Source organism: Acinetobacter sp. YH12021 (assembly GCF_013420145.1).
In the GTDB taxonomy this organism is placed as follows: domain Bacteria; phylum Pseudomonadota; class Gammaproteobacteria; order Pseudomonadales; family Moraxellaceae; genus Acinetobacter; species Acinetobacter towneri.
Genome location: NZ_VOYT01000005.1, coordinates 1 through 115,343, shown reverse-complemented (window position 1 = coordinate 115,343; position 115,343 = coordinate 1). Strand labels below are relative to the sequence as shown.

The following is a 115,343-nucleotide window of genomic DNA, read 5'->3' as shown; positions in this document are numbered from 1 at the left end:
GTGATTTCAGGGCGTTCTTCATGCCACAAATGCTGTAACTCAGCCACGAGTTTATCGTGTCCAGAACGTGTAATTAAGTTAGATTTCATGGTGTTTTTGCAGCCGGTTTTTTACATTTGGTTAACATCAATCCTATATTTTATTGCATTTTTATACACAATAAAAATTTATAAAATTTATTTCTCAATGAAATGAATATCTTATGTTACATTTTTCAAAAAATTTATGTACAAAATTTGACATCCAAAATTTTCATCTTTATTATTCGCACATCTTTTAGTTTTGATCACTTTTTAACCTGTGTATAAATTTTACACATTTTCCCTTTAATCCCAAGTCATTTTGAATGACGTCATGAATGCCCAACCCTTATTGAATTTATCAAACTTGAAAAAGTTTAAGGTGTGTTGCCTTTGCTTTTTAGGGCATAAATTACTTGTAGCGGAGCCAACATGCACAGTAGTTCAACGTCTGGGTCTAGGCTTAGCCTTCACTCATTTTTTAATCGCCTCCCATTCAAAGTCCTCGCTTTCAGTACTGTTCTTCTCCCATTCCACAGTATTAACGCAGGCAAAGCCGTTCATCAATTTGACAGCGTCGTCAATCAGAACAAATTGACCGTTGTGTCTGTGGAAAATCCAACCACAGTGTTTAAAGATGGACAACATTTACATGGCTTTGGTTATGACCTTGTGCGTAACTATGCCGACAGCATGAATGTGAAACTCGAATTTAAAACGGTAAGCGACAATGCGACCGCTTTAAAATGGGTGTCTTCTGGTAAAGCGAACTTTGCCATGACCACGTCGAGTATCCAAAGCATCGAAAAGCAGCAACTCACGGCATTTTCTGCCAGTTGTGGCGATTTAAATACTTTAAAGCGTAATGGTTTAAATAGTGAGCTGAACTGGGTGTTTAAACACGCAGATGATCCTCTTAGCCAAACCGCAAGCAACTTTGTTTGTCGTGGCAAGCAAAACGGCTCAATTACCCAATTGGCTTCATTTTATAATCGTAATGTGGTCAAACAAGAATCGTGGGATGTGATCCAGCGGGATTTGCGTAATCGTTTACCTTTATATAAGGCCAACTTTAAAAAGACTGCCACGCAGTACGATTTAGACTGGCATCTTTTGGCGGCAATTGGTTATCAGGAATCTTACCTCAAACCCAACTCGGTTTCGCCAACAGGTGTGCGCGGTATTATGATGCTGACCAATAATACAGCCAAAGCGATGGGCGTAAGCAACCGTACCGATCCTGCACAAAGTATTCAGGGTGGTGCTAAGTATTATGACCAAATGCTCAGCCGTTATGAGCATATTCCATTTCCTGATCGTAACTGGTATGCCCTAGTCGCTTATAACATGGGTCCTGGTGCAGTCAGTCAAATTCAGAAGCGTATTCGCTCACAAGGCAAAAACCCGAACAATTGGGTTAACCTATATGCGTATTTAGACCGTAACAAAGCGAGCAACGGTCGTTATCGTCAAGCAGTGCAATATGTGACTCGTATTCGCGCCTACCTTGAGCATATTAAGACCACACCGCAATTGGTGAATATCTAAAATTTACCTCGCGTGATTGAGTTGCAGTGTATATCAGCCACAATTCAAACATGAATAATGCGCTGTTAAAGCTGCAGTGCATAAAAAAGCCTAGTTGATACTTCAGCTAGGCTTTTTTGTACTATAGCGGGAAATTCGCCTGCTACAGCGTAAATCGCTTGAATTAAGCAGATTGCTCAAGAATCTTCTTAAATAAGTCTTTTTGTTCTTGGCTTGGTTTTGCAGTTTGTAATGCCATTAATTGTGACATATCGCCCTGTACTTTGATTTTACCTGTCATAAAGGCTTGCATAGCAGCCGCCATGTCAAACTCTAGGAATACTTTACGTAAAGTTTCCGCATCCATATTTAATGTTGTTTTTGCGTTGTCCGCCAAACCTTTTTGGATTTTACCGCCATCTAAAGACAATTCTGTGTTGCCTGCAGCATCAGTCACCACTAAGTTAATTGCCAGATTTGCAAGTGCTGGAGGTAGGTTTAAATCACCAGCTTGAGCCGTTAGATTTTCTACAGTTGCAAACCAATCATCAGTTAAAAAAGCAGGCATGATTTTTCCTCAATATATTTGTGCATGTGTGTTGTCTATCCAGACACCATCATTATTAAGCTGTTTTGCTTGCTGATTGTTATAGCATGAACCTTTCGTGAAAGGCTAAGAAATTTTGTACGGGACGTTCAGTTTTTGTATTTTTAGTCGAAATGACGACTTTCTCAAATAAATCAAATTCATAAAAAAACACCAAGCTCTGGCTTGGTGTTGATTACATTTTAAAGGGATTGACAGGCTGTTATCGCTTAGTCTGCAGCGTAGCCTAAATTGACCATATTGATGCGTTTGTTTTGCTCTGCTGCGTTTTGTTCGGCCTGATCGGCAAAATCAAATACGCGCTGGCTGTCTAACGCTTCAAAGTCGAATAATTCACGGTCTGCCAACTGCGATGGCGATACATTCTGTAATGCGCCAAAAATACTGTGCAAACGCTTAGGATGTGCTTTATCCCACTCACGTAACATGTCGTTAATAATGGCACGCTGTAAGTTTTCCTGTGAACCACACAAGTTACACGGAATAATTGGGAATTTACGCATTTCTGCATATTTAATGATGTCTTTTTCTTCCACATAAGCCAGTGGACGAATCAGCATATTTTTCTTGTCTGATGACAACAACTTCGGTGGCATGGCTTTTAAGCTACCGCCATGGAACAAGTTTAAGAAAAAAGTCGCCAAAATATCATCACGGTGATGCCCAAGCGCCACTTTGGTTGCCCCTATTTCCTGCGCAAAGCCATACAAAGAACCACGACGTAAACGCGAACACACTGCACAGTAAGTTTTACCTTCAGGCGTTAAACGCTTGGTGATGCTATAGGTGTCTTTTTCTAATATGTAATATGGGATGTTATTTTCTTCTAAATAACGCGGCAATACATCTTCAGGGAAGCCTGGTTGCTTTTGGTCTAAGTTCACAGCCACCACATCAAAATTGATGGGTGCGATGCGCTTGAACTGCAACATAATGTCCAACAAGGTATAACTGTCTTTACCACCAGAAATACACACCATGACTTTATCGCCATCTTCAATCATGTTGAAGTCACGAATCGCATGCCCGACTTGACGACGCAGCTTTTTCAACAAACGATAATACGCAGAGCTGGTTGGAAGTTCTGGTTTGAAATTAAAGCCTTGATCGGACTCAACTGGTGAGAACATAGACGCGATTAACCCATGAAAAAAATTACCGCGCAATTTTAGCCGATTCAGACCAATCCCGCATCAAAAGAATGTAATTTCATCGTAATCTTCCTTTTCGTCAAAGAACTTAATTTCTGACTGCGCGTTCATTTCTGTTTACACACTTTATTTCTATCTGCGCAGATCGTTTTTTTCTGTGGCAAGTTTGAACCCTCAGGTTCACTTTTTCGCCAAGATGCTTATCTTTTGGACTTTTCCACAGTTTTCCACAAAAGCTGTGGATAACTTTGTGGATTTAAAACAACTTGACAACGCCTCTTGCCGTTATTCTAAGGCTTCTCTTTAAATTGATTACTTTTTGATCGATTTTATTTTAATTTAAAATCATACACTTAAGTGTGTCAAGCTGATCCAATTAAAAAAAAATAAATATTTTTTTTGATTACTCTGTCAGCAATTAAGCTTGATTTTTTTCGACACTACTGTAAATGAATTTGTACAAAGCCTTTTCATCTGTGAGATTTTTGTTAAACTCCTATTAACTGTTTGGGGACAGCTTTTAGTGTATTCACAGCATGAACAATAAAATTAATGCCTTTTTACTGTATATTTTGGGGACTGCCAGCATCATGCCTTTGGCAACGACAACGCACGCAGGTCAAATTTATATGTATAAGGACAGCAATGGCAGTACCTTGCTGACTAACCGCAAAAGTGCAGATCGTTCACTGACAAAAGTAAAAGTCACATATTATCCAGACAGCAATATTCACAGTTATCGCAACTGGGGCAATTCCGAAGCGTCGGTATTGCCAAGTTATAGCCGCAATAAAAACGCCTTTGACCACATTATTCAGCAAGCAGCACAACAACACGGTGTTTCAGAAGGTCTAATTAAAGCAGTGATGCATACCGAATCAGGTTTTAATGTCAACGCCCGCTCGCCTGTCGGTGCACAAGGTCTAATGCAGCTCATGCCTGCGACAGCACGACGTTTTAATGTCAGCAACGCTTATGACCCGCATGAAAACATTATGGCGGGTGCAAAATACTTGGCTTGGTTACTCAAACGCTTTAATGGCAACACCACTTTAGCTTTGGCGGGCTATAACGCAGGCGAAGGCAATGTTGCAAAATACGGCGGTGTACCGCCTTTTCGTGAAACACAGGATTATGTACGTCGTGTGACCAGTCGCTATAGCAACCTATATGCTAGCGGCGTTAGTGCAAGTTCTGGCAGTAACGCGATTACGGCAAATAACAATAGCAATACTCAGAGTCAAAATGCACAAGTGATTGCGCAGTCAGACAATTACACTGCCAGTAATCATCAAGTGGCGGCAAACAAACGTCCACAACGTCAAATTATTATGGCTGCCGATGGTCGCTTTACCGATGCACCTGCAGGTTCTTACGCGACAGGGAATGCCACGGCTTCGGCACGTATTTTTATTTCAGAATAAAAGCTACAGCACTTCATTTGAGCTTGCGTTGCCGCAAGCTCAAATGAAGTGCCGATTGCAGTATCAGCTCAAAATATTTTTAGTACAGTTTTATTATTTTTCTTGAATTTTTAATACATACACCGCATATTTACGGCATGGTTTATTAATAAATCAGATTACATTTTTAATATAAGAGGATTTACTCAATGATGCGGATTGGTTTGTTCTTGCTAACCAACCTCGCGGTACTGGTTGTAGCTGGCATAATTTTGTCACTCTTCGGTGTCGGTAGTTACCATGGCGCGGGTGGCTTAAACCTAGGCAACCTGTTGGTCATCTGTTTTGTCTTTGGTATGGTTGGCTCTTTAATTTCACTATTCATGTCTAAATGGATGGCGAAAAAAACAACTGGGACTGAATTAATTGACCCGAATGCCCCTCGTAACCAAGCTGAAGCGTGGTTATTAAATGAAGTTGCGCAATTGTCGCAGCGTGCTGGTATCAAAATGCCAGAAGTGGGTATTTTCCCTTCTTACCAATCGAATGCTTTTGCAACAGGTTGGAATAAAAACGATGCTTTAGTGGCTGTATCTACAGGGCTGCTTGAGCGTATGAACAAAGATGAATTACGTGCAGTTTTGGCACACGAAATTGGTCACGTTGCCAATGGTGACATGGTGACCTTGGCACTGATTCAAGGTGTGGTCAACGCATTCGTCATGTTCTTTGCCCGTGTTGCAGGTGACTTCATTGACCGTAACGTATTTGGTCGTGAAGATGGCGAAGCACCAGGCTTGGCTTATTTTGCAATTACCATTGTACTGGATATCGTATTTGGTATTTTGGCCTCTTCAATCGTGATGTGGTTCTCGCGTCAACGTGAATACCGTGCCGATGAAGCAGGTGCACGTTTGGCAGGTAAACAAGCCATGATTTCTGCATTATTACGCTTACAAGCAGAATCTGAAATGCCTGATGCAATGCCAAAAGAAATGAAAGCTTTTGCGATTTCTGCAGGTAAAGAAGAAGGTTTTAGCTTGGCAGCGTTATTCCAAACTCACCCAAGCATTGAACAACGTGTTGCAGCTTTACAGCAATTAAATTTACCTTAATACTGCTAGCAAGATATTGTAACAGCGACACCAAAAAGCTTCCTCAGGGAAGCTTTTTTCATGTCTGTAAATTAGATCTGCCAGATGGTTTTGTACTTTAAACAGGTTCATTTAAACAGCAAAACTTTGTGACCAGTGCCACAACCAACTTGCACCGAGCCATGCTGCCCAAATAAAGAAAATAAGAAAAATCACACCAAGCAAATCAGGCAAATGTAGCCACAGCCATGCCACTACAGAATTACGCCAAAATGCTGACTGCTGCTGTTTACGTTCCAATCGCTCATGTAAAAAAGGATGTACCACATGATGCTCACTGTGAATCTGATATTCTTCACGGATATGCGTATGCACTACATCTAAAGCTTTACGGCTTGGGCGAATAAATACATCAAATACTGTGCCGACAATTGGCACAAAACCAACTACCGCATCCATCACAGCAAGTTTAATCACGGGAGTGAGTTTGGTTTGTGGTACACCAATTTGTTTGGCTTTATAAATCGCATAACAGGTCAGTGCAAAACCTGCGACATCCCCCGCGACAGGTACAGTGCCTAATGCGGCATCTGCTCCCACGCCCTGCTTGGTAAATGGAATACGCACCACAGAATCCATCATATTGGCAAACTTGGCTAAATCGCGCTCTAAGCGAATCACCTCTTGCTGGCTAAGTTTTTTTGAAGATGCAGGTTCTGGCATAGAAAACGTATCGTTGGGTAAATGCAATCTACTTGAGAATAAAGCAGTTTTTTACTCAGGTCTGTTATGATTTTATAAACAGAATTTTGATCAATGCAAAAAGTTTAAGATGAGGTCTTGAATAAGTCATCATCACCGACAGTGTTTAAAGTAACAACTGTGAAGCAATAAATAAGTACACCACCACGCCCGTTGCATCACAAATCGAGGTTACCAAAGGCGCAGAGGCACTGGCAGGGTCTAGTTTCAGGCGATGCAAAATAAAAGGCAAACTCATGCCAATTAAACAGCCCATCAGCACAATGCCCAGCATACTCAGTGCCAATACCACAGACACCATCATATCGCCACGGTAATAGCCTAAAATTGAAACCGCAAAAGCCATAGTTCCACCCAAACATAGCGCCACCAAACTTTCACGTCCGAGTAAATGCAGCCAATCTTTAAATTGCACATCACCTGTAGCCAGTGCCCGTACCATTAAGGTCGCAGACTGAGAACCCGCATTACCACCACTACCGACCAAAAGCGGCAAGAAAAAAACCAGTACAATATGTGCTGCAATAATGTCTTCATAATGCGCAATGCCAATTCCAGACAATAAACTGCCAAATACCAAAATCACCAACCAAAACACACGTTTGCGATATAAAAATAAAATTGGCGCAGTTTTTATACTCATGCCAGGTGAAGACGCTACCGCACTGGATTTTAAAAAGTCTTCTGTAGTTTCTGCCTGTACCACGTCCATCGCATCATCATAGGTGACAATCCCCAGTAAATGCTGTGCATCATCTACAATCGGTAAGGCCAAAAAATCATAATGGCTGAGTTTTTGCGCGATACTTTCCTGATCTTCAGTCACCAAACCTGTGACCAAATCGGTGCACATCACATTTTTAATTTTTTGTTCAGGCGGGTTTTGAATAATTTCCCTTAAAGAAATAACCCCCAATAGTTTCATTAGTTCATCGACAATATAAATCAGGTACAAAGTTTCCCGATCTGTGGTCATTCTGCGCAATTCATCTATGGCTTGCTGCATGTTCAGTTCTGGCGAGAGCACCACGAAATCCGAACTCATAATCGCGCCCGCAGATTCTTCAGGATAGCGCGCTAAAGTCTGAATCTGTGCGCGTTTTTCTTCCGTAATGTGTAAGCTGACAAAACGCTGTAAATGCGGAGAAAGTAACTTAAATAAGTCGGTGCGGTCATCTGAATGCATGGCTGAAATCAGTTTGACCAATTGCTGCGGTGCAATCGCTTCGGCAATTTGAAGTTGTGAATGCAGTGGTAAAAATTCCATCACCAAGGCAGCACTGTCAATTTGTTCAATTAAACTCAGCTGTGCTTTCAGACTCAAGTGCTGCATTAAGTCGGCTAAATCGGCAGGGTTGATACTGTCGATCAAGCTGCGCACTGTACTTGACTGATGCAATTGCAAGGCTTGTTCTAACTGTGCAGCGTGCAGATTGGTCATTGCTCTCACCCACTCCATCATTCCAAAACGTAAAATGAAGAATGGGCAAAGTTTCTCAGCCCAAACCAACCCTTAAAAACCCGAAAATCTGTAGATTTATACAAGATTTTTAGCGTTTCATATCATAGCCTATAATTTTGCTAAGTGCCTAATAAAAAACATCTTTAGTTTATGGGTGATGAACGATTCACTTGAAATATAGAACGAACCAGCACATACATAAACGGAATAAAAACGAGCACTAAAATTGTGCCAAAAATAACTCCACCTAAAACACTCACCCCAATTTCCTGACGGCTTGCTGCACCTGCACCAAAGGCAAATACTAGCGGCAAAATACCTGCACCAAATGCCAATGAGGTCATTAAAATAGGTCTGAGCCGTAAGCTTGCACCTTCTAAAGCGGCTTGAATCACCTGTTTGCCTTGTTGCTGCGCAGCCGAAGCAAACTCCACAATTAAAATGGCATTTTTACATGACAAACCAATGGTGGTAAGCAAGGCAATTTGGAAATAAATGTCGTTCGGGAAACCTGCCAAATAGCTGAAAATAATATTTCCACCAATTCCTAAAGGAATGGCACTCATCACGGCTGTTGGAATACTCCAACTTTCATACAAGGCAGCAAGGCATAAGAAAATAAACCCGATGGAAACCAAATACAGTAACAAAGCCTGATTGCTGGACTGATTTTCTTCAAAAGACAACCCACTCCATGCCAAGTCAATGCCCTGCTGCTGTGCCACCATCTGTTCTAAATCACGCATCGCCTACCCTGAGCTATATCCTTCGGCAGTATCGGCTTCCATTTGCAAAGCGCTATAACCCATAAAACGATTGACGACTTCTGGCCCACCGCTCCAACTGAGTTGAGCAAACTGGCTAAAAGGTACCATTTGATTTTGTTGACTACGTACCGACCATTGGTTCAAATCTTCAGGTTTACCACGAAATTCGGCATCACCCTGCATAATTACGCGTTTAATTCGACCACGGTCAATAAAATCGTTGATATAACTGCCGCCCCAAGCTGCCGCTAAGGTACTGTTAATAGCCGTTTGATTTAAACCTGCTGCCATCGCCTGTTTCTGATCAATCGTGACGTTTAGCTCTGCTTTTTCCGGATTAGCACGTTGATCTAAATTCTTAAAGCTTTGATATTGAGTGGCTTGCTGCTGCAAATTTTGAAATTGCTGGGTTAAAAAATCACGTCCTGTACCATTCACATCTCGCATCCAAAACTCTAAGCCATCGGTTTGTCCCAAACCACGGACTGCCGCGGGCATACCAATGGTAATTTGTGCATTGGGGTGCTGTCGAAAATGCTGCATGGCACGTTCACGAATGGCTTGTGCAGTATGTTGCTGCCCTTGACGCTCATCCCAATGTTTTAGCGCAATAAAACCCTGACCTAAATTCTGCCCTGTTCCCGAAAAATTACGTCCATAACGAATCATCACCAAATCAACATTGTGGGCTTCATGCTGCATAAAGTATTCGCGTATGCTTTCGCCCACTTCACGACTTTTAGACAACGGCGCACCTTCCTGTAATTTAAATTGCACCGACAACATGCCCTGATCTTCATTCGGGATAAAACTGGTAGGTAGGGCACGGTAAAACAAAGCAAAAACCGTCAGTAAGCCTGCAAAAATAACCAGACACACCGCTTTATGCTGAATCGTCCAGCCTGATAATTTGAGATAGTGTTGTTTTAAGCTTTCCAGTTTTTGATTAAACCAGATGGCCCATTGGGCTGGTTGTGAATTGGGTTTTAAAATCAAGGCACACAAGGCAGGCGTTAAAATTAAGGCCACACCTAAAGACAGCACCATCGCAGTGACTAAGGTGATGGAAAACTGGCGATAAATCACCCCAGTCGAACCACCAAAAAATGCCATAGGAATAAATACTGCGGTCAAAACTAAGGTAATGCCGACCAAAGCACCGCTAATTTCCTGCATAGATGCGATAGATGCCTGTTTAGCCGAGAGCTGCTGTTCGTGCATTAAACGCTCGACGTTTTCGACCACGACAATCGCATCATCCACCAACAAACCAATCGCTAAAACCAAAGCGAATAAGGTCAGCGTGTTAATACTTAGGCCAAAGAGTTGCAACACGGCCATAGTGCCTAAAATCACCACAGGCACGGTTACGGTAGGAATGAGCGTCGCGCGCCAGTTTTGTAAAAACAAGAACATCACGATGACAACTAAAATCACCGCTTCAATTAAAGTTTTCACCACTTCATTAATTGATTCCTGCACGAAAGGCGTGTTATCTCGTGGATAGACAATTTGGTAACCTTCGGGCAATTGTTGTTTTAAATGCTCAATTTGTTTTTGAATTAAGGCTGAAGTTTGTAACGCATTGGCACCAGACGATAAAGAAATCCCCATCCCTGCCGATGGAAAACCATTAATGGTATTAAAGTTTTGATAATTTTCTGCACCGAGTTCTATACGTGCCACATCTTTTAAATAAACAAAGCCACCTGCCTGATCTGCTTTTAAAATAATATTTTCAAATTCTTCTACCGTTTTTAAGCGTGAACCTGAGGTGACTTTGGCATTGAGATATTGTTCTTGTGCTGTGGGTAATTCACCAATTGCGCCTGCTGCGACTTGGGTATTTTGTGCCAATACTGCAGCACGTACATCACTTGGCATGAGTGCGTATTGTTTTAACTTTAACGGATTCAGCCAAATCCGCATTGCATATTGTGCACCAAAAACATCGACCTCACCCACACCTTCAATGCGTGCCAACTCTTGCTCTAAATGACTCATCATATAGTCAGACAAGGCAATATTGCTGCTTTTGCCTGTGGCATCGTACAGCCCAATGACCATGTGGGTATCACCCAATGATTTAAAGACATTTACCCCCTGACGTTGCACATCTTCAGGTAAGCGGTTAATTGCGCCATTAATCGCATTTTGTACCTGGACTTGTGCGGTATCGGGGTTGGTACCATTTTCAAAGCTAATGCTGATGCGACTTCGTCCTGAAGAATCACTGCTAGAACTGAAATACAGCAGATGATCCAAACCTTTGATTTGTTGTTCTAAAATTTGAGTCACACTTTCTTCTACGGTTTCAGCCGAAGCACCTGTATAGGTTGCGCTGACGGTGATACGAGGCGGTGCAATGTCTGGGTAGCGTTCTACAGGTAAATTTAATACTGAAAAAATCCCCAGTGCCATCACCACAATGGCGAGCACACCTGCAAAAATAGGACGTTCAATAAAAAATTTAGACAGCATAGAACAAGATCACTTTCTGGTGGCGATTGGGCTTAAACACGCAATATTTTTCTTCAAATTAACATAGGCGAGTGGATCTTCCGTGACTGAAAATCAAAAAATTATACTTTTTCACAAAAATATTGTTTTTTCTTCATTTTTTCTCACAGATTTAAGCCCTTAACCTCCTCATTTTAGGATATGCAGCGACTCAGCCATGTTTTTATACTTTGTCTATAAACAACGAGATGACAAGGAAATCATGATGAAAAAAACGTTAATTTGCTTAGCCTTAGCAGGTTTACTCAGTGCATGTGGCGGGTCAGACAATGATTCTGGTAGTTCTGCTCCCCCACCATCAAACACCACAAAAACTGGCGTACTGACCGATGGGCCTGTGAGTGGTGCAACTTATACAATTAATGGTGTCTCTAAACGTACAAATGCTCAAGGGGAGTTTGAATATCAAGAAGGTGATGAAATCACTTTCCATATCGGAAATATTGAAATTGGCACAGTAACTGGTGCTGATCGTATTACCCCTGTGGAGTTAGCCGATGATGTAACAACACGAACAAATTTACTTATTTTTTTACAATCTTTAGATTCTGAGGGTGATCATGACGATGGTATTCAAATCCCTGACTCAGTGAGTCAACTCCCTGCAAACTCAATTGACTTCTCTAAACCAACAACAGAATTTATTACAAGCTTTCAATCTGTTCTACAAACAATAGAAGTTTTTAAAGATAAAGTCGTAGTTAGCGCAACAGAAGCACAAGCTAACTTTAACAAAACACTCCTCAAAGATATCGTTGGGGTTTGGTACGCAAAAAATGCTGAATCAGAAATCGTACTTCAAGTAACCTCAGACGGGAAATACCTGATTGGCGAACCTATTGTTAGCTCACCATCTGATAGTGCGAATGGCATGGAGTACGGTGAGTTATCGGTAAATGCTGTTGCTGGAGATTTATGGGCGCAATCTTCAATTGATACAAATGAAGATTGGGGCTTAACTGATTCTGGAAAAACACGTGATATGAAAATATCATTTGATGGTACACAGTTAAAAATTTCTGAAGCTCAAAACCCTAATGAAAGTGCAACATTTACTAAAGTCCCTCAAAACAATTCGAGCATTGCAGGTGCTTGGAACTCAAGTTCAGGCAAGCAACTATTTGTTTTCAATCCGGATAATAATACCTATATCATGGTTGATGCTGTTGGGGACGATCAAGTGGAAGTTGGAGAAATGCCTTGTGGTGGACCAGGTATCGAATATGGTAAATATCGTGTTCAAGATGGAAAGTTATTCGTAGATAATATCCTGATCGATACAAATGGCTGTGCAGGCTTATCTGACAATAGTGCAAACTCAAGCTCAGGTCTACCAGTCACGGTTAATTCGACATCACTTACACTCCACGAACCAAATGAAGGTACATTTATACTCACAAGACCCAATACAGAAGGTACTACCACAAGTAGCGCAAGCCAATTCTATAAAGATATTGCTGGAACTTGGGAAATTGGACGTACCAATGCATCTGCTGTTTTATTACATATTTTACCCGATGGACGTTATGCTCTGGGTGAAGCAGATGTAGCTGATGAAACAGGGAAGCCTGGTATTGAAATCGGACAATTAAATTGGAATGCTTTAACCTCAGCGCTGAACCCTGTAATTTCCATAGATACAAACGGTGACTACGGGCTTTCACATCCTGACAATGATGGTCACCACCGCCTAAGTTATAATGGCACAGATCTAGTGCTGACTGATGTAGGAAGTAATAGCACCTATATTTTAACTAAAGTAAAACAATCATCAGGTCTAGTTGGCACTTGGCAATTTAATCAAACTCACTTGTTTGCTTTCTTTGACACAGGATTCTATTTCTTGTTAGACACCGAAGGTGATTGCGATAACCCAGGAATTGAATATGGTAAATATTCAATAACATCCAATACACTTGCCGTAACAGAAGTGTTATATGACACCAACGGTTGCGGTGGATTACATGACACTTCGGATAGCGCTAAAGTTAATGCAACTTATAGCATCTCCGGAACAAGTCTAACCTTGCATCCACAAGGCGAAGACACTATTACCCTACAACGTAGTAACTAAAAATATTTTAAAGCTGCCTAAGCAAAATTTAGGCAGCTTTAACCAATATGCTCAAAATGAATGGTACAACCCATTAATAAATGCATGAGTTCAATTTGCGATTTGCATTGGGTTTTTTCATAAATATTTTTAAAATAAGTGCGCACCGAACTGAGGGTAATCCCGCAATGTTCCGCAATTTCTTCTAACTTATAACCATTCAACAACAACTCACACAACTCAAACTCACGTTTAGATAATTGATAAGCTTGCTGCAAATAGGCTTTAGACAAGGCATAGTGCTGATGTTTATCGGTCAGAAATACCGCAATTTGATGTTGTCCTGCATTTTGATGCTGCATATTTTTTAATTTAGAACAAGGTACGATAGTCAGCATTAATTGTTGTCCTTTCGCATCTGACAAAGACAATACACCGCCTACATCTGCGTTTAATGCCGACTGTCCCAACAACGCTGAATGTAATAGTTGATCTAAACGACTTTGATCATAAGCATGGGTTTTTAATCGATTATACAAATCCAAATCTAAACATGAATCGTGTTCCAGCATGCTTTGAGCTAAAGGGTTTGAATAAGTCAAACTCAGCTGATGATCAAGCAAAATTACACCTGTTTTTAAATGATCGAGCACGCTATACAAACTTAAATTTTCTTGTTTAACCAAACTAAACTGACGATGGATTTGTAAAGCACGGCGTAAATGCACACCCAAATGCTTTAAAAAATCCAACTCTTTTTGTTGATACGGCGCTACATCTGGCGCACGGTGTAATCCCAAAACCGCCCAGCGATGTGAACCCTGATCGAGCAAAACAGCCGAGATATAACTAATTCCCGTCGGATTCAAACACCGTTCATAAAAGATATATTCATCACTTTCAGGGTTTTCCCCATAATGCGATAAATCCGAGCTCGCTACTTGGCCCACACCTAAATTTTCCCACAATACTCGGTGTAACTGCATGTCAATCACACGAATCCGCTCATCACGATAGGCATGCAAAGCTTCATCTGGAATATTGTGACTAAATAAAAAATCGTAACTTGGACTAAATTGATCTAAGGCAGTAAAAATGGCGGTTTTACTGTCTGTATATTGAACAATTTTTTCAATTACTTGCGGCCATAAATTCACATCTACAGCGGCATCATAAATACTGCCTATAATTTCGTGTTCTCGGTTATCCATTTTTATCCCCTTTATGCCTACTCCAATCTGCATTACATTTATTTAATCATTTGTTTTTCTTATTGTTCTAAAAAGAATAATGAGTTTTATTCACAAAAAAAAGGAGTTTAGATACATATTACACATTTAATGTGTAAATAAAAAATAGCTAGGTGATTTTGTCTTTTCATGTGTGCAATCTCTACATTACAAAAACTGCGCCATAAAAAAAACCCCGTATCTGACGATACGAGGTTTTTGAAGTTTGGGTACGCTGAGGTTTACATCATACCGCCCATACCACCCATGCCACCCATATCTGGCATTGCTGGCTTGTCTTCTGGAATTTCAGTAATCATACATTCTGTTGTTAACATCAGACCAGCAACAGACGCTGCATGCTCAAGTGCAGAACGAGTTACTTTTGCAGGGTCAAGAATACCCATTTCCAACATGTCGCCATATTCACCAGTCGCAGCGTTATAACCATAGTTACCTTCACCGTTCTTCACAGCATTGATTACTACAGATGGCTCATCACCAGCATTGGCTACGATTTGACGAAGCGGAGCTTCAATTGCACGACGAAGAATGTTGATACCTACGTTTTGGTCATCGTTAGCACCAGTCAGACCATCAAGTGCAGATGCAGCACGCACCAGTGCAACACCACCACCTGCAACAACACCTTCTTCAACCGCAGCGCGAGTTGCGTGAAGCGCATCATCCACACGGTCTTTCTTCTCTTTCATTTCAACTTCAGTTGCAGCACCAATTTTGATGACTGCTACACCGCCTGCTAATTTAGCAACACGTTCTTGAAGTTTTTCTTTGTCATATTCAGAAGTAGATTCTTCGATTTGCGCACGGATTTGCTGAACACGCTCAGAAATCTGATTTGCATCACCAGCACCATCCACAATCACGGTGTTTTCTTTAGAGACTGTAACTTTGTGCGCGCTACCCAAATGCTCTAGTGATGTTTGCTCCAAAGACATACCAATTTCTTCAGAAATAACCGTACCGCCTGTCAAGATTGCAATATCTTGAAGCATTGCTTTACGACGATCACCAAAACCAGGCGCTTTCACTGCACATACTTTAATGATGCCGCGCATGTTGTTTACAACAAGTGTTGCCAACGCTTCGCCTTCAACATCTTCAGCGATGATCAGAAGAGGCTTACCTGTTTTTGCAACCGCTTCTAGGACAGTAATCAGTTCACGAATGTTGCTGATTTTTTTATCAACAAGAAGAATGAACGGGTTTTCAAGTTCTGCAGTCAAAGTATCTTGTTTGTTCGCGAAGTATGGTGAGATATAACCACGATCAAACTGCATACCTTCTACAACGTCAAGCGCGTCTTCAAAGCCTGAACCTTCTTCAACAGTGATTACGCCTTCTTTACCAACGCGTTCCATTGCTTCTGCAATTAACTTGCCCACAGTCGTGTCCGAGTTTGCAGAAATAGAACCTACTTGCTCAATCGCTTTCGTGTCAGAAGCAGGTTTAGCCGTTGCTCTAATGTCTGCAACGACTGCCTTTACAGCAAGGTCGATACCACGTTTCAAATCCATTGGGTTCATGCCCGCAGTTACAGATTTGATGCCTTCATTTAAAATGGCTTGTGCAAGTACTGTTGCAGTGGTCGTACCGTCACCTGCGATATCATTGGTTTTGCTAGACACTTCACGTACAAGCTGAGCACCCATGTTCTCAAACTTGTCTTTCAAGGTGATTTCTTTCGCAACAGATACACCATCTTTAGTGATGTGCGGCGCACCGAAAGAACGGTCAATCACTACGTTACGACCTTTAGGGCCTAAAGTTACTTTAACTGCGTCTGCAAGTACGTTTACACCTGCGATCATTTTTGTGCGAGCTGAATCACCAAATTTTACGTCTTTAGCTGACATGTTTAACTCCAAATATTTTTAAATAATGTTCAAATTTGCTTTGAATATGAGTTCTGAACTTAGCCTTCAAGTACCGCTAAAATATCAGACTCTTTCATAATTAGAAGTTCTTCACCGTCTACTTTAACTGTGGTGCCTGCATAAGTACCAAACAAGACTTTGTCGCCCACTTTTACGTCTAAAGCGCGTACGCCATTGTCTGTAATTTGACCATTACCTACTGCAATCACTTCACCTTGGGCTGGTTTTTCTGCAGCAGAACCTGGAAGCAAGATACCGCCAGCTGTTTTTGTTTCTTCTTCAACACGACGAATAACTACGCGGTCATGTAATGGACGAATGTTGCTCATAAATAACTCCATTAGACTAAGTCAATGTATAGATTCCTGATGACGACTTAATTATTCCTTTGGTCATCATCAAAATAAATTTTAGATGACACAGTTGTGGGGATGGAAAAAAACGCTTCAAGGGGAAAAGCTAAAAATTTTTCAATTTTTGTTGTTTTTTTAGACAAGTTGGCTAGATCGGTGATTTATTCTGCATTTTGTTGCCACAACACAAATTGCTTTTTTTCAGCATCAAAAATGTAATGCTGCACATCACCATTGTTACACAATACATTTAAGCTATTCGGCATACCTTGATGCAAACGATATGAAATTGCAGTACCCGCATGAATATCCAGCACAGGATGCGCTGAGCCTAAGGCATAAATTTGATTTAAGTCATATACTGCGGGTTGGTGTAAATGCCCATGCAGCAAGGCATATAAACCACTTTTACTCCACTGCTCTAAGGCAATTCGCCCCAACACTGGGCAATCTTTAATGCTGTGGCGATCATCTGGTGGTGTATAAAATGGTTGATGCGCCACCAAAATTTTAAACTTATTACTTGGCGCAACTTGTAGCAAAGCTTCAACTTCCTGAATTTGACTTAAAGAAATATGCCCGCGAGTATGAAAACGGCGTCGAATACTATTTACGCCTATCAGATAAAAATGTTGCGTTTCCAACACACTTTCCATGCGCCCAAAAAACAACTGATAACGGGCGAATGGACTCAAAAACCTTTTCCAGAGATGATACAGCGGAATATCGTGATTACCTGGTACTACCAAATACGGCACATCTAAACTGTCTAAAAAATGCTTACAGGCATAAAATTGTGCATAACGTGCGCGTTGAGTTAAATCGCCGCTCACCACTACCGCTTCAGGCTGCAATGATGCACACAACTGTTGAATCGCCTGCATACACGCGATATTTTCGGTGCCGAAATGCAAATCAGACAGATGCAATAACATGCGGCACCTTAATGTTGAGTGCATTCTTCTGCACCGAAATATGTAATGGCGGACGCATTTTGACAATTTCCCCATCTATCGCCACGGTCAGCTGCGTCTGTGTACTGTGAATTACCACCTGATCTGCAGCAAAACTATAAACATCACTGGCTTGATCTAGTTTGCCCTGAATCATTTGCCATAAAATTTTAAATAAAGTCAGCTTATCGCTTTTGGCAACCACGACACCCGCAACTTTGCCCTGTTCTGCCGCTTGCGCAATACGTAAATTCATTTCAGATAATTGCAATTGATTATTGCCAAAGAAAATCAACGGGGTTTTTAAGGGATAAAGTGTGCCATCGATTGCAATTTTTAATTTTAACTCTTTACGGTCACGAATCAGCACATCCAAACCTGAAGTATAGGCATGCAAAGGTAAACGTCCTAAATATTGGTTATAACGCTCGCGCTTTTGAATAAATAAAGGGTACAAACCCAAACTGGCATTGTTTAAATAAATATGTTGATTGATTTGTGCCACATGCACAGCTCGCGTCGTGCCTGTAGCAATGACTTGTGCAGCATCAATTAAATCCAGTGGGATATTCAATAAACGCGCCACGTAATTAAACGTGCCTAAAGGCAAAATACCCATCGGAATGTGAGTGCCTTTCAGTTTAGCCGCCACTGCATTTAAAGTACCATCACCACCTGCTGCAACCACAACACCGCTTAACTGCGCTGCTTGATGCCGTGCTAACACCTGTTGCATCAGTTGATCAAAATTGGCGATTCCACCCATTTCAAACAATTGGATTTCAAAACCATGCTGTGACAAAACATGCAACAGTTCTTCATATACACCTTCTTGCTGTGTGGCATGAAATCCTGATTTTTGATTATAAATAAGAGATAAAGGCTGTAATGTTGTCGACATTTTCTTCAATCATTTTAAAGCTTTTGCTCTAATTTCAACCAATTGATGCAGAATGAAAAGCAGCTTTATGTAAAAATCGAATGACGACCATTCATTAAATCAATAATCATTCTTTATAAAATTTAAGATATAAGTACATGTTTTAATTAAAAATAATTAAAATAAATAATGCCCATAATTTTTTTAAATAATGATAAATGGAACACAAAAAAGTTGTAAGCCCATGTTTCATATATGTTATTCATTATTTATATGGGTATTTTTCACATAAAGCTAAATCAAGCCTATGTCTTATTTTTTTTATGTTTTTGTGCTTTAATACAGCCACTTTTTTTTCATATTTCATCTGAACCATGTACCCCATCGTTCAGATTGTACTTTGTACACGATTTGTACACATTTAAGATAGGCCTCACCATGACCCAAGTGAACGCACCAGAATTCGTTCGTCACCCTAAGCTTATTGCATGGGTTGAAGAAATTGCAAAGTTAACGAAACCAGCAAAAATTGAATGGTGTGACGGTAGCGCAGAAGAATATCAACGTCTAATCGACTTGATGATCGCTAACGGCACCATGCAAGCATTAAACCAAGAAAAACACCCTGGTTCGTACCTTGCAAATTCAGATCCTTCTGACGTTGCTCGTGTTGAAGACCGTACTTACATCTGCTCTGAAAACAAAGAAGATGCTGGTGCGACGAACAACTGGGAAGCGCCAGCTGAAATGCGCGCTAAATTAAACGGTTTATTCGACGGTTCAATGGCTGGTCGTACCATGTATGTGGTTCCATTCTCTATGGGCCCATTAGGTAGCCACATTGCTCACATCGGTATTGAATTAACTGACTCTCCTTATGTTGCTGTCAGCATGTCTAAAATGGCTCGTATGGGTAAAGCTGTTTATGACGTATTGGGCACAGATGGCGAATTTGTTCCTTGCGTACACACTGTGGGCGCACCATTGGCTGAAGGCGAAAAAGACGTTGCTTGGCCATGTAACAAAGAAAAATACATTGTACATTATCCAGAAACTCGTGAAATCTGGTCGTATGGTTCTGGTTACGGCGGTAACGCATTATTGGGTAAAAAATGCTTAGCGCTTCGTATTGCTTCTGCAATGGGCCGTGAACAAGGCTGGTTAGCAGAACACATGCTTATTTTAGGCGTGACCAATCCACAAGGCGAAAAACACTACATCGCTGCAGCATTCCCTTCTGCATGTGGTAAAACCAACTTTGCGATGTTAATTCCACCTGCAGGTTACGAAGGCTGGAAAATTGAAACTGTAGGTGACGATATTGCTTGGATCAAACCAGGTGAAGATGGTCGCTTATATGCAATTAACCCTGAAGCTGGTTTCTTCGGTGTTGCTCCTGGTACAAACACCAAGACTAACCCGAACTGTATGGCAACTCTGCACAAAGACGTGATTTATACCAACGTTGCTGTGACTGACAACGGCGAAGTATGGTGGGAAGGTCTATCTAAAGAAGTTCCTGCAAACCTAACCAACTGGAAAGGTCAACCACACACTGGCGCAGAAAAAGCAGCTCATCCAAATGCGCGCTTCACTGTTGCAGCAGGTCAATGCCCTTCTATCGATGCTGACTGGGAAAATCCAGCAGGTGTTCCAATTTCAGCGTTCATCTTCGGTGGTCGTCGTGCAGACACAGTGCCTCTAATTTCAGAAGCATTTGACTGGGTAGATGGCGTATATAAAGCAGCAACGATGGGTTCTGAAACGACTGCAGCAGCCGTTGGTCAACAAGGTATTGTACGCCGTGACCCATTTGCAATGCTTCCGTTTGCTGGTTACAACATGGCAGACTACTTCTCTCACTGGTTAGAGATGGGTGAGCAAGTTGGCGAGAAAGCAAAAGCTGCAGGCAACAAATTACCAGGTATCTACAATGTAAACTGGTTCCGTCGTGATGCAGAAGGCAACTTCGTATGGCCTGGTTTTGGTCAAAACATGCGTGTACTTGAGTGGATCATTGATCGTTGCGAAGGTCGTGCAGAAGCTGTTGAAACTCCAATTGGTTTTGTTCCAACGTATGAGCAATTGAACTGGACTGGTTTAGATTTCTCTAAAGAGCAATTTGAAACTGTAACAGCGCAAGACAAAGAACAATGGATCAAAGAGTTAGAAAGCCACACTGAGTTATTCAACAAACTTGGTGAGCGCCTACCTGCTGCATTGAAAGCACGTCAAGCTGCTTTACTTGAAGCGGTTAAATCTGCGTAATTCAACGCTGATTGCTAAGAAAAGGTCACTTCGGTGACCTTTTTTATTGCCCTAATATTTTATGTGTTAAAAGCACCGAAATCCGCTCTTCAACAATCCCACCTGATGTGTAAATACTAAATAATACGAAGATTCAAGGTAAAAACATGACATCACAAGCACACGCTTATCAGCTCAAATATAGACAGCCTGCTACACCGCCAACAAAGCCATGCTTTGTCCACTCAGCTATGGCATACTTAAAACAAGAATGAAATGACATCAAAACATGAGACATGATCATGAATAAAACCATGAAGAATACAATGATTATTTTGGCTATGACGGGACTTGGGTTAGGTTTATCCGCTTGTCAAAGTTTGCCTGAGCAAAACGAGAATAGTTTTATTGGCTATAAAGTCGAAAGCAAAACTGATCGCAACGCAGTATTAGCCTACACTCTTGCAGGACGTCAAAACCAACAGCGCGATGAAAGTAAATTACAGCGTGCCTGCCAAAAAGAACTTGGTGCGCATAAAACTTATCAATTGCGGATTTTAAGTATTAATGAAGTGGTGAATCCTGCAGCCAACCAACAAGACCCGTATGGTCGCCAACTTGGGCAAAGCCGCACCTCTATTGGCTTATCGAACACACCTGAGCTACATAGCAGTGAAAACTATGCTACACGTCAGGCCTTAGATGCTCGCCCAAGCACACTGCGCATTGTGCGTTATAGCTGCAATTAATTCGCGCCACAAAACTGGCTTCCTATAAGACGTGATGAGTTATCGCGTCTTATAAAAACTCACATTACGGAACTCTTTGGCTTCATCCAAATCTGGCCATGTGGTCGCGCTGCGTTCATCTATTTTTATATATTGTGGATGACTAAAGTTTTTCACTCGGCTGTCTGCCACCCAAACTTCTGGGGCGAACTTTAAGAACTCATCTAAAAAAAAGCGATTGCATTGATCATAAAGTACATCGGCAGCCAACAATACATCCACTTGTTCTGCTTTGTATAGATCATCTAAATATTCAAGCACCACATCATTCAATTCAGCATTGGCTCGACAGGCTGCAAGGCTAATGGGGTCAATATCACAACAAATTACCCGTTTGGCACCTGCCATTTTTGCAGCAATCGCCACCACGCCCGAACCTGCACCAAAGTCTAAAACGACTTTATTTTTTACTTGCTGCGGTTCTGCTAATAACCATTGCGCCATTGCAAGTCCTGAAGCCCAACAGAAAATCCAGTACGGCGTATCATTCCAAATACGACGAATCACTTCATCATCTAGCTTGTCGGTAGGAAATACTGGTGGAATAAGCCAAAGTGAAATAGGCGTTTCAGGCAATTGCTGTGCCAGTAATTCACAATTTGGAATTACATCATGTAAAGCATCTAAAAGATGTTCAGGGGCTTTAGGAAATTGAAAGGTACAGCTCATTGGATTTTTATTCGTTCTAATTTAAAAAGTTCCCTCTGCTTTTTTAAAGGAGAGGGAGCATTCATTATTTTTACAATGAATTCCCCACTCTTTTTTAGGAGAGTTAGGGAGAGAATTTTTAAGCCCTCATCCCAGCCTTCTCCCTGAGCCGTATACGGCGCAAGAGAAGGAACATCCATTATTTTCACAATGAATTTCCCCTCTCCTGAGCAAAATTTAAAGCACTGCTTTTAAATTGAAGCGCAAGAGAGGGTTAGGGAGAGGTCTTCATCAACCTAACGCTTTCTCAGCCGCTTCAACCGTTTGACGAATCAAAGTTGTAATGGTCATTGGACCAACGCCACCTGGTACAGGCGTATATGCAGAAGCAATCTCTTCAATGCCTTGCAATTGGATATCACCAACACCACCGCCATCACGTGGATGGAAGCCTGCATCAACAACCACAGCGCCTGGTTTGATCCAGTCTTTTTGAATCAATTCAGCTTTACCAACCGCACCAACAATAATGTCCGCTTGTTTCACAAAACTTGCAAGATCTTGGGTACGTGAATGGCAAATGGTTACTGTTGCATTGGCTTCAAGAAGCATCGCAGCCATTGGTTTACCTAAAATTGCCGAACGCCCCACAACAACGGCATGTTTGCCTGCAATTTCAATGTTTTTTTCTTTAAGAATGGTCATAATGCCTGCAGGTGTTGCAGAACCATATGCAGCTTCGCCCATTGCCATACGACCATAACCTAAACAGGTCACACCATCTACGTCTTTTGCAAGTGAAATCGCATCAAAACAAGCACGCTCATCAATTTGCGCAGGAACTGGGTGTTGCAACAAAATACCATGCACATCAGGATTGGCATTCAATTTTTCAATTTCTGCCAATAATTGTTCTGTGGTGGTTTCTGTTGGCAATTCTACTTTTAAAGAATCCATGCCCACACGACGGCAAGCATTGCCCTTCATGCGTACATAAGTTGCAGATGCACCGTCATCACCGACCAAAATAGTCGCTAGAATTGGGGTACGACCTGATTTTGCTTTTAACGCTTCTACACGTGTTAACAGATCAGCTTCAATTTGTTTTGCCAATGCACGACCGTCTAAAATTAATGCCACGGCACATCTCCAAATGTTGATATGAATCAATTTTGCAAATAATACATGATTATTTAGACTATTTTATTCTATATGTCGAATTAATGTGCATCTGCTCATTTAATAGTATTGTTTTTTTTTCAGAGCTTGCTAATATACGCATCACAAGACGCGGCGGGGTGGCAGAGTGGTCATGCAGCGGACTGCAACTCCGTGGACGCCGGTTCGATTCCGACCTCCGCCTCCAATCTTGTAAAACTATGCCCGAGTGGTGAAATCGGTAGACACAGGGGATTTAAAATCCCCCGCCCTCAAAGCGTGCCAGTTCGAGTCTGGCCTCGGGCACCATTTTAAAATAGATTAAAATGGTGCAAATAAAGAACCCAGCATTAAGCTGGTTTTTTTATGCCTAAATTTTAGGTTTTCCCCTCTTTATTCAATATTCAATGATGCCTCTATGAACCCTAAACAAGCGCTTCTTGATTTGCAGCAATTGCAACAACAATACCCTGCTGCATTTAAAAGAAATATTTTGTTTTATGGTTTTATTCAAAGCAAAGGCATGCTGGATGATTGGAAAGAAATGATTCCATGGGTCTTGGCCTGCCTGATTTTTATTCCTATTTCAATCAGTCTGGCGCACGGGATTCAAAACTTTGCACCGCAGTACGATGCCTTTCAAGCCAAGGCATTGGCGATTTTAGCCATCATGTTAGGTTTTATGCTGCTTCTACCTTATGTGTTGTATCAAATTAAACACAGTTCGGCATCGTGGTATCAACTACAGCAACATGCCACCATAAAAATAGCAGTATTGATTCTGCTACAAGCGGTAAATTTCGCCTATTTTCAGAGTGCAATTCTGCAAGGGATTTTATTCTTTTTCTGCATCAGTTTTGGTTTTGTACGTTTCTATAAAGAGAATATGTTCCGTGACCACATAAGCCTTGAACAAAAATATTGCTTAACGCAATTTCGCCGTGCTGCTTACTGGTCATATCGTCAAGCTGCTAAAATTCAATATCGGATGTATTTTTCCAATAAAAATAGCCCTCGTTTTGCCCAATTGAATCAGCAATATCAACATGCAATTCAGTTACATCAACAACTGATGCAGGTTGAACACAATTTATGTAAAAGCATTAAATACATAGATTTAGATAGTTATATTCAAGATAAACTCGATTAAAAACCTCCGCTTAATCATCAAAAAAAACCGAGCAACTTAGACTCGGTTTTCTGTAAATATCACACCAATTTTAAGCAGTTTTAGCGACATCAATGATTGGTTTTAAGTCTACACCATACTTCTGTTGATGACCACGCGTATCATCGAGTTTGTATTCACGTGCCTTAACCGTATCTATAAACTTCCAATCTGCAACCACTTGCGCACGATCAAAAGTCACCGTTAAATAACCACGTTGATTTAAGTTGCAATAATCCAGTTCATCAATCAGTTCTTGAAAGGCATATTCCAACGCTGCCATTTCGTCTGCAGGCACATTTAAGTAATACTCAATTCCGGGCGATGATACCGAGCTGGTCGCGAATTCCAACCCAACCTCATGATTTGTTTCATGTGTATGCAAGGTTGCAGCCCAAGCATTGTGAGTATCACCTGCCAACACCACTGCTTTTTTCCCAAGTTGCTGCAATGTCCCATACACAACTTCTCGCTCGTAGGCATAACCATCCCAAGCATCGAGGTTATAAGGTGCAACCGCATACAAACGTGCCTTATCTACTGCTGTCAAAGTTGGATCATTCGCTTTTAAACGCAATTTCAGCGTGACCAATTCTGTAATTTTCTGCTTCATTTGTGCAAGTGTTTCAGGTTGCTGATCACCATTGGTGATTTTCGCTAAAGGCAATAACAGTTCTTGTGGAATCAGCATTTTCGCCATCAACACTTGTTGAGCCAAAACATTCCAAGTAGCCTTAGACTGCCCCAACTGCTTTTGCAACCATTCTCGTTGAACTCCACCCATCAATGTGCGTTGATCACTAAATAAATCTGCCTGAAATTTAGCAGCATCAATACCTTCTGCCGTCATATAGTTAGCATAATCTAATTGCTTATGACGCGCCAAAATACGCGTATCCAGCATCATCAAATTCACCAAACCACCAAAATCAAACTGGCGATAAATATTCAAATGATCATTTTCTGCAACTGGACGAATTGGCATCCACTCGAAATACGCCTGTAATGCCGCAATTTTACGTTCTATAAAGCTGCCTTCACCTTCTTGATGATTATCTGCACCCGCTTCCCAAGTATCATTACTGAGTTCATGGTCATCCCAAATGACAATAAATGGATGGCGTTGGTGAGCAGTCTGCAAATCAGCATCGGTACGATATAAAGCATAACGTTTACGATAATCATCTAACTTGATAATTTCTTTATCATTGTCTGCAGCAAAGGTACGTCCTAACTGTTTTGCATCGTCAGTCGCGTAGCCACCTTGTCCATATTCATAAATATAATCACCCAAGTGAATAATCACATCCAGATTGTTTTCCTGTGCCATTTCTTTATACACATGAAAATAACCTGCGGGATAGTTCGAGCAAGAACAGACCGCAAATTTCACTTGATCGCTGCGTTGTGGCAAGGTTTTGGTCTGTCCTATAGCAGAAACCGTATTACCAAAGCGGAAACGGTAATAATATTTAGTCCCTGCCTGTAAACGATCTGCGTCCACTTTAACAGTAAAATCTTGCGCTGCGCTGGTTTGTACTTTGCCAGTATTTACCAATTGCTTAAACGCCTCATCGCTGGCAATTTCCCAAACCACTTCAATGCATGCTGCCATGTCACTTGGCGTTACACGTGTCCATAAAATGATACGATCATGCAGCGGATCACCACTGGCGACACCATGCAAAAACTGCACCTTTAATGCATTTTCTGCTGTATTTTCATTGTCATCACCACATGCAGTTAATGCGACTGGCAATGACAACGCCCCAAAACCAGCCAAACTTTTTTGAATCAGCTCTCGGCGAGTTAAGCGAATGTTCATGAATATTCCTTTTATTTTTCTTGAGCGCTCAACATAGAAATTTATGATTTCGCTTTGATCTCAAATTCATGAAATATTGATGACAAACAGCAGAAATATACTGCAAACCGAACTTTTTTCAAGCTAATAAGTTGAATTGATTGAAAAGAAAGCAATTGTAAATAAATTTACTTGCCAAGATTTATTTCGTCCTCTATTATTGCGCACATGCCCGAGTGGTGAAATCGGTAGACACAGGGGATTTAAAATCCCCCGCCCTCAAAGCGTGCCAGTTCGAGTCTGGCCTCGGGCACCATTTTAATGAATCAAATCATTCAAATGGTGCAAATAAAGAACTCCAGCATTAAGCTGGTTTTTTTATGCCTAAAAAATATAATATTGAAAACGATAACACTTATGTGCCGATGATTTGAAATGTCTCTACAACGCTTTATCTTCTCTTTCAAATGGGTGATCTGTTTATGCTGCTTGCTCAGTTTTGCAAGCCATGCACAAAATCCCAGCCTTGAGTCAGCAACCGAATCCGTAAACCCAATTGAAACTGATGCAGAATTTTATGATGTTTTTGCAGGAACATTGCAATATAAAAATCAAGAATTACAATTACGTCGTTGCAGCTTAGGCAACAATTTATATTTATTAAATTTCCAAAATCCTGAAGAAGAAAAGCAACTCAAAACTTTGCTGCAACAAAATACAAAGTTTTGGGTCAATTTAATTGCACAGCCGAATGAACATAATGGGCTATATACGTTGAATGTTCGGGAAATTGCAGAACTACATACACAGCAAAGTTGCCATTTGGATGATGTTTTAGATGATTTATTGAATCACCCATAAATTAAAGCTGAAAGAGAGTGACCTATCACCACTCTCTCGTTGCAATCAACTCTTCCATTTCAATCTCGAAATAGCCTTGATCTTGCAGCACCATCATCATCGCCTCAGCAATATAATCTGCTGCGGTATCGTCCAAATCTGAATCCAGATCTTCAAATTGTGGTTTCATTTTATTAATGGCTTGCACGGTCTGATCTGCAAAATGATAAATATCGGTTTCAGATAAATTGGATTTAGACACGTGTTTTGCAAACTGTTGAATCAGTTGTTTTAACTCAGCAACTAAAATATCAGGATAAAACTCATCATCAAACATCGGGAGAAGTAAATCTGCAAACATACAAGCACTCAAAAATACAGAGATTCAAGCGTGCCTATATAGCATAAGCAAGGCTTTAATTCTAGCTTCGCCCCAATTTGCATACTGCGATTAATTTGCCAACTGCATTGCTTGCCAGACTTTAATGGCGTCAGACATGGCTTTCACATCATGCGCACGCACCATACAAGCACCTTGCTGAATACTGAGTAAATGTGCCGCTACAGAACCAACTGCACGCTGTGTTGGCTCTGCCCCACCCAAAGCTTCACCAATAAAGCGTTTACGGGACAATGCCGATAAAATTGGATACCCCATACCATTAAGTTGATGCAACTCATTTAACAATTTCAGATTCTGTTGTGCATTTTTCGCAAAACCAAAACCTGGATCAATCATGATATTTTCAGGCTTGACCCCTACCGCCAAAGCATCAGCGACACGTTGCTGCAATTCTGCAATCACATCTGCAGTGACATCATCATATTGATCTAAATTGTTCATGGTAGTCGGTTCACCACGCATGTGCATAATAATCACGGGAATATTTAACTCAGCGGCTGTGTGCAACGCATTGGGGCGGGTCAGCGCACGTACATCATTCCAGATATGCGCCCCTGCAGCTACGGCAGCACGAATCACTTCGGGCTGTGACGTATCAATCGAAAGTACCACATCATAAGCAGATAAGGCTTCTACCACAGGAACCACACGACGAATTTCTTCTTCTACACTCACAGGACTAGCTCCTGGACGTGTTGATTCGCCGCCAATATCAATCACGGTTGCACCTTCTGCCATCATTTCCAAAGCACGCGCCACAGCAGCATCTTTTTCATTATGTCGCCCACCATCACTAAACGAGTCTGGTGTCACATTTAGAATTCCCATCACATGCGGCTGAGATAAATCTAAACGCAAACGTCCACATTGCAATACGCGCTTGGGTAATGGCATCAGCTGCATGCTGGTCTTCCTTTCAATTTGAAAAGCTTATTTTAACAAGGGTAATTTTGAAGATGTTGAATTCTTTTCAGTGCGCTTCAACATTACCAATATTCCTGTTGCAACGGCGCATAAACCACACGAATAAAAAAAGAGCCTTTATACAAAGACTCTTTTTAACATTATGTGAACTGATTAGCTCGCTGGTAATGGTGGCGGTGTGCTTGGACCATCAGTTGGTGTTACATCAATCACAGGATTGTCTGCAATATACACTTTCGGTGGCTGTGGCTCACGACCTTCCATAATGTCGCGGATTTGGTCACGATCAATGGTTTCCCATTCCAACAATGCTTTTACCATTGCGTGGGCAATATCTTGGTTATTTTCCAAAATATCGCGGGCAACTTTATATTGCTCATCAATAATACGACGAACTTCAGCATCCACTTGTTGTTGGGTTGCTTCAGAAATCGTACGGCTGCCTAAACTACCCATGAATGATTGTTGTGTATCATCTTCATAGACCATTACGCCTAACTTGTCAGACATACCGTATTTGGTCACCATCGCACGCGCCAATTTGGTTGCACGCTCAAAGTCATTCGATGCACCTGTTGACATTTGATTAATAAAGACTTCTTCTGCAATACGACCACCAAACAAGATAGACAAATCATTTAGCATTTTGTCTTTATAATGGCTAGTTTGGTCATGTTCAGGCAATTGCCATGTCACACCCAATGCCCAACCACGCGGCATAATCGTCACTTTATGCACAGGGTCTGTACCCGGCAGCATTTCAGCAACAATCGCATGACCTGCTTCATGATAAGCCGTTGCACGACGTTCTTCTTCACGCAGTACCATCGACTTACGTTCAGGGCCCATATACAACTTGTCTTTAGCATCTTCAAAGTCGTGCATATCCACCGTATTTTTATTACGACGGGCAGCAAACAATGCAGCTTCATTCACAAGGTTTGCCAACTGCGCACCAGAGAAGCCTGGTGTACCACGTGCCAAGACTTTGACATCTACACCTGTAACTGAAGGCAGTTTTTTCAAGTGAACATTCAGAATTTGCTCACGACCTTTAATGTCTGGCAAGCCAACCATTACTTGACGGTCAAAACGACCTGGACGCAATAAAGCTTTATCCAGTACATCGGCACGGTTTGTCGCAGCGATAACAATAATGCCTTCATTGCCTTCAAAACCATCCATTTCAACAAGCATTTGGTTAAGTGTTTGCTCACGTTCATCGTGACCACCACCTGTACCTGAACCACGGTGACGACCTACCGCATCAATCTCATCAATAAAGATGATACATGGTGCATGGCGTTTAGCTTGCTCAAACATATCACGAACACGAGAAGCACCTACACCCACGAACATTTCAACGAAGTCAGAACCAGAAATGCTGAAGAATGGAACTTTGGCTTCGCCTGCAATGGCTTTCGCCAATAAGGTTTTACCTGTACCCGGTGGACCTACCATCAACACACCTTTAGGAATAGTTGCACCTAAACGCTTGAATTTAGCAGGGTCTTTTAAGAAATCTACAATTTCAACCACTTCTTGTTTTGCTTCGTCACAGCCTGCTACATCGGCAAATGTGACTTTAATTTGGTCTTCAGACAACATTTTGGCTTTAGATTTACCAAAGCTCATCGGGCCGTTTTTACCACCTGCACCGCCACCCATGTTGCGCATAAAGAACATGAATAACAAAATGATTAAAAGTACAGGGAAACTTGCGATCAATAGTTGCATTAACAAACCTTGACGTTGAGGTGCAGTACCTTCAACAACAACGTTGTTTTTAATCAGATTCGGCATCAGTTCAGGGTCTTGAACTGCTGGACGAATGCTTTCAAAGGACGAGCCGTTGACTTTTTCGCCACTAATTCTTTCGCCATCAATTGTGACTTGCTTAATTTGACCAGCATTCACCGCTGTAACGAACTCTGAATAGTTCATTGCAGTTGGCTTTTCACTGTTATTGATGTTGCTGAAAATTAGAATCAGCACACCAAGTATAATCAGCCACAATACGGCATTCTTGAAGAGATCGCTCAAAGCTTTATTCCCATATCAATCTAATTTGATCATGCCCGTTACTGGGTGACCTTTCATTCAAAAAGCTGAAGATCAGCTAGACAATTCATTAAAAACGTACAAAATGCACAATTTTTAACGGCTTGGCAAGTAAACTTTATTTAGACGCTTTTTTACGTCCTTGTCCAATAAGGAATACTTCTTTGGAACGCGCGCGTGAAGCAGCGGGTTTTGCTGTCTTTAACACATCAAAACTGTCCACGACCTGTTTACGAAATTCGTCAAATCCCGAACCTTGGAACACTTTGACCACAAACTGACCATTAGGTCCCAATACGCGATTGGCAAAATCGAGAGCCAACTCACATAAGTAAATTTGACGCGGTTGATCTACAGCTTTATTACCTGATGTATTGGGGGCCATATCGGAAATTACAACGTCTACCGTGCGTCCGTTTAAAATATTTAACAATTTTTCGAAAACTTCTTCTTCGCGGAAGTCACCTTGTAAGAAGGTCACATCTGGTAGTGCGTCCATTTCCAAAATATCGGAAGCGATCACCAAACCTTTGTCGCCGACAAGTTTCCCTGCGATTTGCGACCAACTACCCGGTGCTGCACCTAAGTCCACCACCGTCATGCCCGGTTTGATCAGTTTATATTTTTCTTGAATCTCAAGTAGTTTGTATGCAGCACGTGCACGATACCCTTCTTTTTGCGCTCTTTTCACAAAGGGATCATCTAGGTGCTCTCTCATCCACGCACGACTACTTTTGGATAACTTTTGGTTGGTAATGCGTGTTGCCATAACTCTCTTAGTAACGAATAGCCATCTAAATTGCGATTGTACGTGAAAATTAGCAAGCTTGCAGTAGACATCTGTATCTAAATGCCAATAACTAACAAGTTTTTTCTATTAAATCCATCGCTTATTTCTGTACTGTGGCATAAAAAACCTCTCTCATCACTAATGGATAAACCTAAGCAAATGTTCAATTTTGATATTTTTGTACTGCTGCAAGATCGCGGATTATTTGCATAGAATTTACAGCGTTTCAAATTGGCTTTTGTTATACTAAGCCGTTTTTAAAATTAGGTTATCTTTATGGCGGCTCTCTCTATTCAGGAACGCAAGCGTTTACGTCAAATTGGTCATGCACTTAACCCTGTAGTGATGGTTGGCGGTCAAGGTTTGACTGAAAATGTAATTGAAGAAACCAACCGTGCTTTAAACGATCACGAATTGATTAAAGTTAAAATTGGTGGTGAAGACCGTGAAGTACGTGCAGCTGTAATTACTGAAATTGCTGCAGCAACAGGTTCTGAAGTGGTACAAACAATTGGTAAAATTGCTTTACTTTATAAAAAAGCAGCAAAACAAAATGCCAAGTTGTCAAATTTAGTTCGTCACGCTCATTTGTCTAACTAAGCTTATATGGCAAGTTACGAACTCAGCGCCTTTGATCGTCAGTTTCAAGCGATTTCTTTGGTCGGTGCAATTGAACAACAAAGTCCGTTTAGCTTAAATGTAGGTTATTGGCTGCGTGATCCGAATCAGTGGGTCGAATGGCCTGCATTGGTGGCTTCACATCCGCGTCAGGACTTTTTGTGGGAACAGACCTGCTTTGAAATTTTCATTGGCGTTCAGGGCGAAGATTTTTATCGTGAAATCAATCTCTCCCCTTCTCAAGCTTGGCAAGCCTATGCCTTTGAAGAATATCGTTATCCTGAGCAAATGCCACCTGTGGCCGCTTATGATATTGAGTTGAATCAGCTAAAACGTACGCATTACGGTTTAAATGTCAGTTTGGATTTAACCGAATTTATGCTGAAACATAAACTGAAATGGACAGATTTGTTTATTGGGCTCACAGCTGTATTAAAAACCAGTCAGGGCGAGCAGTTTTATGCCATGCAACACAGCAGCCCTGCCGCCGATTTTCACAATAAGCGCGATTGGCTACATCAGTTCTAACTGTGATTAATAATAGTTTAGATTGAAACAACTAGTTTTTGGTTTGAGCAAGAAATTTAAATAAAAAAGTGAGGCGCATGACCTCACTTTTTTTTATGGCTGAATCAGCAACAGATTAAACTGGATTATGCTTGATCAGTTTCATCATTAGTTTCAGTTTTTGATGGATTTACTTTTTTCCACGCTTCTAGTGTGTGCTCTTTAGAACGCTTAAAAGTTTCAGCCAATTGATCTTTGTGTTTTACTGAAATGCTGCTGACATCTTCTTTCAACTCTTTACCAAGTTTAGAAAGATCTTCAATAATTGCGCTAAATTCAGTTTTTACAAAGTCTTTTAATTCGCCTAAATCTTTAGGTGAACTACCAAATTGTGCTTTTAAAGCTTCAATTTTTTGCAACACATCTTGCTTTAACTGACCCAATTGCTCTTGCACGCTGGCATTGAGTTGTTTTGCTTCGGCTTGAAGTTTTTCTTGCGTTTCCGCAACTACATCAAGCACCTGCTCTTTGGCATCATGCGTTACTTTTTCAAGCCTTTCAGCGCCTTCACTTACTGCTTTGATTGCACTGTTTTGTGGTTCAGTGGCTGATTTATCTTGTTCAGTCATTCGCTTTTACCCAAGGTCGTTGTTGTTTATAAATTAAGCATAAGGCAATTTAGACTCAAATGGGTTTTGGATTGTCTAACAATCGTAGATTGCTTACATTTGGACTACACGCTAAAACATAAACCTAGCAAAAAAAGCAAGTCTTTTATCTTACATATTCGTTAGATTCACAATGGACTTTTGGCGAGTTCATGCGTATAATGCAATGTTAAGTTCAAGCGAGCAGACATAGGAGGGTAGGTTTAAATATTGACCTTCCTTTTTTTTCGTCTACTCGCTTTTTTACAGCCCTATTTTTGTGGTTTTAGTTCAGGAGCTTTGGTTTGAGCACCCCCGCCATTTTAGCCCTCGCCGACGGTACAATCTTTAAAGGTACGTCTATCGGTGCAACGGGAAGCACGACTGGTGAAGTCGTTTTTAACACTGCCATGACTGGCTATCAAGAAATTTTGACCGACCCGAGTTATGCACAACAACTTGTGACTTTAACTTACCCACATATTGGGAACACTGGTTGCAATGATGAAGATGTTGAGTCAGGTCGAATTCATAAAGTATGGGCAAACGGTTTAATTATCCGTGATTTGCCTTTATTACACAGTAACTTCCGTTCTACTCAATCTTTAGGCGAATACTTACAACAACACAATGTTGTTGCAATTGCCGATATTGATACCCGTAAATTGACCCGTATTTTACGTTCCAAAGGTGCGCAAAACGGTTGTATTCTTGCTGGTGAAAATATCACTGAAGAAGAAGCAATTGCAAAAGCACGTGCATTTGGCGGCTTAAACGGCTTAGATCTTGCAAAAGTATGCTGCGACCCTGAAGGTTTTGAATGGACTGAAGGTTCATGGGAACTTGGCAAAGGCTTTACTCAACCTGAACTTAAATATCATGTGGTTGCATACGATTACGGTGTCAAAACCAACATCCTGCGTATGCTCGCAGACCGCGGTTGCAAATTAACCGTTGTTCCTGCACAAACCCCTGCTGAAAAAGTCCTTGCGTTAAACCCAGATGGCATTTTCTTGTCAAATGGCCCTGGCGATCCTGCTGCATGTGACTACGCAATTGAAGCTGTAAAAACAATTGTAGAAACCACGAATACTCCTGTATTTGGTATCTGTTTAGGTCACCAAATTCTTGCACTTGCATCAGGTGCAAAAACAATGAAAATGCCGCACGGTCACCACGGCGCAAACCATCCTGTACAGAACTTAGAAACTGGTACAGTGATGATTACTTCTCAGAACCACGGCTTCGCGGTAGATGAAAGCACCTTACCAAGCAATGTATGTTCAACGCATCGTTCATTGTTCGATGGCACAAACCAAGGTATTCATCGTACAGACAAGCCTGCATTTAGCTTCCAAGGTCACCCAGAAGCAAGTTCAGGTCCACATGACTGCGCACTCTTGTTCGATCATTTCATCGAACTTATTGAAGCCGCTAAGAAGTAATTAAGGAGCGAAATAATGCCTAAACGTACGGATATTAAAAGCATCTTAATTATTGGTGCTGGTCCTATTGTTATTGGTCAGGCTTGTGAGTTTGACTATTCTGGTGCTCAAGCATGTAAAGCGCTGCGTGAAGAAGGTTACCGCGTTATTTTGGTAAACTCGAACCCTGCGACCATCATGACTGACCCTGCAATGGCAGATGCAACTTATATCGAGCCAATCACTTGGCAGACTGTTGCAGCAATCATTGAAAAAGAACGTCCAGATGCAGTACTTCCGACCATGGGTGGTCAAACTGCATTGAACTGTGCGCTTGCATTAGATGCCAACGGTATTTTAGCCAAATACAATGTTGAATTAATTGGTGCAACCAAAGACGCGATTGAAAAAGCCGAAGACCGTAAATTGTTTGATGAAGCAATGCGCAAAATTGGTCTTGAGTGTCCAAAAGCAGCAATTGCTGAATCTATGGAAGAAGCACTTGAGATTCAATCTCGCTTTGGCTTCCCTGTGATTATTCGTCCATCATTCACCATGGGTGGTTCTGGTGGCGGTATCGCATATAACAAAGAAGAATTCCTTGAAATCTGTGAACGCGGTTTCGATCTTTCTCCAACCAAACAATTATTGATTGATGAATCACTTATTGGTTGGAAAGAATATGAGATGGAAGTTGTACGTGATAAAAACGACAACTGTATCATCGTATGTTCAATCGAAAACTTTGACCCAATGGGCGTGCACACTGGTGACTCAATCACCGTTGCTCCTGCGCAAACTTTGACGGACAAAGAATACCAATTGATGCGTAATGCATCTTTAGCGGTACTTCGTGAAATTGGTGTAGAAACAGGTGGTTCTAACGTTCAGTTCGGTATTTGCCCGAATACTGGTCGTATGGTTGTAATTGAGATGAACCCACGTGTATCACGTTCATCTGCGCTTGCATCTAAAGCAACAGGTTTCCCAATTGCAAAAGTTGCTGCAAAACTTGCTATTGGTTACACCCTAGATGAACTTAAAAATGACATCACAGGCGGTACAACCCCTGCGTCATTTGAACCATCAATTGACTACGTTGTAACTAAAGTTCCACGTTTCAACTTTGAAAAATTCCCACAAGCAGATGCGACTTTAACCACACAGATGAAATCTGTAGGTGAAGTGATGGCAATTGGCCGTAACTTCCAAGAGTCGATCAACAAAGCGCTTCGTGGTTTGGAAACTGGTTCTTGCGGTTTTGACGAACAAATTGAAGTGGGTGCTGAAGGCGCACGTGACAAAATTTTGGTTGAACTCAAAGTTCCTGGCCCAGAGCGTATTTGGTACGTGGCAGACGCTTTCCGTCATGGCTTCTCTGTAGAAGACGTATTCCAAGCGACCAAAATTGACAAATGGTTCCTCGTTCAGATTGAAGACATTGTTAAAACTGAAGAACAAATCAAATCTTTAGGTTTTGGTGACTTAACTGCTGAAAATGTACGTTCATTTAAACGCAAAGGTTTATCTGACTTACGTATTGCCAACTTGATGGGCATTTCACAAAAGCAATTCCGTAAACAACGTTGGAACATGGGTGTATATCCAGTTTACAAACGTGTAGATACCTGTGCTGCAGAGTTTGAATCTGACACTGCTTACATGTATTCAACTTACGATGAAGAGTGTGAATCAAATCCATCTACCAAAGACAAAATCATGGTCATTGGTGGCGGTCCAAACCGTATTGGTCAAGGTATCGAATTCGATTACTGCTGTGTACACGCAGCCCTTGCTATGCGTGAAGATGGTTTTGAGACCATCATGGTGAACTGTAACCCTGAAACCGTATCTACCGATTACGACACTTCAGACCGTTTGTACTTTGAACCAATTACTTTGGAAGATGTACTTGAAATCGTACGTACAGAAAAGCCAAAAGGCATTATTGTGCAGTACGGTGGTCAAACTCCACTGAAATTGGCGCGCGCTTTAGAAGAAGCAGGTGCACCAATTATTGGTACATCACCAGATGCAATTGACCGTGCAGAAGACCGTGAACGTTTCCAACAAATGATTCAACGTCTGCAATTGCGTCAGCCGAACAACAGCATTGTAAAATCTGCTGAAGAAGGTATCACAGAAGCAGCTAAAGTAGGTTATCCGTTAGTTGTTCGTCCATCTTATGTATTGGGTGGCCGTGCAATGGAAATCGTGTATAACGAAGAAGAACTTAAACGCTACTTGCGTGATGCAGTTCAAGCCTCTAACGATGCGCCTGTATTGTTAGACCGCTTCTTGGATGATGCGATTGAAGTTGACGTAGACTGCGTATCTGACGGTAAAGATGTGGTGATTGGCGGTATTATGCAGCACATCGAACAAGCAGGTATTCACTCTGGTGACTCTGCATGTTCAATTCCACCTTATTCATTGTCAGATGAAGTACAGGACGAAATGCGTCGTCAAACTGTTGCAATGGCAAAAGAATTGGGCGTTATTGGCTTGATGAACGTACAGTTTGCCGTTAAAGGCAATGACGTTTATATCTTGGAAGTGAACCCACGTGCATCACGTACTGTTCCGTTCGTTTCTAAGTGTATTGGCGAATCATTGGCTAAAGTTGCAGCACGTTGTATGGCAGGTCAATCTTTAGAAGCACAAGGCTTTACTAAAGAAATTATTCCGCAACACTTCTCTGTGAAAGAAGCTGTGTTCCCATTCAACAAGTTCCCTGGTGTAGACCCTGTGCTTGGGCCTGAGATGAAATCTACAGGTGAAGTCATGGGCGTAGGTAAAACTTTTGGTGAAGCATTCTATAAAGCTGTGTTAGGCTCGAATGATCGCTTACCAGGAATCCCAACTGAAGGCGAAGTGAAACATGCATTCTTATCTGTACGTGAGTCAGATAAACCGCATGTGGCGCGTATTGCAAAACAATTGGCTGATTTTGGCTTCAAACTTGTTGCAACGGGTGGTACGCATAAAGTCATCACCGATGCAGGTATTGAGTGTGAACGTGTGAATAAAGTGACTGAAGGTCGCCCACACATTGTAGACCGCTTGAAAAATGGTGAGATTCACCTCATCATCAATACTTCTGAAGGCAAACAAGCTCAGCAGGATTCATTCTCAATCCGTCGTTCTGCATTGCAAGGTAAAGTGTATTACACCACGACCTTGAATGGCGCAGATGCTGTATGCCAAGCCTTAGCGATTAAATTACCAATGGATGTATATCGCCTGCAAGATCTTACTGTAGGTTAATACATTTCAATAAAGTCCCGTCACCTTTCGGGTGGCGGGCTTTTTTCATTTATAGACTTCAATATTTTTAAAGAGGGACAACATGCAACGTTATCCTATGACGCCTGAAGGTAAACACGCTTTAGAGCAAGAATTACAACAACTTAAATCGGTTGAACGTCCACGTATTACTGCAGCGATTGCAGAAGCGCGTGAACATGGCGATTTAAAAGAAAATGCTGAATACCATGCCGCACGTGAACAGCAAGGTTTCTGCGAAGGTCGTATCCAAGACATCGAAGGTAAATTAAGCGCTTGCCAAGTAATTGATGTTAAAGAATTGGAACAAAACGGACGTGTGGTTTTTGGTGTGACTGTGACCATTGAAAATCTAGACACCGAAGAGCAAAAAACCTACAAAATTGTAGGTGATGATGAAGCTGATTTTAAAATCAATAAAATTTCAGTGAATTCGCCTATTGCACGCGGTTTGTTGGGCAAAAATGAAGGCGATGAAGCCAAAATTGTCACTCCGCAAGGCGAAGTGGAATATGAAATTGTGAATGTAGAATATCTTTAAGTTTTAATAAAGATGACTACACGCGATGCCCCTCTTTGAGGGGTTTTTTATTGCCTATAAATCATACAGCCGAGCTTATAGATTATACTGCGATAAAAATAGAGGAAAATAAGATGGAAAATCGCATCATTCATGCATTTGTTTATGCGCTTTCTGGGGCTGTGTTAGGACTGATTTTAATTCCAGTCTGGGGACTCTTTATCAATACACAAACCAGTCCTGTCAGTATCGTATTGGCATCATCACTCTTTTTTGCTATTTGGGGATTCTTATTTCCAAACAGTGTTAAAAATGTTTTTATGTATTTGTGGAATTTTTTAAGATAGATACTTTAAGCTTTCAAATCACTAAAGTGTAGTGGTCAACTAATATTTTGAACATTCCCTCTCCTTCTAGGAAAGGGCTAGGGAGAGGTTCAAAATTTCAGATATAATCCCCTCATCTCTCCACACGAAAAAACCATGTCCGAAACGCTGATTAATTCCCCTGTTAAACACTGGTGCGAATTTGAGTTCATCTCCAAAACTGTGAAAAACCCCAACATCCACATCAAAGGCAATTACTCTTATTATTCAGCCTATTGGGATCAGGGTTTTGAACGTTGTGTGGTGCGTTATTTACATGACAAACCTGCAACAGCAGACAAGCCAATTGATCAATTACATATTGGCAATTTTGTCTGTTTTGGTGCGGAATGCGTGATTATGATGGGTGGCAATCAATTGCATCGCAGTGACTGGGTTTCGGCTTTTCCGTTTGATACTCGCAGTTTTGTTGCGGCAGGTGATACCACAATTGGCGATGGCTGCTGGATTGGCAGTCGCGCCATGATTATGCAAGGTGTTGAACTAGGCGAAGGTGCAATTGTGGCGACAGGTGCAGTGGTTACGCAAGATGTACCGCCTTACGCTATTGTGGCAGGTGTGCCTGCCAAAGTAATTAAATACCGCTTTAGTGAAACAGAGATTGCTCAACTTTTGGCGCTAAAACTGTATGATTTTGATGAAAAATATTTACTGAAAATCCGCGAACAATTGCAGAGTAATGATGTCAATCAACTGATCGATTTTTTGACAAACACGCAAACAAAAAATGACTAAAACTTTAGTTGAATTGAAAGCACAGCTTCATAATTTCATGCTAAATTAAGGTGAAATAAGGACTTACAGCACTCAATTATCTTTATGAAATTACTGGGTTTTATTCTATATGAATTCAGCGTAAGATAAGACAGGACTCAGAGCGAATATTTTATTAAAGTATTGAAATTACAATAAGGAGAAACACTCATGGCTTACCAAAACATCCTCGTACCAGTGGACGGTTCTGAAACTTCTTTTGCCGCTGTTGCAAAAGCTGCTGAACTTGCAAAAGCATTTGGTAGTAAAATTACTGTGGTTCAAGTACTTACTCTTGACCCATACATTGCTGCAGAATACATCACAGCAAACCAAACCAATGACTTAATTGAACGTGCGCGTGCTTCTATCGTAAAAACCTTAGAAGAAGCGAAACAAAAATTCACTGAGCAAGGTGTTGAAGCTGAAACTAAATTACTTGAAGGTCAAGTCATTGCACGTGAAATCAGCAATGCTGCGAAAGAGTTAAATGCTGACCTGATCGTGATCGGTTCTCATGGTCGTACTGGCTTGAAAAAATTATTCTTAGGTAGCGTTGCTCAAAGCATTTTAAGCGAAGGCACAACACCTGTACTTGTGGTACGCCAATAAGTTTTTTGTTCCTCATTTCTTCGGAAATGGGGAACTTTTCGCTTTTTCTTTCTTTTTCACATCTTCATGCACTTAAAACTATACTGTTTTTCATTTCAACAATTTCTTAAACCACTTTGCTTACAACATAATATTTAGTCTGCTTAAGCTTTGCTTTCTTCCCTCTTGTTTTTTCAACGACTCAAGGTCGCCATTGGTATTGTTTTAAATTTACTTTACCTTCAAGCACAACTATGTTTTCAGCCATTAACTTTAATGCCTGCTCATTCTCTCCCTGAGTATTCAACTTACTTAGGCTAATTTTGCCTTGTGCATTAATCACCCTATGCCACGGTACTTGATGATCTGCCGACAAATGCTTTAAGACATAACCCACTAATCGCGCATGTTTGGGTAAACCCGCCAATGCCGCCACTTGTCCATAAGTTGCTACATGCCCTTTAGGAATTAGACACACCACGGCTAAAATCTGTTGTGCTAATTCATCGCTGGGTTTTGTAATAGGTATATTTGACTTCATAAACAGCCTGATTTCCTGCAATTGTTAAAAAGAAAAAGGAGTGAATCAATCACTCCTTTTATCATAATCATACAAGTTTAAGTCACTCAAATTGCAGCATTAAAGGTATCACAATCGTTAATCAAACCTGACTTTAAGCCTGTTTGGAACCATTGTACACGCTGCGCACTAGTACCATGCGTGAAGCTGTCTGGTACGACTTGTCCACGTGCACGTTTTTGCAAGTAATCATCCCCAATTTTATGTGCAGCGTCCATCGCTTCTTCAATATCGCCCTGCTCTAAGAATTGAGTACGTTGATGGTTATGATGCGCCCACACACCCGATAAACAGTCTGCCTGTAATTCTTGACGAACTGAAAGCTGGTTGCCCTGCACGTCACTGACTTGCTGACGTGCTTTATGCACTTGTTCAGAAATGCCTAAAATGGTTTGAATATGATGTCCAACTTCATGCGCCACCACATAGGCTTGAGCAAAATCGCCCGCCTGATCATTTCGGCTTAATTCAGTCTGATTTTGTTCACCACCAATGCCCATTTGCTGACGCATGGCTTGGAAGAATGAAGTATCAATATATACTTTTTGATCGGCAGGACAATAAAATGGCCCCATTGCCGATTGTGCCGTACCACAGCCAGAATTGACCACACCTGTAAATAACACCAGTTTAGGTGGTATATATTGGCTATTTAACTGCTGCTGAAACACTTGTGACCACGTATCTTCTGTATCGGCCAAAACAGTGCCCACAAACTCCATCGCCTCTTGTTGTTCAGGAGTTGGATTATCTAAACCTTTAGTTTCGGCACTTTGCGCATGTGAGGTGACTTGCTTGGTCGCTTGATAAGCCGATTGCGGATCGATGCCAAAGAACTTCCATGCAACAAAGGCCACCACTAAGCCCAAAATACTGATACCGCCCGCTTTTGCTCCACCGCCACCACGGCGGTCTTCTACATTCGTGCTAACTCGACGACCTTTCCAACGCATTATTCTTATCCTTCTCTTAAACTCTGATAATAGATTAAGCCGATTTAGACTTTGACCACACTTTTTGAACAAGTGCGACCACAATCACCACCAAGATGCCTGCCAAAATACCCACGACAAGGTTCATCAACATTGGCGTGACTGAACCTACAATACTGCCCATCGTTGGGATGTCTTGTACATACTCTACCGTATCTTCTGTGAAATGGTGCACAAAAGGAATAGCATGATTGATAATTCCTCCACCAACCAAGAACATCGCTGCAGTACCCACCACAGATAAAGTCTTCATTAAAATTGGAGCAAATGCCAGTAAACCACTCCCAATACGTTGTTTAAAATTGGCAGCTTGTTCTGTGAGGTATAAACCAATGTCATCAATTTTGACAATTAACGCAACGAACCCATAGACACCCACCGTCATGGCAATCGCAATTAAACTTAATACTGTCACTTTGGTTAGAAAGCCTGCCGCAGCTACAGTCCCCAAAGAAATCACCACAATTTCCGCCGATAAAATAAAGTCAGTACGCACAGCACCTTTAATTTTTTCGGTTTCATAAGCCGCAAGGTCTTGCTCAGTTTGAATTAGCTCAAGTTGCGCTTCTTTAGCCGTTTGGGCTTTTTTGTGTTGTAAGGTGTGCATGATTTTTTCCACACCTTCATAACTTAAAAATAGACCACCAACCACCAATAAAGGATTGATTAACCACGGCGCAACGACACTAATTAATAACGCGAGCGGTACTAAAATTAGCTTATTGATGAATGAACCTTTAGCCACACGCCATACCACAGGCAACTCACGCTCTGCACGTACACCACTGACTTGCTGCGCATTCAACGCCAAATCATCGCCCAAAACCCCTGCGGTTTTTTTTGCAGCCATTTTGCTCATAACTGCCACATCATCTAAAACTGTTGCAATGTCATCTAATAAAAGTAATAAGCTGCTCGCCATTGCGTTGTTATCCTTATATGATTTTCAAGTTATTTTAAAACTGAATTTATATAGGGTCTGTATTTACTTCATTAATTTTTACAGCAAAATTTTTTACAGCAAATTCTATTCAACTCACTTAAGGAAGTGACATTGAAAAATGTTATGCCTTACAATGTAGCAATTCATCGCTACATAGATGTCGTAGATACGACTTGGAATAAAAAATGAGTAATCAAGATAATCGTCCTGTGATTTTGACAGGCGATCGTCCAACTGGACAACTACATTTAGGTCACTTTGTGGGTTCTTTACGTTCACGTGTAGGTTTACAAGACTCACATCATCAACATCTGTTACTTGCCGATGCTCAAGCCTTAACTGACAATGCCGATAACTTTGAAAAAGTCCGTCGTAATATTATTGAGGTAGCAACCGATTATTTAGCGGTGGGGATTGATCCAACAAAAACCACCATTTGCGTGCAATCTTGCCTGCCTGCATTAAACGAACTCACCATGTTGTATTTAAACTTCGTGACTGTGGCACGTTTGGAGCGTAACCCAACCATTAAATCTGAAATTCAGATGCGTGGTTTTGAGCGTGATATTCCTGCAGGTTTCCTGTGCTACCCTGTAGCTCAAGCAGCCGATATTACTGCATTTAAAGCAACGGTCGTTCCTGTAGGTGAAGACCAAATTCCAATGATTGAACAGACCAATGAAATTGTGCGTCGGGTGAATCGTCAAATTGGTCATGACTTGCTACCTGAATGTCAGGCATTGTTGTCAAATGTCGGACGTTTACCTGGTTTTGATGGTAAAGCGAAAATGTCAAAATCACTGGGCAATACCATTGTGTTAGATGCCACAGACAAAGACATTAAAAAAGCTGTCAATGCAATGTACACCGACCCAAATCACCTGCGTATCGAAGACCCAGGTCAGGTTGAAGGCAACGTAGTATTTACTTATTTAGATGCCTTCGATACCAACAAAGAAGAACTTGAAGAACTGAAAGCGCATTATCGTCGTGGTGGTTTGGGCGATGGTACGGTGAAAAAGCGTTTGGAAGGCATTCTAAAAGAATTGATTGGGCCGATCCGTGAACGTCGTATCGAACTTGCTAAAGATCCTGACTACATTATGGATATTTTGAAAACAGGCACCGACAAATGCCGTGATATTACCCAGCAAACTTTAGATGAAGTGAAAGCTGGCTTGGGTGTATTCCGCTTCTAAGCATTTTGTAGATACAAATATTTTAAAGTCTCTTATTCACATGAATAAGAGACTTTTTATTTGAGTGAAAAATCAACATAAGATGACGTGATTCACAAAAAACACTTATTACTTACGTGATTTAACATCACGTAACCTGAATACTGCGGATTAGTATTTCTTCTCAGTTTAGTATACTTACATGCTTTAGGAGTAATCCTAATTTCATAACATTTCTCCGTTATCGAAGCTGTGAAAGCAGATTCGTTTTCATACGAAATGATCACCCCAATCATTGCGTATTTTTTTTATTTGAATCAGCTGTTTATACAGCTTGTTCAACAATAAAAAATCATTTCCCTAGATGCAAAAACTACTTGAACGGCTTTGTCGCACAAAGATTTCATAACTATATGATTTAAAAGTTTTGATTATTTCTTGATACAAAATTAAATTTATTTAAATCAGATGCTTACATATTTATGCAACAAAGCAATACCAAATTAACTCTTATCATATACTTTATCTCTCAAATGTGGCTAATTTTTCAACATAAAAAATCCCCAATATTGGGGATTGAGTGCTGAATAAAATCAAGCGTTTCAAAATTTGGCTTATTTAAGCAAACCTTGATCTTTTAAGACTTGCCACATGGTAGAACCCAATTCAGCAGGGCTACGCGTATAAGCAATTCCAGCACGCTCAAAGGCTGCAAATTTTTCTTCCGCAGTGCCTTTACCGCCTGAAATAATTGCACCCGCATGTCCCATACGCTTACCTTTAGGTGCTGTCACTCCTGCAATATAACCCACCACAGGTTTGCTAACATTCGACTGGATATATTCCGCAGCTTCTTCTTCTGCCGTACCACCAATTTCACCAATCATAATAATCGCATCGGTGTCTGGGTCGTCTTGGAACAATTTTAAAGCATCAATTTGGTTCATACCTGGAATTGGGTCACCACCAATCCCGATACAGGTCGATTGCCCTAAGCCTAATTTGGTGGTTTGTGCCACAGCTTCATAGGTCAAAGTACCTGAACGTGAAATAATGCCAATTCGTCCTGGTTGATGAATATGCCCTGGCATGATGCCAATTTTACATTCACCTGGTGTAATCACACCTGGGCAGTTTGGTCCCACCAAACGTGTACCATTGCCATTGGTTTCTAAATAACGCTTGGCTTTGAGCATGTCGATGGTTGGCACACCTTCCGTAATCACCACAATCAAACCTACTCCAGAATCGACTGCTTCTACAATCGAATCTAAAACAAACGGTGCAGGCACATAAATCACCGATGCATCTGCACCTGTTTCACGTACAGCTTCTTTCATGGTGTTAAATACAGGTAATTCCAAATGGGTTTGACCACCTTTTCCTGGCGTTACCCCACCCACCACTTTAGTTCCATAATCAAGTGCTTGTGCTGAGTGAAAAGTACCATTTTTACCAGTGAAACCTTGTACCAATACTTTGGTGTCTTTATTAATTAATACGCTCATCCTGATTCTCCTTAAGCTTTCACTGCAGCAACAATTTTTTCTGCGGCATCAGACAAGCCGTTTGCAGAAATAAGTTTTAATCCTGATTCATCGAGTAATTTTGCACCAAGTTCCGAGTTGTTCCCTTCTAGGCGAACCACTACAGGTACCGTCACATTTACTTCCTGAACCGCTGCAATAATTGCTTCCGCAATCATGTCACAACGTACAATTCCACCAAAAATATTAATCAGTACGCCTTTAACCGAGTGATCTGCCAAAATAATTTTAAAGGCTTCAATTACGCGTTCTTTGGTTGCACCACCACCTACATCCAAGAAGTTCGCAGGCTGACCACCATAGAGTTTAATAATATCCATAGTTGCCATTGCTAAACCTGCACCATTCACCATACAACCGATATTGCCTTCTAAAGCAACATAGTTCAGGTCAAATTCTGATGCACGCAATTCACGTTCATTTTCTTGTGTTTTATCGCGCAGTGCCAAGACTTCAGGCAAACGATACAGTGCATTAGAATCAATACCGACTTTGGCATCGACACATAAAATGTCGCCATTTTCACGTACAGACAATGGGTTAATTTCAAATAAGGCAAAATCATTGTCGATAAATGCCTGATAAGCCGCTGTCATAATCTTCACAAACTGCGTGATTTGACTGTCTTTGAGTTTTAATGCAAAAGCCACTTCACGTGCCTGAAATGGCAATAAACCCACCAAAGGATCAACTTCTACTTTAATAATTTTTTCTGGGGTTTCTTCAGCCACTTTCTCAATTTCAACACCACCTTCGGTAGATGCCATAAAAGTGACGCGACGGCTAGAACGATCTACCACTGCACCCAAATACAGTTCACGCTCTACAGGATAAACATCTTCAGCCACTAAAATACTGTTTATAGGCTGACCATAGGCATCGGTTTGATAGGTGACCAAACGTGTTCCAAGAATTTGGTTGGCATAGTCTGCTGCTTCTTGTGCAGATTTTACGACCTTCACGCCGCCCGCTTTACCGCGACCACCTGCATGCACCTGAGCTTTCATCACCGCAAATTTACCGCCCAGTTGCTCGAAAGCTTGCACGGCTTCTACGGCTGTAGTTGCCAAAATGCCTTCTTGTACTGGCATACCATATTTTTTTAATAGCGCTTTTGCTTGATACTCATGTAGATTCATTGACTAACCTTTTACTACTTCTTTTATTCAGTTATCACCACCAATATCAAACCGAAGTTTTAATATTGCTTTCCTTGTGTGGTGTTTTTCCTATGCTCTTTACTTTTAGATGATTATTCCCATAAATACAACCATCAAATGCAAAAAGAGCGGCCTAAGCCGCTCTTTTTAGTTTTATTTGCGTTTACGCTGAATCGCGTGAATCGCACGCCCATCTACAGCTAAAGCGGCTTCATGCACCACTTCAGAGAAGGTTGGGTGACCAAATGTCATTAATTGTAAATCTTCAACTGAAGATACAAACTCAAGTGCAATCATACCTTGGTGAACGATGTCAGACGCAGCAGGTCCAATCACGTGCATACCCAATAAACGATCTGTTTTTGCATCTGCAACAAACTTCACGAAACCAGCACCTTCGCCTGCTGCTAAAGCACGACCATTTACCGCGAAACCGAATTGACCAGTTTTCACTTCGTGGCCTTTTTCTTTCGCTTGCTCTTCAGTTAAACCAACCCACGCCGCTTCAGGGTGTGTGTAGATTACTGAAATGATTGTGTCATAGTTAACTTGTGCAGCATGACCGTGAATACGTTCAACTGCCATTACGCCTTCTTCCATTGCTTTGTGTGCAAGCATTGGACCACGTACCAAGTCACCAATTGCATATACACCTTCAACAGAAGTTGCACACCAATCGTTTACTTCAACTAAGCCACGTTCAGTCAGTTTAATACCGCAGTCATCTGCCAATAAACCTTCAGCATAAGCACGACGACCTACACAAACGATCAATTTGTCGAAAGTTTGTTCTTTTTCTTCGCCGCCTTGGGTATATTTAACAGTCACTTCACGACCATTAACTTCAGTACCTGAAACTTTCGCACCGATACGGATATCCATACCTTGCTTAGTCAATAGTTTCTGGTAGTCTTTTGCCAAAGCTTTGTCAGCCATTGGTAAGAATGCATCCATTGCTTCAAATACAACAACTTCTGCACCTAGACGACGCCATACTGAACCAAGTTCAAGACCAATTACGCCTGCACCAATCACACCTAAACGCTTAGGCACTTCTGGGAATTCTAATGCACCAGTAGAATCAACAATAATGTCTTGATCTACAGGAGCAACAGGAATATTTACAGGAACTGAACCAGTCGCAAGAATCACATACTTAGGCTCTAAAACTTGAGTTTCGCCTTCATGAGAAACGAACTCAACTTTTTTACCTGCAAGCAATTTACCCGTACCTTTTAACCACTCAACACCGTTACCTTTTAATAACTGATCAATACCGCCAGTTAATTGGTCAACGATTTTGTCTTTACGTGCTAATAGCTTCGCAAGGTCAAACTGTACTTCACCTGTAGTGATACCATGATCAGCCAAGTGATGAACCGTATCTTCATAACGATGTGAAGAATCAAGTAATGCTTTAGATGGGATACAGCCCACGTTTAAGCATGTACCACCCAAAGATGGTTTACCTTTGTGAATACGTTTTTCGATACACGCAACTTTAAAGCCAAGTTGAGCCGCACGAATTGCCGCTTCATAACCACCTGGGCCACCGCCAATAACAACAAGATCAAATTGTTGAGACATTTTTATCTCCAAAAATGGGCTTAGAGGATCGCTCCAAGCCCACTGATTTATTCTTTAGAATTAAAGGTCAAGGATGAGTTTAGCTGGCTCTTCTAACAATTCTTTGATTGTTACAAGGAAACCTACAGCTTCTTTACCATCAATTAAACGGTGGTCATAAGAAAGCGCTAAGTACATCATTGGCAAGATTTCAACTTGACCATTTACCGCCATAGGACGCTCTTGGATTTTGTGCATGCCCAAAATTGCAGTTTGTGGCGTGTTTAGAATTGGTGTAGATAACAATGAACCGAAAGTACCACCGTTAGTAATGGTGAATGTACCGCCAGTCATATCTTCAATACCTAGCTTACCGTCACGTGCTTTATAAGCATAGTCACGAATACCGTTTTCTACTTCAGCGTAGTTCATGCGGTCTGTATCACGTAATACAGGAACCACTAAACCACGGTCAGAAGAAACCGCAACACCGATGTCGTAGTAACCGTGATATACGATGTCTTCGCCATCAATAGAAGCGTTTACTGCTGGGTAACGTTTCAATGCTTCAGTTGCAGCTTTCACGAAGAAAGACATAAAGCCTAAACGTGCACCATGACGTTTTTCAAATGCGTCTTTGTATTGTGCACGCATTTCCATGATTGGCTTCATGTTCACTTCGTTGAATGTTGTCAACATTGCAGTTTCTTGAGTCGCTGCAAGTAAACGCTCTGCAACACGCTTACGTAAACGTGTCATAGGAACACGTTTCTCGATACGCTCACCTACCGCAACGCTTAATGGCGCAGCTGCAGCAGCAGGTTTAGCTTGATGATTTGCAACATCTTCTTTAGTGATACGACCACCACGACCTGTACCAGAAACGTCTGCAGCATTGATACCTGTTTCAGTCAACGCTTTACGTACTGCTGGTGCTTGGTCAGCAACTGGTTGTGCACGCTCAACAACTGGCGCAGCGCCTGCTTCAGTTTTCGCCGCAGCTTGCTCTACTTGTGCTTCAGACTGAACTGCTTGAGTTTGAGCAGCGCCAGAAACAGCACCCGCTTCAAATTGAGCAATTACTTCGTCAGAAAGAACTGTATCGCCTTCGTTTTTGATGATTGCAGAGATTGTGCCATCAGCAGGAGCGACTACTTCCAAAACAACTTTATCGGTTTCAATATCACAGATCACTTCATCACGTGAAACTGCTTCACCTGGTTGTTTGTGCCAAGTTGCAATCGTACCGTCTGCAACTGACTCTGGAAATACCGGTGCTTTAATTTCGGTTGCCATTACTTCGAATCTCCTGTTATTCAGCTACGATCGCAAGCGCGTCATTGATGAGCTGAGCTTGTTGTTTTGCATGCAAATATGGTGAACCACACGCTGGTGCTGCAGATGCTTCACGACCCGCATAACTAATGCGAATCTGTTTACCAGTTTTCATTACGTCATCATATAAACGTGGCGCGATGAATAACCAAGCACCTTGGTTCTTCGGCTCTTCTTGAGTCCAAACTAATTCTTTTACGTTTGGATAAGAAGCAAGAACTTCAGCAAGACGTTGTTCTGGATATGGGTACAACTGTTCAATACGAACAATTGCAGTATTGTTCAATTCTAATTCACGACGCTTTTCAAGCAAGTCGTAATACACTTTACCACCACACAATACCAAACGCGTCACGTCTGATTTGTTGATGTTGTCAATTTCATCAATCACAGTCTGGAATGTACCAGTTGCAAGCTCATCAAGGTTAGACACTGCTAACTTGTGACGAAGTAAAGACTTCGGCGACATGATGATCATTGGCTTACGGATTGGACGAATCGCCTGACGACGTAAAGCGTGGAAAATCTGTGCAGGTGTTGTTGGTGTCATCACTTGCATGTTTTCTTCCGCACAAAGCTGTAAGAAACGCTCTAAACGTGCAGATGAGTGCTCAGGACCTTGACCTTCAAAACCGTGTGGAAGAAGCATCGTTAAACCACACACACGCTCCCACTTGGTTTCGCCAGATGAAATGAACTGGTCGATTACCACTTGAGCACAGTTGGCAAAGTCACCGAATTGTGCTTCCCAAATAATCAAGCTCTTTGGAAGGGTCGTCGCATAACCATATTCAAATGCCAATACTGCCATTTCAGACAATAATGAGTCGTAGATTGCAACGCGTGGTTGGTTCTCTTTGATGTGGCAAAGTGGAATATAAGTTTTACCATCGACTTGGTTATGCAGTTTTGCATGACGGTGCGAGAAAGTACCACGACCAACGTCTTCACCAGTCAAACGAACAAGGTAACCCTCATCCAACAAAGATGCGTAAGCTAAAGTTTCAGCTGCACCCCAGTTTAGTGGCATTTCACCTGTTTGCATTTTCAAGCGATCGTCAATCACTTTGGCAACTTGGCGCTGCATCACGAAACCTTCTGGAAGTTTACGCATGGTTTGACCAAGTTCTTTCAAACGCTCGATAGGGAAAGTTGTATCCCAAACGTCTGTATAGTCGTGACCCAAGTATGGCGACCAATCTACAAACATTTTAGTATTTGGCTCAAGTACCAATGCGTTCGCAACGTGATTACCCGCTTCTAAATCTGCGCGGTAATCTTCAATCATTTGATCTGCTGCTGCGCGATCCAACACACCTTCTTGCACCAATTGGTCAGCATACAAAGTACGTGTAGTGGTCTTTTTGTTGATCACTTGATACATCATTGGCTGAGTTGCTGCAGGTTCATCCGCTTCGTTGTGACCACGACGACGGTAGCAGAACAAATCAATCACAACGTCTTTACGGAATGTATGACGGAAATCGTGTGCCAATTGAGATACAAAAATCACCGCTTCAGGATCATCGCCATTCACGTGGAAAATTGGCGCCTGAATCATTTTTGCAATGTCAGTACAGTATTCAGTAGAACGTGCGTCACGTGGGTCAGATGTTGTGAAACCAACTTGGTTGTTAATCACAATGTGAACTGTACCACCTACGGTATAACCGCGAGTTTGTGACATTTGGAAGGTTTCTTGGTTAACACCTTGACCTGCAAATGCGGCATCACCGTGAACGATTAATGGCAATACATCATCACCACCAATGTCTTTACGACGTACTTGGCGCGCACGTACAGAACCTTCAACCACAGGTCCAACAATTTCTAAGTGCGATGGGTTAAACGCAAGTGCCAAGTGCACTTCACCACCCGGAGTCATCACGTTAGATGAGAAACCTTGGTGATATTTTACGTCGCCAGAACCTTTTTTATGCAAGCTCTTACCTTCGAACTCACCAAATAGGTCTGCAGGGTTTTTACCCATGATGTTCACAAGCAGGTTCAAACGACCACGGTGTGGCATGCCAATCACGACTTCTTTACAGCCAACAGCACCCGCACGTTGAATGATTTCATTCACCATCGGGATAAATGATTCACCGCCTTCTACACCAAAGCGTTTCGCACCAACGTATTTATTACCTAGATATTTTTCTAGACCCTCAGCTGCTGTTAAGCGTTCAAGAACGTGTTTCTTTTGATCTGCAGTAAATGTGAACTTACCACGTGCGCTTTCTAAGCGTTGTTGAATCCAGCGTCTTTCTTTGGTATCAACAATGTGCATGTATTCTGCACCAATTGAACCGCAGTAGATCGCCTGCATGGCATCAACCATTTCGCCTAGTGTTGCTTCAGACTTACCAATTTCCAAATTACCTGTATGGAAAACAGTATCTAAATCAGACTTGGTTAAACCATGTGCAGCAAGATCAAGATCTGGCACGTCTTCACGTTTTGCCAAACCTAGTGGATCTAATTTTGCTTTTTGGTGACCACGGTTACGGTAAGCAGCAATCAGTTGCAACACGCCAATTTGACGTTGTTCATGTTCAGAACTCACTGAACCTTGAACAATGGCTTGAACGCGATTTGAATTACGACCTAATAAAAGGAATTGCTCACGTACATTACTGTGTGGTTGATCACCCTTCGGGAATTTATCGAAATATTCGCGCCAATCAGCACCGACTGATTCCGGTGACGTCAAATAATGCTCGTAAAGTTCTTCAATATACGCTGCACTATCAGCGGAAAGTTCAGTGTCAAGACGCAGTGCGTCAGCAACTTCTTGCATTTGTGGACCCATTTCCTATTGCAAAAACATTTTCCAGGATGCTTTTTAAGCAAAACCCATGATTGATAATGTCAAATTGGTAACATGACATTAGTCCCCAGTTGACATATGTCATGAGGCGTTATCACTACATTAGGAAAACCCAATGTCATTTATGAATCATAACGCCCTCATTGGCATCATCACTCATTTATATACTCGACCCAAGCCGAGCAATTTTTTGCAAAATCGTTTTAGAAAAAATAAGTGCTCAGTCTTAGCTTTTCTAATACGACTTTTCTGCAATAGTCCTAATTTAATAACACATCATTTGCACTTAAAATGTTGATAAAATGTACAAAAATTCAACATTTTTCAGATATAGTCATTTGTTAATCGTAACATGATCTCAGAAATGCAATTGATTTTTTTGACACATACCTCCTATAAATTGGCGAAATACACTGATTCTATTTTCATCTAACATATGGTGCTTTATTTAAAAAACAGATGCAATTTAGACCAAAGTCCAACACCGCTATTTCAGATAAAATAAAAGAGAGCACATCTCTCAATCTGCCCTCTCACTTACACGTTACATGATAACATCTAAAAATAAATATTGCAGCTAAACTTGGCATTTGCCCATGCTTTACAACAAAATAGCAGCACTGGATTACAATTGTGTGCAACTTTAGTCGGCTAAATGCTGTTTTTGTCTATTTATCCAACAGTTATACCTAAAAAATATCAAATACTCACTTTTTAATCACTTCTTTGCATGCAACATTTTTCATTTACGTACTCATCAAAAACAAGCAACTTATCACACGACTTTTATCGTAATTTTGGCACAAAAAAAAGCACACCTAGGTGTGCTTTTCTCAACTGATCACGCAGTCTATTAGCCAGCCATATCTAAAAGCATGTTACGGATGTGACCGATTGCTTTAGTTGGGTTCAAGCCTTTAGGACATACAGATACACAGTTCATAATACCTTTACAACGGAACAAAGAGAATGGGTCGTCAAGACGAGCCAAACGCTCTTGAGTTGCTGTATCACGCGAATCAATAATGAAACGGTATGCATTCAACAACGCTGAAGGACCCAAGAACTTGTCTGGGTTCCACCAGAATGATGGGCATGAAGTTGAACAACATGCACAAAGAATACATTCATACAAACCATCAAGATGTTCACGATCTTCTTGAGATTGTAAACGCTCTTTTGGTGGCGCAGGTTGGTTGTTGATCAAGAACGGATGAATCTTGTTGTACTGATCGTAGAACTGATTCATGTCTACAACCAAGTCTTTAATTACAGGAAGACCCGGAAGTGGACGAATTGTGATCACTTCTGGTAAATCGTTTAGGTTCCAAAGACACGCTAAACCGTTTTTACCATTGATGTTTACACCATCAGAACCACAAATACCTTCACGACATGAACGACGGAATGTCAAAGATTCGTCTTGTACTTTCAATTCAAGAAGTGCATCAAGCAACATACGGTGCTTATCAGTCAATTCAAGCTTAAAAGTTTGCATGTACGGTGCTTTATCCTTATCAGGATCGTAGCGGTAGATATTAAATGTACGAGTACCTCTACTCATCTTACTTCTCCCAATTAGAATGTACGTGGTTTAGGTGGAATAGCAGCTACAGTAAGCGGCTTGTAACGTACTGGTTTGTACTCAAGACGGTTATCTGTAGAGAACCATAAAGTATGCTTCATCCACTCATCATCACGACGACCGTAAGAATAAGTTGGGTGATCTGGTGGTAACTCAAAGTCTACAACCGTATGCGCACCACGACATTCTTTACGTGCAGCAGCTGAGATCAGTGTCGCTTTAGCAACTTCATACAAGTTTTCAACTTCTAATGCTTCTACACGTGCAGTGTTGAATACTTTAGATTTGTCTTTCAAATGAATGTTACGAACACGTGGCTCAAGCGCAAGAATTTGTTTCACACCTTCATCAAGCAATGCTGAAGTACGGAATACACCTGCGTGGTCTTGAACGATGTTACGAATTGCATCAGCAACTTCTTGAGCGTTTTCACCTGAAGTCGATTCGTCAAGTTTACGAATACGGTTCACAGTATTTTCAAGTACAGTTGTTGGAAGTGGTTCGTACTCACCATCATGTTGCTTAGTCACATACTCAATGATGTGTTGACCAGCAGCCTTACCAAATACAACCAAGTCAAGCAATGAGTTTGTACCTAAACGGTTTGCACCGTGTACAGATACACATGAACACTCACCAATTGCATAGAAACCTTTTACTGGTTTAGCAAAGTCACGGTCACCCGCGTTGGTTGTATATGTATCAGTTTCTGCGTTGTAGTTCGCAACCAACTCTTGAGTTTCACGGCTTTCTGGAACAACCACTTGACCATGAATATTGGTTGGAATACCACCCATTTGGTAATGGATTGTAGGCACAACAGGAATTGGCTCTTTAGTACAGTCAACGTTCGCGAATTTCTTACCAATCTCAAATACAGATGGAAGACGCTTCATGATTGTGTCTGCACCTAAGTGCGTCATATCAAGCAAGATGTAGTCTTTGTTTGGACCACAACCACGACCTTCTTTAATTTCTTGGTCCATAGAACGTGATACGAAGTCACGTGGCGCCAAGTCTTTCAAAGTTGGTGCATAACGCTCCATGAACGGTTCGCCTGAATCGTTACGAAGGATACCACCCTCACCACGACAGCCTTCCGTTAACAATACGCCCGCGCCCGCAACACCTGTTGGGTGGAACTGCCAGAATTCCATATCTTGTAATGGAATACCTGCACGCGCAGCCATACCAAGACCGTCACCAGTGTTGATATATGCGTTTGTAGATGCACGGTACACACGACCTGCACCACCTGTAGCAAACAATGTCGCTTTCGCTTGGAATACTGCGATTTTACCTGTTTCTTGGTCAATTGCAGTCACACCTAGTACATCGCCAGCTTCGTTACGGATCAAATCAAGAGCGATCCATTCTACGAAGAATTGAGTTCCCATTTTCACGTTGCTTTGATAAAGCGTGTGAAGAAGTGCGTGACCTGTACGGTCAGCTGCAGCACATGCACGTGGAACCGCTTTTTCACCGTAGTTTGCAGAGTGACCACCGAATGGACGTTGGTAAATTGTACCGTCTGCGTTACGGTCAAATGGCATACCCAAGTGTTCTAATTCATAAACCACTTGTGGCGCTTCACGCGTCATGAATTCAATCGCGTCTTGGTCGCCCAACCAGTCAGAACCTTTTACCGTGTCGTAAAAGTGGTAGTGCCAGTTATCTTCTTGCATGTTACCAAGAGATGCACCAATACCACCCTGCGCTGCAACAGTGTGTGAACGTGTAGGGAATACTTTAGTCAATACCGCAACTTTCAAACCAGCTTGAGCAAGTTGGTAAGATGCACGCATACCTGAACCACCACCACCAACGATGACTGCGTCAAAGAATTGGTGTGGAATATTTGTATAATCTTCTTTAGGGTTAATCGCGCCCATGATATTTTCCTATCAATTCGCCCAGAAAATCTGGATTGCCCAGATTGCGTATGCAAAAACAGCAATAATCACTGCTGAAGTCAGCACTAGGCGTAAACCTGAAGCTGAAGGACCCATTTGACGAGTAGTCACATAGTCAGTGAATACTTGCCACATACCGATCCAAGCATGTGCAACAAGAGATAAGACTGCCAATAAAGACATAATCTTCATTGGTAATGTCATCATAAAGCCGTACCACTGTTCAAAGTTGAATCCACCGTTAAGAAGAATCCAACCAAATACCACAACGGTATAAACAGCAAGAACAACAGCACTAATACGTTGGATAAACCAATCGCGAGAACCTGAACCCGTTAAACCTGTAGCACTTTTCATTAGATTACAATCCATACAAATGCTGCAACGATACCGATAGCAGACAAGATCAATGAAATAGTAGCTGCAATGCGACCACTTTGCAGTTCTTCTGCAAAACCAAGGTCAGCAAGTAAGTGCTTAACACCAGCAATGAAGTGATAGATTAAGCCGGCTACAAATACCCATACGATAAAGCGCACAAAGAAACCGTTAAAAATTTCTTGAACTTGAGCAAAACCTTCAGGTGAAGACAAAGACTTGTCTAACAACCATAAAAGTACCGGTACGAGTAAAAATACGATGACACCAGAAAGACGGTGTAGAATTGATGCAATAGCCACGGGCGATTTTAAGTTTACTTCTAAAACTTGACCCATGGACAAATTGACAGGTCTGTTGCTTTTCACAGCGGGCATCCTGTAAGTAAAAACTCCATCCGGAGTTTGTTGGAATAAATTCGAAGGAAAGCTGGCATTGTTAGGCAAATTCATGCCTAACCTTAAAACGACACTGAATTATAAAACGTCAACTGTCAAAATACAAACAACACAGCTCGGCTTTTTTGCCAAAAATCCTTTAAATAAGAATCGTTAACAACAACAAGAAGCAACAACCTGCTTAAACGAATTGCAATTACACTTCTAACACAATGTTTTTATACAAATTATTCAGTAATAGGCTCTATATATGGCTTTATACCTGTTTAGAATATTTAGACTAAAGATAAATTTGCACCTTGTGCTCTATCGTATCTATTCGCGTCTACAAACATTGAGCAAACAGCTTTATCGGACTCTCGCATCTTTTACTGTTAATACTGTGGCACGTTGCTGCAAAGCAATAATCATTGTGTTACTCACACTTGGATAACTTCTATTTATTAATAATCAACAGACTTAGACTGTTTTATATATCCCGTATTACAAGGTTTATAACCCAGACTATTTCTCAAACTTATATTCAGCGTCTTCTCTAAATACCAACCCACACTTCTTACCATAATCATCATGCGAAAGAATGACTTATCCAGTATTTTCTAATATTACACAAAACAAGAAACTCTTAATCTTATGCAGAACCCCATATTCTTTTGCCCAAAAAATGCTTATTCCTGAAATTTTTTCTGAGTTTAATCAGTCATTTTTTGATCAATCAATATCGAATTTAAATACCAGACTTACTGCCTATTACAACCAATCTGACCACCCTACCGTGTATGTAAAAACGTGTAAGTTATGAGAATTAGATAAATTTAAGTATTGGACTGAATCCTGCTAAAGAAATAGCACATCAAAACCAGTATTTAAAATTGCTTACAATTAATCCGTATTGATGATTTTTTTCTGCACATCCGACAAATTTTGACTTATGATACGGCGGCTGTGCTGTGATTTTATTGATTTTTTTACTGGAATTTTTTCGACTTTTTCTATAAATAGTCGTCTGCTTAATCCATAAGTATAATTGACAAAATTTCAGTACTCTCTAATCTTAGAGCTAATTTTTAATCCGTCTGACTTGCGCATTAAAAGATTGATACTTCGAGTCAGATCAACATTCACCAGGACAGGAGATCTATTGAATGTCTGAAGCAACTGGCAAAAAAGCCGTATTACAGCTTGATGGAAAAGAAATTGAATTACCAATTTACAGCGGCACATTAGGCCCAGATGTAATTGACGTTAAGGATGTGTTGGCGGCAGGTCACTTTACTTTTGATCCTGGTTTTATGGCAACAGCGTCTTGCGAGTCTAAAATTACGTTCATTGATGGTAACAAAGGTATTCTTTTACACCGTGGTTACCCAATTGACCAATTAGCGACTAAAGCTGACTACTTAGAAACTTGCTACTTATTATTAAATGGTGAGCTTCCAACTGCAGAACAAAAAGCTGATTTTGACGCTAAAGTTCGCAACCACACTATGGTTCACGACCAAGTAAAACGTTTCTATAACGGTTTCCGTCGTGACGCTCACCCTATGGCAATCATGGTAGGTGTTGTTGGTGCGTTATCTGCGTTCTATCACAACAACTTAGACATCGAAGATGTTAACCACCGTGAAATCACAGCGATTCGTTTAATCGCGAAGATTCCTACTTTAGCGGCTTGGAGCTACAAGTACACTGTTGGTCAACCATTTGTTTACCCACGTAACGACTTAAGCTACGCAGAAAACTTCTTGTACATGATGTTTGCTACACCAGCAGACCGTGATTACAAAGTAAACCCTGTTCACGCTCGCGCAATGGATCGTATTTTCACGCTTCACGCTGACCACGAACAAAACGCGTCTACTTCAACTGTACGTTTAGCTGGTTCTACTGGCGCTAACCCATACGCATGTATCTCTGCAGGTATTTCTGCACTTTGGGGTCCTGCTCACGGTGGTGCGAACGAAGCTGTTCTTAAGATGCTTGATGAAATCGGCTCTGTAGAACACGTTGCTGAGTTCATGGAAAAAGTGAAGACTAAAGAAGTTAAACTTATGGGCTTTGGTCACCGCGTTTATAAAAACCATGACCCACGTGCAACTGTAATGAAGCAAACTTGTGACGAAGTACTTAACGACTTAGGTATCAACGATCCACAACTCGCTCTTGCAATGGAACTTGAGCGTATTGCGTTATCTGATGAATACTTCATCAAGCGTAACTTATACCCTAACGTAGACTTCTACTCAGGTATCATCCTTAAAGCGATTGGTATCCCAACAGAAATGTTTACTGTAATTTTCGCACTTGCACGTACAGTTGGTTGGATCAGCCACTGGTTAGAAATGCACAGCGGTCCTTACAAAATCGGTCGTCCTCGTCAGCTTTACACTGGCCACACTCAACGCGACATCAACCGTTAATTCGGTCTGCGTTGTAGCGTGTAAAACGACACGACAAAAAAACCACCTTCGGGTGGTTTTTTTATTGCTTTTATTTAGCTCACCAAACTCATTTCTGTTTGGTTTGTCCTAAACCACAACCAAAACGTAAAATAAAATTTAGATCATTGCGGATTTAGGCTATATTTTTGATGTCTGCCACTTACGACTCATTTCCATGCTACAACTGCATTTATTCATTCTCAGCTTATTGATGCGACTGCTCAAACTAGATCAGTTTAGATGTCGAAGCCTAACTGCAATGGAAATACAGTTGTGCCAATCTGTGTTTGGCAATCTGATTGACTACAGCCAAGTCAAAGTTATGAACCATCCTTATTTGCCTTGGCAGCCACAGCACATTTTTATGGCCCCCTGTGGCTATATTCATGTGCGTAATCGGCATTATCTAGCCGACTACAGCCAAGCACACCGTGGCTATCAAGCGATCTTTATTCATGAGATGGCGCACATTTTACAGCATCAACATCACATCAATGTCTTACTGCGTGGTGCGGTATTGCAAACCGCGTATTTTTTGAGTTTTAAGCGTTACAATCCATATCATTATCGCTTAATTGAAGCGAAACCTTTTTTTGCTTACAACATTGAGCAACAAGGTGAAATTGCCAAAGATATTTTTCTTAAAAAAATAGACAATATTATTTTAAACAGCCCGCACCGCTCGACTTAGCTCACTCATCTTGGTACATGCTTATTTCACGAAAAACACATGCATCATACAACCTAAAAATATAATGCTTTTCAAATAAATAGCATAAAAATTCTGTCACATTTCAATGATATTCTGCAGCATGCAAGAATAAAGTGTATTCGATGCTAGCATCTATTCTAAATTACGATAAAATAGCAAAAGTCTCTATTTTTGCACCGCAAAATAAGATCTTTATCTGTTAGATAATAAATGGTTTTTATTTGTGCCTTTCGGCAGTCGTTTAATCCACAATACACTGCGCTGAAATTTTTATAACAATAATAATCAGTCGTTTATGTGTATTTTAAACCTATAGGAATAGGACTTAATTTAAATGAAATCTTTTAAAATTGCCCTTGCACAGTTCTCTCCACACATCGGCAATCTCGAAGCAAATGCGCAAAAAATGCTTGAACAGGCAAATGAAGCGAAAAAACAACACGCAGATCTGATTATTTTCCCTGAACTTTCTCTCTTGGGCTACCCTGCAGAAGATTTATTACTGCGCCCAAGCTTGAATCAACGCACACAACAAGCATTTGAACAATTACGTGAAATTAAAGATATTGTTTTAGTTTTCGGCTTTGTCAATGAAACTGAAGATGGTCAGCGCTTTAACTCGGCTGCCGTCATGAAAGATGGCAACATCTTAGGTATTTACAACAAGCAAAATTTACCAAATTATGCTGTATTTGATGAAAAACGCTATTTTGATGAAGGTCATCAACACTTAGTTTTTGAATACCTTGGTCATAAATTTGGCGTTTTGATTTGCGAAGATTTATGGTCTTTGCCAACCGTGCAGCAATTGGCACAGTTGAATGTAGAAACTGCATTGGTCTTGAACGCATCGCCTTATGAAGTGGGTAAACCGCAGCATCGTGTACAGACCATGACCGAACTGGCAAAACAATTACATCTCAATGTGGTGTATGTAAACCAAGTTGGCGGTCAAGATGATTTAATCTTCGATGGTACGAGCTTTGTGATTAACCAAGCAGGCAATGTTGCATTACAAGCCCCAACCTACCAAGAAGGTTTATTCTACGCAGAATATGACGCTGCACAGAAGCACTTTAAAACTGCCGAAATTAGCCCAGCTTTAGACACCCTTGCAGAAATCTATCAAGGTTTAGTATTAGCAACCCGTGACTATGTGCAACGCTCTGGCTTTCCAGGTGTAATTCTAGGCTTGTCGGGTGGAATTGATTCAGCACTTACCCTTGCCATTGCGGTTGATGCAATTGGTGCAGACAAGGTACAAGCGGTAATGATGCCGTACACTTATACTGCGCAAATTAGTGTGGAAGATGCTGCAGAGCAAGCCAAAACTTTAGGCGTGACTTTTGGTATTGCCGAAATTCACCCGATCGTAAATAGCTTTATGCAAACGCTGTATCCTTTCTTTGGTAACAGCCCTAGCGATACCACAGAAGAAAATCTACAAGCCCGTGCCCGCGGCACAATCTTAATGGGTCTGTCGAATAAGTTTGGTAACCTCGTGCTTTCTACAGGTAACAAATCTGAGTTAGCAGTTGGCTATTGCACGCTTTATGGCGATATGGTCGGTGGTTATGCGGTACTCAAAGATGTGTACAAAACCATTGTGTTTGAACTGGCTAAATACCGTAACAGTATTGCCGATACTCCTGTGATTCCTGAGCGTGTGATCACGCGCCCACCTTCAGCAGAATTACGTCCTGACCAAAAAGACCAAGATTCTTTACCACCATACGAAGTGCTCGATGCGATTTTGTATGCGTATATTGAAGAAGATCAAAGCCAAGAAGATATCATTGGCAAAGGCTTTGAACGCGCGATGGTCGAGAAAGTCATTCAATTGGTTGATCGCAACGAGTACAAGCGTCGCCAAGGTGCATTAGGACCACGTATTAGTTCACGCGCTTTTGGTCGTGAACGTCGCTATCCGCTCGTCAATGGTTGGAAAGCAGGGATTTAACGCTAAAGCATTGCTTAAACAAAGATACAAAAAAACCAAGCCACGGCTTGGTTTTTTTGTACCTGCCATTAAACCAATGCTGCAAAAAGTAGCCTAAAATTTTGACATAAAAAAAGACCAAGCTGAGAGCTTAGTCTATAAAAATGGTGGCTATGACGGGACTTGAACCTGTGACCCCCGCATTATGAGTGCGGTGCTCTAACCAACTGAGCTACATAGCCATAAACTGTGTGCGCATTATCTAAACTTAGCCCTGCATCGTCAAGTATTTTAATTTACAAACGCTCACAGTTTAAGCAAAAACAGTGCAATTTGTTTAATTTTAATCAAATTACTATTTTCTTACGGAGATTCTTAAATATTTGCAGCAAAATCTATATCAAGTCACACAGAAAAAAGAGAATAAATTCAACCATGATCTTGAAGTCTATAATACTGAGTAGCCTTGTTGTTGGCTTAAGTTCCTGCGCTTTGGTTTCACCTATTTTTGTAGATTACAACGGTGTACGGCGTGATGTTGCGCAATTTATTAATTCTAAAATGAGTTATAGCATCGCAGACCGACGTGTCTTGGTTGCTTATGCCAAAGGGCAGCAAAAGATTTTAACGGCACATCAACTCAATGCTGCAGCGCAGCAACAACTGGCTTATGAGCGTGCTGTAGGGCGTTATTGTGCATCACAACACATTTCGCTAAAAAAATTAAATCAGGTCGATGCCAAAATTTTTGCTCACTCTGATCAACAAGCCAATTGGCAACAGATTCAAAACCTACAAATGCAGATTCAACTAGATACAGCTCAAATAGATTGCACAAATAAATTTTAAACAAAAAAAGACCACGTTAGTGAACGTGGTCTGAAAAATGGTGGCTATGACGGGACTTGAACCTGTGACCCCCGCATTATGAGTGCGGTGCTCTAACCAACTGAGCTACATAGCCAAAAACTGTGCGCGCATTATCTGCTGTAATCTAGGCAACGTCAAGCCTTATCACGCATCAATTGCTTAAAATTTGGTGAAGTGAACCGATAAGCCGGGTTCTGTCGAGAACGATCATTCCTCTAGGCGTACAATCACTCATACGCTCAAGCGACCTACCCGAATCCAGTACGGGCCGTACCTCAGGATTCCTATTTGGTCTTGCTTCTGGTGGGGTTTACCATGCCATGAACTGTTACCAGCCATGCGGTGCGCTCTTACCGCACCCTTTCACCCTTACCTTCAATTTCTTCCGAAAAAGAAACCATATGAAGGCGGTCTACTCTCTGCTGCACTTTCCGTCGGCTCACGCCGCCCAGGCGTTACCTGGCACCCTGCCCTATGAAGCCCGGACTTTCCTCCCCTGTTTCAGTCACGGAGACCTCCACAGCAGCGATCGTCTGGTTCACTTCGAAGGCGCATCTTAGCAAAATTATAAGTTAATTGCTTGCGCTTTTTTGAGCAATCAGTTTTTTATATTTTTCCAGCAATTGTTCCTGTGTTTCTACATGCTCTGGATCGAGCGGAATACAATCGACTGGGCAAAATAACTGACACTGCGGCTGCTCGTGATGTCCTACACATTCAGTACATAATGCTGGATTAATCTCATAAATCAGCTCACCCATATAAATTGCCTCATTTGGGCATACAGGTTCACAGACATCACAGTTAATACATTCATCGGTAATATATAAAGACACGCTACCAACCTTGTCGTAATTTACGCTCAAAGGCTTCGACCACAACAGGTGCAACAAATTTAGTCACATCACCTTTTAAGCGTGCAATTTCACGAACTAATGTAGAAGAAATAAATGAATATTGCTCTGAAGGAGTCAGAAATACCGCTTCATATTTCGCATCTAATTGACGGTTCATATTTGCCAACTGAAATTCATATTCAAAATCTGAAACAGCACGCAAACCACGCAAAACTGCAGTCGCATTTTGCTCACGGAAAAAATTAACCAATAAACCATCAAATCCGACAAATTCAACATTAGGCAAATGCTTTAAAGATGCCTGTGCCAATTCCACACGTTCTTCCAAAGTAAAAATTGGATTTTTATGATGTCCAATGGCAATTGCGACCACGACTTCATCAAACATTTTTGCAGCACGTGTCACCAAGTCAATATGACCATTAGTAATCGGGTCAAAGGTGCCCGGATAAATTACGCGAGTTTTAGACATCCATTATGCTCTAGTTGGTTTTGTCAAAGTTAGTTTAACAAATACAAAAAAATTTAGTGAACAAAGTCTACCAAATTATGAAATATCAAAGCAGTTTAGCCAACAGTTGTGATGATTTTGATTTGTCAGCAAGCCTTGGTTTGAGGCACAATAGTCATAAGTTTGGAAGTAATTGAATATGGCGAAGCTAACTGTAGTTAAAAAAAATACGGGCGGAACAATTGCACAGAATAAACGTGCACGCCACGATTATTTTATTGAAGAAAAATTTGAAGCAGGACTTTCTTTGCAAGGTTGGGAAGTCAAATCTTTGCGCGCAGGACGTATGACTATTACCGAAAGTTATATCCTGTTTCGTGACAATGAAGCCTTTTTATTTGGTGCACAAATTCAACCACTCTTGTCGGCTTCAACGCATGTAGTGCCTGAAGCGACCCGTACCCGCAAACTCTTACTTTCACGACGTGAAATTGAAAAGTTGATGGGTGCAGTCAATCAAAAAGGTTATTCTTGCGTACCTTTAGCATGTTATTGGAAAGGCCCTTTAGCGAAGCTTGAAATTGCTTTGGTGAAAGGTAAACAATTGCACGATAAACGCGCTTCTGAAAAAGACCGCGATTGGCAGCGTGATAAAGCACGTTTGATGCACAAATAATTTTGCACATTCCGCCCATAAAAAATGCTCGAGATCAACATCGAGCATTTTTTATGGAAGTTGTAAAACTAAAAATGCTTAGTCTTTAAGTTTTAATTCCACCAAATATTTACCAAATTTGACTGCAGTTTCCAAATCACCTTCGGGTGGCGTAACTTCAACACTGGCATTATCAGACTGCGTCATTAAACCCAAAAAGCTCGACATGCGGTTAATATCGTGTGGACTACGCCCTGTCGGCATAAACGGTAAACCTGACCACAACATGCCATGCTGCATCGCAAATAAATTAATTTGTTGCAGCACCGCCAGTTTATCGCCACTTAAACCACCGCCATTGGTAAAACCTGCCGCCAGTTTGCCCTGCCAAGTTCTGGCCAACCAACGCTTAGACGATTGCTCCATAAACTGTTTTAAAGCCGAAGTAATGCTGCCCATATAAGTTGGACAGCCCATAATGATAATATCGGCTTGATCTAGGCTATCCCATTCAATTTCAGCCACATCCATCAAAGTCACCTGAGCATCCATTTGCGCAGCACCTTGTGCAATATGCTGTGCCACCTTAGCAGTATGACCATAAGGACTGTGATAAACCACCGCCACACGAATAGCAGCGCAAGAAGATGTTGAATGAGTCACTGACATGAGAATGTTTAAAACCAAATAATTAAGTCAAGTTTAACACTAAGCCTGCATAAACACGAATGTTGCCATACGTCCTGTACGTGCTTGACGGCGGTAAGAATAGTAATCATCGGCTTGTTGATACGAGCACTGATCACCGCCCAAGACCGTTGTAACACCATGCTGCTGCAAAATAAAACGCGCGATCGCATACAAGTCAGCAAGATATTTACCTTGCTGCTGCCCTGCAATAAAAGCCGTGTCTAATTCAGGATATTTATCGCAAAATGCCTGTTTCACCTCAGCCCCAACTTCAAAACACGGCTGACTAATAGCCGCACCCAACCACGCCCATGTTGGAGCACTTTGCATTTCGACGATGGTGTTTTCGATAATACCGTTGGCAAGACCACGCCAGCCTGCATGCAGATTCGCAACCTCAGTGCCTTCGGCATTGCCCAAAACCACAGGTAAACAGTCTGCGGTCATCATCATTAAAGCATGCGCTTTACGCTGAGTGACCAAACCATCGCCTTCTAAAGCTTCACAAGTGATTTGCTCATTAATGGTCTGACACAACACGCTATGTGTTTGCGTCATCCACGTCATTTTATCGACCCCATATTCAGCAAACTCTGCCAGTAAACTCATACGATGCTGCTGCACACGCCATGCATCATCCTGCACATGGAGCGCCAGATTAAAACCAGATACATCGGCACAGTCTGTCGCTAAAGCTTGCACATGTTGTATGCGGGTTTGCCCAACATACACACCTGCAGGTAATCCTTGAACAAATTGCATAAATCTATCCTTAGTCGTTTTCTGGCATTGCCGTATCTGAGTTGATCTTGTTAATGCTGTCTATGCAACAATTAATAGGCAGCATTTTCACTGCGTAACACGTCTACCAATTGTTTAAAGTCTTCAGGCCACGGCGCTTCAAACATCATTTCTTCTTGAGTACGTGGATGCACCAAACCGAGTTTGACGGCATGTAAGGCCTGACGTTTAAAGTTACGCAAGGTATCGTTTAATAATGCCGATGCGCCTGCTGGCACACGTACACGTGGCGTATAAACAGGATCGCCAACCAAACCATAACCAATATAACTTAGATGCACACGAATTTGATGAGTACGTCCAGTTTCCAAACGCGCCTGAACACGAGTGAAATGCTGAAAGCGTTCTTTAACATTGTAATGTGTGACGGCGTCTTTGCCGCCCGGCAAAACAGCCATTTTCACTCGATCTACAGGATGGCGTTTAATCGGCTCATCGACAGTGCCTCCCGCAATCATGTTGCCGTACACCACCAAGTCGTATAAACGATAAACTGACTTTTTCGCCAGTTGCTTGGTCAAGGCAAACTGTGCTTCCAGATTTTTGGCAACCACCAGCAAACCCGAAGTATCTTTATCAATACGATGCACCAAACCTGCACGAGTTAACTCTGCCGATTTTGGATAATGATGCAGCAAGGCATTTACCAGAGTTCCAGAGCTATTTCCCGCCCCCGGATGCACCACCATGCCCACAGGTTTATTAATCACCATGATGTCATCATCTTCATAAATAATATCCAGTGGAATATCTTCAGGCAGGCTGCGGGTTTGCGCTTCAAGCTCGACTTCTAGGGTAAGAAGCTCATCACCTTCACACTTATATTTAGGTTTGACCGTGTTACCATTTACCAACAAATGACCGTCTTTGAGCCACTGTTTTAGCTTTTCACGTGAAAATTCACTCCAAATGATGGCTGCAACTTGGTCGATGCGTAGTCCTAAGTGGCTGTCATCCAATTGAAATTGCAACGATAAACGTGTTGCAGTTGAGTCTGAAGTATGGTTATCTGCATCCTCAGCATCTTCAAGTAAATTGAACTCAGTTTCAGGTAAATTGGAATGGGTAGATTGTGCTTGACTCATTTGCTCATTCAGACAAAAGTGGTTTAATAGCGCAATTGTAGCTCATTGCCCGTATTAACAGAGGAATTTTTATGTCGCTACCACGTTATAAAATAACAATGCTTGCTCTTTCACTCGGCGTTGCGTCTGCAATTGTGGGCTGTAGCAGCAATCCAAAAAAAGAAGTGGTCGATACTGGTCCGCAATCTAGCGAACAAGTTTATATTGAAAAAGCAGAAAAAGCACTGGATCGTGGTCAATACACCGATGCCGTTAAGCATCTTGAAGCTTTAGAAACCTATTACCCAACGGGTGATTATGCGCAGCAGGCGCAGCTTGAATTGTTGTATGCAAAATTCCAGCAAAAAGATTATGAAGGCGCAATTGCTGTTGCAGATCGTTTTATCCGCATGAACCCGCAGCATCCTAAAGCCGATTATGCCTACTATGTACGTGGCGTAGCGAATATGGAACAAAACTATGATGGTTTGTTGCGTTATACCTCGCTCAAGCAAGCGCACCGTGATGTCAGCTATTTAAAACTAGCGTATCAAAACTTTGTCGATTTTATCCGTCGCTATCCATCGAGCACTTATGCGGTAGATGCTGCACAGCGTATGCAGTTTATTGGTCAGGAACTGGCAGAAGCCGAAATGAATGCAGCACGTTATAACATTAAACGTAAAGCATGGGTGGCTGCAGTAGAGCGTTCATTGTGGGTAGTTGAGCATTATCCGCAAACTCCGCAAATTCCAGAAGCGTTGGCAACGGTGGCTTATGGTTATGGCAAACTGGGCGATCAAGCCACAGCTCAACAATATATTGATGTGTTGAAACTGAACTATCCAAATTTGGTTAAAGCAGATGGTAGCGTGAATTTACGTGCTGCCCGTCATGACGCAAGCTGGATTAACCGTGCAACTTTGGGTATTTTCGGACGTGAAGCGCAAAGCAGCACCGAAGCACAACAGTCAGATACTAAAGCACAAGCAGAGCCATCACGCAGCCTCACCAACCGTTTGAGTTTTGGCTTGCTCGATCGTCCAAAATCTCAAAACGACAGCACTGAATAAAACCATTCCGACTGATTTTTCAGTTTTGAAAAATGCAAAGGGCAAGTTATGATACTTGCCCTTTGTTCTTTTATGGGCTTGTTTCCTGTCCTAGAAAAAGATACAAAAGAGAATACTCATTGAGTCAATCAGCACAGTCTGATGTATTCAACCTGTTCGGCGAACCTTTCACTACCAAGAGATAACAGACAAAACCGTATGGCCATTCCACAGCACACGATTGATCAAATTTTAGATCGCACTGATATTGTCGATCTGATTAGTCAGCGCGTGAAATTAAAAAAAACTGGTCGTACCTATTCGGGCTGTTGCCCGTTCCATCAGGAAAAAACCCCGTCTTTTCACGTTTACCGTGACAAGCAGTATTATCATTGCTTTGGCTGTCAGGCAAATGGTAACGCCATCCGTTTTTTAATGGATATTGATAACCGCAATTTTGTAGATGTCATGAAAGACTTGGCCAGTCAAACAGGCATCGAACTCCCAAAAGATCAGCACGACAATAAAAAACTCTCTTATAAACGTGAAGCCAAAAAGCCAACACCGATAGCTCAACCCAAACCAACAGCAAAAGACCAGAATGAAACTTCTGCAGCTCAAACCACATCAAGCGAACATACTTTTGAAGCTTCTGGCATCGACTTTGATCCTTTTGCCGAGTTTCAAAGTGCTGAATACGCAAACTCGGAATTTCAGAACTCGGAATTTCAAAACAATGCCGACCCGTTTGCAGGTTTTGAGCAATGGGACACCATGCAGGACACACCTGCACAAGAAGGCAACTTATACGACTTGCTAGAAAATATAGCGCAATATTATGAGCAGCAATTGCCGCACAGCCCTGCCGCGCAACAGTATTTTCAAAAACGTGGTTTAACCGCACAAACCTTGCAGTTTTGGCGCTTGGGTTACGCACCCGAAGATTGGCAGCATTTAGAAAAAGCCTTTCCGCAAGACATTGCAGGTTTAAAACTGCTAGGCTTAATTCGTACCAGTGACAAGGGACGTGACTTCGATTTATTACGTGATCGGGTGATTTTTCCAATCCGTGACAGCAAAGGACGTGTGGTCGGCTTTGGTGGTCGCGCACTTAATGATGAAATCAAACCCAAATACATCAACTCGCCCGATTCGGAAGTGTTTCATAAAAACCAATTGCTCTATGGTTTATATGAAGGACGCAAACAAAAAGCCCAAGATTATTTAATGGTCGAAGGCTATATGGATGTGATTGCCTTGCAGCAATACGGCGTTCATGGTGCTGTAGCGACACTCGGTACAGCCAGTAATACCGATCATTTAAATATTCTGTTCCGCCAAAACAACCGCATTACCATCGCTTTTGATGGCGATGCCGCAGGTCAAAAAGCCGCACGTCGCACACTAGAAATTGCACTACCTTTGCTCAATGATGGACGTGAACTGAAGTTCTTTGTTTTGCCCAATGAGCACGACCCTGACTCACTTATTCGTCGTGAAGGCATCGAAAATTTCCGACGTTTATTAGATCAAGCACCTTTGCTATCAGATTTTGTCTTTGCGCATCTCACCCAAAACCATAATATCAGTACCCCTGAAGGCAAAAGTCAGGTCATGGGTGAACTGCGGCAGTTGACCGAACTTTTGCCCAAAACGGGTTCTTATCGCTATTTGCTGCAACAGTTTTTCCGTGAAAAGTTAGGCTTTAACCGTAAATGGCAGGCACAGACCAATAACGATGCATCTTTGAGTTTTAGCACCAAAGTCGATGCCGAAGAATATGTGATTGCGATTCTAATCAATCACCCGTATTTGTATATTCACTTTGAACCGTTACGTGCGCTGATTCCAAATGATCATCTGCTACACCAAATCTTAAATATTTTAAATACTATTTTTGATGATCTACCCGATGATCCTGAACAAGCCAAATATTATATTTTGGGTGCATGCTCAGCGTATCACTATGAATTACAGCGCATTTTACAACAAGCCAATGTCAGTGATTACACAACTTCTCCTGAGCATGTTGATAAGTTGGCGCAGGATTTTTCAACCAAATTGCAATACGACTGCTTACAGCAAAAAATTCGCTCCAAAAAATTCAGCAGCATTGAAGAAATGAAGCGCTTGAAACATCAAATTTATGAAATTGATAAAAAAAGATCGCTGACCTTGTTAGAGGAATAAGCGATCTGATTAGATTAAGTTTGTATCATCAAAAATCTTTTTTGTGAATCACGTTAATCTTGCTTATTTGCGACGATGTTTGGCAGTCGCTGCTAAATTTTCCTGCATAAACTCAAAACATTCAGGCTCATCACCTTTGGCTGCTTCACGCAATAAAATAGAAGTTGGATGCAGCAGTTTTTGGGTTAAACGATAGGAAAATTCCTGCAGAACCTGTGCAGCATCTTCACCTTTGGCAATACGCGCCATCGCCAAATTTAATTCTTCCTGACGCAAGCTTTCGCCATGTTCACGGTAAGCATGAATGGTCGCACCTGCTTGCTGAACTTTTTGATGGGTCACCAACTCAGTCACAAGCTGATTGACCATTAGCTCTGCTTCCACAGCCGCCTGACGACGCTGCGCCAAGTTTTCATCAATCACGCTTTGCAGGTCATCGACCCCGTACAAATACACGCCATCCAAATTTTCAATTTTAGGATCAATATCACGTGGTACGGCCAAATCGACCAACAACATTTGCTGATAGCGACGTTTCTTTAACGCTGCTTTCACTTCAGGATAAGCAATCACCTGATGCAAACTACCCGTACAGCTTGAAATTACATCAGCGCGGTGTAAATTGGCTACTAACTGATCAAATTCAATAATTTCAACTTCAACCCGATGCGCAATTTCTTGTGCCAAAGTTTCGGCGCGGGCGCGGGTACGGTTACAAATTAAAATTTTAGCGACGCCCATCTCAGCTAAATGCTTCGCTACAAGGCTATTCATTTCGCCTGCTGCCACCACCATCACGGTTAGTTTTTCAGGATGGCTAAATACTTGTAACGCCAGTTGCGCAACCGCATAACCCATAGACACGGCATGGCTGCCTACGGCAGTTTCTGAACGTACCCGTTTGGCAGCATAAAACGCATATTCAAAAATTCGGTTGAGTTGTTGCGAAACCGTATGTGAGTCTTTGGCTAAAGACAGCGCAGTTTTGACCTGACCTAAAATTTGCGGCTCACCCAACATGAGTGAATCTAGCCCACTGGCTACGCGCATTAAATGCGACACCGCCTGTGCATTTTCATAACGATAAACATGACGACTCAATTGCTTCGCATCAATACCATTGACGTGTGCAAGCCAATCCAACACCTGTTCTGGATGTTCAGACATGGCGTAGACTTCGGTACGGTTGCAGGTAGACACCACCACCAAATCATTCAGTTCGGGATGTTGGCTTTGCTCAGCAAGTAAGGCACTTAACTTTTCTGGGTTAAATGCAATTTGCTCGCGCAACTCTACAGAGGCGGTTTGATGGTTGACACCCAATGCAAAGAAAGACATATCAGATCATCATTTCGCTAAATTTATGCTATTGTGCAATAACGGTGTCATAAAAAGCATTACTTGGATCAAGAAAAATTGCGTCAAACAAATAGCCGACCATACGGCGCGACAATTAAGCAATATTCTACCACATTCTTACTGGTCGGTAGCATGGCTTCAGTTGCTCATCTTAGAGCATCTGAAGAAATTTATCATGCAAATTCAAATTATAATGCGGTAAAACAAACCATGGTGGCAGAATTTGCCTTGGCTTATGGCGATATTCCAACTGCATTACACAACTACACGGTCTTGGCAATTAAGAACAATTCGACTTCCATTAAACAACGCGCCCTGAATATTGCCATTGAACAAAATGACCTACGTGCCGCATTAGATATTGCAACACATTGGGTGGTACAAGAACCATCCGATGTCCCTGCACTGTTTTATTTGGCGCACATTGCACTCAAAGCGCATGAATATGACTTGGCTGCAGAAACCTTAGATAAAATTCTAAATATTGATGCCACGGCTGACTTAGAACAAATTTTGGCGGGAATTTCCCCTGAATCTGTAGAAGACCGTGAATTTCTGATTCAAGCCCTGCGCACCAGCAAAGCCAAAGACAATCCATCTATTTTGGTATTGATTGCAGGTTTAAAAGCGCAAAATGGACAATATCAAGCCGCGCTCGACACCATTAACCGAGCGTTGCGCAAACGCCCGAAAGTCACTGGCTATATTTTAATGAAAGCCAATTTGTTGAGCGTACTTGGCAATGAAGAAGAAACGGCAGCTTGGTATGCTAAATCTAGCCGTAAACACAAAAATAATTTTGAAGTCCGTTTAGCCGAAGCCAAATATTTGGTCAAAAAAAATGAAGCAACTTTGGCGCTAACAAAGCTAGAAGCTATTTTAAAAAAATGGCCTACGGAAGATGAAGCCTTATTTATTGCAGGTTTGACCAGTATTGACTTGAAACAATACGAAAAAGCCGAAAAATATTTAGTAGAGTTGCGCTATTCAGCCCAATATCAAAACGAAGCCTATTTCTATTTGGCAGTCAATGCCGAACGTAAACAGCACTTTGAAACAGCCAAAGCCTATTATCGTTTGGTGGATGGTAGCCTCTATACGGTTTCACGTCGCAACATGATCAGTATTTTTGCCCAGCAAGATAAACTGAACGATGCCCTGCGCTTTTTAACGCAGGAACGGGTCAACTATCCGCAGCATGCCAGTTTTTTATATCAGGCACAGGCCGATATTTTAAAACGCATGGACAATAAAAAAGCAGCTCTGCGTTTGTTAGATGAAGCCATCAAAAACCTGCCCGATGATCCTGACCTGATCTATTCAGAAGTCTTACTATTGGATGCACATCAGGAAAAAGACAAACTGGATCAACTGCTCACCAAGTTACTGGAAATTGAGCCGAACAGCCCAACCTATTTAAATGCCTACGCCTATACTCTTGCACTGCAAAATCGTCGTTTGGATGAAGCGCGTCGCTATGTAGAGCAAGCACTTGAGTTTGCACCTGAACAAGCCTCTATTTTAGATACTTTAGGTTATGTCAGCTATTTGCAAAATGACTACACTGCTTCGGCACAGGCTTTGGAAAAAGCCTACGCGCTGAGTCATAGTGCCGCGATTGGCTCACGTTATGCAAAATCGTTGTATATGCAAGGAGATATTCAAAAATTCAGCCAAGTGTTACAACAATTACAACAAAATCATCCGAATGATCCGCAATTGCAACAATTAAATTCGCTATTGTTAGCGCAGCCCGTTAAAAAGAGTTAAGTGATTTTATGCGTTTATTCTCAAAATTAGGTCTTACCCTGTTTGTCAGTACCAGTCTGTTCATCACAGGTTGTCAGCCTTTTGTGCAATCTCCTGCCCATGTTTCACAGCAAGTTGAAGCCGAAAATCAGTTTAACCTGCAAGGCAAAATTGGCGTGCGCACTCCGCAGCAGTCTGGCAGTGCCTTTTTTACTTGGGTGCAGCAGCAACAGCAGTTTGATATTGAACTGAGCGGTATTTTGGGTGTGGGTAAAACGCAAATTAGTGGACAACCGGGACAAGTCACCCTCAACAGTGCCAAAACAGGGTTGATTTATGCCGAAAGTCCTGAAGAACTGTTAGAACAAGCCACAGGTTGGCAAGCGCCCATCACCCACTTGGTCGATTGGGTACAAGCCCGACCTGCAACAGTGAATGCACAAATTCAAAAAGATCCCCAACAGCGCCCGACACAATTTATTGAAGATGGTTGGACAGTCGATTTAAGCTATAACGAAAATGCCCCTTTACCCAACCGCCTGATTTTGAAACAGGCACTTGAGTCAGGGCAGGAAAACCGTATTACAATGCTCATCCAAAATCGTTAATCACTTGCCAATTTTCGCCATGATTCGTGTACCCTCACCTGCTAAATTGAATCTGTTTTTGCACATTACGGGTCGTCGTGAAGACGGCTACCACGAACTGCAAAGTATTTTTCAATTGATTGATTTATATGACTGGCTGGAATTTGAAGTGAATGACACAACTGACATTCACATTCAGGGCTTAAATAGTGTCGATTTAGAGCAAAACCTGATCTACAAAGCCACGCAAATTTTAAAACCATACGCAAAACAAGCCACCGGGTTAAATATTGCGATTGAAAAGCACATCCCAATGGGTGCAGGGCTTGGCGGTGGTTCATCTAATGCGGCAACCACGCTAATTGTTGTCAATCAGCTGTGGCAATGTGGCTTAGAAATCGACCAATTGGCAGAACTAGGCTTACAACTAGGTGCAGATATTCCCATTTTTGTACATGGACGTAATGCATGGGCAGAAGGCATTGGTGAACAGTTAACATTCATAGACTTAGCCCCAAAACAATATATTGTGTTAAAACCTGACTGTTTTATCAGCACTCAACTACTTTTTTCACAAAAAACATTGACAAGAAACACGAAGCCCACTAAATTCTGCGGCTATCAGATAAAGCCATCTGACTTTGGAAATAATTTTGAGCCTGTGGCACGAAATTTATACCCCGAAGTTGATGAAGCAATGCGTTATTTAGACCAATTTGGTCAAGCAAAGCTTACAGGTACAGGTGCTTGTGTCTTTACTGAAGTGACTGCAGAAATGAATGTAGACGACATTTTGGCACACTCACCATGTACTGCGTACGTTGTGAACAGCTTAGATGAATCTCCATTACGACATTTCACAGTACAATAGGGGTATCGCCAAGTGGTAAGGCACCGGTTTTTGATATCGGCATCCGTTGGTTCGAATCCAGCTACCCCTGCCATCTCTTTCACCTGTAGATTACTGTATTAGGGGTATCGCCAAGTGGTAAGGCACCGGTTTTTGATATCGGCATCCGTTGGTTCGAATCCAGCTACCCCTGCCATCTTACAGTGATCAAATCTAGGGGTATCGCCAAGTGGTAAGGCACCGGTTTTTGATATCGGCATCCGTTGGTTCGAATCCAGCTACCCCTGCCATTTTCTCGCATTAGACAGAACCCCCAATATTACCGCTATCCTGTTAATTTACCTTGACAGAACGCAGTAAAAATATTAAAGTTCTGCCGCATTAGGGGTATCGCCAAGTGGTAAGGCACCGGTTTTTGATATCGGCATCCGTTGGTTCGAATCCAGCTACCCCTGCCATCTATTCTTACATACACCAACCGCCAAGGGTGCTTCATGCCCAATCTTGTCGTTTTTAGTGGAACCGCGCATCCACAATTCGCTCAAAAAGTCGTAAGCCACTTGCACATTCCTTTAGGTGCTGCATCAGTTTCTACCTTCTCTGATGGTGAGATTGCTGTAGAGATTACCGAGAATGTCCGTGGTAAAGACGTATTTATCGTACAACCTACTTGTGCGCCAACCAATGACAACCTCATGGAAATCTTGGTGATGGCTGACGCGTTGCGTCGTGCAAGTGCAGGTCGTATTACTGCCGTTATTCCTTACTTCGGTTATGCCCGCCAAGACCGTCGTCCTCGTTCTACACGTGTTCCAATTACCGCTAAAGTGGTTGCAGATATGCTCACCACTGTAGGGATTGACCGTGTAGTGATGATTGACTTGCACGCAGACCAAATTCAAGGTTTCTTCGACATCCCTGTAGACAACATTTATGGTACGCCTGCGCTATTGGCTGACCTGCGTCAACAGTCACACGACAATCTCATGGTAGTTTCACCAGACGTTGGTGGTGTGGTTCGTGCGCGCGCTGTTGCAAAACAAATGGGTGATATCGATCTTGCAATTATCGATAAACGTCGTCAAAAAGCGAATGAATCACAAGTGATGCATTTGATTGGTGATGTAAAAGATCGTGACTGTGTCATTGTAGATGACATGGTGGATACTGCAGGTACATTATGCAAAGCTGCCGATGCACTTAAAACTTTTGGTGCTCGCCGCGTTGTTGCTTATGCTACCCACCCTGTACTTTCAGGCAAAGCGATTGAAAACCTGAAAAATTCTGTGATTGATGAACTGGTTGTTACCGACACCATTCCTCTTTCAGAAGAAGCTCAAGCACTTGGTAAAATTCGCCAAGTATCTGTAGCAAGTATGGTTGCAGAAACAATTCGCCGTATTAACAACGAAGAATCTATTAGCGCAATGTTCGATTCTTATCTATAATAGAGCGCTAAATTTTCAAAGCCCTGCCACTTGGCAGGGTTTTCTATCACTAGATTGGTCGCAGATCTAGTTTATTTAAACTCAAAATAAGGATGTCTATCATGGCAAACTTCGTATTAAACGCTCAAGCGCGTGAAGCAGCTAACCAAGGGAAAGGTGCGAGCCGCCGCCTTCGTCACGCTGCATTAGTTCCAGCTATCATTTATGGTGGCGACGCTGAGCCTGTAACAATCACTTTAGAACTTCGTGAGCTTGTAAAAGCTTTAGAAAGCAATGCTTTCTTTGAAGAAGTTGTAGAAATCAAAGTAGGCGACAAAGTTGAAAACGTGAAAATCCAAGCGTTACAACGTCACCCTGCTAAAAACACACCTATGCACGCTGACTTCAAACGCGCATAAGTGTTCATGGTATAATTAGTGGCTAATATTTCACTGATTGTTGGTTTGGGCAACCCTGGTAAAGAGTATGCCCAAACCCGCCATAATGCAGGCTTCTGGTTTGTAGAACGCCTTGCAGATCAATATGGCATTACATTAAAAGCCGATCCTAAATTTCACGGGATCAGCGGACGTGGTAATATCGAAGGTCAAGACGTTCGTCTGTTATTACCCACAACCTTTATGAATCGTTCTGGTCAAAGTGTTGTTCCCTTCGCCAAATTCTATCAAATTGCACCTGAAGCAATGCTGATTGCTCATGATGAACTGGATATGAACCCAGGGATCATTCGCCTAAAAACGGGTGGTGGTCATGGTGGACATAATGGTTTACGTGACATCGTGCCGCACACAGGTCCAAACTTCCATCGTTTACGCATTGGTATTGGGCATCCGGGTTCAAAAGAACGCGTGTCTGGTCATGTACTGAGCAAAGCACCAAGTAGCGAGCAAATTTTAATGGATGATGCACTTGCACATGCATTAGGTCGTATCAAGTTACTGGTCAATGGCGAAGTACAACAAGCCATGAATCAAATCAATGCCTATAAACCGAACTGATGAATCCACAATTGTTGAACAATCACACTTGCCATGTCGCAATTTTCAGAGCAAAATGCGCTTTCTGCTCGGAACTGACATCCAGCAAGCAGTGTTTGAATTCAACCATAAGATAAAATCTTAGGTCCACTAAGGAGACGCTCACCATGCTATCTCGTTTATTAAAATGCAAAATCCACCGTGCTTTTGTAACTCATGCAGAACTTCACTACGAAGGTTCATGTGCAATTGACGGAACACTCATGGATTTGGCTGGCATTCGTGAATATGAAGAAATCCACGTATGGAACGTGACCAATGGTAAGCGCTTCACAACTTATGCAATTCGTGGTGAAGACAACTCAGGCATCATTTCAGTCAATGGTGGTGCTGCACACCAAGCCGATGTAGGCGATATTATTATTATCGCAACCTTTGGTGACTTCACTGAAGCAGAAGCCAATGCACACGAACCACGTTTGGTCTATGCAAACCCAGACAATACCGTGAGCCACACTGCAAACTGTATTCCTGTACAAGTGGCTTAAGCCACTCCTGTACAAAATAAAAAACTCGCAGATTTTGCGAGTTTTTTTTATGGCTCAATAAAGTCATCTACTCTTTACAGACCCCATAGCAAGACTTACAAATTAGTCATCGTGCAAGCTATGCAATAAGCTATGGCTGATACCATCAGCTCTTAAAAATGCAAAATCATAACTTGCAGTTGCAAGTGCCAACACGCGACGCTCAAATTCCTGCCACAGAGGTCGCACTTCTTTGTAGTGAATGCCCAAGCCGCTTTCATCGGTAAAATGTCGATTTTTTTCACAAATTTTCAGTGCGTGATACAGCTTACGCCCTTTTGAAGCATCATCGCGTAAACGCACACGCTTAGAGCGGATAAACCCTTCGACATGACGCAAGTCAGCAAAAGGCAACATAGGCACTAAAATCTGATCAAGCTGTGCATCTAAACGACGCCAAACGGCAGTGTGTTGTTCAGGCGTATAACTGTTCCATTGAATCACTTCATGGTTAAAGCGACGGCAACCTCGACAGACAGCATCACCAAACACCGTAGAACAACGACCTGCACACGGGGTTAAAGTGGCAATTTGACGATCCTTACTCAACACAACACTCCAATATTTAACAACACCTGTTGGCGCATCAACATGAACACAACATTCTTCTTTGAAACGAGTGGCATCATACCCCGTTCTGCTACATTTTTAAAATGTTGTGTCGTGCTTTAAAACCATGTACCGCACTCGGTTTTCTCGCATATTCACACAAAGCAGGTTAGAATATGCGCCTTAAATTTTTGTCTTTCATCTATTGGAGTACTCCATGAACGCTACTGTAGAACAGCTTGCACCTGTAGAACAGCCAGCGACCACGACTTGGGTTGTTGCCGCACTTTATCAATTCAAAGAAGTTGCAGATCCTGCCGATCTTCAACAACGCTTATTAGATTTGGTAAATTCAATCAACCTTTGCGGTACTCTTATTGTGGCAGGTGAAGGCATTAATGGAACTGTAGCGGGTGATCGTGCCGCGATTGATCAAGTTCACCAATTTCTGTTGAATGAAGGCTTTACTTCAATGGAATACAAAGAGTCGCACAGCTCTGAAAAGCCATTCCGTAAAATGAAAATCAAGCTGAAAAAAGAAATTGTGACTTTGGGTGTAGAAGTAAAACCACGTGATTTAGTCGGTCACTACCTAGACCCGAAAGAATGGAATGAACTGATTGCCCGTGACGATGTCATTCTGATTGATACCCGTAATGACTATGAATACAAAGCAGGAACGTTTAAGGGCGCAATTGACCCGAAAACTGAAACGTTCCGTGAATTTCCAGAATATGTGAAACAAAACCTAGAACAGCATAAAGATAAAAAAATTGCGATGTTCTGCACAGGCGGGATTCGTTGTGAGAAATCGACCTCGTTATTGTTGCAAGAAGGTTTTACCGAGGTTTATCACTTAAAAGGTGGCGTACTTAAATACTTAGAAGAAACACCAGCAGATGAAAGCTTATGGGAAGGTGAATGTTTCGTATTTGATGGCCGTACTGCGGTGACACATGGTATGCAAGAAGGTCAAAACACCAAATGTCATGCTTGCGGTTGGCCATTACTGCCTGAAGAAGTTGAATTACCAAGCTATGAACACGGTGTATCTTGTGTGTACTGTATTGATAAAACCAGTGAGAAACAAAAAGAAGGTTTCCGTATGCGCCAATCACAAATTGCCGCAGCTAAACGTAAACGTCTGTAATCCGTACAGGCTCATACACATCAACAAGGTCTAACAAAAGCCATGTTGATGTTGTATCGACCACTCTAATCATATTGAAAAAGTCCTCATCCAGTATGGGGATTTTTTATGTCTACATATATGCTTCACGCAAGATTACATAGAACATAAAAATACAACGCTTGTTTACCAAGCATTGCGCAATATCCCCAGATTGGGTGATAGCATTCAATCAAAATAAGCCACAAAATCTGTGGCTATATTGGTGCAGATGTTTAGCACAAACTCAACATCTCCCATAACCCAAAATTCAAGGATCGTTATGTATTCCTAAATTTATATGCCGCAATCAGGAGTGACGCTATGCCTAAAACAACAATTTCAAATTCAATGCACACACTACGTTTTACGCCTGTAAAATCTGTGACTGCTGCGCATAGCACAACAATGCAAGATTGTTTGGAACATGAGTCACATACTTTTATTGTGGCTTTAGGTGCAATTTTAGGCGGTATTATTGCGGCATTTGTTGGCTATCATCTACAAGCGCATTTCTTGAATTACGCCCTGCTCTGTGCCATTCCTATACTTGTGGCATATAGCTTAAGACGTGTATATATCTATACCCTGACCCATGCAGAGCTTGATTAAGTCTAAATTGCGCAAGACTTTACTGTTCGTCCAATACTGCTTAGGATAGAAGCACTTTTCTAAAGCACAACCTGCATGAACTTAACTGAATGGATTATTTCCATTATGGAACAACTGGGCTACCTTGGTATTGCCCTGTTAATGTTTCTGGATAATGTTTTTCCACCCGTTCCTTCTGAAATTATTATGCCCTCTGCAGGCTATTCTGCATCGCAAGGGCAATTACTGCTATTGGGTGTCATCATTGCAGGCTGTATCGGCTCGTTGTTCGCAGCGGCAGTGTTATATTGGGTAGGTTATCGCTGCAAACATAAAAGTATTTACCACTGGGTCAATCGCTACGGTAAATATCTATGGATTAAAGAACAAGACGTCCGAAACTCCCTGCATTGGTTTGAACAATATGGACATCGGATTGTATTTTTTGGGCGCATGATTCCCGCTATTCGTTCTCTCATCAGTATTCCTGCAGGCATGAGCCACATGCCATTTTGGAAATTTATGTTTTATAGTGGTTTAGGCACAATTATTTGGACCACTTTTTTAGCTTGCTTGGGTTATTATTTTGGTGAAAACCAACAATTGATGCAGCAAATTTTCAGTCAGGTCAGCCATGTCATTATAGGCTTGGTGCTCTTAGTCATCGCCATTATTTTATACCGTAGGTATAAACGTAAAATGCGTGACTAATGCTTGTGTTGCTGCGCAATTGAATCAATTTTTTGGGGAAAATCAGACATGAAACCATATTTATTATTTTTTGCTGCGGTTTACAGTATTGCGCTGGTCTTACTCATCACCGTATTGATTTTTGGTCTGAACTTAGGTGGCTTGACCTTGCTCCCTGCATTAATTGCCGCAGCATTCATTAGCGCAGGACATTTTGTCAAAAAAGAACAACGCTTACCGAGCGGTGATGAAAAAATTCAACTGGTTTGGGGCTCAAGTGCGGTGGCAATTATTATTGGTAGCTTCTTTGTGTTTTTCTTGGTGCTGATGAATCCGAATGCAGAAGCCATTTTAAAAGCTGCAGATAAAGCAGGACTAGCACTGGCTGCGGTGGTGATGCTGTGTTTGATTGCGATTCATGGTGCAGTTTTTCATGTTGCCTATGGTTGGTATGCAAACCGTTATTATCAAAAAAAGTACTTATAAGCTTACCTAAAGTACGTATTTCACACTGAACCGCAACATCAAACACTTAAAATCAACATCAGGCTGATATATCACACATAAATTTACGTCTGACATGCGCTGTAACTGAAATGCATTCTGAATAGGCTATAAGCCTACATTGTAGCAGCGTAGATTAAGCCTATTCATAGCGATTTATGAATATAGGAACGCTATAACGCATACAAAGATAAAAAGGTGATTCGAATGTCAGATTTTGAACGCAATGAAAAAATTGACCGTGATGTGGTTAAGAACTTACCAAAAGAAGAACGTGATCGCTTAAATGCCGATCCAATTACAGGAGAACCTGGTGCACACCCTGTCGGTACTGGTTTAGGTGCTGTTGGCGGTGCGGCTACTGGTGCAACAGTAGGTGCGCTGGGTGGTCCAGTAGGTGCTGTGGTCGGTGGTGCTGTAGGCGCTGTAGTGGGTGGTTTGGCAGGTAAAGGTGCAGCAGAAGTTGTGAACCCTACCGAAGAAGAAGCTTACTGGCGTACCAATAGCTTAAATACAACCTACTTTACAGAAACACGCAACCATTATCATGATTTAGATTATGATCGTGACTATCAAAATGCCTATCGCATTGGTTATGAAAACCGCCCACATTATGATACGCACACACGTTTCGAAGATGTTGAGCCCGATCTAAGAAGCAAATGGGAGCAAATTAAAGGCAGTTCACGCTTAACGTGGGAACAAGCTAAATTTGCTGTCAAAGATGCTTGGGATCGTGCGACACGCTAATTGGTAACATGATCATTGAAGCGCCATAATAAAAAACGCACTGCGATTTGCGCAGTGCGTTTTTTTTATGAGGATTACATATTACACAATATGTAAACCAAGCCATTAATCAGGCGTGTGGTACATCAAATATAATTCATTCAGGTTTTCAGGAATTTCTTCTGCAATTTCGTCCATTAACTGACCATTGCGACGGAAAGATTCCATTTGTGGATCTTCTTCATCAATGCCGCTAAACACCATCATTGGCAAAGTTAAATCAACCAATTGCTCTTCAAATTCAGGCGTAAACCATGCTTCTTCGTTTAAGAACATCGCATCGACAAAGCCAACGCTCCAATCACCCAAACTTGAATCAACTTCTGCTTCTTCAATTTCAAATGGAAACTCAATGCCTTCTTCATTGGCTAAACTTTGGCGAATGCTTTCTAACCAAGCCTGAATTTGCGCAATAATTTCAGCAGGCACTTTCTTTTGGTTGCCTTCAAACAATTCATTTAACCATGGGTCAAATTGAGGTCCAACTGCAATGGCACACAAGAAACCATGCGTTGCAGCGAAGTCTAGACCATACTCGTTTTGGTCACCATCTAGATATTCACTTAACAGGTCTAAATCTAAAGCAGTCATTTCAAATCCATCGGTGTCAATTTAGGGGTGTAGCATAGCATTTTCAATGCCAGATACAGTACCTGATTTTAGTCATCTTCATCGTCAAAATCGTCGTCATCGTCAAAATCATAATCAAAATCTTTGAGCTCACGTTCCAAACGACGTTGTGCGAGTAAATCATCAATCAAACGGCGCTTTTCTAAAGATTCTTTCGCGCTTATTTTGTTTGATGCCTCATCGAAATTAACATCATCATCACCGTAGTTATCATCTAGTTCAAAATCTGTAGAAGACACTAAAACTACCTCAGAATGAAAAAATGTGAAGGGTCTAGCCGCTATTTATCTGCCTTTATAAATATTGTCAAGTTTTATTTATTTTTTTCAAAAAACTGCAACATAGACAGCTTGCAACATTGCGGCAAATTTGTGTATTTATGAACAAGTTAGTATCATTATTTGAGATTCGCCCCAATCATAAAAATATTTTGCGGGCAAAAAGGAAATTGACTTGAAAAACAGTAATGAAGCCCCATATTCCTATCACATTCTTCATTCAAACATCATTTTAAAATCATGCTTGATTGATCAATTCACCCCCTATTTAAAGCGAATTGTGCTATCATGCACGGTTTTTCACTGCCACAGATTCAACGAAGAGTAAGCAAAGATGAGCGATATGAATTCCCCTACTTCGCAAGTAGCGGCTCTGATTAGCCGAGGCAAAGAGCAAGGTTACCTAACTTACGCTGAGGTTAACGATCATCTCCCGGACTCAATCACAGAAAGCGAGCAGATTGAAGACATTATTCAAATGCTTCAAGACGTCGGTATTCCTGTGCATGAACGTGCGCCTGAATCTGATGATGCAATGTTCGAGGATAATGCGGAAGCTGCCGACGAAGTTGCTGAAGAAGAAGCTGCAGCGGTACTTGCCTCTGTAGAAAATGAGCCTGGTCGCACCACAGACCCTGTGCGTATGTATATGCGTGAAATGGGTACGGTTGAGCTGTTAACGCGTGAAGGTGAAATTAGCATTGCGAAACGTATTGAAGAAGGGATTCGCGATGTACTTCACTCGATTGCCTACTGGCCAAACGCAGTGCAAGTGGTACTGCAAGAATATAAAGATTATGAAGCAGGCGAACGTCGCCTTGCCGATATTTTATCAGGTTATTTAGACCCTGAAACCGATGAAGAAATTCCAGAAGTTTTAGAAGACGAAGCCGATTTAGACAAAGAAGAAGACACCAGCAACAAACCAACCAAAGACGTCAAACTTGATGATGACGATGAGGAAGAAGAAGCTGAAGCCGAAGAAGAATCTGAAGCAGATTCAGGTCCAGACCCAGAAATTGCAAGAATGCGTTTTGGTGAATTGGAACAGGCTTATCTTGCAAAAATTGCTGCCATTGAAAAACATGGTCGTGAAAGTGCCGAAGCTCAAGAGGCTTTAGAAGCTTTAGCGACTGTATTCATGATGTTTAAATTTACGCCACGTTTATTCGATATTATTTCGGAAATGATTCGTGGTACACATGAACAAATTCGTACTGCTGAACGTGAAGTGATGCGTTATGCGGTGCGTCGTGGTCGTATGGATCGTACTCAATTCCGTACCTCATTCCCAGGTCAGGAATCTAACTTTGCTTGGTTAGACGAGCACATTGCCAAAGCACCTGCCGACCAAAAAGGCTATTTGGAAAAAGTACGTCCAGATATTTTGGCGTTCCAACAAAAAATTGCCGACATTGAAAAAGAGTTAGGCTTAGATGTTAAAGGCATCAAAGAAATTTCTAAGCGTATGGCAGTAGGCGAAGCCAAAGCCCGTCGTGCGAAGAAAGAAATGGTTGAAGCCAACTTGCGTCTGGTTATTTCGATTGCAAAAAAATACACCAACCGTGGTTTACAATTCCTAGACTTGATTCAGGAAGGTAACATCGGCTTGATGAAAGCGGTAGACAAGTTCGAATACCGTCGTGGTTATAAGTTCTCGACTTATGCAACATGGTGGATTCGTCAGGCGATTACCCGTTCTATTGCCGACCAAGCGCGTACCATTCGTATTCCAGTACACATGATCGAAACCATTAACAAGATCAACCGTGTATCGCGTCAATTGCTTCAGGAAATGGGTCGTGAACCGACTCCAGAAGAATTAGGCGAACGCTTGGAAATGGATGAAGTTAAAGTTCGTAAAGTTCTGAAAATTGCCAAAGAGCCGATTTCTATGGAAACGCCAATTGGTGATGATGAAGATTCACATTTGGGTGACTTCATTGAGGACAGCAACATCACCTCACCTGTTGATGCGGCAACCTCTGAAGGCTTAAAAGAAGCGACCCGTGAAGTGCTTGAAAACTTGACTGAACGTGAAGCCAAAGTTCTGAAAATGCGTTTTGGTATTGATATGCCAACCGATCATACTTTGGAAGAAGTTGGGAAGCAGTTTGATGTGACCCGTGAACGTATCCGTCAGATTGAAGCCAAAGCCTTACGTAAACTTCGTCACCCTTCTCGTTCTGAACACTTACGCTCGTTCTTGGAAAATGACTAAGATTGCTGCATAAATGAGCTATTGAAATTTTTAAATTCAGCCTCATTTATTCAACAAGACAAAAAACGCCTGCCCTATGCAGGCGTTTGATATAGAGATAGAGACACACGCTTATGACGTTATTCAACCGTACCCCATCTCGTGAACTACAAGAGCATCTTTGGGTGTTTCCAATGGATTACCCAATTAAACTCATTGGTGACGCGGGTGATGAACTGCGTATTGCTGTGCTTGAAATTTTAGTGAAGCACTTCCCTGAGTTTGATGCACAAAGCATCAGCATTACCCCATCACGCACAGGCAAGTATCATTCAATTACAGCACAATTGCGTTTTGAAGAATTGGAACAAGTGCATGCCATTTATGCAGATTTGGCAGCTTGCCCACTGATTAAAACTGCATTGTAATTTTGTAGATTGATTTTCAAATAACACGCTTTCGGGCGTGTTTTTTGTTTCTGCGCTGCCAAAATCTTATTCAATCCACAAATCCCCTACAGCCGCCACATTTTCGTATAATAAAATCAATTTCTTGCTTTTATGGATAGGACTGCATCACTGTGGATACTGCACAACGGCCAAACCTGATTATTCGTCAATATCATGACCTGACTGACTATCAAGCTCGCTTTCAGGAAATGAAAGACTGGACTGAACAACGTGATGCAGACAGCCCTGACCAACTCTGGATTTTGCAACATCCGAATGTACTGACCCAAGGGCAAGCAGGCAAAGCCGAACATATTTTAATGGCGACAGATATTCCTGTGGTACAGACTGATCGTGGTGGTCAAGTCACATGGCATGGCCCAGGCCAATTGGTCGCCTACTTCATGTTTGACCTGAACCGTTTAGGCTGGAATGTCCGTACTTTGGTATCTTATGCTGAAAACTTGATGATTGAGCTGCTTAAAAAATACGGCATTGAAGCCTATGCCAAAGCAGATGCACCAGGGGTATATGTCAATGAACGAAAAATTGGCTCACTCGGTTTTAAAATTCGTAAAGGCCGTAGTTATCACGGTTTAGCCCTCAATATTGATTGTGACTTGACTGGTTTTCAAAGTATCAACCCTTGCGGCTATGCAGGTTTGGAAATGGTACGTGTGATGGATTTAGTCAATGACTATCCACATTTTGAAAACTTCTGCGCAGATATCATTGAAACTTTACAAAACAGCGGTTACTTTAATGACGTTCAAGTCATTCACGTATAAATGGCTTTCTTTTCAATAAGAAATAAAATAGAGTATTTACTCTAAATAATGATTTATAACACAGGGATTCAGCGCGTGATTTCAACTAAATCTGTGAAACCCGCTTTGCAACTGGCCTATGTCAAACTCATGATGGATGTGATTGGCAGAGGTTTAGTCATGGCAAGTCAGGTCGATGAAGAAATTAAACAAGAAGTTGCCAAATTTCCCAGCAACTTTGTGTTGTCTATGAAAGTTTTTCCGAATGGTCCAGCCTTTGTTGCCAAAGTCACTGCAGATCATCAATTAGAACTGTTACAGAATACGGCACAAAAACCCGATTTAACCATTACCTTTAAACACTTAAATCATGCATTTTTAGTGTTTTCATTTCAGGAAAGTACCGCACAGGCCTTTGCGCATGACCGCATGATTGCCGATGGTGATGTGTCTTATGCAATTCGCTTGGTACGTTGCCTGAACAAAATGGAAGCACTGATCTTGCCTAAATTACTGGCAGAACTGGCGGTAAAACAATATCCGACTGAACTCAGCTTAAAAGAAAAACTATCAGGTGCAGCCAATATCTATCTAAAAGTTGCCCAATCTTATTTCAAACGGAGTGCATAACATGGCGAAGCCTTATTACGAATTTTTTTGCCCAGTCAAAGTCATTGCAGGTCATGCCGCGCTTGAACATATTCCGTTTGAATTGGCGACACTCGGTTCGCAGCGTCCAATGATCATTACCGACAAAGGTGTGCGTTCCAACAATTTGCTTGCACCGATTGAAGCGGCTTTTGAATCTACCGATGCCGTGATTGGCTATGTTTTTGATGATGTCCCGCAAGATTCAAGTGTGGCAACAGTGCGTCGTGCGGCACAGTTGTACCGTGAAAATAACTGTGATGCCATTATCGCGGTGGGTGGCGGTTCAGTAATTGACACTTCTAAAGCCACCAATATTTTAGTCAGCGAGGGCGGTGATGACTTATTGCAATATTCAGGTGCGCATAACTTACCACGCCCACTGAAACCTTTTTTTGTGATTCCAACCACATCTGGAACAGGTTCAGAAGTGACTATGGTTGCGGTGGTATCCGACACAGAAAAGAACGTCAAAATGCCATTTGCATCGTATTACTTAATGCCACATGCAGCCATTTTAGACCCGCGTATGACGCAAACTTTGCCACCACATTTAACAGCAATGACGGCTATGGATGCCATGACGCACGCCATTGAGGCTTATAGTTGCATGGCAGCCAACCCAATTTCTGATGCTTATGCCACTGCAGCAATTAAAAAAATCAGCAATAACCTGTTCAATGTATTAGACAACCCAAGCGATGAACAAGGCCGTTTGGAACTGGCACAAGCATCGACTATGGCGGGGATTGCGTTTTCAAACTCTATGGTCGGGTTGGTGCATTCCTTAGGTCATGCCTTGGGTGCTGTGGCACATTTGCCACATGGACTGTGCATGAATTTATTCTTGCCATACGTGTTGGAATACAACAAAGACGTCAATGCCGATAAAATTGCCGAGCTACTATTACCTTTGGCTGGCGCAGACGTCTATGCACAAACCCCTGCACATTTACGTGCCGATAAAACCATTTCGACACTCTTAGCCATTCGTGACCGCTTATATGCACTGACTAAATTGCCACGCACTTTACAAGAAACTGGTAAAGTCAGCGAAGCACAATTAGATGAAGTCGCTGAAAAAGCCCTGAACGATGGTTCGATTATTTACAACCCGAAAGAAGCCAATTTAGAAGAACTCAAAGCCATCTTAAAAAAGGCTTGGTAATTCCTACAAAATAGGCGAACATAGCCGAAAATCTAGCCTGATGTTTTTCTAAACATCGGGCTTTTCATTGGTAGACTGCTGCGTCTGATGTTTTTTCATCAATATGGCGTTTTTTCTGCTAAAAAAGAAAGCAAAGATACTGACAAAGCGCGTCATTATGGAGTAGATTGGCGCGTTTTTACTTTTTATGTAGGGGGGATTGTTCGTCTCAAACAATCCTGAACAAACATGACTGATCCTTGATCAACGATTAAGAGGATAACGCCGTTGACAAATATCTCTGGGACTCAATCGGCAGCTAAACTGCAAAAAACGCTAGGACTCTGGCACATTATTATTATTGGTTTAGCCTACATTCAACCGATGACGTTATTCGACACTTTCGGCTTAGTATCGGAAGAAAGTCATTTTCACGTACCCACATCTTATATTTTTGCACTGGTTGCCATTCTTTTAACTTCTTTAAGTTATGGTCACATGATTCGTCGTTATCCTTCTTCTGGGTCGGCGTATACCTATGCACAAAAATCGATTCATCCCAACGTTGGTTTTATGGTGGGTTGGTCATCTTGGCTAGATTATTTACTCTCCCCAATGGTCAACATCATCTTGGCGGTGATTTATCTGGAAGCCTTATTCCCTGATGTGAATCACTGGATTTGGGTGGTGGTACTCACGGCATTTATGACGGGTGTCAACTTGCGTGGCGCGCGTTTTGTCGCCAACTTTAACAGTATGATCGTTTTGGTACAGTTGGTGGTCATTGGCGTATTTACATGGATGATGTACACCAAACTTCAGGCAGGCTTCAATGCCGATGGTCCAATTACTGCCGAGCAACGTTATCAGTTATGGAGCTTAGAACCTTTCTGGAATGAACTTACTTCGGTAGGCGCATTGATTACAGGTGCAACCCTACTCTGCTTCTCATTTACAGGTTTTGACTCACTCAGCTCACTTGCAGAAGAAACCAAAGACACTGAAAAAACCTTACCGAAGGCAATGTTCTTAACTGCGCTAATTGCGGGTGTAATTTTTATTGTCAGCACCTATTTCATGCAGATTTTCTTCCCAAATGAACCGGGCAGCTACTTTAAAAATATTGCAGAAACGCAGCCAGAAATTCTGCTCTTGGTAGGCGGCTCGCTGTTCCAGTCTTATGTGCTTGCCTTTGCTATTGTAACGGTAATGGCATCTGGTATTTCGGCTCATGCAGGCGTTTCGCGTTTAATGTACGTGATGGGTCGTGATGGCGTGATTAACAAAAAAATCTTTGGTCATATCAGCCCACGTAGCTATACACCTTCATACAATATTTTAATTGTAGGTGCTGTGGCGTTAACTGCTGGTTTTATGAACTTGGATTTTGTCATTTCATTAATCAGTTTTGGTGCCCTCACCGCATTTAGCTTTGTGAATTTATCGGTGATTTCACGTTATGCGCTACGTGATGGTCGCACCAAAGGCTTTAAAGACATTCTCAATTTTGTGATCGTACCGTTGTGCGGCTTTATTGCAGTCTTTGCTTTATGGCTCGAAGTCGATGAAACTTCATTGAAGTATGGCTTATGGTGGGCGATGTTTGGGGTTTTATACCTCGGTTATAAAACCAAAGGCTTTAAACACCCTGCTCCGCAGCACAATGAGTTTGATGATCGCTAAGACAAATAGCATCTCAACCTCTTAAGATCAGGCGCTTTATGCGCCTTTTCTTATGCCTCAAATGGGTTTCAGCTTTAAAGCAGCAAAATAGCGAAAATAAAAAAGCTGAGTACAATTTTGTCTCAGCTTTTTATCTATCAATGCATACAATTACGATGAAGATCGCATCAAATTTGAAATGAATTGATGCTCAAATTAGAGCAATGCTTTAAAACCTTGCTGACGCCATGCCTCATACACAATCACAGCCGTTGCATTGGACAAGTTTAAACTACGTGAGTTTTCTGCCATGGGTAAACGAATCCAGTGCTGCTGCGGAAACAACATGCGTACGGCTTCTGGCAAACCGCGTGTTTCAGGCCCCATCAACAAGGCAACAGGTCGGTTTAAATCCGAAGTATGTGGTGTTTCTGTGCCTTTGGTGGTTAATGGATAAATCGCATCTAAACCCACGCCTTTGCTGTCTAAATCAGCCAAGCATTGCTCAAGATTGTCCCAAATCTGCATACGTGCCCATTCGTGATAATCCAAACCTGCACGTTTCAGCTTTTTATCATCCAACTCAAAACCTAATGGCTTAATCAAATGTAATTGCGCACCTGTATTGGCACACAAACGAATGATATTTCCTGTATTGGCTGGAATTTCAGGCTCATATAAAACAACGTGGATCACAAATTTTCTCTACTTTTCACAATCCCTCCCCAGCTCCCTTTAGAAAATGTAGGAACTCCCCTCTTTTTAAAAGAGGGGTTGGGGGAGATTCATTACCATTTCAACTGTTCACGTAAATTGACCACTTCACCAATAATGGTCAAGGTAGGCGCCTGAATGTGGTGCTGTGCGACTTTACTGGCAATATCCGCCAACGTCCCCACCACCACTTTTTGTTCAGGGGTCGTGCCTTTAGAAATTAAGGCGACAGGCATATCCGCCCGTTGTCCATGTGCAATCAGTTTTTCACAAATGCTTTCTAAGCCAATCAAGCCCATATACAGCACCAAAGTCTGGTGTTCATACACCAATTCTGACCACGGCAATTCAGGCGAACCTTCTTTTAAATGCCCAGTAAGGAAACGCACACTTTGCGCATAATCTCGATGAGTCAGTGGAATGCCTGCATAAGCCGAACAGCCCGAGGCTGCGGTGATGCCCGGTACGACCTGAAATGACACACCTGCTTCATACAATTCTTGAATTTCTTCACCGCCACGCCCAAAAATAAACGGATCGCCACCTTTTAAACGGCAAACTCGCTTACCTGCTTGTGCATATTTCACCAATAATGCATTGATGCCTTCTTGCGGTACAGCATGGTTAGAACGTGCTTTTCCGACATAGACTTTTTCGGCATCACGGCGACACAATTCTAAAATAGGTGCAGACACCAAACGATCATAAATCACCACATCGGCTTGCTGCATTAAACGCAAGGCTTTTAAGGTCAGTAACTCAGGATCACCTGGCCCTGCACCAACCAAATACACCTCGCCTTTCGGTGTTTGCCATTCCGCTAAAGCCTGTTGGATACTTTGGTTTGCAGCGTCAAGATTGTCGTTGAACACCTGTTCTTTAAGAGGACTGGCATATAGCTCCTCCCAAAAAATACGGCGCTCATCTGGATTTACAATTTTCTGTTTTACTGCGGCACGCCACTGACCTGAAAACTCTGCCAGTTTGCCCATACCATGCGGAATGGTACTTTCCAATTGTGTACGAATTTGACGTGACAATACAGGCGATGTGCCATTACTCGCGACTGAAATCACCAAAGGCGAACGGTCAATGATGGCAGGCACCATAAAACGGCAATGTGGTGGATCATCAACACTATTGACCAGCACATTTTCGGCTTCGCAAGCTGCAAAAACTTGCTGATTGACCAAATTGTTATCCGTTGCAGCAATCACCAAACGATAGTGACGTAACGCAGTAGATGGACTAAAAACATCCTGTACATACTGCCCCTGACTTTGTTGCACCAGTTGCAATAAATTGACATCAATTTCAGGGGCAAGCACATCAACTTTTGCGCCCGCTTTAGCCAGTAACACCGCTTTGCGATAAGCAATATGCCCACCGCCCACAATCAGACAAGGTTGCTGCTGCAACTTTAACGAGATTGGAAAAATATCCACACTAAACCTCAATATTTAAATCTGATTGTAAGCAATTTCATCCTAAGTCGACCTGCACTCAACTTAGTCAATAAACTCTAAACCGCCCATGTACGGACGTAATACTGCAGGAATTTCAATCGAACCATCGGCACGTTGATAGTTTTCCATAACAGCCAATAAAGTACGTCCTACCGCCAAACCTGAACCGTTTAATGTATGCACAAATTCAGTTTTCTTTTGGTCGGCACGGTAGCGTGCTTTCATACGACGCGCTTGGAAATCCCCCATGTTTGAGCATGATGAAATTTCACGGTAAGTGTTTTGACTTGGCACCCAAACTTCTAAGTCATAGGTTTTGGTTGCGCCAAAGCCCATATCGCCACCACATAGAATAATTTTACGGTACGGTAAACCAAGTGCCTGCAAAATACCTTCTGCATGTCCAGTCAATTCTTCTAAAGCCTGCATTGAGGTTTCTGGTTTTACAATCTGCACCATTTCGACTTTATCAAATTGGTGTTGGCGGATTAAACCACGAGTATCGCGACCATAAGAACCTGCTTCGCTGCGGAAACAAGGGGTATGAGCGGCATATTTTAATGGCAAGCGTTCAGGATCAATGATTTCATCACGCACAAAGTTGGTTACTGGAACTTCGGCAGTTGGAATTAGATAGTGTTCTTTTTCACCTTGTAGCTTGAACAAATCTTCTTCAAATTTAGGCAGCTGACCAGTACCACGCAATGAATCTGCATTGACCAAATACGGTACATACGCTTCGGTATAACCATTTTGAACAGTATGCGTATCTAACATGAACTGTGTAATCGCACGTTGTAAACGCGCCAATGGCCCTTTCAGAACGCTAAAACGAGAACCTGTTAATTTGGTTGCAGTTTCAAATTCCAAACCACCCATCATTTCGCCAAGGTCGGTATGATCTTTAATTTCAAAATCAAACTGGCGTGGTGTGCCCCATTTCAATACTTCCACATTATCAGCTTCATCTTTACCTTCAGGCACAGACTCATCTGGCAAGTTTGGAATAGACAATGATTTAGCTTCTAACTCATCTTGTAACTCTGCCAAAGCCACTTCAGCGGCTTTGATTTCATCGCCAATAGCAGCCATGCGAGCCATAATTTCAGAAGCATCACCACCTGCTTTTTTAATCTGACCGACTTGTTTTGCGCCCGAATTACGCTCTGCCTGTAATGCTTCGGTTTTAGATTGCAATTCTTTACGACGTGCTTCAAGTGCTGCCCACTCTGCCACATCTAATTGCACACCACGTTTTGCCAAGGCTAAATTTACAGCCTCAATATTATTTCTGAGTAATTTCGGGTCAATCATAGCCAATCTTGGAATAAGAAAAAAACTGGCTATAGTGTAAGCGCTTCGGGTTAAAAAATACAGTAACCCGATTCACGGCTGCACCTTATTACAGCAATCTCTGCGTATTTTTGTGCAATTTTATTGGCTAGGATACTGCGGCAAACTTGGCAAATATTCAGACTTTATTAATTTTTCTGTCGCGTAGTAAGGCAGAATCAACTCAGGCATACCTTCTGCATAAGATGCCAATTCATACAACGGGTAGACAAAGACCAAACCATTGGCGCCATAATAAAAATTATCGCTCAGTTTAAACTTTTCACGGGAAATATCATGTTCATCTAGCCAGTTATAATTATGGTTAAATAATTCTTCTGTCATTTTGGCTTCCGTATTGGGCAGCATAATATCTTGCAACGCCAAACGCTTTTTCTGTTTTAAATCAAAAGTCACAAATTCTTGGTGATGAATACCATGTGCTGCACCCGCAGGGTAACTATAGCTTTGCAAACTAAACGTCGCTAAATTGGCATGTTGCCCGATATAACGCACATAGCTCGAACTCTGACTCAGTCGCATAGGATCGGTTTCTTCTACCTTTGGCGTTGCAGTTGATGCCGCAGCTTCAGAAAATGCAATTGGGTCTGCCTTTTGCAAACGCTGCATAAAATATTCATCAATCCACGCCACATTGGTTTTTACTGTCTGAATATCGTAAGCAGTACAGCCTTCTTCATCACAAATTTGCTGTTGTGGCAATTTAAGCGCCACCACTTTAGCTTGAATCACAGGAATCTCGGCTGTGACAGATGCAGGCGCAGCTTGCTCAGTTTCGGTTTTAGAAGTTGCCTCACTCTTTGGCTGACATGCAGTCAACAACAGAACCGAACTTAAAGCGACAGCACCCAAAAACACCTGTGATTTTAAATATTGCATTAAATTCCCCTTCTACCACGATTCATAAAGTCCAATGATTAGAAATGCAAACCTGCACAAATCTTGCGATAAAATTGCTTCAATTGAATTAGTCAAGACTATAGATAACTCTCGCTGTTCAATCCTAGAGCAGTTGTGTAACGGAATAATCGGGGGATAAAGTTGCTTAAAATTAATGCTCATATTTTTGTATGATTATTTTTATTTTTTCATTATAAATCAAAATATTGATAACACATCATTAGTGCAAAATGATGATCTGTGATGACTCAGTCTATATCCTGCATACTGCAAAATGTGAATTATCCCAAGATTTATCCACAGAAATTGTGGATTTCTCGGGAAGAATATTCAAATAAATTTCCGCTATGCTGAAGCTGAAAACCTTCTCCCTGTGGGAGAAGGCTAGGATAAGGAATAACAAATTATGCTTTTAAAAGAATGTATGAAAACATTCAATTATTGATCAATAATGTCCGTGCCTTTTGGTGGAGTAAAATTAAAAGTTGAGGCTGGTATCGCCGCATTGACTTTTACATTATTAAAGCGCACATGCGTGGTTTGTCCCAATGAGTCCTGTAAAATCATTAAGGTTGGCGCGTTACGCGCACCAAAACTAATGGTTAAACTCTGAAATACGCCATCATCACTTTTTGGGTATAAGGTGTAATAAGTCTTTGACTTATTCGGCTGGGTCACACGATACGACTGCATGATTTGATTGGTATTGCCCGAAAGCAACAACGCAGGCGTATTTGCCACTTGATCATCTAGGCTTTGGCGTACAGCTTGTTGTAAGTCTGGGTCATAAATCCATACGGTTTTACCCGTAGTCACAATTGTTTGTTTGGCTGGACTGGTGGTTTCCCAAAAGAATTTACCTGGACGCTCAACTTTCATAACCCCTTTAAAATTCTGGTTCATGTGCTGTGCCGATAAACCACGGTTTGGCAAAGCCTTGCCATTGTTGCTAACTTTTGTGGTTTGCTCAAAATTGGCGGTAAAACTTTTAATACCATTCAATTGTTTAACAAGGTTTGCTGTCGCTTGTTGCTCCGATGCTGCCACTGGCGCAGCAAACACTGTAGTACTCATGATTGGCGCCAAAGTGGTTGCACCCAATGCCACAGCACACATCGTTTTACGAAGCATATTCATAGATTCACCTTTTTATATTTGCTCAATCGCAATGTTTTGGATGTCCCATCTTAAACCAATTTCTGGCGCTAATATGATAGAAAATAAGAAGTTTTGTATGCTTATTAATATAAAATGTAGAAATTTATCCATCATGATGAAGAACTAAAAGTTATCCTTTGACCCTAATTTCCCATCATACAAGCATAAAAAAACCCACAATCACTTGTGGGTTTTTTCACTATTTCAGCTTACGCTTCAACAGATACGTAGCGACGGCCAAATTGACCTTTCACTTCGAATTTTACTACGCCGTCAGCAGTAGCAAATAAAGTATGGTCACGGCCCATACCTACGTTTGCACCAGCGTGGAATTCTGTACCACGTTGACGAACGATGATGTTACCAGCAGTTACAGTTTGACCACCGTAAACTTTAACACCTAACATCTTAGGATTCGAATCACGACCGTTCTTAGTCGATCCACCGGCTTTTTTAGTTGCCATGTCTATTTACTCCTAGTGATTAGCCTGCAATACCAGTAATTTTCAACTCGGTAAACCATTGACGGTGACCTTGTTGCTTACGGTAGTGTTTACGACGACGCATTTTAACAATACGGATTTTGTCGTGACGACCATGACCAACCACTTCTGCAGTTACTTTAGCGCCAGCAACAACTGGAGCACCGATTTGAACGTTGTCACCGTTTACAACCATTAATACGTCATCAAACGTAATAGTTGCGCCAGTTTCAGCTTTCAATAATTCAACTTTAAGGGTTTCACCCTCAACAACACGGTGCTGTTTACCACCGCTTTGGATTACTGCGTACATAATGTACTCCAAACATGCCCGTGTCGTCGTGCCGATAAAGGGATATATCGATCTTAAAACGAACGCCACTGGGGGTTATTCAAGGGCAAAGATTTTAAGCGATATTCGCACAAACAACAAGCCATTTACGGCAATTATTGCACAACAAGGTTGATTATTTAATACCCAGCCGCGTAAATGACTTTCTGCAGCCTCATCCATATTCAATGGATCAATCAATACAGACAGATTGTGTTGGCGTAAACTGCTGTGCTTGTTAAAATCATGCCCAACTTGAGCAAATAACTGAATTTACCCACAAAGTTATTGACTTCGTTTTCTAGTAGAATTAACAATTACAGCATTTGGCAGGTGCCTAACTATTGCATTCATTGCGTTATTTTCGCAGACTTAAGCAGTTTTCTTGGCTGTAACATAAGTTACAACTGATTCAACTAAGTTGTCATTCAATATTATTGAGGTTTCTCTTCACATGACCATCGACTTTAAGCAAGACATTCTCGCCCCTGTTGCTTCTGATTTTGCCGCGATGGATACATTTATTAATGAAGGGATTACCTCTAAAGTCGCGTTAGTGATGGCGGTTAGTAAGCATGTGGTCGAAGCTGGCGGTAAGCGCATGCGTCCAATTATGTGCCTACTTGCTGCCAAAGCTTGTGGTGCAGAAGATTTAGAACGTCAACGCAAACTGGCTGCAATTATTGAAATGCTGCATACCGCAACTTTAGTGCATGATGATGTGGTGGATGAGTCTGGTTTACGTCGTGGTCGACCTACTGCTAACGCCACTTGGAATAACCAAACAGCGGTTTTAGTCGGTGACTTTTTAATCTCCCGCGCCTTTGACTTATTGGTCGATTTAAACGATTTGGTATTGCTAAAAGACTTTTCTACAGGGACTTGTGAAATTGCCGAAGGTGAAGTTTTACAATTACAGGCACAGCATCAACCTGACACTACAGAACAAATTTATTTAGACATTATTCACGGCAAAACTTCACGTTTATTTGAACTTGCCACTGAAGGTGCAGCAATTTTAACAGGCACGCCACAGTACCGTGAGCCGTTGCGTTTATTTGCAGGACACTTTGGCAATGCCTTCCAAATTATTGATGATATTTTAGATTACACATCAGACGCTGAAACATTAGGTAAAAATATTGGCGATGATTTAATGGAAGGCAAACCAACTTTGCCTTTAATCTCTGCATTAAGAAATACCACTGGCGAACAACATCAAATTATTCGTCGCAGTATTGCGACAGGTGGTACTTCTGACCTCGATCAGGTTATTGCCATTGTGCAGTCCTCTGGCGCTCTCGATTATTGCCGCCAACGTGCCACAGAAGAAACAGAAGCCGCTATTGCCGCTTTAGAAGCACTGCCAGACTCGGAGTATCGTCAGGCCTTAAAGAATTTAGCCTTATTGGCTTTACATCGCATTCAATAATTTAAGCAGCTTATGCATATAAAACTCAACGATTTATTTAGAAAAATGCAAGAACAGCTGGATACACCAAAAGCTGTTCTGGATGAAAATCTGCTGATTGAACTGGTCAATCGTATCCGTCCAAGTGACACTCAAGATTTAGAAGAAACTCATCAAAAGTTTCAAGCTTTCTTACAAGCCTTGCTGCTGACACCCGATGCCAGCTCAACCTTGCAACATTTTGTTTTACGTCTAATCAATCAATACAAACAAACCAGTTTATATGCCGACACGGGAATTTTATCGCTCGATGGTTTTTGGAATCAGTTGTTTCAGCGTTTGGGCGCGCACTTTTTACCGCTGATTAATGATGAAAGCCAACTGCAAGATTTAGTCCGTCGAGTTTTTCCACTACGTAGTGATAAATACTGGCTCGACAATATTGAAGATACCGAATGGCAGCAATTATTTACTTTACTGAATCGCGGACATGGCGGACAAACACAAAAACGCCTGATTCGCAGTGAAATTATTAAAGCTCTAACAGTGCTGTCATATCGGGTCAGCGGCATTGGTTTATATCCTGAATTTATTAGTGCCTATCCTGAACTAAGTGAATATGATTCACCTTTTTTGGCACAAAACCGCGAAATCAACGAGTTTATTCAGCTTTATAAAGTTGCCGATCAGCAACACGATCAAATCAGTGCCATTCAACCACCCGATGCCTCTCAAGCTTTGGTAATGATTGACCAATGTCATGATGTCAGCAGTAAAATTCGTCGTGCGACTAAACGTACTGGCGTCAGTATCAGCCTGACTTATTTATTGTCTTTACTGGAACAATGTTTAGAGCGGATTGAGCTGTTGCTAAATTTAATCGTGGCGCAAGACAAAGTCCGTTATGTTTCGGCAGGACAATTACTGGTAGATGTAACTGCGGCATTGTATAGCGAACGCAGTGTACGCTCCTTGCTTGCAGAAAACAGTGAGTTAATTGCCTTACAAGTCACTGAAAATGCTAGTAAAACGGGTGAGCATTATGTAAGTACCGACAAAGACGGCTTTTGGGGCATGTATAAAGCTGCGGCAGGTGCAGGTGTTTTAATTGCCACGATGGCGACTTTAAAAACCCTCGCCTCGCGTTTAGTGCTCGCTCCGATGATGCAGGCCATCATCAACAGCATGATTTATTCATTTGGTTTTATGCTGATTCATGTCTTGCACTTTACTGTTGCCACCAAACAACCCGCAATGACTGCTGCAGCATTGGCTTCTACGGTACAGCATCGTAAAGGCTCTAAAATGGCACAAATTGCCGAACTTGCTGCCTTAATTATTAATATTATCCGCACGCAGTTCGTCGCCATTTTGGGCAATATCTCGATTGCCATTCCAGTCGCAGCCTTAATTGCTTTTAGTTGGGATGCCATGTTGCATGAACCGTTGATGTCACATGCCAAAGCATCCAATATGCTGCACGACTTGAATCCGTTTACTTCACTTGCCATTCCACATGCCGCCATTGCAGGGGTATTTTTATTTCTGTCTGGTTTGATTGCAGGTTATTTCGATAACATGGCCGTGTATCGTAAAGTCGGGCCACGCCTAAAAGCCCATCTGCATTTAAAAAAGCTACTCGGGCAAGAACGTCTCAATATATTTGCCAATTATATAGAACGAAACTTAGGGGCTTTGGCAGGTAATTTCCTGTTCGGGATTATGCTCGGCAGTACCGCCACACTGGGTTATATTTTGGGTTTACCGATTGATATTCGCCACATTGCCTTCGCTTCTGCCAACTTTATTCAGGGTTTAATGAATATTAATGGCTCACCTGAAATTGGCCTGATTATTGTGTCCTTTTTAGGCGTACTGCTAATTGGTTTAACCAACTTATTTGTCAGCTTTACTTTAACCATTATTGTGGCATTGCGTGCGCGTCGGGTACGTTTTGAACAGTGGAAACCTTTGGCAAAATTGGTGCTGACTCACTTCTTAACCCGTCCAAGTGATTTCTTTTGGCCACCGAAACAACCAATTACAGTGGATGACGATTCATCCTCAAATACTGAACGAAATGCTAAAATTTAGTGCACATTTACATTGCGCACAAAGTAACAAAAAAAGAAATTCTTCTCATTTACATTGGCTTGAAATAAGGTGTACTGACTAGTACACTTTATTCCATTCATCAACCGTGCTCAAATCGGTTAAACTTACAGGGATTTTTAGCATGCCTAAAATACTGCTTTATCTCGGTAGTTTACTATTTATAATCAGTGTGTTAGTGCTAAACATTCCAAGTTGGCAACAATTTGATGTTGCCAGTGTAGAGTTTTTAAGTACCCAGCGCACCGCACATTTGAATCAATTGGCAATCACACTTTCTGTATTAGGTGGCATGCCATTTGTATTATTTTTAACCTGCCTATGGTGTTTCTATTTGGCATGGTATAAAAAATACACAAAAATTGTTTTTATCAGTGTAGGACTGGTCGTAAGTATTGCGCTTTCATGGCTGCTCAAATACCTATTCGCGCGACCCCGCCCGCCTGAAGCATTGCATTTGGTGGAAACTTTTGGCGCATCATTTCCAAGCGCTCATAGTTTTTATGCTGCAACTTTAGGTTGTTTGGTGATTTACCTGAGTTTGCAACATCCAGCGCATAAAATTTTGTCTGTGTGCGCGTGGTTATGGATGTTGCTGATGGGCATTTCCCGTGTGTATCTGGGAGTGCACTATCCTTCAGATGTCCTCTCTGGTTGGAGCATAAGTTTTATTTGGATCACATTGTGGTATCTGTTTTGCGCTCAATATCTGCAAGACAAACCCATACATAAGTTTAGATAAAAATCTAATAGAGGTGAAAGAATGATGTCTGCAAAGCTTTGGGCTCCTGCCCTGACTGCTTGCGCATTAGCCACAAGTTTAGCACTTGTGGGTTGTAGCAAAGATCCAAAAGATGCACAGCAAGCAGGTGCAGCTCAGCAAATGCCACCGACTGAGGTTGGCGTACTGGTGGCACAGCCACAAAGCGTGGAACAGTCTGTAGAACTGTCTGGACGTACCACAGCCTTTGAAATTTCAGAAGTTCGCCCACAAACCAGTGGTGTGGTTCTGAAACGTTTATTTACCGAAGGCAGCTACGTGCGTGAGGGTCAGGCGCTTTATGAAATTGACTCACGTACCAACCGTGCCAGTCTAGACAGTAGCCGTGCAGCACTCACCCGCCAGCAAGCGCAATTGAATGTGTTACGCATTAAAGAAGGTCGTTACCGTCAGTTGGTAGGCAGCAATGCAATCTCTAAACAAGAATATGATGACATTGTGGCACAGGTAAAACTTGCCGAAGCCGATGTTGCTGCGACTCAAGCAGAAGTACGCAATGCCGAAATTAACCTAGGCTATTCGACTGTACGTGCCCCAATTTCAGGGCAAACTAACCGCTCTACTGTGACTGCAGGTGCATTGGTTACTGCGAGTCAGGCGGAACCGTTGGTGACGATTCAACGCTTAGACCCAATTTATGTAGACATCAATCAGTCCAGCGCAGAGTTACTACGTTTACGTCAGCAATTGAGTCAAGGTAGTTTAAATAGCAGCAACAACACCAAAGTAAAATTAAAACTTGAAGATGGCAGCTACTACCCTGTTGAAGGTCGTTTGGCTTTTTCTGATGCCAGCGTGAACCCAGAAACAGGCACCGTGACTTTACGCGCCGTGTTCCCAAATTCAAATCATTTATTATTGCCAGGTATGTTTGCCACTGCGCAAATTGTGCAAGGTGTGATTCCTAACGCAATCTTAATTCCACAAGCTGCGATTAGCCGTACCCCAACAGGTCAGGCAATGGCAATGATTGTGAATGCCAAAGGTATTGTTGAACCGCGTCCTGTGACCACAGTTGGTACGCAAGGCAGCAACTGGATTGTGACTGAAGGTTTGCAAACTGGCGATAAAGTGATTGTCGAAGGTATTGCCAAAGTAAAACCTGAACAGCAAGTGGTCGCTAAGCCGTATCAACCGCAAGGCGCTGCTCCACAAGCCGCACCTGCTGCACCAGCAAAATCGGGTGATGCCCAACCAGCCTCAGAAGCCCAAGCCACTGAACCAAAAGCTACTTCAAATGCATAAGGAGTAGACGTTAATGGCTCACTTTTTTATTCATCGCCCCATTTTTGCATGGGTGATTTCATTGGTAATCATGTTGGCGGGGATTATTACCCTCACCAATATGCCAATTGCCCAATATCCGACCATTGAACCGCCAACGGTCACCATTGCTGCAACCTATCCGGGTGCATCTGCTGAAACTGTGGAAAACACAGTAACGCAAATTATTGAACAACAAATGAACGGCTTGGATGGTCTGCGCTATATTTCATCCAACAGTGCGGGGAACGGTTCTGCATCCATTACGTTAAACTTTGAACAAGGTATCGACCCAGATATTGCACAGGTTCAAGTACAGAACAAATTGCAATCTGCTACGGCGCTCTTGCCTGATGATGTGCAACGTCAAGGCGTGAAAGTGACCAAATCAGGAGCGAGCTTCTTACAGGTTCTCGCTTTTTATTCACCTGATGAAAGCCTGTCTGCCGATGATATTAAAGACTATGTTAACTCTAACATTTCTGAACCGCTGAGCCGTGTTGCAGGTGTGGGTGAAGTACAAGTCTTTGGTGGCTCATACGCGATGCGTATTTGGATGGATCCTGCCAAAATGGCAAGCTTGCAAGTCACACCAAGTGATATTGCTCAAGCGATTCGTACCCAAAACGCACAGGTTGCGGTAGGTCAATTGGGCGGCGCACCTGCAATTCAAGGTCAGGCTTTGAATGCTACAGTAACTGCGCAAAGCTTGCTGCAAACACCTGAACAATTCAGCAATATTTTTCTAAAAAATACCGCTTCAGGCGCTCAAGTGCGCTTGGGTGATGTGGCACGAATTGAACTTGGTGCAGACAACTATCAGTTTATTTCTAAATACAACGGCAAGCCTGCGGGCGGTGTCGCAATTAAATTATCTACAGGTGCTAACGCCCTAGATACTGCTGCTGCTGTGGAAGAACGCCTCAAGCAATTACGTCCTAACTACCCTGCGGGTTTAAAGGATGAGTTGGCTTTTGATACCACGCCATTTATTGAACTTTCGATTAAGAGTGTTGTTAAAACCTTAATTGAAGCGATCATTTTGGTCTTTATTGTGATGTTCCTGTTCTTGCAGAACTGGCGCGCCACAATTATTCCAACTATGGCCGTACCTGTGGTGGTACTGGGTACCTTTGCCGTGATCAACATGTTTGGCTTCTCGATTAACACCCTGACCATGTTTGCCATGGTACTGGCGATTGGTCTATTGGTCGATGACGCAATTGTCGTGGTGGAAAACGTAGAACGTGTCATGGTCGAAGAACATCTTGACCCTGTGGCGGCGACTGAAAAGTCGATGAAACAGATTTCAGGCGCACTGATCGGGATTACCTCGGTATTGTCTGCGGTATTCGTACCTATGGCATTCTTTGGTGGGACTACAGGCGTTATTTATCGTCAATTCTCAATTACGCTTGTGACTGCAATGGTGTTGTCACTGGTCGTAGCGTTGACCTTTACCCCTGCCCTATGTGCCACGATTCTTAAACAACACGATCCAAACAAGCCTGAAAGCAACGGTATTTTTGCGCGTTTCTTCCGCTGGTTTAACCGCAGTTTTGATAAGCTCTCGGTTAAGTATCAAGGCGGTGTTAACCGCATGACGCATCATAAAATCTTCTCGGGGGTTTTATATGCAGTGGTACTGGGCATTATTGTGTTAGTGTTCCAAAAACTACCATCATCATTCTTGCCTGATGAAGATCAGGGCGTGGTGATGACATTGGTACAACTCCCACCAAATGCAACTTTGGAACGTACTGACGCCACCATGACCAGCATGACCAACTTTTTCAGAGAAAATGAAAAAGAGCATGTGCAGTCGGTATTTAGTGTTTCAGGCTTCTCTTTCTCAGGCGTTGGTCAAAACGCAGGTATGGCGTTCATTAAGTTAAAAGACTGGAGTGAGCGTACAAGCCCTGAATCTCAAGTTGGTGCAATTATCCAGCGTGGTATGGCACTGAACATGATTGTGAAAGATGCCACTTACATCATGCCATTACAGCTTCCTGCGATGCCAGAATTAGGTGTCAGCTCAGGCTTTAACTTGCAACTGAAAGATGCTGCGGGCAATGGTCATGAAAAACTCACCATGGCACGTAATATTGTGTTGGGTGAAGCATCTAAAGACCCTCGCTTAATGGGCGTACGTCCAAATGGTCAAGAAGATACACCACAGTACCGTATTATTATTGACCAAGCGCAAGCAGGTGCGGCAGGTGTCAGCATTGCTGAAATCAACAGCACCATGGGCATGGCTTGGGGTGGTTCGTACATCAATGACTTTATTGACCGTGGTCGCGTGAAAAAAGTCTATGTGCAAGCCGAATCTGATTCACGCATGATGCCTGAAGACCTGAACAAGTGGTATGTCCGCAACAACCGTGGTGAAATGGTGCCATTCTCTGCCTTTGCAACAGGTGAATGGACTTATGGTTCACCTCGTTTGGAACGCTATAACGGCGTATCTGCCAAGAACATTCAGGGTGCACCTGCGCCAGGTGTCAGCTCTGGTGAAGCCATGCAAGCGATGGAAGAAATTGTCGCAAAACTTCCATCTATGGGCTTAAACGGCTTTGACTATGAATGGACAGGTTTATCACTTGAAGAACGTGAATCGGGCGATCAGGCACCATTCCTCTATGCACTGTCATTACTGATTGTATTCTTGTGTTTGGCAGCCTTGTATGAAAGCTGGTCTATTCCATTCTCGGTGCTGTTGGTGGTACCGTTGGGTATTGTCGGAGCATTATTGCTCACCTTCGGGGGCATGATCTTGTTCAAAAACCCGAACCTATCCAACAACATTTACTTCCAAGTGGCAATTATTGCCGTGATTGGTTTATCAGCCAAAAACGCGATTTTGATTGTGGAATTTGCCAAAGAGCTACAAGAAAAAGGTGAAGACCTGTTTGAAGCGACCTTGCATGCTGCAAAAATGCGTTTACGCCCAATCATTATGACCACTTTGGCCTTTGGTTTTGGTGTATTGCCGCTTGCACTTTCATCAGGTGCGGGTGCAGGTAGCCAACACTCAGTAGGTTATGGTGTGTTAGGTGGTGTGATTAGCTCAACCTTGTTAGGGATCTTCTTTATTCCTGTATTCTATGTCTGGATTAGAAGTATCTTTAAATACAAACCAAAACAACAAAATAATCAGGAGCATGTATCGTGATGCAAAACTTATGGTCGCATACAGGCCGTGGTATTGCGGTTTCTGCCCTCGCGCTTGCTTTGACAGCTTGTCAAAGTATGCGTGGGCCAGAGCCCGTCGCTCAGGCAAGTATTCCAAGCAGCTATACTGCTGCTGCATCGGGTACTTCAGTGGCTGAACAAGGTTATAAAGATTTCTTTGCCGATCAACGCTTATTACAAGTTTTGGATATGGCATTGAACAATAACCGTGATTTACGCACAGCGACGCTGAATATCCAACGTGCCCAACAAGCCTATCAAATTACCGAAAACAACCAGTTACCTACCATTGGTGCTAGCGGTGGCGTACTGCGTCAAGACCAAGGTACTGCTTTAGGCACACACACACGCTATAACGTTGGTTTAGGTGTAACTGCCTACGAACTAGATTTTTGGGGTCGTGTACGCAGCTTAAAAGACAATGCATTAGATAACTTCTTGGCAACTCAAAGCTCGCGTGATGCCACACAAATTGCCTTGATTGGTCAGGTGGCGCAAGCATGGCTCAACTATTCTTTTGCCAATGCCAATTTAAAACTGGCAGACCAAACCTTAAAAACACAGCTTGAGTCTTATAACCTCAACAAAAAGCGTTTTGATGTCGGCATTGATAGTGAATTACCTGTCCGTCAGGCACAAATTTCAGTTGAAACTGCACGTAATGATGTCGCCAACTACAAAACCCAAGTCGCGCAAGCACAAAACTTGCTGAACTTGTTGGTGGGCGAACAAGTTCCAAGTGCGTTATTGCCAACGCAGCGTGTGACGCACATTACCAAAACTACCGCAATTGGCGCTGGCTTACCAAGTGACTTGCTGAATAACCGTCCTGATATTCGTACTGCAGAGTATCGACTGTCGGCTGCGGGTGCCAATATTGGTGCAGCAAAAGCACGTTTATTCCCAAGCATTAGCCTCACGGGCAATGCAGGCTATGCATCAACTGACTTGAGTGATTTATTTAAATCAGGCAGTTTTGTTTGGGCAGTGGGCCCGAGCATCGACTTGCCAATTTTTGATTGGGGCACACGCCAAGCCAACATCAAAATTTCAGAAACGGATCAACAAATTGCTTTGGCTGACTATGAAAAATCAATTCAGTCTGCATTCCGTGAAGTGAATGATGCTTTGGCAGTTCGTCAAAATATTGGTGATCGTTTAGCGGCACAAAAACGCTTGGTTGATGCGACCAATACCACTTATAAATTATCTAATGCACGCTTCCGCGCAGGCATTGACAACTATTTAACCGTGTTGGATGCACAGCGTACGTCTTATGCAGCAGAACAAGGTTTATTGTTGTTGGAACAAGCCAATTTGAACAATCAGGTGGAGTTGTATAAATCTTTGGGTGGCGGTGTGAAAGCCAATACTTCAGATGCCACATCACAACCTGCATCATCGGCAGAACGTAAAGCGCAATAAGTCTTTGCGTCTACCTTAAATTTGCTGCTTAACAGCTCAGATATAAAGACTAAATCAGCTCACTTCGGTGGGCTTTTTTATTGCTTTTTGCAAGCACATTTCATATCTTCAATACGTCTTGTTTTTAAATATTAGAATCTTATGTTGCTTAGTAATCTTGAATCTGTACCAGGTCATCGTATTTCACGGCAAATTGATGTGGTCTATGGCAGCACCGTACGCAGTAAGCATGTGGGGCGTGACTTCTTGGCAGGACTCAAAAATATTGTCGGTGGTGAATTAACGGCTTATACCGAATTACTAGAAGAATCACGCCAAGAAGCGATGGATCGTATGATTGCTAAAGCACGTGGTTTAGGTGCCAATGCTATTGTTGGGATTCGCTTTTCTACTTCAAATATCGCTCAAGGTGCTTCGGAATTGTTTGTTTATGGTACAGCAGTGGTGGTCGAGGCAGATATTCCTAAACTTCCAGACCCATTTCCAGCATCACACTAAAGCAAAGATTATTGAACAGGAATAACATCACATGGATAATTTAATTCTGCAAATTGTTGTCTTTGCGATTTTATTTGCCGTAGGCTTTGGTTTTGGGCGACACAACGAACGCAAACATTTCAAATATTTAGCCGAGCAAGAACTGCGTTTAAGTTATATTCAGATTGATAATAACCGCTTCCAGACCAGTCCCAATTTTGGGCAATTGATACACAGCAATGTGGTCATTTCTCATGATTATTTTAAGTTTGTGATTGCCAATATTCAGAACTTCTTTGGCGGGCGCTTGACCAGTTATGAAAGTATTGTCGAGCGGGCGCGTCGTGAAGCCATCGTCCGTTTAAAATTAGAAGCTGAAAAAATGGGCGCAAATCATATTATGGGGCTGCGTTTAAGCACCACAGAATTGGGGATGCAAGGCGGCATGGTCGAAGTCTTTGCTTATGGAACGGCGGTTCAAAATAGCGTTAGTCAATTCTCTGCAAAACGCTGAGTACATCTTTCAGCGTTTGTAAAGAATTTAGTATAAATACTGATCTCGATAAGGCTGAGGAATTTGATATTGCCGACCATCAAATTTTAAAGTGAAACGCTGTTGAGTAGACACTCGTTTAGTTTCTTTGCAATTTTCTAAATCGCCCGACATTTCATAATGTTGAATACGATCACGTAATTGCATATCAAAATATTGTCGAGTTGTATTTCGCAAGATCATTAAAATAGCTTTGCTTTCTATTACTTTGGCATTACAACGTGTATCGGTTTCTGCCTGATAGCGCGCTACGATTAAGCCGTTTAAAATTTTCTTGTTATGTTGTAAATCATATAAATCGAGTACTTGCGCCGAAAATGGATTGGCACTTGAACGTCCTGCATAATTCCTTCTTAAACCAATTGCCCTTAAGCTTTCAGAAACTTGATACGGCGCCAAATCTAATTGGATAGAACGCAGTTCAATTGCATCTGAAGGCAAAAGCTCTTTCACGTGATAGATTGAATGAAGCTTTTGCGTTTTACTATTTACGGTTAAAAAAGTCAGCTGATAATCATCTACAGGTTGATCATCTTTTGTCTGAGTTTCAGCATAAGCAATTAAAGTTTGTTCAGGAACATTGGGGAAATCCGCACAAGCCAAAAAGTCCTCATTCACTGTGGTTGTATTTGTGTGCTGTCGTAAAATCTTTTCAATATATTCAGGTTGTTTACACAACGAATCATCGTTTGTTTGTAATTTGGCAAATGTCGTTTGAGTCATCCCTAAGAAAGCGAAAAGCCACGCGCTGATAAATAAAAAAATACCTTTCATCATTAAACGCATGGCTCATCCTTCTTTTTGTTTTTATTTTATTTTGAAGTCACTTTGATTAAAAATTACTTCACTTTGGTTTTACGAATCATTTTATATAAAGTACTTGGCGATAAACGCGACACCAACACGCCCAGTTTTTCTTTAGCACCCCCGACCACGATATATTCATCGCCTGCCATGAGTGCTTTAACTGTATTTTTAGCAAAAACATCGGCATCTAAACCATTTTCAATGGCTTCATCTTGATGTCCTTGTGGTTTGCCTTCACCATTCAACGCATTAAAAGACACATTGGTATTCACAAATCCTGGGAAAACAACTGAAACCTGTACGCCCTGCTCCGCTACTTCGGCACGCAAACTATTCGCCCACATGTGAATGGCACTTTTCGCTGCAGAATATGACGCGCGATATTGCGTACCCAATAATGCTGCAACACTAGATACAAAAATAATGCGACCATGTTTTTGCTGTAAAAAGGTCGGCAAGACAGTTTTGGTCAGAAAGACCTGAGAAAAATAATCCACTTCCATAATGGTGCGTTCAGTCTGCATGGTCGTATCAGCAATTAAAGCGCGCTGACTTAAACCTGCATTATTAATTAGCCAGTCAATGCGTCCTTTACGTGCCAAAACTTGTTCATACGCATGTAACACCTGACTTTCATTGGTAATATCTGCACATACAGAAAGATGACGTTCAGGATTCAGCAAACTCACGCGTACTTTTTCAAGTTCTTCATAACGACGTGCGGTTAAAATCACTTGTGCACCTTGTAAAGCACACTCTTTTGCCAATGCCTTACCAATGCCAGAAGATGCACCTGTAATCCACACCACTTTATGTTCCAAGTTTTCCCGTTTTGCCATAACCGTTTGTCCGCGTTATTTAAAAATTTAAGTCATCAAAATTTAAGTCTTAGGTTTTGCAGGATGCTGCAAAAACCCAAGAAAATGGTTTAAATATATCTCTGCACTTTCCAAATCGAATTGCGCACCCATTTTTTCTAGGCGTTTATACCCCAGTTGCGTAGTCAAATGAATCACGCCGTTTAAAGTTTTATCGACCACCAAATTAAATTTCAGCATTTTTTTCGGATCACGAATTAAATAACCCACGCCCTGATCAATAATTTGAGTAAACCCTTTAAATGCAGGCGCAATACATGCACTGTTGCCCTGCCGAATTTGCTCAATACAACCCAACGTTTCTTTCATAACAATACTATCGACAGGATAAGTCACAAAACCTTGCCCTTCCTGCTGATACATCATGCTTGCCAGATAATTCACCATAGGCGTTAAGCGTTCATTGCCAAAAAACGACACCGACCATGGCATATATTTTTGCATGGTTTGTATGACTTGCTGAATAATTTTTTCAGATTCACCATCCAGTGAATGGCTAGAACGTGACAATTCACCAAAAAGTTGCTCAATAATTTCACATGAAATATCGGTCAGTACCGCCCCCAAAGCTTTAGATAAACTTTCCGATTCACCTGCATTGAGTTGTTGATGAATGTGTTGAAATCTTTGATATGTTTCTGGTTTTAATTTTAAAGATACAGCATAAGTCATAACTGAACTTGCCTATTTTGACAGTATTGATGTGTTTTCATCTATTTTAAAATCCATTGCTTAAACCCAGTTTAAAACAGTGTTACAGGCAACGGAGAACTTGAAGTTTTTATCATACTTGTCGCCCATCATACGATGAGTTTGCCCAACTGCCAATTGCGATAAGTTTGGCTGAGTTGGATCTCGCTTAGCGGGCAATTTTTTTGCTACAATAGTTGCAATTTTTTATTCACTTTTAACCTGTTCTTACTATGACTGATTCAGCGCAAAATATTGCTACAACCTACGATCCTACCGAGATCGAGAAAAAATGGTACAAGACTTGGGAAGAAAATGGCTACTTTAAGCCGTCAGAAAAAGGCGAATCATTCTGTATCATGATTCCGCCGCCAAACGTCACAGGTAGCTTGCACATGGGTCATGGTTTTAACAACGCCATTATGGATGCCCTCACGCGCTTTAACCGTATGTCGGGTAAAAATACTTTATGGCAACCGGGTACAGACCACGCGGGTATTGCCACACAAATGGTAGTAGAGCGTCAATTGGGCGCGCAAAATATCAGCCGCCATGACTTAGGTCGTGAAAAATTCATCGAAAAAGTCTGGGAATGGAAAGAACAATCTGGCGGTAACATTACCCGTCAAATCCGCCGTTTAGGTTCTTCGGTAGATTGGTCACGTGAACGCTTCACTATGGACGAAGGCTTATCGAATGCGGTGAAAGAAGTTTTCGTGAAATTACACGAAGAAGGTTTAATTTACCGCGGCAAACGCCTTGTAAACTGGGATCCAAAATTACAAACTGCCCTTTCTGACTTAGAAGTTGAGTCGGATAAAGAAGAACAAGGTTCATTGTGGCACTTCAAATATTTCTTTGAAGATAAATCACTACGCACTCACGATGGTAAAGATCACATTGTAGTGGCAACCACTCGTCCTGAAACATTGCTGGGTGATACTGCGGTTGCGGTTGCCCTTGATGATGAGCGTTACTCGCACCTTGTTGGTCAAAACATCATCCTGCCAATTACAGGTCGTGCTATTCCAATCGTAAAAGATGAATATGTCGATAAAGAATTTGGTACAGGCTGTGTAAAAATTACCCCTGCACACGACTTCAATGACTATGAAGTGGGTAAACGCTGCGAATTGCCAATCATCAATATCTTCAACAAAAATGCTGAAGTATTGGCTGAATTTGAATATATCGAAAAAGCAGGTGAACAAATTTCTAAAACCATTCCTGCACCTGCAGACTACATTGGTTTAGAGCGTTTTGAAGCACGTAAGAAATTGGTTGAGCAAGCTGAAGCTGAAGGCTGGTTAGATCAGATCCAACCGTACACGCTAAAACCACCTCGCGGTGACCGTTCGGGCGTAATTGTTGAGCCATTATTGACTGACCAATGGTATGTGAAAATTGCACCGTTAGCGCAACCTGCAATTGAAGCGGTGCAAGATGGTCGCATCAAGTTCGTGCCTGAGCAATACAGCAATATGTATATGGCGTGGATGAACAACATTCAAGACTGGTGTATCTCGCGTCAATTGTGGTGGGGTCACCGTATTCCTGCTTGGTACGATGCTGAAGGCAATGTTTATGTAGGTCGTAACGAAGAAGAAGTTCGTACGAAAAATAATATCCCTGCCGATGTTCAATTAAACCAAGACGAAGACGTACTCGATACATGGTTCTCCTCTGCACTTTGGACATTCTCGACCTTAGGTTGGACGGGTGATGCCAAGAAAGATGCAGAAAACTACTTCTTAAATACCTTCCACTCCACTGATGTATTGGTGACAGGTTTTGACATCATCTTCTTCTGGGTGGCGCGTATGATCATGATGACCATGCACTTCATGAAGAATGAAGATGGCACGCCACAAGTACCGTTCAAAACAGTTTACGTTCACGGTTTGGTACGTGACAGCGAAGGTCAAAAAATGTCGAAGTCTAAGGGCAACGTGCTTGACCCATTAGACTTGATTGACGGTGTAGATCTTGAAACTTTAGTGCAAAAACGTACGACGGGTTTGATGAACCCGAAACAAGCGGCAAAAATTGAAAAATCGACCCGCAAAGAATTCCCAGAAGGGATTCAGGCTTATGGCACAGACGCGGTTCGTTTTACCTTCTGCGCATTGGCAAATACAGGTCGTGACATCAAGTTTGATATGAAACGTGTGGAAGGTTATCGTAACTTTGCCAACAAAATTTGGAATGCTACCCGTTTTGTATTGATGAATGTTGAAGGTCAAACGGTTGGTCAAGAGGCACGTCAAGACCTTTGGGAATTGCCTGAACAGTGGATTGTGAGCCGTTTACAAAAGGCAGAGCAAGCTGTTCATCAAGCGTTTGCAACTTACCGTTTAGACTTGGCTGCGCAAGCGATTTATGACTTTATTTGGAATGAATACTGCGACTGGTATGTAGAGCTAACCAAACCTGTTCTGAATGATGAGTCTGTTTCTGAAGAGCGTAAAGCGGAAGTGCGTCGCGTATTGCTTGCGGTGATGGAAGCTTCTTTACGTCTTGCTCACCCAATCATGCCGTACTTGACGGAAGAAATTTGGCAGACCCTTGCACCAATGATTGGCTTGGGTGGTGAAACCATTATGTTGGCAAACTACCCTGTTGCAGATGAAGCCAAAATTAACGAACAAGCCGAAGCAGATATGCAATGGCTACAAGGTTTGATTGGTGCGGTGCGTAACATTCGTGGTGAGATGGGTCTAGGTAACGCTCGCTTGTTGCCTGTTCTGCTTCAAAACACAACTGAGGCGGAAAAAGCGCAAATCGCACGTATTGAACCGTTATTTAAAGCATTGGCAAAAGTTGAAAGCATTACCTTCCTAGCGGATGCTGAACAACCACCATTGTCTTCTTCTTCTGTAGTCGGTCATGTGTCTGTATTCGTTCCGATGAAGGGTTTAATTGACCCTAAAGCGGAATTGGGTCGTCTACAAAAAGACTTAGACAAGGTTCAAAAGCAACATGATCAAATTGCCACTAAACTTGGCAATGAAGGTTTTGTCGCGAAAGCCCCTGCGGCTGTAGTTGAAGGTGAGAAAGTGAAACTTGCTGAGTTTGCTGACCAGTTAGCGAAGATTAAAGCGAATATGGAACAGATTGCGGCGCTTTAATGCTGTAGTTTGATTCAAAAAAATCCCCTCGTTTGAGGGGATTTTTTTATGCACTCATAGGTAACTTTTCTTGAATTATATTATCCAAAAAATTCAACAAACATGGTGGTACGTCTGCAAAAGGTGCTAAATTAGAGGAAGCCTCTACCAAGTCTGTAGATTTTAACCTTACATTTAATAAGTTCTTTGCCTGAGTTCTATCATTTAATTGATCATTGAACAATCTAGTCTGATTTCTTACATTAAAACATAGACTATTTTTGTCTGCTTCATCTCTTAATAAGTCATGAAGATAACGTATATAAAAATCAAAAATAATTTTACCTCTAATAAAATTATTAAGTGCATCAGAGTTCAATCCATCATATTTCGATCTCACCTCATCGTAAAACTCTCTTTTAACATATCTATCCAAATTATCCACCCAATCCTGCATTGTTTGTGTCAAGTTAAATTGAAAACCATTAACAGATACGATTGATTGAGTTAGCTTAAATTTACTCACATGAGTTTTTTTCTCACTTGAAATCCCTTTTTTTTCCATGAGATAACCAGTGCGAACAATAGCCTCTATATCTTTAATTAAACTAAAAAATTGATCACGGCATTTTAAATAATTTGTTGTCGCACTTTCAAAATCTTGGCTAAATTCATTGAAGTCTTTTACATGAAATTTAGCTTCTAATAATCTCTGAAATGCTGAAATCGTTGTATAAAAGTTTTCATAAGAGTAACAAGGAGTTACATAGGTTCGATCGCTATATTCAGGAATAAATTCTTCATCATAATCATGATCTACAAAACCGAAAAAAATAGAATTCCGATAATCTTTCGAATCACATTTTTTTAAATATTCAATATAATCTAAAACCTTTTCTCGAAATCCACATCGAATAAATGCTATTTTTTTATTTGGAAATTTAGTTTTTACAACTGAATTATAGTAAGGTTGATCGTCACCTTCGATACCTATAAATATTTCGTAGCCTTTACTCTTTGCTATACCAAATTCAATAATATATAAAGGAGCTTCTTCAGCTTCATTTAACAAGTCATCTACTCTATTAAACATATCAGAACTCACTTACATAATTCCTAATATCCGATGTAGAGAACTTCAAATCATTTTTAAATATGAATGGAGAATGCGTAGTTACAAATAAAAAATCACATCGATTTGAATCTAAAATATCTGGCAAAAGATTCTTCTGCCATTCAACTGATAGCGACAATTCTGGTTCATCAAAAATTATCCAAAATTTCTTATTTGTTAAATTATCCAAAAGTTTGCTTTCATTTGACCAATCAAGATCATTTAATGGTAATAAGTAAAGCTTAGCAAACAATGAGACTATTTGTTTTTCTCCAGATGAAAAAACATTAAAACTCAACTCCTTACCATTCTGAAACAATTGAATTTTCATATTTTCAGGACAATATTTAATCGTTTTACCCACAAGATAATTATTACAAACAGTTGTATATTTTATAATTTCATTTTCAACTTTTTTTTGTTTTTCATAAATATCTATCATATTTATTAACAGCAAATTAATATAATTACTATCACCACCATCAGAAACATACTTTAGAAGAATTTTTTCTTTATTTTTTTCATCTATACTATTTCCAATACGTCCTAGTATTAATCTTATATCATCAACCGTATAATTTTCTAATTTAGATTTATCAATCTTTATAGATTCGCCTATATATTGTTCAATAATTTTATTATTAATTTTAGAGAAAGCCTCTACACTATAATCTTTTATTTTTTTAAAAATATCTGAATAAAGTGTGACAACATCTTTAATTCCAAAAGATATATGTGAGTCTTCTTTAACTTTAAAATCTCCCAAAATTTCGGAAGAATCATTTTCAATTCTTCTATATGTGGGTAAAAAAATAGTTGATATTTTAGGGTTATAATATTCACTTCTCTTTAAATTTCTTATTTCTGATATCCTAAACTCAAGTTCACGCATAAGAAAATCTAAAACTTCTCTAGAAAATCTATTCCTGTCCAACCTACCTCTTACATGCATTTTTCTATTATAGATTTCAAACTCACCAGATCTTAAATAGAAATATATTTTAGATCTCTTGCATAAATCAAAAAACAACCAATTTAGTGATTATTTTTCGTACCGATCAATAAGCCATATTCGGTTATCATTGTTGCATGAACTACTCAAAAGTAAAAACATTGCCAAGCCAGCAGT

Annotated in this window: 101 protein-coding genes, 9 tRNA genes, 1 other RNA gene and 2 pseudogenes (1 of these 113 running past the window's edge); 58 read left to right on the top strand and 55 right to left on the bottom strand. The window is 41.6% G+C overall.

Translation table 11 applies throughout. The features are described from left to right. Window positions 1-89: pseudogene (gene greB / locus FTT91_RS06625) on the bottom strand (transcription elongation factor GreB) (it extends 409 nt beyond the left edge of the window). A 363-nt stretch (window positions 90-452) separates the two neighbouring features. Here greB and FTT91_RS06620 point away from each other — a divergent pair. Beyond that, complete coding sequence (locus FTT91_RS06620; protein ID WP_004972108.1) at window positions 453-1,568, top strand: transglycosylase SLT domain-containing protein; 1,116 nt, start codon at window positions 453-455, stop codon at window positions 1,566-1,568. Window positions 1,569-1,731: 163 nt separating this feature from the next. Here FTT91_RS06620 and FTT91_RS06615 read toward each other — a convergent pair whose 3' ends face one another. Both FTT91_RS06615 and ttcA read right to left on the bottom strand, forming a co-directional pair. Further along, window positions 1,732-2,115, bottom strand: coding sequence for an SCP2 sterol-binding domain-containing protein (locus FTT91_RS06615; protein ID WP_004972111.1), 384 nt, complete (start codon window positions 2,113-2,115; stop codon window positions 1,732-1,734). Between the two features lie 248 nt (window positions 2,116-2,363). Further along, window positions 2,364-3,284, bottom strand: a complete 921-nt coding sequence (gene ttcA / locus FTT91_RS06610; RefSeq protein WP_104853169.1) for a tRNA 2-thiocytidine(32) synthetase TtcA — start codon at window positions 3,282-3,284, stop codon at window positions 2,364-2,366. Between the two features lie 557 nt (window positions 3,285-3,841). Here ttcA and FTT91_RS06605 point away from each other — a divergent pair. Together FTT91_RS06605 and htpX are read left to right on the top strand one after the other, a co-directional pair. Continuing rightward, window positions 3,842-4,729 carry a lytic transglycosylase domain-containing protein gene (locus FTT91_RS06605; protein WP_004972115.1) on the top strand — a complete coding sequence of 296 codons (888 nt, stop codon included), beginning with the start codon at window positions 3,842-3,844 and terminating at the stop codon, window positions 4,727-4,729. Between the two features lie 188 nt (window positions 4,730-4,917). Further along, complete coding sequence (htpX, locus tag FTT91_RS06600) at window positions 4,918-5,823, top strand: protease HtpX (protein WP_004972117.1); 906 nt, start codon at window positions 4,918-4,920, stop codon at window positions 5,821-5,823. Between the two features lie 111 nt (window positions 5,824-5,934). Here htpX and FTT91_RS06595 read toward each other — a convergent pair whose 3' ends face one another. From FTT91_RS06595 to FTT91_RS06585, 3 genes and pseudogenes are all read right to left on the bottom strand, one after another. Beyond that, on the bottom strand, window positions 5,935-6,525 hold the full coding sequence (locus FTT91_RS06595) for a DUF4112 domain-containing protein (protein WP_180169170.1): 591 nt from the start codon (window positions 6,523-6,525) through the stop codon (window positions 5,935-5,937). A gap of 145 nt (window positions 6,526-6,670) precedes the next feature. After that, window positions 6,671-8,005 (bottom strand): magnesium transporter, encoded by a 1,335-nt coding sequence (gene mgtE, locus FTT91_RS06590; RefSeq protein WP_180169169.1) that lies wholly within the window; start codon window positions 8,003-8,005, stop codon window positions 6,671-6,673. Between the two features lie 164 nt (window positions 8,006-8,169). Further along, window positions 8,170-11,274 (bottom strand): annotated as a pseudogene (locus tag FTT91_RS06585) (multidrug efflux RND transporter permease subunit). Window positions 11,275-11,518: 244 nt separating this feature from the next. Here FTT91_RS06585 and FTT91_RS14750 point away from each other — a divergent pair. After that, complete coding sequence (locus tag FTT91_RS14750; RefSeq protein WP_257229579.1) at window positions 11,519-13,387, top strand: hypothetical protein; 1,869 nt, start codon at window positions 11,519-11,521, stop codon at window positions 13,385-13,387. A 38-nt stretch (window positions 13,388-13,425) separates the two neighbouring features. On the opposite strand, the gene FTT91_RS06575 is transcribed toward FTT91_RS14750, so the two are convergent. The 5 genes from FTT91_RS06575 to FTT91_RS06555 all read right to left on the bottom strand — a co-directional run bounded on the left by FTT91_RS06575 (window position 13,426) and on the right by FTT91_RS06555 (window position 18,700). After that, complete coding sequence (locus FTT91_RS06575; RefSeq protein WP_180169168.1) at window positions 13,426-14,577, bottom strand: helix-turn-helix transcriptional regulator; 1,152 nt, start codon at window positions 14,575-14,577, stop codon at window positions 13,426-13,428. Window positions 14,578-14,837: 260 nt separating this feature from the next. After that, on the bottom strand, window positions 14,838-16,472 hold the full coding sequence (gene groL, locus FTT91_RS06570; protein ID WP_096900991.1) for a chaperonin GroEL: 1,635 nt from the start codon (window positions 16,470-16,472) through the stop codon (window positions 14,838-14,840). A gap of 59 nt (window positions 16,473-16,531) precedes the next feature. Beyond that, a complete protein-coding gene (gene groES, locus FTT91_RS06565; RefSeq protein ID WP_004972131.1) occupies window positions 16,532-16,822 on the bottom strand; it encodes a co-chaperone GroES in 291 nt (96 codons plus the stop codon). A 185-nt stretch (window positions 16,823-17,007) separates the two neighbouring features. Next, entirely contained in the window at window positions 17,008-17,781 is a 774-nt protein-coding gene (locus tag FTT91_RS06560) for a metallophosphoesterase (RefSeq protein WP_180169167.1), read from the bottom strand. Further along, window positions 17,762-18,700, bottom strand: a complete 939-nt coding sequence (locus tag FTT91_RS06555) for a diacylglycerol kinase family protein (protein ID WP_180169166.1) — start codon at window positions 18,698-18,700, stop codon at window positions 17,762-17,764. Before FTT91_RS06555 ends, FTT91_RS06560 begins: the two co-directional genes overlap by 20 nt. A gap of 417 nt (window positions 18,701-19,117) precedes the next feature. Here FTT91_RS06555 and FTT91_RS06550 point away from each other — a divergent pair, with 417 nt between their 5' ends. Together FTT91_RS06550 and FTT91_RS06545 are read left to right on the top strand one after the other, a co-directional pair. After that, on the top strand, window positions 19,118-20,947 hold the full coding sequence (locus FTT91_RS06550) for a phosphoenolpyruvate carboxykinase (GTP) (RefSeq protein ID WP_180169165.1): 1,830 nt from the start codon (window positions 19,118-19,120) through the stop codon (window positions 20,945-20,947). A 293-nt stretch (window positions 20,948-21,240) separates the two neighbouring features. Further along, the gene (locus FTT91_RS06545; protein ID WP_131260784.1) at window positions 21,241-21,675 is read left to right on the top strand and encodes a hypothetical protein; all 435 of its coding nucleotides are present in this window, start codon (window positions 21,241-21,243) and stop codon (window positions 21,673-21,675) included. Window positions 21,676-21,714: 39 nt separating this feature from the next. Here FTT91_RS06545 and FTT91_RS06540 read toward each other — a convergent pair whose 3' ends face one another. Then, the gene (locus FTT91_RS06540; RefSeq protein WP_004972140.1) at window positions 21,715-22,383 is read right to left on the bottom strand and encodes a methyltransferase; all 669 of its coding nucleotides are present in this window, start codon (window positions 22,381-22,383) and stop codon (window positions 21,715-21,717) included. 270 nt (window positions 22,384-22,653) lie between these two features. Continuing rightward, complete coding sequence (gene folD / locus FTT91_RS06535) at window positions 22,654-23,502, bottom strand: bifunctional methylenetetrahydrofolate dehydrogenase/methenyltetrahydrofolate cyclohydrolase FolD (protein ID WP_004972142.1); 849 nt, start codon at window positions 23,500-23,502, stop codon at window positions 22,654-22,656. A 152-nt stretch (window positions 23,503-23,654) separates the two neighbouring features. Here folD and FTT91_RS06530 point away from each other — a divergent pair. The 3 genes from FTT91_RS06530 to FTT91_RS06520 all read left to right on the top strand — a co-directional run bounded on the left by FTT91_RS06530 (window position 23,655) and on the right by FTT91_RS06520 (window position 24,670). Beyond that, window positions 23,655-23,728: transfer RNA gene (locus tag FTT91_RS06530), tRNA-Cys, on the top strand. 15 nt (window positions 23,729-23,743) lie between these two features. After that, window positions 23,744-23,829: transfer RNA gene (locus FTT91_RS06525), tRNA-Leu, on the top strand. A gap of 109 nt (window positions 23,830-23,938) precedes the next feature. Further along, entirely contained in the window at window positions 23,939-24,670 is a 732-nt protein-coding gene (locus FTT91_RS06520) for a hypothetical protein (protein ID WP_096900995.1), read from the top strand. A 70-nt stretch (window positions 24,671-24,740) separates the two neighbouring features. Here the strand turns inward: FTT91_RS06520 and FTT91_RS06515 are convergent, their stop codons facing one another. Next, window positions 24,741-26,513 carry an alkaline phosphatase gene (locus FTT91_RS06515; protein WP_154320964.1) on the bottom strand — a complete coding sequence of 591 codons (1,773 nt, stop codon included), beginning with the start codon at window positions 26,511-26,513 and terminating at the stop codon, window positions 24,741-24,743. A gap of 209 nt (window positions 26,514-26,722) precedes the next feature. Here FTT91_RS06515 and FTT91_RS06510 point away from each other — a divergent pair. Both FTT91_RS06510 and FTT91_RS06505 read left to right on the top strand, forming a co-directional pair. Next, window positions 26,723-26,808, top strand: a tRNA-Leu gene (locus FTT91_RS06510). A gap of 119 nt (window positions 26,809-26,927) precedes the next feature. Next, on the top strand, window positions 26,928-27,353 hold the full coding sequence (locus FTT91_RS06505; RefSeq protein WP_167845853.1) for a hypothetical protein: 426 nt from the start codon (window positions 26,928-26,930) through the stop codon (window positions 27,351-27,353). 25 nt (window positions 27,354-27,378) lie between these two features. Here the strand turns inward: FTT91_RS06505 and FTT91_RS06500 are convergent, their stop codons facing one another. The 4 genes from FTT91_RS06500 to rlmE form a co-directional block, all read right to left on the bottom strand. Beyond that, window positions 27,379-27,693: a DUF5713 family protein gene (locus FTT91_RS06500; protein ID WP_131260668.1), complete on the bottom strand. Its 315-nt coding sequence runs from the start codon at window positions 27,691-27,693 to the stop codon at window positions 27,379-27,381. Between the two features lie 90 nt (window positions 27,694-27,783). Beyond that, window positions 27,784-28,638, bottom strand: coding sequence for a dihydropteroate synthase (folP, locus tag FTT91_RS06495; protein ID WP_004972153.1), 855 nt, complete (start codon window positions 28,636-28,638; stop codon window positions 27,784-27,786). A 174-nt stretch (window positions 28,639-28,812) separates the two neighbouring features. Beyond that, the gene (gene ftsH / locus FTT91_RS06490; protein ID WP_004972155.1) at window positions 28,813-30,702 is read right to left on the bottom strand and encodes an ATP-dependent zinc metalloprotease FtsH; all 1,890 of its coding nucleotides are present in this window, start codon (window positions 30,700-30,702) and stop codon (window positions 28,813-28,815) included. Between the two features lie 136 nt (window positions 30,703-30,838). Beyond that, window positions 30,839-31,489 (bottom strand): 23S rRNA (uridine(2552)-2'-O)-methyltransferase RlmE, encoded by a 651-nt coding sequence (gene rlmE, locus FTT91_RS06485; RefSeq protein ID WP_004972157.1) that lies wholly within the window; start codon window positions 31,487-31,489, stop codon window positions 30,839-30,841. Window positions 31,490-31,786: 297 nt separating this feature from the next. Between rlmE and yhbY the strand changes: the two genes are divergently transcribed. Both yhbY and FTT91_RS06475 read left to right on the top strand, forming a co-directional pair. Beyond that, window positions 31,787-32,110 carry a ribosome assembly RNA-binding protein YhbY gene (gene yhbY, locus FTT91_RS06480; protein WP_004972158.1) on the top strand — a complete coding sequence of 108 codons (324 nt, stop codon included), beginning with the start codon at window positions 31,787-31,789 and terminating at the stop codon, window positions 32,108-32,110. Window positions 32,111-32,116: 6 nt separating this feature from the next. Further along, window positions 32,117-32,656, top strand: coding sequence for a DOMON-like domain-containing protein (locus tag FTT91_RS06475; RefSeq protein WP_019836762.1), 540 nt, complete (start codon window positions 32,117-32,119; stop codon window positions 32,654-32,656). Between the two features lie 125 nt (window positions 32,657-32,781). On the opposite strand, the gene FTT91_RS06470 is transcribed toward FTT91_RS06475, so the two are convergent. Then, a complete protein-coding gene (locus tag FTT91_RS06470; RefSeq protein WP_167845852.1) occupies window positions 32,782-33,264 on the bottom strand; it encodes a hypothetical protein in 483 nt (160 codons plus the stop codon). A 323-nt stretch (window positions 33,265-33,587) separates the two neighbouring features. Between FTT91_RS06470 and carA the strand changes: the two genes are divergently transcribed. The 6 genes from carA to FTT91_RS06440 all read left to right on the top strand — a co-directional run bounded on the left by carA (window position 33,588) and on the right by FTT91_RS06440 (window position 40,262). After that, the gene (gene carA / locus FTT91_RS06465; protein ID WP_154320968.1) at window positions 33,588-34,727 is read left to right on the top strand and encodes a glutamine-hydrolyzing carbamoyl-phosphate synthase small subunit; all 1,140 of its coding nucleotides are present in this window, start codon (window positions 33,588-33,590) and stop codon (window positions 34,725-34,727) included. 15 nt (window positions 34,728-34,742) lie between these two features. Further along, complete coding sequence (gene carB, locus FTT91_RS06460) at window positions 34,743-37,973, top strand: carbamoyl-phosphate synthase large subunit (protein WP_180169164.1); 3,231 nt, start codon at window positions 34,743-34,745, stop codon at window positions 37,971-37,973. Between the two features lie 82 nt (window positions 37,974-38,055). Further along, window positions 38,056-38,532 carry a transcription elongation factor GreA gene (gene greA, locus FTT91_RS06455; protein ID WP_180169163.1) on the top strand — a complete coding sequence of 159 codons (477 nt, stop codon included), beginning with the start codon at window positions 38,056-38,058 and terminating at the stop codon, window positions 38,530-38,532. A gap of 113 nt (window positions 38,533-38,645) precedes the next feature. Next, complete coding sequence (locus FTT91_RS06450) at window positions 38,646-38,858, top strand: hypothetical protein (RefSeq protein WP_004972171.1); 213 nt, start codon at window positions 38,646-38,648, stop codon at window positions 38,856-38,858. A 135-nt stretch (window positions 38,859-38,993) separates the two neighbouring features. Next, window positions 38,994-39,632, top strand: a complete 639-nt coding sequence (locus FTT91_RS06445; protein WP_096901002.1) for a CatB-related O-acetyltransferase — start codon at window positions 38,994-38,996, stop codon at window positions 39,630-39,632. A gap of 189 nt (window positions 39,633-39,821) precedes the next feature. Beyond that, window positions 39,822-40,262: a universal stress protein gene (locus FTT91_RS06440; protein WP_168418853.1), complete on the top strand. Its 441-nt coding sequence runs from the start codon at window positions 39,822-39,824 to the stop codon at window positions 40,260-40,262. 181 nt (window positions 40,263-40,443) lie between these two features. Here the strand turns inward: FTT91_RS06440 and FTT91_RS06435 are convergent, their stop codons facing one another. The 3 genes from FTT91_RS06435 to FTT91_RS06425 form a co-directional block, all read right to left on the bottom strand. Then, complete coding sequence (locus FTT91_RS06435) at window positions 40,444-40,782, bottom strand: MGMT family protein (RefSeq protein WP_180169162.1); 339 nt, start codon at window positions 40,780-40,782, stop codon at window positions 40,444-40,446. 86 nt (window positions 40,783-40,868) lie between these two features. Next, the gene (locus tag FTT91_RS06430; protein ID WP_179994690.1) at window positions 40,869-41,774 is read right to left on the bottom strand and encodes a neutral zinc metallopeptidase; all 906 of its coding nucleotides are present in this window, start codon (window positions 41,772-41,774) and stop codon (window positions 40,869-40,871) included. A gap of 34 nt (window positions 41,775-41,808) precedes the next feature. After that, a complete protein-coding gene (locus FTT91_RS06425; protein ID WP_004972181.1) occupies window positions 41,809-42,735 on the bottom strand; it encodes a DUF808 domain-containing protein in 927 nt (308 codons plus the stop codon). A 206-nt stretch (window positions 42,736-42,941) separates the two neighbouring features. Between FTT91_RS06425 and trpS the strand changes: the two genes are divergently transcribed. Beyond that, complete coding sequence (gene trpS, locus FTT91_RS06420; RefSeq protein ID WP_004972183.1) at window positions 42,942-43,955, top strand: tryptophan--tRNA ligase; 1,014 nt, start codon at window positions 42,942-42,944, stop codon at window positions 43,953-43,955. A 593-nt stretch (window positions 43,956-44,548) separates the two neighbouring features. Here trpS and sucD read toward each other — a convergent pair. From sucD to sdhC, 9 genes are all read right to left on the bottom strand, one after another. Continuing rightward, window positions 44,549-45,442: a succinate--CoA ligase subunit alpha gene (gene sucD / locus FTT91_RS06415; RefSeq protein ID WP_096901008.1), complete on the bottom strand. Its 894-nt coding sequence runs from the start codon at window positions 45,440-45,442 to the stop codon at window positions 44,549-44,551. Window positions 45,443-45,453: 11 nt separating this feature from the next. After that, window positions 45,454-46,620, bottom strand: a complete 1,167-nt coding sequence (gene sucC, locus FTT91_RS06410; protein ID WP_180169161.1) for an ADP-forming succinate--CoA ligase subunit beta — start codon at window positions 46,618-46,620, stop codon at window positions 45,454-45,456. 174 nt (window positions 46,621-46,794) lie between these two features. Next, entirely contained in the window at window positions 46,795-48,228 is a 1,434-nt protein-coding gene (lpdA, locus tag FTT91_RS06405) for a dihydrolipoyl dehydrogenase (protein ID WP_131260672.1), read from the bottom strand. A 60-nt stretch (window positions 48,229-48,288) separates the two neighbouring features. Continuing rightward, window positions 48,289-49,503 (bottom strand): 2-oxoglutarate dehydrogenase complex dihydrolipoyllysine-residue succinyltransferase, encoded by a 1,215-nt coding sequence (gene odhB / locus FTT91_RS06400; RefSeq protein WP_004972191.1) that lies wholly within the window; start codon window positions 49,501-49,503, stop codon window positions 48,289-48,291. Between the two features lie 16 nt (window positions 49,504-49,519). Beyond that, the gene (locus FTT91_RS06395; protein ID WP_096901045.1) at window positions 49,520-52,342 is read right to left on the bottom strand and encodes a 2-oxoglutarate dehydrogenase E1 component; all 2,823 of its coding nucleotides are present in this window, start codon (window positions 52,340-52,342) and stop codon (window positions 49,520-49,522) included. 883 nt (window positions 52,343-53,225) lie between these two features. Beyond that, window positions 53,226-53,936 carry a succinate dehydrogenase iron-sulfur subunit gene (locus FTT91_RS06390; protein WP_026438061.1) on the bottom strand — a complete coding sequence of 237 codons (711 nt, stop codon included), beginning with the start codon at window positions 53,934-53,936 and terminating at the stop codon, window positions 53,226-53,228. Window positions 53,937-53,950: 14 nt separating this feature from the next. Then, complete coding sequence (locus FTT91_RS06385) at window positions 53,951-55,849, bottom strand: FAD-binding protein (RefSeq protein ID WP_004972199.1); 1,899 nt, start codon at window positions 55,847-55,849, stop codon at window positions 53,951-53,953. A 12-nt stretch (window positions 55,850-55,861) separates the two neighbouring features. Next, on the bottom strand, window positions 55,862-56,227 hold the full coding sequence (gene sdhD, locus FTT91_RS06380) for a succinate dehydrogenase, hydrophobic membrane anchor protein (protein ID WP_004972200.1): 366 nt from the start codon (window positions 56,225-56,227) through the stop codon (window positions 55,862-55,864). Continuing rightward, a complete protein-coding gene (sdhC, locus tag FTT91_RS06375; protein ID WP_026438062.1) occupies window positions 56,227-56,625 on the bottom strand; it encodes a succinate dehydrogenase, cytochrome b556 subunit in 399 nt (132 codons plus the stop codon). The genes sdhD and sdhC overlap by 1 nt, the downstream gene beginning before the upstream one ends. A 1,166-nt stretch (window positions 56,626-57,791) precedes the next feature. On the opposite strand from sdhC, the gene gltA reads away from it, so the two are divergent. The 3 genes from gltA (at window position 57,792) to FTT91_RS06360 (ending at window position 61,759) form a co-directional block, all read left to right on the top strand. Next, complete coding sequence (gene gltA / locus FTT91_RS06370; protein ID WP_004972202.1) at window positions 57,792-59,066, top strand: citrate synthase; 1,275 nt, start codon at window positions 57,792-57,794, stop codon at window positions 59,064-59,066. A 196-nt stretch (window positions 59,067-59,262) separates the two neighbouring features. Next, on the top strand, window positions 59,263-59,778 hold the full coding sequence (locus tag FTT91_RS06365; RefSeq protein ID WP_004972203.1) for a hypothetical protein: 516 nt from the start codon (window positions 59,263-59,265) through the stop codon (window positions 59,776-59,778). 355 nt (window positions 59,779-60,133) lie between these two features. Next, entirely contained in the window at window positions 60,134-61,759 is a 1,626-nt protein-coding gene (locus FTT91_RS06360; protein ID WP_180169160.1) for an NAD+ synthase, read from the top strand. Window positions 61,760-61,903: 144 nt separating this feature from the next. Here FTT91_RS06360 and FTT91_RS06355 read toward each other — a convergent pair. Next, window positions 61,904-61,980, bottom strand: a tRNA-Met gene (locus tag FTT91_RS06355). A 193-nt stretch (window positions 61,981-62,173) separates the two neighbouring features. Between FTT91_RS06355 and FTT91_RS06350 the strand changes: the two genes are divergently transcribed. Continuing rightward, window positions 62,174-62,587, top strand: coding sequence for a hypothetical protein (locus FTT91_RS06350; RefSeq protein ID WP_004972205.1), 414 nt, complete (start codon window positions 62,174-62,176; stop codon window positions 62,585-62,587). Between the two features lie 38 nt (window positions 62,588-62,625). Here the strand turns inward: FTT91_RS06350 and FTT91_RS06345 are convergent. From FTT91_RS06345 to coaD, 4 genes are all read right to left on the bottom strand, one after another. Continuing rightward, window positions 62,626-62,702 (bottom strand) — tRNA-Met (locus FTT91_RS06345). 73 nt (window positions 62,703-62,775) lie between these two features. Beyond that, window positions 62,776-63,153, bottom strand: an RNA gene (gene rnpB, locus FTT91_RS06340) — RNase P RNA component class A. Between the two features lie 27 nt (window positions 63,154-63,180). Continuing rightward, entirely contained in the window at window positions 63,181-63,444 is a 264-nt protein-coding gene (locus FTT91_RS06335) for a YfhL family 4Fe-4S dicluster ferredoxin (RefSeq protein ID WP_004972206.1), read from the bottom strand. Window position 63,445: 1 nt separating this feature from the next. Further along, a complete protein-coding gene (gene coaD, locus FTT91_RS06330) occupies window positions 63,446-63,937 on the bottom strand; it encodes a pantetheine-phosphate adenylyltransferase (RefSeq protein WP_004972207.1) in 492 nt (163 codons plus the stop codon). A gap of 178 nt (window positions 63,938-64,115) precedes the next feature. On the opposite strand from coaD, the gene smpB reads away from it, so the two are divergent. Then, complete coding sequence (gene smpB / locus FTT91_RS06325) at window positions 64,116-64,592, top strand: SsrA-binding protein SmpB (RefSeq protein ID WP_004972209.1); 477 nt, start codon at window positions 64,116-64,118, stop codon at window positions 64,590-64,592. Window positions 64,593-64,670: 78 nt separating this feature from the next. On the opposite strand, the gene FTT91_RS06320 is transcribed toward smpB, so the two are convergent. The 3 genes from FTT91_RS06320 to rluD form a co-directional block, all read right to left on the bottom strand. Continuing rightward, window positions 64,671-65,240: a flavodoxin family protein gene (locus FTT91_RS06320; RefSeq protein ID WP_004972210.1), complete on the bottom strand. Its 570-nt coding sequence runs from the start codon at window positions 65,238-65,240 to the stop codon at window positions 64,671-64,673. Between the two features lie 39 nt (window positions 65,241-65,279). After that, entirely contained in the window at window positions 65,280-66,023 is a 744-nt protein-coding gene (gene pgeF / locus FTT91_RS06315; protein WP_167845845.1) for a peptidoglycan editing factor PgeF, read from the bottom strand. A gap of 71 nt (window positions 66,024-66,094) precedes the next feature. Next, window positions 66,095-67,147, bottom strand: coding sequence for a 23S rRNA pseudouridine(1911/1915/1917) synthase RluD (gene rluD, locus FTT91_RS06310; protein ID WP_004972212.1), 1,053 nt, complete (start codon window positions 67,145-67,147; stop codon window positions 66,095-66,097). 71 nt (window positions 67,148-67,218) lie between these two features. Here rluD and FTT91_RS06305 point away from each other — a divergent pair, with 71 nt between their 5' ends. Continuing rightward, window positions 67,219-68,199 (top strand): outer membrane protein assembly factor BamD, encoded by a 981-nt coding sequence (locus tag FTT91_RS06305; RefSeq protein WP_178866169.1) that lies wholly within the window; start codon window positions 67,219-67,221, stop codon window positions 68,197-68,199. A 198-nt stretch (window positions 68,200-68,397) separates the two neighbouring features. After that, window positions 68,398-70,368 carry a DNA primase gene (locus tag FTT91_RS06300; RefSeq protein ID WP_180061197.1) on the top strand — a complete coding sequence of 657 codons (1,971 nt, stop codon included), beginning with the start codon at window positions 68,398-68,400 and terminating at the stop codon, window positions 70,366-70,368. A 63-nt stretch (window positions 70,369-70,431) separates the two neighbouring features. Here FTT91_RS06300 and hemA read toward each other — a convergent pair whose 3' ends face one another. Then, window positions 70,432-71,706 carry a glutamyl-tRNA reductase gene (gene hemA / locus FTT91_RS06295; RefSeq protein WP_180169159.1) on the bottom strand — a complete coding sequence of 425 codons (1,275 nt, stop codon included), beginning with the start codon at window positions 71,704-71,706 and terminating at the stop codon, window positions 70,432-70,434. 78 nt (window positions 71,707-71,784) lie between these two features. Here hemA and FTT91_RS06290 point away from each other — a divergent pair, with 78 nt between their 5' ends. The 11 genes from FTT91_RS06290 (at window position 71,785) to panD (ending at window position 77,886) form a co-directional block, all read left to right on the top strand. Then, window positions 71,785-73,497, top strand: a complete 1,713-nt coding sequence (locus FTT91_RS06290) for a tetratricopeptide repeat protein (protein ID WP_179989237.1) — start codon at window positions 71,785-71,787, stop codon at window positions 73,495-73,497. Between the two features lie 8 nt (window positions 73,498-73,505). Next, complete coding sequence (gene lolB / locus FTT91_RS06285; RefSeq protein ID WP_180169158.1) at window positions 73,506-74,084, top strand: lipoprotein insertase outer membrane protein LolB; 579 nt, start codon at window positions 73,506-73,508, stop codon at window positions 74,082-74,084. Window positions 74,085-74,103: 19 nt separating this feature from the next. Next, the gene (gene ispE, locus FTT91_RS06280; protein WP_180169157.1) at window positions 74,104-74,934 is read left to right on the top strand and encodes a 4-(cytidine 5'-diphospho)-2-C-methyl-D-erythritol kinase; all 831 of its coding nucleotides are present in this window, start codon (window positions 74,104-74,106) and stop codon (window positions 74,932-74,934) included. After that, window positions 74,933-75,007, top strand: a tRNA-Gln gene (locus tag FTT91_RS06275). Before ispE ends, FTT91_RS06275 begins: the two co-directional genes overlap by 2 nt. 27 nt (window positions 75,008-75,034) lie before the next feature. Beyond that, a tRNA-Gln gene (locus FTT91_RS06270) sits at window positions 75,035-75,109 on the top strand. Between the two features lie 19 nt (window positions 75,110-75,128). Beyond that, window positions 75,129-75,203 (top strand) — tRNA-Gln (locus tag FTT91_RS06265). A gap of 93 nt (window positions 75,204-75,296) precedes the next feature. After that, window positions 75,297-75,371 (top strand) — tRNA-Gln (locus FTT91_RS06260). A gap of 36 nt (window positions 75,372-75,407) precedes the next feature. Further along, window positions 75,408-76,361 carry a ribose-phosphate pyrophosphokinase gene (locus tag FTT91_RS06255; RefSeq protein WP_004972226.1) on the top strand — a complete coding sequence of 318 codons (954 nt, stop codon included), beginning with the start codon at window positions 75,408-75,410 and terminating at the stop codon, window positions 76,359-76,361. 101 nt (window positions 76,362-76,462) lie between these two features. Then, window positions 76,463-76,759: a 50S ribosomal protein L25 gene (gene rplY / locus FTT91_RS06250; RefSeq protein WP_004972228.1), complete on the top strand. Its 297-nt coding sequence runs from the start codon at window positions 76,463-76,465 to the stop codon at window positions 76,757-76,759. Between the two features lie 18 nt (window positions 76,760-76,777). Next, the gene (pth, locus tag FTT91_RS06245; protein WP_180169156.1) at window positions 76,778-77,359 is read left to right on the top strand and encodes an aminoacyl-tRNA hydrolase; all 582 of its coding nucleotides are present in this window, start codon (window positions 76,778-76,780) and stop codon (window positions 77,357-77,359) included. A 146-nt stretch (window positions 77,360-77,505) separates the two neighbouring features. Continuing rightward, window positions 77,506-77,886 (top strand): aspartate 1-decarboxylase, encoded by a 381-nt coding sequence (panD, locus tag FTT91_RS06240; RefSeq protein WP_004972232.1) that lies wholly within the window; start codon window positions 77,506-77,508, stop codon window positions 77,884-77,886. Between the two features lie 102 nt (window positions 77,887-77,988). On the opposite strand, the gene FTT91_RS06235 is transcribed toward panD, so the two are convergent. Beyond that, window positions 77,989-78,474, bottom strand: a complete 486-nt coding sequence (locus tag FTT91_RS06235) for a DUF1289 domain-containing protein (protein WP_131260683.1) — start codon at window positions 78,472-78,474, stop codon at window positions 77,989-77,991. Window positions 78,475-78,691: 217 nt separating this feature from the next. On the opposite strand from FTT91_RS06235, the gene FTT91_RS06230 reads away from it, so the two are divergent. The 5 genes from FTT91_RS06230 (at window position 78,692) to FTT91_RS06210 (ending at window position 82,177) form a co-directional block, all read left to right on the top strand. Continuing rightward, window positions 78,692-79,624: a rhodanese-related sulfurtransferase gene (locus FTT91_RS06230; protein WP_180169155.1), complete on the top strand. Its 933-nt coding sequence runs from the start codon at window positions 78,692-78,694 to the stop codon at window positions 79,622-79,624. Window positions 79,625-79,966: 342 nt separating this feature from the next. Then, complete coding sequence (locus tag FTT91_RS06225) at window positions 79,967-80,254, top strand: hypothetical protein (protein ID WP_004972238.1); 288 nt, start codon at window positions 79,967-79,969, stop codon at window positions 80,252-80,254. Between the two features lie 75 nt (window positions 80,255-80,329). Next, window positions 80,330-80,944, top strand: a complete 615-nt coding sequence (locus FTT91_RS06220; protein ID WP_180169154.1) for a DedA family protein — start codon at window positions 80,330-80,332, stop codon at window positions 80,942-80,944. Window positions 80,945-80,992: 48 nt separating this feature from the next. Next, window positions 80,993-81,409: an ABZJ_00895 family protein gene (locus FTT91_RS06215; RefSeq protein ID WP_180169153.1), complete on the top strand. Its 417-nt coding sequence runs from the start codon at window positions 80,993-80,995 to the stop codon at window positions 81,407-81,409. 225 nt (window positions 81,410-81,634) lie between these two features. Further along, window positions 81,635-82,177, top strand: a complete 543-nt coding sequence (locus FTT91_RS06210; RefSeq protein WP_096901027.1) for a hypothetical protein — start codon at window positions 81,635-81,637, stop codon at window positions 82,175-82,177. Between the two features lie 105 nt (window positions 82,178-82,282). Here the strand turns inward: FTT91_RS06210 and FTT91_RS06205 are convergent, their stop codons facing one another. Beyond that, complete coding sequence (locus FTT91_RS06205) at window positions 82,283-82,807, bottom strand: YecA family protein (RefSeq protein WP_004972244.1); 525 nt, start codon at window positions 82,805-82,807, stop codon at window positions 82,283-82,285. Between the two features lie 68 nt (window positions 82,808-82,875). Next, on the bottom strand, window positions 82,876-83,085 hold the full coding sequence (locus FTT91_RS06200) for a PA3496 family putative envelope integrity protein (protein ID WP_004972246.1): 210 nt from the start codon (window positions 83,083-83,085) through the stop codon (window positions 82,876-82,878). 373 nt (window positions 83,086-83,458) lie between these two features. Between FTT91_RS06200 and rpoD the strand changes: the two genes are divergently transcribed. The 6 genes from rpoD (at window position 83,459) to FTT91_RS06170 (ending at window position 90,018) form a co-directional block, all read left to right on the top strand. Next, window positions 83,459-85,345, top strand: a complete 1,887-nt coding sequence (gene rpoD / locus FTT91_RS06195; RefSeq protein ID WP_004972247.1) for an RNA polymerase sigma factor RpoD — start codon at window positions 83,459-83,461, stop codon at window positions 85,343-85,345. A gap of 113 nt (window positions 85,346-85,458) precedes the next feature. After that, on the top strand, window positions 85,459-85,752 hold the full coding sequence (locus FTT91_RS06190; protein WP_004972250.1) for a YbeD family protein: 294 nt from the start codon (window positions 85,459-85,461) through the stop codon (window positions 85,750-85,752). A 152-nt stretch (window positions 85,753-85,904) separates the two neighbouring features. Beyond that, on the top strand, window positions 85,905-86,561 hold the full coding sequence (lipB, locus tag FTT91_RS06185) for a lipoyl(octanoyl) transferase LipB (RefSeq protein ID WP_004972253.1): 657 nt from the start codon (window positions 85,905-85,907) through the stop codon (window positions 86,559-86,561). A gap of 75 nt (window positions 86,562-86,636) precedes the next feature. Beyond that, on the top strand, window positions 86,637-87,170 hold the full coding sequence (locus FTT91_RS06180; protein WP_026438100.1) for a hypothetical protein: 534 nt from the start codon (window positions 86,637-86,639) through the stop codon (window positions 87,168-87,170). Between the two features lies 1 nt (window position 87,171). Continuing rightward, a complete protein-coding gene (locus tag FTT91_RS06175) occupies window positions 87,172-88,356 on the top strand; it encodes an iron-containing alcohol dehydrogenase (RefSeq protein ID WP_019837059.1) in 1,185 nt (394 codons plus the stop codon). A gap of 267 nt (window positions 88,357-88,623) precedes the next feature. Further along, window positions 88,624-90,018, top strand: a complete 1,395-nt coding sequence (locus FTT91_RS06170; protein WP_131260687.1) for an APC family permease — start codon at window positions 88,624-88,626, stop codon at window positions 90,016-90,018. A 195-nt stretch (window positions 90,019-90,213) separates the two neighbouring features. Here the strand turns inward: FTT91_RS06170 and FTT91_RS06165 are convergent, their stop codons facing one another. The 7 genes from FTT91_RS06165 to rplU form a co-directional block, all read right to left on the bottom strand. Then, complete coding sequence (locus tag FTT91_RS06165) at window positions 90,214-90,693, bottom strand: tRNA (cytidine(34)-2'-O)-methyltransferase (RefSeq protein WP_004972260.1); 480 nt, start codon at window positions 90,691-90,693, stop codon at window positions 90,214-90,216. Window positions 90,694-90,785: 92 nt separating this feature from the next. Further along, window positions 90,786-92,156 (bottom strand): siroheme synthase CysG, encoded by a 1,371-nt coding sequence (gene cysG / locus FTT91_RS06160; protein WP_167845839.1) that lies wholly within the window; start codon window positions 92,154-92,156, stop codon window positions 90,786-90,788. Window positions 92,157-92,219: 63 nt separating this feature from the next. Then, window positions 92,220-93,491: a serine--tRNA ligase gene (gene serS, locus FTT91_RS06155; RefSeq protein WP_179996285.1), complete on the bottom strand. Its 1,272-nt coding sequence runs from the start codon at window positions 93,489-93,491 to the stop codon at window positions 92,220-92,222. A gap of 120 nt (window positions 93,492-93,611) precedes the next feature. After that, complete coding sequence (locus tag FTT91_RS06150) at window positions 93,612-94,409, bottom strand: RsiV family protein (protein ID WP_131260689.1); 798 nt, start codon at window positions 94,407-94,409, stop codon at window positions 93,612-93,614. A 459-nt stretch (window positions 94,410-94,868) separates the two neighbouring features. Further along, a complete protein-coding gene (lolA, locus tag FTT91_RS06145; protein ID WP_096902723.1) occupies window positions 94,869-95,567 on the bottom strand; it encodes an outer membrane lipoprotein chaperone LolA in 699 nt (232 codons plus the stop codon). A 230-nt stretch (window positions 95,568-95,797) separates the two neighbouring features. Then, window positions 95,798-96,052 carry a 50S ribosomal protein L27 gene (gene rpmA, locus FTT91_RS06140; protein ID WP_004760935.1) on the bottom strand — a complete coding sequence of 85 codons (255 nt, stop codon included), beginning with the start codon at window positions 96,050-96,052 and terminating at the stop codon, window positions 95,798-95,800. A 19-nt stretch (window positions 96,053-96,071) separates the two neighbouring features. Then, entirely contained in the window at window positions 96,072-96,383 is a 312-nt protein-coding gene (gene rplU, locus FTT91_RS06135; RefSeq protein ID WP_004972275.1) for a 50S ribosomal protein L21, read from the bottom strand. 472 nt (window positions 96,384-96,855) lie between these two features. Here rplU and sdsA point away from each other — a divergent pair, with 472 nt between their 5' ends. From sdsA to FTT91_RS06095, 8 genes are all read left to right on the top strand, one after another. Continuing rightward, complete coding sequence (gene sdsA / locus FTT91_RS06130; protein ID WP_104853134.1) at window positions 96,856-97,833, top strand: All-trans-nonaprenyl-diphosphate synthase; 978 nt, start codon at window positions 96,856-96,858, stop codon at window positions 97,831-97,833. Window positions 97,834-97,845: 12 nt separating this feature from the next. Continuing rightward, entirely contained in the window at window positions 97,846-99,906 is a 2,061-nt protein-coding gene (locus tag FTT91_RS06125; protein WP_004972279.1) for a site-specific recombinase, read from the top strand. Between the two features lie 142 nt (window positions 99,907-100,048). Then, complete coding sequence (locus FTT91_RS06120; protein WP_004972280.1) at window positions 100,049-100,666, top strand: phosphatase PAP2 family protein; 618 nt, start codon at window positions 100,049-100,051, stop codon at window positions 100,664-100,666. Between the two features lie 21 nt (window positions 100,667-100,687). Continuing rightward, window positions 100,688-101,950, top strand: a complete 1,263-nt coding sequence (locus FTT91_RS06115) for an efflux RND transporter periplasmic adaptor subunit (RefSeq protein ID WP_180005767.1) — start codon at window positions 100,688-100,690, stop codon at window positions 101,948-101,950. A 13-nt stretch (window positions 101,951-101,963) separates the two neighbouring features. After that, window positions 101,964-105,143, top strand: coding sequence for an efflux RND transporter permease subunit (locus FTT91_RS06110; RefSeq protein WP_180169152.1), 3,180 nt, complete (start codon window positions 101,964-101,966; stop codon window positions 105,141-105,143). Continuing rightward, on the top strand, window positions 105,143-106,588 hold the full coding sequence (gene adeK, locus FTT91_RS06105; protein WP_178319252.1) for a multidrug efflux RND transporter AdeIJK outer membrane channel subunit AdeK: 1,446 nt from the start codon (window positions 105,143-105,145) through the stop codon (window positions 106,586-106,588). The genes FTT91_RS06110 and adeK overlap by 1 nt, the downstream gene beginning before the upstream one ends. Before the next feature lie 141 nt (window positions 106,589-106,729). Beyond that, window positions 106,730-107,086, top strand: a complete 357-nt coding sequence (locus FTT91_RS06100) for a YbjQ family protein (protein WP_004972285.1) — start codon at window positions 106,730-106,732, stop codon at window positions 107,084-107,086. A 31-nt stretch (window positions 107,087-107,117) separates the two neighbouring features. Then, window positions 107,118-107,579 carry a YbjQ family protein gene (locus tag FTT91_RS06095; protein ID WP_004972286.1) on the top strand — a complete coding sequence of 154 codons (462 nt, stop codon included), beginning with the start codon at window positions 107,118-107,120 and terminating at the stop codon, window positions 107,577-107,579. A gap of 27 nt (window positions 107,580-107,606) precedes the next feature. Here FTT91_RS06095 and FTT91_RS06090 read toward each other — a convergent pair whose 3' ends face one another. From FTT91_RS06090 to FTT91_RS06080, 3 genes are read right to left on the bottom strand one after another with little or no spacing between them, the layout of a single operon-like run. Continuing rightward, window positions 107,607-108,404 (bottom strand): hypothetical protein, encoded by a 798-nt coding sequence (locus FTT91_RS06090; protein WP_180072203.1) that lies wholly within the window; start codon window positions 108,402-108,404, stop codon window positions 107,607-107,609. A 53-nt stretch (window positions 108,405-108,457) separates the two neighbouring features. Then, window positions 108,458-109,264, bottom strand: coding sequence for an SDR family NAD(P)-dependent oxidoreductase (locus FTT91_RS06085; protein ID WP_004972288.1), 807 nt, complete (start codon window positions 109,262-109,264; stop codon window positions 108,458-108,460). 42 nt (window positions 109,265-109,306) lie between these two features. After that, a complete protein-coding gene (locus FTT91_RS06080; protein WP_004972289.1) occupies window positions 109,307-109,975 on the bottom strand; it encodes a hypothetical protein in 669 nt (222 codons plus the stop codon). Between the two features lie 251 nt (window positions 109,976-110,226). On the opposite strand from FTT91_RS06080, the gene FTT91_RS06075 reads away from it, so the two are divergent. Beyond that, window positions 110,227-113,121: a valine--tRNA ligase gene (locus FTT91_RS06075; RefSeq protein WP_180169151.1), complete on the top strand. Its 2,895-nt coding sequence runs from the start codon at window positions 110,227-110,229 to the stop codon at window positions 113,119-113,121. Window positions 113,122-113,167: 46 nt separating this feature from the next. Here the strand turns inward: FTT91_RS06075 and FTT91_RS06070 are convergent, their stop codons facing one another. Together FTT91_RS06070 and FTT91_RS06065 are read right to left on the bottom strand one after the other, a co-directional pair. Continuing rightward, a complete protein-coding gene (locus FTT91_RS06070; protein ID WP_180169150.1) occupies window positions 113,168-114,205 on the bottom strand; it encodes a DUF4435 domain-containing protein in 1,038 nt (345 codons plus the stop codon). Then, window positions 114,195-115,106 carry an AAA family ATPase gene (locus tag FTT91_RS06065; protein ID WP_373686107.1) on the bottom strand — a complete coding sequence of 304 codons (912 nt, stop codon included), beginning with the start codon at window positions 115,104-115,106 and terminating at the stop codon, window positions 114,195-114,197. Before FTT91_RS06065 ends, FTT91_RS06070 begins: the two co-directional genes overlap by 11 nt. Window positions 115,107-115,343 lie beyond the last annotated feature (237 nt).

Bases quoted from the DNA above. Each gene is read 5' to 3' on its own strand.
- FTT91_RS06620 (WP_004972108.1), top strand. From the start codon at position 453: ATGCACAGTAGTTCAACGTCTGGGTCTAGGCTTAGCCTTCACTCATTT.
- FTT91_RS06615 (WP_004972111.1), bottom strand. From the start codon at position 2,115: ATGCCTGCTTTTTTAACTGATGATTGGTTTGCAACTGTAGAAAATCTA.
- ttcA (WP_104853169.1), bottom strand. From the start codon at position 3,284: ATGTTCTCACCAGTTGAGTCCGATCAAGGCTTTAATTTCAAACCAGAA.
- FTT91_RS06605 (WP_004972115.1), top strand. From the start codon at position 3,842: ATGAACAATAAAATTAATGCCTTTTTACTGTATATTTTGGGGACTGCC.
- htpX (WP_004972117.1), top strand. From the start codon at position 4,918: ATGATGCGGATTGGTTTGTTCTTGCTAACCAACCTCGCGGTACTGGTT.
- FTT91_RS06595 (WP_180169170.1), bottom strand. From the start codon at position 6,525: ATGCCAGAACCTGCATCTTCAAAAAAACTTAGCCAGCAAGAGGTGATT.
- mgtE (WP_180169169.1), bottom strand. From the start codon at position 8,005: ATGACCAATCTGCACGCTGCACAGTTAGAACAAGCCTTGCAATTGCAT.
- FTT91_RS14750 (WP_257229579.1), top strand. From the start codon at position 11,519: ATGAAAAAAACGTTAATTTGCTTAGCCTTAGCAGGTTTACTCAGTGCA.
- FTT91_RS06575 (WP_180169168.1), bottom strand. From the start codon at position 14,577: ATGGATAACCGAGAACACGAAATTATAGGCAGTATTTATGATGCCGCT.
- groL (WP_096900991.1), bottom strand. From the start codon at position 16,472: ATGTCAGCTAAAGACGTAAAATTTGGTGATTCAGCTCGCACAAAAATG.
- groES (WP_004972131.1), bottom strand. From the start codon at position 16,822: ATGAGCAACATTCGTCCATTACATGACCGCGTAGTTATTCGTCGTGTT.
- FTT91_RS06560 (WP_180169167.1), bottom strand. From the start codon at position 17,781: ATGTTATTGCATCTGTCTGATTTGCATTTCGGCACCGAAAATATCGCG.
- FTT91_RS06555 (WP_180169166.1), bottom strand. From the start codon at position 18,700: ATGTCGACAACATTACAGCCTTTATCTCTTATTTATAATCAAAAATCA.
- FTT91_RS06550 (WP_180169165.1), top strand. From the start codon at position 19,118: ATGACCCAAGTGAACGCACCAGAATTCGTTCGTCACCCTAAGCTTATT.
- FTT91_RS06545 (WP_131260784.1), top strand. From the start codon at position 21,241: ATGAAGAATACAATGATTATTTTGGCTATGACGGGACTTGGGTTAGGT.
- FTT91_RS06540 (WP_004972140.1), bottom strand. From the start codon at position 22,383: ATGAGCTGTACCTTTCAATTTCCTAAAGCCCCTGAACATCTTTTAGAT.
- FTT91_RS06520 (WP_096900995.1), top strand. From the start codon at position 23,939: ATGAACCCTAAACAAGCGCTTCTTGATTTGCAGCAATTGCAACAACAA.
- FTT91_RS06515 (WP_154320964.1), bottom strand. From the start codon at position 26,513: ATGAACATTCGCTTAACTCGCCGAGAGCTGATTCAAAAAAGTTTGGCT.
- FTT91_RS06505 (WP_167845853.1), top strand. From the start codon at position 26,928: ATGTCTCTACAACGCTTTATCTTCTCTTTCAAATGGGTGATCTGTTTA.
- FTT91_RS06500 (WP_131260668.1), bottom strand. From the start codon at position 27,693: ATGTTTGCAGATTTACTTCTCCCGATGTTTGATGATGAGTTTTATCCT.
- folP (WP_004972153.1), bottom strand. From the start codon at position 28,638: ATGCAGCTGATGCCATTACCCAAGCGCGTATTGCAATGTGGACGTTTG.
- rlmE (WP_004972157.1), bottom strand. From the start codon at position 31,489: ATGGCAACACGCATTACCAACCAAAAGTTATCCAAAAGTAGTCGTGCG.
- yhbY (WP_004972158.1), top strand. From the start codon at position 31,787: ATGGCGGCTCTCTCTATTCAGGAACGCAAGCGTTTACGTCAAATTGGT.
- FTT91_RS06475 (WP_019836762.1), top strand. From the start codon at position 32,117: ATGGCAAGTTACGAACTCAGCGCCTTTGATCGTCAGTTTCAAGCGATT.
- FTT91_RS06470 (WP_167845852.1), bottom strand. From the start codon at position 33,264: ATGACTGAACAAGATAAATCAGCCACTGAACCACAAAACAGTGCAATC.
- carB (WP_180169164.1), top strand. From the start codon at position 34,743: ATGCCTAAACGTACGGATATTAAAAGCATCTTAATTATTGGTGCTGGT.
- greA (WP_180169163.1), top strand. From the start codon at position 38,056: ATGCAACGTTATCCTATGACGCCTGAAGGTAAACACGCTTTAGAGCAA.
- FTT91_RS06450 (WP_004972171.1), top strand. From the start codon at position 38,646: ATGGAAAATCGCATCATTCATGCATTTGTTTATGCGCTTTCTGGGGCT.
- FTT91_RS06445 (WP_096901002.1), top strand. From the start codon at position 38,994: ATGTCCGAAACGCTGATTAATTCCCCTGTTAAACACTGGTGCGAATTT.
- FTT91_RS06440 (WP_168418853.1), top strand. From the start codon at position 39,822: ATGGCTTACCAAAACATCCTCGTACCAGTGGACGGTTCTGAAACTTCT.
- FTT91_RS06435 (WP_180169162.1), bottom strand. From the start codon at position 40,782: ATGAAGTCAAATATACCTATTACAAAACCCAGCGATGAATTAGCACAA.
- FTT91_RS06430 (WP_179994690.1), bottom strand. From the start codon at position 41,774: ATGCGTTGGAAAGGTCGTCGAGTTAGCACGAATGTAGAAGACCGCCGT.
- FTT91_RS06425 (WP_004972181.1), bottom strand. From the start codon at position 42,735: ATGGCGAGCAGCTTATTACTTTTATTAGATGACATTGCAACAGTTTTA.
- trpS (WP_004972183.1), top strand. From the start codon at position 42,942: ATGAGTAATCAAGATAATCGTCCTGTGATTTTGACAGGCGATCGTCCA.
- sucD (WP_096901008.1), bottom strand. From the start codon at position 45,442: ATGAGCGTATTAATTAATAAAGACACCAAAGTATTGGTACAAGGTTTC.
- sucC (WP_180169161.1), bottom strand. From the start codon at position 46,620: ATGAATCTACATGAGTATCAAGCAAAAGCGCTATTAAAAAAATATGGT.
- lpdA (WP_131260672.1), bottom strand. From the start codon at position 48,228: ATGTCTCAACAATTTGATCTTGTTGTTATTGGCGGTGGCCCAGGTGGT.
- odhB (WP_004972191.1), bottom strand. From the start codon at position 49,503: ATGGCAACCGAAATTAAAGCACCGGTATTTCCAGAGTCAGTTGCAGAC.
- FTT91_RS06395 (WP_096901045.1), bottom strand. From the start codon at position 52,342: ATGCAAGAAGTTGCTGACGCACTGCGTCTTGACACTGAACTTTCCGCT.
- FTT91_RS06390 (WP_026438061.1), bottom strand. From the start codon at position 53,936: ATGAGTAGAGGTACTCGTACATTTAATATCTACCGCTACGATCCTGAT.
- FTT91_RS06385 (WP_004972199.1), bottom strand. From the start codon at position 55,849: ATGGGCGCGATTAACCCTAAAGAAGATTATACAAATATTCCACACCAA.
- sdhD (WP_004972200.1), bottom strand. From the start codon at position 56,227: ATGAAAAGTGCTACAGGTTTAACGGGTTCAGGTTCTCGCGATTGGTTT.
- sdhC (WP_026438062.1), bottom strand. From the start codon at position 56,625: ATGCCCGCTGTGAAAAGCAACAGACCTGTCAATTTGTCCATGGGTCAA.
- gltA (WP_004972202.1), top strand. From the start codon at position 57,792: ATGTCTGAAGCAACTGGCAAAAAAGCCGTATTACAGCTTGATGGAAAA.
- FTT91_RS06365 (WP_004972203.1), top strand. From the start codon at position 59,263: ATGCTACAACTGCATTTATTCATTCTCAGCTTATTGATGCGACTGCTC.
- FTT91_RS06360 (WP_180169160.1), top strand. From the start codon at position 60,134: ATGAAATCTTTTAAAATTGCCCTTGCACAGTTCTCTCCACACATCGGC.
- FTT91_RS06350 (WP_004972205.1), top strand. From the start codon at position 62,174: ATGATCTTGAAGTCTATAATACTGAGTAGCCTTGTTGTTGGCTTAAGT.
- coaD (WP_004972207.1), bottom strand. From the start codon at position 63,937: ATGTCTAAAACTCGCGTAATTTATCCGGGCACCTTTGACCCGATTACT.
- smpB (WP_004972209.1), top strand. From the start codon at position 64,116: ATGGCGAAGCTAACTGTAGTTAAAAAAAATACGGGCGGAACAATTGCA.
- FTT91_RS06320 (WP_004972210.1), bottom strand. From the start codon at position 65,240: ATGTCAGTGACTCATTCAACATCTTCTTGCGCTGCTATTCGTGTGGCG.
- pgeF (WP_167845845.1), bottom strand. From the start codon at position 66,023: ATGCAATTTGTTCAAGGATTACCTGCAGGTGTGTATGTTGGGCAAACC.
- rluD (WP_004972212.1), bottom strand. From the start codon at position 67,147: ATGAGTCAAGCACAATCTACCCATTCCAATTTACCTGAAACTGAGTTC.
- FTT91_RS06305 (WP_178866169.1), top strand. From the start codon at position 67,219: ATGTCGCTACCACGTTATAAAATAACAATGCTTGCTCTTTCACTCGGC.
- FTT91_RS06300 (WP_180061197.1), top strand. From the start codon at position 68,398: ATGGCCATTCCACAGCACACGATTGATCAAATTTTAGATCGCACTGAT.
- hemA (WP_180169159.1), bottom strand. From the start codon at position 71,706: ATGTCTTTCTTTGCATTGGGTGTCAACCATCAAACCGCCTCTGTAGAG.
- lolB (WP_180169158.1), top strand. From the start codon at position 73,506: ATGCGTTTATTCTCAAAATTAGGTCTTACCCTGTTTGTCAGTACCAGT.
- ispE (WP_180169157.1), top strand. From the start codon at position 74,104: ATGATTCGTGTACCCTCACCTGCTAAATTGAATCTGTTTTTGCACATT.
- FTT91_RS06255 (WP_004972226.1), top strand. From the start codon at position 75,408: ATGCCCAATCTTGTCGTTTTTAGTGGAACCGCGCATCCACAATTCGCT.
- rplY (WP_004972228.1), top strand. From the start codon at position 76,463: ATGGCAAACTTCGTATTAAACGCTCAAGCGCGTGAAGCAGCTAACCAA.
- panD (WP_004972232.1), top strand. From the start codon at position 77,506: ATGCTATCTCGTTTATTAAAATGCAAAATCCACCGTGCTTTTGTAACT.
- FTT91_RS06230 (WP_180169155.1), top strand. From the start codon at position 78,692: ATGAACGCTACTGTAGAACAGCTTGCACCTGTAGAACAGCCAGCGACC.
- FTT91_RS06225 (WP_004972238.1), top strand. From the start codon at position 79,967: ATGCCTAAAACAACAATTTCAAATTCAATGCACACACTACGTTTTACG.
- FTT91_RS06220 (WP_180169154.1), top strand. From the start codon at position 80,330: ATGAACTTAACTGAATGGATTATTTCCATTATGGAACAACTGGGCTAC.
- FTT91_RS06215 (WP_180169153.1), top strand. From the start codon at position 80,993: ATGAAACCATATTTATTATTTTTTGCTGCGGTTTACAGTATTGCGCTG.
- FTT91_RS06210 (WP_096901027.1), top strand. From the start codon at position 81,635: ATGTCAGATTTTGAACGCAATGAAAAAATTGACCGTGATGTGGTTAAG.
- FTT91_RS06205 (WP_004972244.1), bottom strand. From the start codon at position 82,807: ATGACTGCTTTAGATTTAGACCTGTTAAGTGAATATCTAGATGGTGAC.
- rpoD (WP_004972247.1), top strand. From the start codon at position 83,459: ATGAGCGATATGAATTCCCCTACTTCGCAAGTAGCGGCTCTGATTAGC.
- FTT91_RS06190 (WP_004972250.1), top strand. From the start codon at position 85,459: ATGACGTTATTCAACCGTACCCCATCTCGTGAACTACAAGAGCATCTT.
- FTT91_RS06175 (WP_019837059.1), top strand. From the start codon at position 87,172: ATGGCGAAGCCTTATTACGAATTTTTTTGCCCAGTCAAAGTCATTGCA.
- serS (WP_179996285.1), bottom strand. From the start codon at position 93,491: ATGATTGACCCGAAATTACTCAGAAATAATATTGAGGCTGTAAATTTA.
- FTT91_RS06150 (WP_131260689.1), bottom strand. From the start codon at position 94,409: ATGCAATATTTAAAATCACAGGTGTTTTTGGGTGCTGTCGCTTTAAGT.
- lolA (WP_096902723.1), bottom strand. From the start codon at position 95,567: ATGAATATGCTTCGTAAAACGATGTGTGCTGTGGCATTGGGTGCAACC.
- rpmA (WP_004760935.1), bottom strand. From the start codon at position 96,052: ATGGCAACTAAAAAAGCCGGTGGATCGACTAAGAACGGTCGTGATTCG.
- rplU (WP_004972275.1), bottom strand. From the start codon at position 96,383: ATGTACGCAGTAATCCAAAGCGGTGGTAAACAGCACCGTGTTGTTGAG.
- sdsA (WP_104853134.1), top strand. From the start codon at position 96,856: ATGACCATCGACTTTAAGCAAGACATTCTCGCCCCTGTTGCTTCTGAT.
- FTT91_RS06125 (WP_004972279.1), top strand. From the start codon at position 97,846: ATGCATATAAAACTCAACGATTTATTTAGAAAAATGCAAGAACAGCTG.
- FTT91_RS06120 (WP_004972280.1), top strand. From the start codon at position 100,049: ATGCCTAAAATACTGCTTTATCTCGGTAGTTTACTATTTATAATCAGT.
- FTT91_RS06115 (WP_180005767.1), top strand. From the start codon at position 100,688: ATGATGTCTGCAAAGCTTTGGGCTCCTGCCCTGACTGCTTGCGCATTA.
- FTT91_RS06110 (WP_180169152.1), top strand. From the start codon at position 101,964: ATGGCTCACTTTTTTATTCATCGCCCCATTTTTGCATGGGTGATTTCA.
- adeK (WP_178319252.1), top strand. From the start codon at position 105,143: ATGCAAAACTTATGGTCGCATACAGGCCGTGGTATTGCGGTTTCTGCC.
- FTT91_RS06100 (WP_004972285.1), top strand. From the start codon at position 106,730: ATGTTGCTTAGTAATCTTGAATCTGTACCAGGTCATCGTATTTCACGG.
- FTT91_RS06095 (WP_004972286.1), top strand. From the start codon at position 107,118: ATGGATAATTTAATTCTGCAAATTGTTGTCTTTGCGATTTTATTTGCC.
- FTT91_RS06090 (WP_180072203.1), bottom strand. From the start codon at position 108,404: ATGCGTTTAATGATGAAAGGTATTTTTTTATTTATCAGCGCGTGGCTT.
- FTT91_RS06085 (WP_004972288.1), bottom strand. From the start codon at position 109,264: ATGGCAAAACGGGAAAACTTGGAACATAAAGTGGTGTGGATTACAGGT.
- FTT91_RS06080 (WP_004972289.1), bottom strand. From the start codon at position 109,975: ATGACTTATGCTGTATCTTTAAAATTAAAACCAGAAACATATCAAAGA.
- FTT91_RS06075 (WP_180169151.1), top strand. From the start codon at position 110,227: ATGACTGATTCAGCGCAAAATATTGCTACAACCTACGATCCTACCGAG.
- FTT91_RS06065 (WP_373686107.1), bottom strand. From the start codon at position 115,106: ATGCGTGAACTTGAGTTTAGGATATCAGAAATAAGAAATTTAAAGAGA.